At 60.7% G+C, this 115343-nt stretch carries 105 protein-coding genes, 1 tRNA gene and 1 pseudogene (1 of these 107 running past the window's edge); 46 read left to right on the top strand and 61 right to left on the bottom strand.

Annotated features, from left to right (window positions below; all coding sequences use genetic code 11):
* Nucleotides 1-65: 65 nt before the first annotated feature.
* From M0D66_RS19110 to M0D66_RS19090, 5 genes are all read right to left on the bottom strand, one after another.
* The gene (locus tag M0D66_RS19110; protein WP_266211152.1) at nt 66-323 is read right to left on the bottom strand and encodes a hypothetical protein; all 258 of its coding nucleotides are present in this window, start codon (nt 321-323) and stop codon (nt 66-68) included.
* A 64-nt stretch (nt 324-387) separates the two neighbouring features.
* Nucleotides 388-645 carry a DNA-binding protein gene (locus tag M0D66_RS19105; protein ID WP_266211151.1) on the bottom strand — a complete coding sequence of 86 codons (258 nt, stop codon included), beginning with the start codon at nt 643-645 and terminating at the stop codon, nt 388-390.
* A gap of 105 nt (nt 646-750) precedes the next feature.
* Nucleotides 751-1533, bottom strand: a complete 783-nt coding sequence (locus tag M0D66_RS19100) for a helix-turn-helix transcriptional regulator (protein WP_266211150.1) — start codon at nt 1531-1533, stop codon at nt 751-753.
* Nucleotides 1534-1656: 123 nt separating this feature from the next.
* On the bottom strand, nt 1657-2010 hold the full coding sequence (locus M0D66_RS19095) for a hypothetical protein (protein ID WP_266211149.1): 354 nt from the start codon (nt 2008-2010) through the stop codon (nt 1657-1659).
* A complete protein-coding gene (locus M0D66_RS19090) occupies nt 2007-3695 on the bottom strand; it encodes a phage tail protein (protein ID WP_266211148.1) in 1689 nt (562 codons plus the stop codon). Before M0D66_RS19090 ends, M0D66_RS19095 begins: the two co-directional genes overlap by 4 nt.
* Before the next feature lie 396 nt (nt 3696-4091).
* Here M0D66_RS19090 and M0D66_RS19085 point away from each other — a divergent pair, with 396 nt between their 5' ends.
* Entirely contained in the window at nt 4092-4793 is a 702-nt protein-coding gene (locus tag M0D66_RS19085; RefSeq protein ID WP_266211147.1) for a hypothetical protein, read from the top strand.
* 109 nt (nt 4794-4902) lie between these two features.
* Here M0D66_RS19085 and M0D66_RS19080 read toward each other — a convergent pair whose 3' ends face one another.
* Together M0D66_RS19080 and M0D66_RS19075 are read right to left on the bottom strand one after the other, a co-directional pair.
* Nucleotides 4903-5574, bottom strand: a complete 672-nt coding sequence (locus M0D66_RS19080) for a hypothetical protein (protein ID WP_266211146.1) — start codon at nt 5572-5574, stop codon at nt 4903-4905.
* Nucleotides 5575-5581: 7 nt separating this feature from the next.
* Complete coding sequence (locus M0D66_RS19075) at nt 5582-5947, bottom strand: hypothetical protein (RefSeq protein WP_266211145.1); 366 nt, start codon at nt 5945-5947, stop codon at nt 5582-5584.
* A gap of 519 nt (nt 5948-6466) precedes the next feature.
* On the opposite strand from M0D66_RS19075, the gene M0D66_RS19070 reads away from it, so the two are divergent.
* Entirely contained in the window at nt 6467-7948 is a 1482-nt protein-coding gene (locus M0D66_RS19070; RefSeq protein WP_266211144.1) for a HEPN domain-containing protein, read from the top strand.
* 406 nt (nt 7949-8354) lie between these two features.
* On the opposite strand, the gene M0D66_RS19065 is transcribed toward M0D66_RS19070, so the two are convergent.
* Both M0D66_RS19065 and M0D66_RS19060 read right to left on the bottom strand, forming a co-directional pair.
* Nucleotides 8355-8639, bottom strand: coding sequence for a hypothetical protein (locus M0D66_RS19065; RefSeq protein WP_266211143.1), 285 nt, complete (start codon nt 8637-8639; stop codon nt 8355-8357).
* On the bottom strand, nt 8636-9118 hold the full coding sequence (locus M0D66_RS19060) for a DUF2778 domain-containing protein (RefSeq protein ID WP_266211164.1): 483 nt from the start codon (nt 9116-9118) through the stop codon (nt 8636-8638). The genes M0D66_RS19065 and M0D66_RS19060 overlap by 4 nt, the downstream gene beginning before the upstream one ends.
* A gap of 767 nt (nt 9119-9885) precedes the next feature.
* On the opposite strand from M0D66_RS19060, the gene M0D66_RS19055 reads away from it, so the two are divergent.
* Together M0D66_RS19055 and M0D66_RS19050 are read left to right on the top strand one after the other, a co-directional pair.
* Nucleotides 9886-10437 carry a hypothetical protein gene (locus M0D66_RS19055; protein WP_266211142.1) on the top strand — a complete coding sequence of 184 codons (552 nt, stop codon included), beginning with the start codon at nt 9886-9888 and terminating at the stop codon, nt 10435-10437.
* A gap of 652 nt (nt 10438-11089) precedes the next feature.
* Nucleotides 11090-11419, top strand: a complete 330-nt coding sequence (locus tag M0D66_RS19050; RefSeq protein WP_266211141.1) for a hypothetical protein — start codon at nt 11090-11092, stop codon at nt 11417-11419.
* A 57-nt stretch (nt 11420-11476) separates the two neighbouring features.
* Here M0D66_RS19050 and M0D66_RS19045 read toward each other — a convergent pair whose 3' ends face one another.
* On the bottom strand, nt 11477-11737 hold the full coding sequence (locus tag M0D66_RS19045) for a hypothetical protein (protein ID WP_266211140.1): 261 nt from the start codon (nt 11735-11737) through the stop codon (nt 11477-11479).
* Nucleotides 11738-11805: 68 nt separating this feature from the next.
* Here M0D66_RS19045 and M0D66_RS19040 point away from each other — a divergent pair, with 68 nt between their 5' ends.
* The 4 genes from M0D66_RS19040 (at nt 11806) to M0D66_RS19025 (ending at nt 14672) form a co-directional block, all read left to right on the top strand.
* Entirely contained in the window at nt 11806-12396 is a 591-nt protein-coding gene (locus tag M0D66_RS19040) for a hypothetical protein (protein ID WP_266211139.1), read from the top strand.
* 253 nt (nt 12397-12649) lie between these two features.
* Entirely contained in the window at nt 12650-13309 is a 660-nt protein-coding gene (locus M0D66_RS19035) for a hypothetical protein (RefSeq protein ID WP_266211138.1), read from the top strand.
* A gap of 162 nt (nt 13310-13471) precedes the next feature.
* Complete coding sequence (locus M0D66_RS19030) at nt 13472-13996, top strand: hypothetical protein (RefSeq protein ID WP_266211137.1); 525 nt, start codon at nt 13472-13474, stop codon at nt 13994-13996.
* 46 nt (nt 13997-14042) lie between these two features.
* Nucleotides 14043-14672, top strand: a complete 630-nt coding sequence (locus tag M0D66_RS19025; protein ID WP_266211136.1) for a hypothetical protein — start codon at nt 14043-14045, stop codon at nt 14670-14672.
* A 37-nt stretch (nt 14673-14709) separates the two neighbouring features.
* Here M0D66_RS19025 and M0D66_RS19020 read toward each other — a convergent pair whose 3' ends face one another.
* A complete protein-coding gene (locus tag M0D66_RS19020) occupies nt 14710-15153 on the bottom strand; it encodes a hypothetical protein (protein ID WP_266211135.1) in 444 nt (147 codons plus the stop codon).
* A gap of 530 nt (nt 15154-15683) precedes the next feature.
* Here M0D66_RS19020 and M0D66_RS19015 point away from each other — a divergent pair.
* Nucleotides 15684-16220: a hypothetical protein gene (locus M0D66_RS19015; RefSeq protein ID WP_266211134.1), complete on the top strand. Its 537-nt coding sequence runs from the start codon at nt 15684-15686 to the stop codon at nt 16218-16220.
* Between the two features lie 55 nt (nt 16221-16275).
* Here M0D66_RS19015 and M0D66_RS19010 read toward each other — a convergent pair whose 3' ends face one another.
* The gene (locus M0D66_RS19010) at nt 16276-16440 is read right to left on the bottom strand and encodes a hypothetical protein (RefSeq protein WP_266211133.1); all 165 of its coding nucleotides are present in this window, start codon (nt 16438-16440) and stop codon (nt 16276-16278) included.
* Nucleotides 16441-16998: 558 nt separating this feature from the next.
* Here M0D66_RS19010 and M0D66_RS19005 point away from each other — a divergent pair.
* Nucleotides 16999-17406, top strand: a complete 408-nt coding sequence (locus M0D66_RS19005) for a hypothetical protein (protein WP_266211132.1) — start codon at nt 16999-17001, stop codon at nt 17404-17406.
* 419 nt (nt 17407-17825) lie between these two features.
* Here M0D66_RS19005 and M0D66_RS19000 read toward each other — a convergent pair whose 3' ends face one another.
* The 18 genes from M0D66_RS19000 to M0D66_RS18915 all read right to left on the bottom strand — a co-directional run bounded on the left by M0D66_RS19000 (nt 17826) and on the right by M0D66_RS18915 (nt 34135).
* Nucleotides 17826-18659: a hypothetical protein gene (locus M0D66_RS19000; RefSeq protein ID WP_266211131.1), complete on the bottom strand. Its 834-nt coding sequence runs from the start codon at nt 18657-18659 to the stop codon at nt 17826-17828.
* 1149 nt (nt 18660-19808) lie between these two features.
* The gene (locus tag M0D66_RS18995) at nt 19809-20486 is read right to left on the bottom strand and encodes a hypothetical protein (protein WP_266211130.1); all 678 of its coding nucleotides are present in this window, start codon (nt 20484-20486) and stop codon (nt 19809-19811) included.
* A gap of 136 nt (nt 20487-20622) precedes the next feature.
* Complete coding sequence (locus tag M0D66_RS18990) at nt 20623-21342, bottom strand: hypothetical protein (RefSeq protein ID WP_266211129.1); 720 nt, start codon at nt 21340-21342, stop codon at nt 20623-20625.
* 47 nt (nt 21343-21389) lie between these two features.
* On the bottom strand, nt 21390-21644 hold the full coding sequence (locus tag M0D66_RS18985; protein ID WP_266211128.1) for an AlpA family transcriptional regulator: 255 nt from the start codon (nt 21642-21644) through the stop codon (nt 21390-21392).
* 291 nt (nt 21645-21935) lie between these two features.
* Nucleotides 21936-22334, bottom strand: coding sequence for a hypothetical protein (locus tag M0D66_RS18980; protein WP_266211127.1), 399 nt, complete (start codon nt 22332-22334; stop codon nt 21936-21938).
* A complete protein-coding gene (locus M0D66_RS18975; protein WP_266211126.1) occupies nt 22327-22920 on the bottom strand; it encodes a hypothetical protein in 594 nt (197 codons plus the stop codon). Before M0D66_RS18975 ends, M0D66_RS18980 begins: the two co-directional genes overlap by 8 nt.
* 242 nt (nt 22921-23162) lie before the next feature.
* A complete protein-coding gene (locus M0D66_RS18970) occupies nt 23163-24029 on the bottom strand; it encodes a hypothetical protein (protein ID WP_266211125.1) in 867 nt (288 codons plus the stop codon).
* Nucleotides 24030-24031: 2 nt separating this feature from the next.
* Nucleotides 24032-25054 carry a helix-turn-helix domain-containing protein gene (locus M0D66_RS18965; RefSeq protein WP_266211124.1) on the bottom strand — a complete coding sequence of 341 codons (1023 nt, stop codon included), beginning with the start codon at nt 25052-25054 and terminating at the stop codon, nt 24032-24034.
* Between the two features lie 3 nt (nt 25055-25057).
* A complete protein-coding gene (locus M0D66_RS18960) occupies nt 25058-25378 on the bottom strand; it encodes a transcriptional coactivator p15/PC4 family protein (protein ID WP_266211123.1) in 321 nt (106 codons plus the stop codon).
* 3 nt (nt 25379-25381) lie between these two features.
* Nucleotides 25382-25639 carry an AlpA family transcriptional regulator gene (locus tag M0D66_RS18955; RefSeq protein ID WP_266211122.1) on the bottom strand — a complete coding sequence of 86 codons (258 nt, stop codon included), beginning with the start codon at nt 25637-25639 and terminating at the stop codon, nt 25382-25384.
* Nucleotides 25640-26487: 848 nt separating this feature from the next.
* A complete protein-coding gene (locus M0D66_RS18950; protein WP_266211121.1) occupies nt 26488-27690 on the bottom strand; it encodes an integrase arm-type DNA-binding domain-containing protein in 1203 nt (400 codons plus the stop codon).
* Between the two features lie 173 nt (nt 27691-27863).
* Nucleotides 27864-27938: transfer RNA gene (locus tag M0D66_RS18945), tRNA-Arg, on the bottom strand.
* 574 nt (nt 27939-28512) lie between these two features.
* Entirely contained in the window at nt 28513-28860 is a 348-nt protein-coding gene (locus M0D66_RS18940; protein WP_266211120.1) for a hypothetical protein, read from the bottom strand.
* Nucleotides 28857-29417 (bottom strand): glycoside hydrolase family 73 protein, encoded by a 561-nt coding sequence (locus M0D66_RS18935; RefSeq protein WP_266211119.1) that lies wholly within the window; start codon nt 29415-29417, stop codon nt 28857-28859. Before M0D66_RS18935 ends, M0D66_RS18940 begins: the two co-directional genes overlap by 4 nt.
* A gap of 254 nt (nt 29418-29671) precedes the next feature.
* Nucleotides 29672-30121 carry a hypothetical protein gene (locus M0D66_RS18930; RefSeq protein WP_200654928.1) on the bottom strand — a complete coding sequence of 150 codons (450 nt, stop codon included), beginning with the start codon at nt 30119-30121 and terminating at the stop codon, nt 29672-29674.
* Nucleotides 30122-30343: 222 nt separating this feature from the next.
* On the bottom strand, nt 30344-31384 hold the full coding sequence (locus tag M0D66_RS18925; protein ID WP_200654929.1) for a lipase: 1041 nt from the start codon (nt 31382-31384) through the stop codon (nt 30344-30346).
* Nucleotides 31385-32586: 1202 nt separating this feature from the next.
* On the bottom strand, nt 32587-33606 hold the full coding sequence (locus M0D66_RS18920) for an asparaginase (RefSeq protein ID WP_183733979.1): 1020 nt from the start codon (nt 33604-33606) through the stop codon (nt 32587-32589).
* 211 nt (nt 33607-33817) lie between these two features.
* Nucleotides 33818-34135, bottom strand: a complete 318-nt coding sequence (locus M0D66_RS18915) for an SMI1/KNR4 family protein (RefSeq protein WP_266211118.1) — start codon at nt 34133-34135, stop codon at nt 33818-33820.
* A gap of 195 nt (nt 34136-34330) precedes the next feature.
* On the opposite strand from M0D66_RS18915, the gene M0D66_RS18910 reads away from it, so the two are divergent.
* A complete protein-coding gene (locus M0D66_RS18910) occupies nt 34331-34900 on the top strand; it encodes a hypothetical protein (protein WP_266211117.1) in 570 nt (189 codons plus the stop codon).
* A 58-nt stretch (nt 34901-34958) separates the two neighbouring features.
* On the opposite strand, the gene M0D66_RS18905 is transcribed toward M0D66_RS18910, so the two are convergent.
* From M0D66_RS18905 to M0D66_RS18890, 4 genes are all read right to left on the bottom strand, one after another.
* Nucleotides 34959-35651, bottom strand: a complete 693-nt coding sequence (locus M0D66_RS18905) for an alpha/beta fold hydrolase (RefSeq protein ID WP_266211116.1) — start codon at nt 35649-35651, stop codon at nt 34959-34961.
* Nucleotides 35652-35944: 293 nt separating this feature from the next.
* Nucleotides 35945-36514 carry a hypothetical protein gene (locus tag M0D66_RS18900; protein WP_093645158.1) on the bottom strand — a complete coding sequence of 190 codons (570 nt, stop codon included), beginning with the start codon at nt 36512-36514 and terminating at the stop codon, nt 35945-35947.
* 777 nt (nt 36515-37291) lie between these two features.
* Nucleotides 37292-38431, bottom strand: coding sequence for a sensor histidine kinase KdpD (locus M0D66_RS18895; protein WP_266211115.1), 1140 nt, complete (start codon nt 38429-38431; stop codon nt 37292-37294).
* A gap of 721 nt (nt 38432-39152) precedes the next feature.
* Nucleotides 39153-39344 (bottom strand): rubredoxin, encoded by a 192-nt coding sequence (locus tag M0D66_RS18890; protein WP_093639713.1) that lies wholly within the window; start codon nt 39342-39344, stop codon nt 39153-39155.
* Between the two features lie 325 nt (nt 39345-39669).
* Between M0D66_RS18890 and M0D66_RS18885 the strand changes: the two genes are divergently transcribed.
* Nucleotides 39670-40071 carry a DUF4399 domain-containing protein gene (locus tag M0D66_RS18885; RefSeq protein ID WP_054035043.1) on the top strand — a complete coding sequence of 134 codons (402 nt, stop codon included), beginning with the start codon at nt 39670-39672 and terminating at the stop codon, nt 40069-40071.
* A gap of 2 nt (nt 40072-40073) precedes the next feature.
* Here M0D66_RS18885 and M0D66_RS18880 read toward each other — a convergent pair whose 3' ends face one another.
* Entirely contained in the window at nt 40074-40220 is a 147-nt protein-coding gene (locus tag M0D66_RS18880; RefSeq protein ID WP_211704168.1) for a hypothetical protein, read from the bottom strand.
* 89 nt (nt 40221-40309) lie between these two features.
* Here M0D66_RS18880 and M0D66_RS18875 point away from each other — a divergent pair, with 89 nt between their 5' ends.
* The 4 genes from M0D66_RS18875 (at nt 40310) to M0D66_RS18860 (ending at nt 47837) form a co-directional block, all read left to right on the top strand.
* A complete protein-coding gene (locus M0D66_RS18875; protein ID WP_266211114.1) occupies nt 40310-42241 on the top strand; it encodes an ATP-binding cassette domain-containing protein in 1932 nt (643 codons plus the stop codon).
* A 452-nt stretch (nt 42242-42693) separates the two neighbouring features.
* Complete coding sequence (locus M0D66_RS18870) at nt 42694-44679, top strand: DNA topoisomerase IV subunit B (protein ID WP_266211113.1); 1986 nt, start codon at nt 42694-42696, stop codon at nt 44677-44679.
* A 67-nt stretch (nt 44680-44746) separates the two neighbouring features.
* Nucleotides 44747-47071, top strand: coding sequence for a DNA topoisomerase IV subunit A (parC, locus tag M0D66_RS18865; RefSeq protein WP_266211112.1), 2325 nt, complete (start codon nt 44747-44749; stop codon nt 47069-47071).
* A gap of 307 nt (nt 47072-47378) precedes the next feature.
* Nucleotides 47379-47837, top strand: a complete 459-nt coding sequence (locus M0D66_RS18860) for a CopD family protein (RefSeq protein WP_054035038.1) — start codon at nt 47379-47381, stop codon at nt 47835-47837.
* Nucleotides 47838-47849: 12 nt separating this feature from the next.
* Here M0D66_RS18860 and M0D66_RS18855 read toward each other — a convergent pair whose 3' ends face one another.
* The 6 genes from M0D66_RS18855 to M0D66_RS18830 all read right to left on the bottom strand — a co-directional run bounded on the left by M0D66_RS18855 (nt 47850) and on the right by M0D66_RS18830 (nt 55692).
* The gene (locus M0D66_RS18855) at nt 47850-49058 is read right to left on the bottom strand and encodes a chromate transporter (protein WP_200619806.1); all 1209 of its coding nucleotides are present in this window, start codon (nt 49056-49058) and stop codon (nt 47850-47852) included.
* 221 nt (nt 49059-49279) lie between these two features.
* On the bottom strand, nt 49280-51640 hold the full coding sequence (locus tag M0D66_RS18850) for an EAL domain-containing protein (protein WP_093639335.1): 2361 nt from the start codon (nt 51638-51640) through the stop codon (nt 49280-49282).
* Nucleotides 51641-52109: 469 nt separating this feature from the next.
* On the bottom strand, nt 52110-53021 hold the full coding sequence (locus M0D66_RS18845) for a PhzF family phenazine biosynthesis protein (protein ID WP_093639338.1): 912 nt from the start codon (nt 53019-53021) through the stop codon (nt 52110-52112).
* Nucleotides 53022-53202: 181 nt separating this feature from the next.
* On the bottom strand, nt 53203-53667 hold the full coding sequence (locus tag M0D66_RS18840; RefSeq protein WP_093639341.1) for a RidA family protein: 465 nt from the start codon (nt 53665-53667) through the stop codon (nt 53203-53205).
* 63 nt (nt 53668-53730) lie between these two features.
* On the bottom strand, nt 53731-54927 hold the full coding sequence (locus tag M0D66_RS18835) for a PLP-dependent aminotransferase family protein (RefSeq protein ID WP_211706069.1): 1197 nt from the start codon (nt 54925-54927) through the stop codon (nt 53731-53733).
* Between the two features lie 75 nt (nt 54928-55002).
* Complete coding sequence (locus tag M0D66_RS18830; protein WP_266211111.1) at nt 55003-55692, bottom strand: VOC family protein; 690 nt, start codon at nt 55690-55692, stop codon at nt 55003-55005.
* A 279-nt stretch (nt 55693-55971) separates the two neighbouring features.
* Here M0D66_RS18830 and M0D66_RS18825 point away from each other — a divergent pair, with 279 nt between their 5' ends.
* The 3 genes from M0D66_RS18825 (at nt 55972) to M0D66_RS18815 (ending at nt 61569) form a co-directional block, all read left to right on the top strand.
* Nucleotides 55972-57426 (top strand): PLP-dependent aminotransferase family protein, encoded by a 1455-nt coding sequence (locus M0D66_RS18825; protein WP_266211110.1) that lies wholly within the window; start codon nt 55972-55974, stop codon nt 57424-57426.
* Nucleotides 57427-57586: 160 nt separating this feature from the next.
* Nucleotides 57587-59485, top strand: coding sequence for a molecular chaperone HtpG (gene htpG / locus M0D66_RS18820; protein WP_266211109.1), 1899 nt, complete (start codon nt 57587-57589; stop codon nt 59483-59485).
* A gap of 287 nt (nt 59486-59772) precedes the next feature.
* Entirely contained in the window at nt 59773-61569 is a 1797-nt protein-coding gene (locus M0D66_RS18815; RefSeq protein WP_266211108.1) for a hypothetical protein, read from the top strand.
* A 124-nt stretch (nt 61570-61693) separates the two neighbouring features.
* Here the strand turns inward: M0D66_RS18815 and M0D66_RS18810 are convergent, their stop codons facing one another.
* On the bottom strand, nt 61694-62200 hold the full coding sequence (locus tag M0D66_RS18810) for an OmpA family protein (RefSeq protein WP_266211107.1): 507 nt from the start codon (nt 62198-62200) through the stop codon (nt 61694-61696).
* 242 nt (nt 62201-62442) lie between these two features.
* Between M0D66_RS18810 and M0D66_RS18805 the strand changes: the two genes are divergently transcribed.
* The 6 genes from M0D66_RS18805 (at nt 62443) to M0D66_RS18780 (ending at nt 68024) form a co-directional block, all read left to right on the top strand.
* Nucleotides 62443-63204 carry a chorismate lyase gene (locus M0D66_RS18805; protein ID WP_256456210.1) on the top strand — a complete coding sequence of 254 codons (762 nt, stop codon included), beginning with the start codon at nt 62443-62445 and terminating at the stop codon, nt 63202-63204.
* Entirely contained in the window at nt 63204-63677 is a 474-nt protein-coding gene (locus M0D66_RS18800) for a DNA-deoxyinosine glycosylase (protein ID WP_266211106.1), read from the top strand. Before M0D66_RS18805 ends, M0D66_RS18800 begins: the two co-directional genes overlap by 1 nt.
* Entirely contained in the window at nt 63674-64597 is a 924-nt protein-coding gene (locus M0D66_RS18795) for a spermidine synthase (RefSeq protein WP_200651589.1), read from the top strand. The genes M0D66_RS18800 and M0D66_RS18795 overlap by 4 nt, the downstream gene beginning before the upstream one ends.
* Before the next feature lie 388 nt (nt 64598-64985).
* Complete coding sequence (locus tag M0D66_RS18790) at nt 64986-65225, top strand: DUF3311 domain-containing protein (protein WP_266211105.1); 240 nt, start codon at nt 64986-64988, stop codon at nt 65223-65225.
* Nucleotides 65225-66775 (top strand): monocarboxylate uptake permease MctP, encoded by a 1551-nt coding sequence (gene mctP, locus M0D66_RS18785; protein WP_200564402.1) that lies wholly within the window; start codon nt 65225-65227, stop codon nt 66773-66775. Before M0D66_RS18790 ends, mctP begins: the two co-directional genes overlap by 1 nt.
* Nucleotides 66776-66899: 124 nt before the next feature.
* Nucleotides 66900-68024, top strand: coding sequence for an FUSC family protein (locus M0D66_RS18780; protein WP_266211104.1), 1125 nt, complete (start codon nt 66900-66902; stop codon nt 68022-68024).
* A gap of 42 nt (nt 68025-68066) precedes the next feature.
* On the opposite strand, the gene M0D66_RS18775 is transcribed toward M0D66_RS18780, so the two are convergent.
* From M0D66_RS18775 to M0D66_RS18755, 5 genes and pseudogenes are all read right to left on the bottom strand, one after another.
* The gene (locus M0D66_RS18775; RefSeq protein ID WP_266211103.1) at nt 68067-68492 is read right to left on the bottom strand and encodes a VOC family protein; all 426 of its coding nucleotides are present in this window, start codon (nt 68490-68492) and stop codon (nt 68067-68069) included.
* A gap of 281 nt (nt 68493-68773) precedes the next feature.
* On the bottom strand, nt 68774-69727 hold the full coding sequence (gene tal / locus M0D66_RS18770; protein ID WP_093639383.1) for a transaldolase: 954 nt from the start codon (nt 69725-69727) through the stop codon (nt 68774-68776).
* 254 nt (nt 69728-69981) lie between these two features.
* Nucleotides 69982-71196 (bottom strand): annotated as a pseudogene (locus M0D66_RS18765) (benzoate/H(+) symporter BenE family transporter); the annotation flags it as partial.
* A 39-nt stretch (nt 71197-71235) separates the two neighbouring features.
* Nucleotides 71236-72411 (bottom strand): VWA domain-containing protein, encoded by a 1176-nt coding sequence (locus tag M0D66_RS18760; RefSeq protein ID WP_054035024.1) that lies wholly within the window; start codon nt 72409-72411, stop codon nt 71236-71238.
* Between the two features lie 86 nt (nt 72412-72497).
* Nucleotides 72498-73340, bottom strand: a complete 843-nt coding sequence (locus tag M0D66_RS18755) for a MoxR family ATPase (protein ID WP_093639389.1) — start codon at nt 73338-73340, stop codon at nt 72498-72500.
* Nucleotides 73341-73764: 424 nt separating this feature from the next.
* Here M0D66_RS18755 and M0D66_RS18750 point away from each other — a divergent pair, with 424 nt between their 5' ends.
* Together M0D66_RS18750 and M0D66_RS18745 are read left to right on the top strand one after the other, a co-directional pair.
* Nucleotides 73765-74133: a c-type cytochrome gene (locus M0D66_RS18750; protein ID WP_007175710.1), complete on the top strand. Its 369-nt coding sequence runs from the start codon at nt 73765-73767 to the stop codon at nt 74131-74133.
* Between the two features lie 59 nt (nt 74134-74192).
* Nucleotides 74193-74576 (top strand): c-type cytochrome, encoded by a 384-nt coding sequence (locus M0D66_RS18745; protein ID WP_093639391.1) that lies wholly within the window; start codon nt 74193-74195, stop codon nt 74574-74576.
* A 144-nt stretch (nt 74577-74720) separates the two neighbouring features.
* Here the strand turns inward: M0D66_RS18745 and M0D66_RS18740 are convergent, their stop codons facing one another.
* From M0D66_RS18740 to rsxB, 3 genes are all read right to left on the bottom strand, one after another.
* The gene (locus M0D66_RS18740) at nt 74721-75155 is read right to left on the bottom strand and encodes a DUF1841 family protein (protein ID WP_054035021.1); all 435 of its coding nucleotides are present in this window, start codon (nt 75153-75155) and stop codon (nt 74721-74723) included.
* A gap of 217 nt (nt 75156-75372) precedes the next feature.
* On the bottom strand, nt 75373-76017 hold the full coding sequence (nth, locus tag M0D66_RS18735) for an endonuclease III (protein WP_093639394.1): 645 nt from the start codon (nt 76015-76017) through the stop codon (nt 75373-75375).
* Between the two features lie 20 nt (nt 76018-76037).
* Entirely contained in the window at nt 76038-76898 is an 861-nt protein-coding gene (gene rsxB, locus M0D66_RS18730; RefSeq protein ID WP_266211102.1) for an electron transport complex subunit RsxB, read from the bottom strand.
* 385 nt (nt 76899-77283) lie between these two features.
* Here rsxB and M0D66_RS18725 point away from each other — a divergent pair, with 385 nt between their 5' ends.
* The gene (locus M0D66_RS18725) at nt 77284-77916 is read left to right on the top strand and encodes a TetR/AcrR family transcriptional regulator (protein WP_093639400.1); all 633 of its coding nucleotides are present in this window, start codon (nt 77284-77286) and stop codon (nt 77914-77916) included.
* Nucleotides 77917-78035: 119 nt separating this feature from the next.
* Here M0D66_RS18725 and M0D66_RS18720 read toward each other — a convergent pair whose 3' ends face one another.
* Entirely contained in the window at nt 78036-79313 is a 1278-nt protein-coding gene (locus tag M0D66_RS18720) for a polyhydroxyalkanoate depolymerase (protein WP_093639403.1), read from the bottom strand.
* A 179-nt stretch (nt 79314-79492) separates the two neighbouring features.
* Nucleotides 79493-81373, bottom strand: a complete 1881-nt coding sequence (locus M0D66_RS18715) for a glycoside hydrolase family 15 protein (RefSeq protein ID WP_093639406.1) — start codon at nt 81371-81373, stop codon at nt 79493-79495.
* Nucleotides 81374-81601: 228 nt separating this feature from the next.
* Between M0D66_RS18715 and M0D66_RS18710 the strand changes: the two genes are divergently transcribed.
* Nucleotides 81602-81847, top strand: coding sequence for a hypothetical protein (locus M0D66_RS18710; RefSeq protein ID WP_054035019.1), 246 nt, complete (start codon nt 81602-81604; stop codon nt 81845-81847).
* Nucleotides 81848-82105: 258 nt separating this feature from the next.
* On the opposite strand, the gene M0D66_RS18705 is transcribed toward M0D66_RS18710, so the two are convergent.
* Nucleotides 82106-82258, bottom strand: a complete 153-nt coding sequence (locus M0D66_RS18705; protein ID WP_007175701.1) for a DUF3096 domain-containing protein — start codon at nt 82256-82258, stop codon at nt 82106-82108.
* A gap of 242 nt (nt 82259-82500) precedes the next feature.
* Here M0D66_RS18705 and M0D66_RS18700 point away from each other — a divergent pair, with 242 nt between their 5' ends.
* Nucleotides 82501-83796 carry a lactonase family protein gene (locus M0D66_RS18700; protein ID WP_200651593.1) on the top strand — a complete coding sequence of 432 codons (1296 nt, stop codon included), beginning with the start codon at nt 82501-82503 and terminating at the stop codon, nt 83794-83796.
* A gap of 117 nt (nt 83797-83913) precedes the next feature.
* Here the strand turns inward: M0D66_RS18700 and M0D66_RS18695 are convergent, their stop codons facing one another.
* Together M0D66_RS18695 and M0D66_RS18690 are read right to left on the bottom strand one after the other, a co-directional pair.
* Complete coding sequence (locus M0D66_RS18695) at nt 83914-87660, bottom strand: DNA translocase FtsK (protein WP_200651594.1); 3747 nt, start codon at nt 87658-87660, stop codon at nt 83914-83916.
* A 262-nt stretch (nt 87661-87922) separates the two neighbouring features.
* Entirely contained in the window at nt 87923-88462 is a 540-nt protein-coding gene (locus M0D66_RS18690; protein WP_200651595.1) for an META domain-containing protein, read from the bottom strand.
* A gap of 183 nt (nt 88463-88645) precedes the next feature.
* On the opposite strand from M0D66_RS18690, the gene purT reads away from it, so the two are divergent.
* From purT to M0D66_RS18660, 6 genes are all read left to right on the top strand, one after another.
* On the top strand, nt 88646-89860 hold the full coding sequence (purT, locus tag M0D66_RS18685) for a formate-dependent phosphoribosylglycinamide formyltransferase (RefSeq protein ID WP_200651596.1): 1215 nt from the start codon (nt 88646-88648) through the stop codon (nt 89858-89860).
* 129 nt (nt 89861-89989) lie between these two features.
* Nucleotides 89990-90202, top strand: a complete 213-nt coding sequence (locus tag M0D66_RS18680) for a DUF6726 family protein (RefSeq protein ID WP_093639421.1) — start codon at nt 89990-89992, stop codon at nt 90200-90202.
* Nucleotides 90203-90317: 115 nt separating this feature from the next.
* Nucleotides 90318-90686 (top strand): MliC family protein, encoded by a 369-nt coding sequence (locus tag M0D66_RS18675; protein WP_093639424.1) that lies wholly within the window; start codon nt 90318-90320, stop codon nt 90684-90686.
* Nucleotides 90687-90969: 283 nt separating this feature from the next.
* The gene (locus M0D66_RS18670) at nt 90970-92622 is read left to right on the top strand and encodes an acetolactate synthase large subunit (protein WP_093639430.1); all 1653 of its coding nucleotides are present in this window, start codon (nt 90970-90972) and stop codon (nt 92620-92622) included.
* A gap of 85 nt (nt 92623-92707) precedes the next feature.
* Nucleotides 92708-94144: an aldehyde dehydrogenase family protein gene (locus tag M0D66_RS18665; protein ID WP_093639434.1), complete on the top strand. Its 1437-nt coding sequence runs from the start codon at nt 92708-92710 to the stop codon at nt 94142-94144.
* 376 nt (nt 94145-94520) lie between these two features.
* On the top strand, nt 94521-96008 hold the full coding sequence (locus M0D66_RS18660) for a DEAD/DEAH box helicase (protein ID WP_200564412.1): 1488 nt from the start codon (nt 94521-94523) through the stop codon (nt 96006-96008).
* A 106-nt stretch (nt 96009-96114) separates the two neighbouring features.
* Here the strand turns inward: M0D66_RS18660 and gluQRS are convergent, their stop codons facing one another.
* Nucleotides 96115-96999: a tRNA glutamyl-Q(34) synthetase GluQRS gene (gene gluQRS, locus M0D66_RS18655; RefSeq protein ID WP_200651597.1), complete on the bottom strand. Its 885-nt coding sequence runs from the start codon at nt 96997-96999 to the stop codon at nt 96115-96117.
* 130 nt (nt 97000-97129) lie between these two features.
* Nucleotides 97130-97993 (bottom strand): sulfurtransferase, encoded by an 864-nt coding sequence (locus tag M0D66_RS18650; protein WP_200651598.1) that lies wholly within the window; start codon nt 97991-97993, stop codon nt 97130-97132.
* Between the two features lie 270 nt (nt 97994-98263).
* Between M0D66_RS18650 and dnaE the strand changes: the two genes are divergently transcribed.
* Entirely contained in the window at nt 98264-101839 is a 3576-nt protein-coding gene (gene dnaE / locus M0D66_RS18645; RefSeq protein WP_200619785.1) for a DNA polymerase III subunit alpha, read from the top strand.
* Between the two features lie 59 nt (nt 101840-101898).
* Here dnaE and M0D66_RS18640 read toward each other — a convergent pair whose 3' ends face one another.
* Nucleotides 101899-102660 (bottom strand): glycosyltransferase family 2 protein, encoded by a 762-nt coding sequence (locus M0D66_RS18640; RefSeq protein WP_200619784.1) that lies wholly within the window; start codon nt 102658-102660, stop codon nt 101899-101901.
* A gap of 239 nt (nt 102661-102899) precedes the next feature.
* Between M0D66_RS18640 and msbA the strand changes: the two genes are divergently transcribed.
* Nucleotides 102900-104693, top strand: coding sequence for a lipid A export permease/ATP-binding protein MsbA (gene msbA, locus M0D66_RS18635; RefSeq protein ID WP_200619783.1), 1794 nt, complete (start codon nt 102900-102902; stop codon nt 104691-104693).
* Between the two features lie 56 nt (nt 104694-104749).
* Here the strand turns inward: msbA and M0D66_RS18630 are convergent, their stop codons facing one another.
* Entirely contained in the window at nt 104750-106213 is a 1464-nt protein-coding gene (locus M0D66_RS18630; protein WP_234487653.1) for a glycosyltransferase family 9 protein, read from the bottom strand.
* A 49-nt stretch (nt 106214-106262) separates the two neighbouring features.
* On the opposite strand from M0D66_RS18630, the gene M0D66_RS18625 reads away from it, so the two are divergent.
* Nucleotides 106263-107552, top strand: a complete 1290-nt coding sequence (locus M0D66_RS18625; protein ID WP_234487654.1) for an O-antigen ligase — start codon at nt 106263-106265, stop codon at nt 107550-107552.
* A gap of 16 nt (nt 107553-107568) precedes the next feature.
* The gene (locus tag M0D66_RS18620) at nt 107569-108498 is read left to right on the top strand and encodes a glycosyltransferase family 2 protein (protein ID WP_200619782.1); all 930 of its coding nucleotides are present in this window, start codon (nt 107569-107571) and stop codon (nt 108496-108498) included.
* Between the two features lie 52 nt (nt 108499-108550).
* Here M0D66_RS18620 and M0D66_RS18615 read toward each other — a convergent pair whose 3' ends face one another.
* Complete coding sequence (locus M0D66_RS18615; protein WP_200651599.1) at nt 108551-108871, bottom strand: hypothetical protein; 321 nt, start codon at nt 108869-108871, stop codon at nt 108551-108553.
* Nucleotides 108872-109163: 292 nt separating this feature from the next.
* Here M0D66_RS18615 and M0D66_RS18610 point away from each other — a divergent pair, with 292 nt between their 5' ends.
* The 6 genes from M0D66_RS18610 to M0D66_RS18585 all read left to right on the top strand — a co-directional run bounded on the left by M0D66_RS18610 (nt 109164) and on the right by M0D66_RS18585 (nt 114902).
* Nucleotides 109164-110087, top strand: coding sequence for a recombination-associated protein RdgC (locus M0D66_RS18610; RefSeq protein WP_200651600.1), 924 nt, complete (start codon nt 109164-109166; stop codon nt 110085-110087).
* 253 nt (nt 110088-110340) lie between these two features.
* Nucleotides 110341-110691, top strand: a complete 351-nt coding sequence (locus tag M0D66_RS18605) for a hypothetical protein (RefSeq protein WP_200651601.1) — start codon at nt 110341-110343, stop codon at nt 110689-110691.
* Between the two features lie 167 nt (nt 110692-110858).
* On the top strand, nt 110859-112280 hold the full coding sequence (locus tag M0D66_RS18600; protein ID WP_200651602.1) for an HdeD family acid-resistance protein: 1422 nt from the start codon (nt 110859-110861) through the stop codon (nt 112278-112280).
* Between the two features lie 366 nt (nt 112281-112646).
* Entirely contained in the window at nt 112647-113564 is a 918-nt protein-coding gene (locus M0D66_RS18595; protein ID WP_200651603.1) for a transglutaminase family protein, read from the top strand.
* A gap of 114 nt (nt 113565-113678) precedes the next feature.
* Nucleotides 113679-114482 (top strand): transglutaminase family protein, encoded by an 804-nt coding sequence (locus M0D66_RS18590; RefSeq protein WP_093639725.1) that lies wholly within the window; start codon nt 113679-113681, stop codon nt 114480-114482.
* 105 nt (nt 114483-114587) lie between these two features.
* On the top strand, nt 114588-114902 hold the full coding sequence (locus tag M0D66_RS18585) for a hypothetical protein (RefSeq protein ID WP_211703262.1): 315 nt from the start codon (nt 114588-114590) through the stop codon (nt 114900-114902).
* 60 nt (nt 114903-114962) lie between these two features.
* Here M0D66_RS18585 and M0D66_RS18580 read toward each other — a convergent pair whose 3' ends face one another.
* Nucleotides 114963-115343: the 3' portion of a spore coat U domain-containing protein gene (locus M0D66_RS18580; RefSeq protein ID WP_200651605.1), read on the bottom strand. 576 nt of this gene lie beyond the right edge of the window; the window shows 381 of its 957 coding nt (coding positions 577-957); its start codon lies beyond the right edge, outside the window; the stop codon is at nt 114963-114965.

Here is a 115343-nt window from a genome sequence, read left to right as displayed (position 1 = left end):
GTGACGTGCATGTCGCGGGGCCGCGTGCGCGATGGTCTGGCCATTGAGTGCGGCGCTCACTTCTGCTATGTCTTCAACTTACCAGGCGGCTTCGAATGCACCCGGAGGTGTCCTGTGCCTTTGAGGAAGTTTTTGTAAGAGGCGAGCGCAACGTTCCACGCTTCGCGCGCGACGTTCGGACCCATTTCGACTATTTTTCCGTCCTTGTCGACAACCGCAAGCGTTGCCGGTTCGCCGCTGATGGTCGTAATGCTCAGGCCTTCAAAACTAACCGCGCTGATAATGCTGTTAGTCAACAGACTGGATTTGGGGTCTCCAATCATTAAATATCCTTTCTAATCCTATCGGGCGGGACACGCGCCGTATGGTTCGTGCTGGAAATGACAGCTACAGCGCGTCTGGCGTCTCGGTGGCACCTTTCCTCAGGCGCGCACGCGCCGTCTCAACGTCCTCAAGCGCCCGGCGAAGTAGTTCCGGATCATTCTCTTCAGTGACGGTCGCAAGATACGCGTCGATTGTTTCTTCGCTGTCCAAATACTCGGATGCGACAAACGGTGTTACGACAGTTTTTGGCATGGCAATTCCAAACGAGACATCAACGGTCACAAGGTAATCGCGGACCACCACAAGTGTGTCACGATTCATGAGATCCTTACCGCTAACGGAATTCAACTAGCCGCCGACGCGATCCGTCCGTCAGCCCGATCTGGAAACATAGTAGCGCATCCTAGGGGCGCGCCAAAGTTGCCCTCAAAGCCCGTCAGCCTCGTTCTCTATCTCGTAGTCGATTTCAACTTGGTCCAGTCGCGCTTGAGCCAACGCATTGCGTCGGTCCAGATACCGCTCAATGTTGACTGTTGTCTCCAACAGATCGTCCGTAGCGGCCATGAGCGCGGCGCCTCCGCGGACTTCGGTCTCAAAATACTCATTGCCTCGAAAGCAACGGTCGAACGAGTCGGCTACGCAACGTGACGTCGTCAGCAATCTTCGGAGATGAGACTCGAGGGGCAATTGATCGTTTGCGAGCGCCAGCATCTCGACGGCAACACGCTCGGCCTGTTTGCGTGTCGCTTCGTGCAGCGCGCGCATCACGCCCATCGTACCGGCAACGAGTGGTTCACGTTCTGGTTCGTTCGATATTCCTAGCAACCAGTCGCTCGATACGCCAAACGCGATCGCTGCCTTGCGCAGAAGAGACTTAGGTAGGGGTGCGTCCCCACTCTCCACCTTCGAAAGCTGGCTTGAGTTCTTATAGCCCAGCTTTGCCGAAGCCTCCTTCTGGTCCAGACTGTTGAGCTTGCGTGCGACGATCAGACGTTCGCGCATCAACTCCTCAATCGACTCATCATCAGACAGCCGTCGACGCGGCCGCCGATAGACTGCTGATTGAGCATCGTTGCTGGCATCATTTGGGCTGTCGTCTGGCCCTTGATCAAGCTCGCGCCGTGGGACGTAGGCATCAATAGGAATATCGCGTAGCGCTTGCGCGATCGGGCGAAGCAAGCCACAGCCTGTAGTCAAAGGAATATGCATCTCATCGGACTCTATCGTGAAAGATGGGTGCTGGGCGAAGCGATACGCGAGTATCAATACGCGCGGATTTTGTCGCCCATCAGAACGCAACAAAACCGCCCGGAGGTGGCTCTGCTAGCCGTACTAGGTGCCCGCCGGATAAACAGGCTTCGTTGGCAGCGGCTGCATCGGATCGCCCGCGGCGGCGCTGACGATCGCGCGCAACGCATCGCGATAGGTTGCCCACTCGGTCGGCGTTGCGACGGATTTCTCGTAACAGCGCAGTATGGTGATGTCCGACACATCTAAAGCGGCCTTGGCACTTGCCTGATATGCCGACCATGCAATTGATGCTTGCGCCGTTGCAAACAATGGAAAGACTGTCGCAAGTTGCGAGGTTGTGGGGATGTCAGAAAATACCACCTCGCCAGTTTGTGCCTCATAGTCCGGGTCTACTGCGCGAAAAGAAATGCCACTGTTCGAATATGCGTAAGTCACAGATTGTCCTCCCAACCGACACACCCAATGCCTAAGGCAGGGCTTGTTCCAGAGCATGTGTAATAGATATTCGTGCCCGCCAGTAGCAGGTCACTGCTTGTCACCCAATTGAAGCTGCCGTTGCCGGAAATGTTGACCTCCGGGTTGATGGCGTCAGGCGAGACGATACCGACCCAGTTTGCGGCCGGGTTGCTATTCGAAAAGACGTACACGCGAATTTTTGCCGCCGTAGTCGGAACAAATGCGCCGACTGCGAGTGCCGTGTAACTCGTTGCCGAACCAGACGCCAGCATGACCGGATAGCCGCCAACAGTTTGATAGCGGAAAGTACGTCCTTTCTGCGTGAACGCGAGAGCCCAGAAGTTCGTCGCGCTCAGAGTGCGAATCCAGCCAACCCGAGCCCACGCCGTATATCCAATAGGCAGCGTCGGCGCAGTCGCAGACAGTGAAAACAGCGCCGCCGTTGTCTGTGTCGTCGGGTTGTAGATGACATGCGCGGCATACCACGTGCTGAATGCCCACGCGCCAGCATCCAGCGAGTTTGCACCTACTGCTCCGCCAGTTGAAGGCGTCAGCGCTACACCGTTCAAAAGATACGGAACGTTGTTTGCGTCGCGCAGGACAAGCTGGTCTGCGCTGATGTTGACGGTCGCACCGGATCCGGTCGCGCTTAGCTTGAGGTTCGCAAATGCCCCGCGAACTGCCGCGACCTGGTTAAGCTGAGCCGGATGCTGACTCGAGGAAGCAGCTGCAACGTTCTCCGGCAATTGCGTGATATTCGTGCCATCGCCTCTAATCTTCGTCGGCGAGCCGTTTTGCGGGATCACCACGCCCGTGCCCGCAGCGGTCTTACATGTGAGCGCAAAAGCTCCAGTCGTGTTGTTCACGACCGTCCAATCCTTGACCCAGCTCGGGAAAACGATGTTGAGCGCCGCCGTGAGCGTGCCGCTCAGGGTAATGTGCGCGCGCGCGGCCTGCGTCGACGTGAGCGTGACGTTGGCGTTCGTCAGGCCGGTGACAGGTGTGTCTCCGTAATTGTACAGAGGCACCCACCACGTCGGCGAAGACGACGGCGCATGCCCAATATTGTTTGCCTGAATGGACTGATAGCACAGCCCGTCGTCGCCGATAATCTCTGCGTTGAGATTGAACGTGAGCGTCGGATCATAGAAGGCAACGCCATTGACCTTCTCCACATACTGCGGATGCGGATCGGCCGCCGCGACGTGATTCCCGATCAGCAGTAGCGCGGCCGAAGCGCTCGGATCGATCGTGACCGTAACTGAATTCGCCGGGAGGGCAGCCAAGCCAAGGGCATACGAAACAGACGTCGAAACCGTGTCGGACAGAAAGAGGCTCGGCGTCGCGGTGCTGCTATAGACAGCCAGAAGCGTCGCGCCGTCGTCGCCGAAGAAGCCGACTTCGCCGACAAAGAACGGATGGCCAAGTGCAGCCATGGCGACGGCATAGACCTGGATTTGCGTCGAACTGATGCGACCGCCGCCGGCGATCGGTACACGGACCTTTTCGACTTGCAGAGCCGTCTCGCTGCCGTCGGGCGTGTATTGGCCGGTGCCGAACGCAATATGCGAGAGTGCGAACTCGACGCCGGTGCTTTGAGCGTTGAAAATTGCCGTAAGGCCCGCCAGAGTAATGGTGGGTTGAAACGGTGCGGATGTGGGCATTGAAGGATCTCTGGATGATTCAGCGTCCACACAATGTGCGGTACCGTCTGAGCCCCTCCTCGTCACTTTTTCCTTATTTCGTTCGTTGAGGTGTGGTTCGATGCTGAATACGCAGCGACCGCGTATTTATACGGAAGCTGGGCTGTGGTGGTCGCAGAAGCAATTCGCATATGACATCCCCTCGGAGAAACTCCACGTAGCCTTAGTCAACGTTTAGATATCGTCTGAATACCGAGTGCCTTTCCATTCCGAGAGACCGTTGTTCGCAGGCGTGTCTATGCTGGACTTGTTTGCTGCTTGAGGACATGTTCGAGCTATGTTTGGACGGGTGGATGAGCGATGCACGACTACTGCGTCGTGCTACCGTATGCAGACCTGTACCGGAACCATCACGATATGAAAGCTTCTGAAGCGATCAAAGAAATACAAGACGCCATCCTCGATGCGGAGAAGAGCGGCGCGAAAGAACTGTCGATCGTCAATTTGAATGCGTACCTCGCAGGCATCTTAGCTACGGCTAAGGAACAGGAGAGCGCCGAGTCCACTATCACGGAGCCTCAAGCCGCCCACCAGCTTGAGGTATGGAAAGCCCGACTCTCCGCACATTCTGCGATGAGTACCGAGATGTTGAAATCGACGGTCGAAGCGGGTCAGACGGCTTTGAGGTCGGCGGTCGTCATTAACGGCGGAGCCGCAGCCACTATATTGGCGTTCGCAGGCAATGCAATCACCAAGGGGCAGTTGCAGACGGGGGTGCCGCTGCTATCACAAATAGGCAGTGCGCTTTTATGGTTCATGGTTGGCGTTGGAGTCGCCGGAACGGCGTCAGGATTTCGCTACTTGTCGCAACTCGGACACGCGCAGTTTCACTATTCTGACACGAATCGACGCTGGAAATACTTAGGAAGCTTCTCCAATTCGATGTCGATCTTCCTCGGTGCCGCATCTTTCGCTGTCTTCTTTGTCGGCGGTGTAGCGGCGTATAAAGCCGTCGTCGTGCCTCCGCCGAAGCAGGTGGCTGTCGTCGAGAAGAGCATGGGCACCCCCGCGACGCCCCAACCACCGTCGGGTGCGACATCCACCGCGAAGCAGAAATAGCGGCAATGTCTTGGCCTGTCCGGTGGAAACAAAAGACCCGTCAGGCGTATTGGACGGGCTTGCATTTCGGAGCGCTTGATATGCTCGGGCAATTCTCTACCGCGACAGGCTAATCCTCCCAACTGCGCGGCTCTTGACTTAGCCGATCCACGATTGCATCGAACGATGAGGCATCTTCATGCACGCCGCCGTATGCGTTAAAGCTGGGAAGTCGCACCCGGTTATACGCTGATACCTTACTGAAGATCGCGAAGCGCGCCGGCCGCAAGTATCGAATCTCAAGGCGGCGCTCTTCCGGCAACTCCCGGCCGTTCTCCAAATGACCTTGATCCAAGTGATAGCGTTCGACGTACTCACCATCTCCGAGATTTAGAACCTCCTCGGCCACGCCACCCATTCGAATCGTGTCGGAGCGCTTTGCCTGAAGCGAATCGGTATGTAAGACGAAGTGTGCTTCAAGCAGGTTGCCGGTAGGAACGCGAAAATCAAGCGAAAGCACCTTTGCGATATACGCGCGATGCCCGTGATATTCGGTCTCGGGAGCAAATTCGAGGCATCCGGGCTCGCTCGACCGCTGGACCCAGCCGAGATCCTGACCACCACTCTCGGGCAAGAAAACGTGAATCGCGGTTGTTCCACTCAAGGCTTCGAGGATCGCCAATATAGATGGCAAACCTACCCATCTGGCTGTCTCCGGGACACTCTCCGGGAAGACTCGATCGAGCATGCCGTGCCACGTTTCTACTAAACCGCGGTCAGTTCGTTTAAGTGTTAATGGCATGAGATCCTCATTCGGTAGCCAAAGATGGCCGATGTTTGCGACTCGACGGTTGGCCGTCAATCTTCAGCTTGGCCATCACAGCGATGCGCTTCAGATAGGCAGTCATATTGGCGGCCGAATCTGTAGGCACGCACCCGTCGTTGTAGAGAAAAATGGCATCCCGATCCTCGCTCCCCTTGTACGATATGGAAGCGGCGACCTTCGCAGTGAGCCCCTTAATCTTTACCAGCGTCGGGTAGGCATCGTAGTCGACGTGCGAACGCGTCCAGAACCCTACTGGCTTGTACTCTCGGTTCAGAATTGCATAGCGACCGTCCTCTTGCCGCTGAAGGCAATAGGGAAGGAAGGTCGAGCGGATATCGTGCAATGGCATGTGGCCCCCGGTATGTGCTTTATGAGTTCGCATGACGGCCCCATCGTACTTCCGGCGGGCGATATGGCTCGTTCATTCGGACTCCCCGTCGAGCGCGGTAATTGGTGCTTTTGCGCGGCCGACTGCAATAATGTATGGCGAAACCAGTCGCCCCGCAACGAGCGCAACCGCTCGCCAAAATTCTATGCGGATCGGCTGCTAACCCTTGTCTTGCTCAACCCCACCGCAGCCACGAAGACAGTAGCCGGATTGGCATCGTCGGCTTGAGGTAGTGCCATGTGAGGCTCCCTTGAGTGAATTGGGGCATCATAGAGAATATTCCGCCGATCACCCCGCTGCGAAGGGGTGCGGAACATCGATGAAATGGCTAATATGTCGCGGTGTCACTAGCTAGCCATCCATCCTGACCCAGTGCACTCATGGCTGAACGGCCGAATGGAGATAGCGAGCCACACGCTTCTGTCGAATGGCATTGAGACATAACACGAGTATCAGAATTCGGCGGATTGAGACGCGACCATGACGAAATCTAGAAAAAAGAAGCTGCAAACGTCGGGTGTCTTTACAGCGCCGGATGGCCAAGAAGTATTTGGAAACTTGCATCTTAAGGGCAGGAACACCTTACTGCATCTTCACCTAAAGCGCGAGTTGTCCCCGCTTGCCGGGCCCGCGGTGATCAATGGTGAATTGGTGGACCTACGGAAGGTGAGTTGCTTGCAGTGTATCGTCGGATCCATTAGCAGTGGAAATCGAGGTGAGGCGGGGCAATATCACTTCGCCGAGATTTTCCCTCACTTTGTTACGATAGGCGATCGGCACATTGCGCCGGACGAGCCGTCCATCAAGGCAGTCCAATTCACGACCCAAGACGTCCCTTTGATTTTCTATGACTTTGACGCCTTCGGCCATCTCTTCGGTTCAAAATCAATAGTTGAATCTCTTCTGAAGGAGAGTAAGCCAAACCGCGAGATCACGTTTGGCGAGTCTCCCCAGATTTTCTACTTTTCTGGAAAACATGAAGTCATTGCAGTGGAGACGCCAATGGGCCTGGTCCGCGTGTCTCATCGACCAACCTTCAGTATTGGCGGCTCGACCGGTGAACTCGTAACAAGCCGCATGGTAGTGACCTTGGAATACGCAGAGCCGGTAGCCTTTGAGGCGTGCATCGAGGGAATGATGTCACTCAACAGATTTCTCGGCCTTGTCGCGGGCCGCAAGCAGTCTATTGAATCAGTCTCCCTCGATCTAGCGGACAGTGCCGTCACCAAGCCCATGCCGCTTGAGCTGCATTGGGTCTTTGCACCGAAGCGACCCAATGGCGACGATCGCCGACCAGAGCCCGGAGACATCCCGTTAGATGCGGTTCGCCGACCAGAAGAATTTAAGGACGTTCTCAGGAACTGGTTAAATAGGGAGTCTGAATGGAGGGCAGCACGTATTCGATACGCGGCATGTGTGGGTAAGGGTGGTTCGTACGACATTGACCGCCTTGTCGCCGCCGCAAATTTGTTCGATATTCTGCCCCAGGATGCCGTGCCCCCGGCCTCTGATCTTTCGCAAGAGCTTACCAACGCACAGAAGGAAAGTCGTGAAATCTTCAGGCGACTGAATCCTGGCGTCGAACGAAACAGCGTGCTTGGAGCGTTGGGGCGAATGAATAAACCATCCCTAACAAGGAAAGTTCTTCATCGGGTCGGTCTAGTTACCGACAAACTTGCTGAGCGATTCCCAGATCTTGCGCTGGTGGCTAGCACCGCGGTCAAGGTCCGCAATTTCTTTGTGCATGGGAGTTCAGATGGCCTCGACTACCAAAAGTTGGAGCCGTTGATGCCATTTCTCACAGACGCGCTGGAATTTATTTTCGCTACCTCGGACTTGATAGATGCTGGGTGGGACGCAATAGTTTGGGGCAACCAACACTACGGTTTTGGACACAGCTTTACTCGGTTCCGTTGGGGCTATCTAGAACGCGTAGCTCTTCTGAAAGAGGCGCTGTCTTGATATCGCGAAGATCTTGCATTATCTGTTTGTAAGCGAGACTAACCTCCGGGCGTTCAGCTACGGGTGCCCGCCACGAATCGGGCAGCGGTTTCTGAAAGGTCTGTTGGATCTAGCGAGTGTAGTGGAAGGGGCGATAATTGACCGATATGGCGTTGCGCGACGCGCCTTAGCTTTCCGCACGCTCTGCATGTGTGTCGGCTCATAGACGTCGAATTTCCCTGTCTATCAACATGCTACATTCACACACCAGCCAGCGCAGATCATCCTCGACAACATCTCGAATGTAATCTCGAATTACCTCGGTGCCGCTTCATTGCAGTCTTCTTTGTCTGCGGCATAGCTGCATGTCACGTCGTGATCGAACCTTCTTCCGGGACGATCGTCTCTGTTGGGAAGGGCGTGACGGCTACTGCGGAGGCTGTAGCTCCCGCGCCTTCCAGCGCTTTACTGAAGCCATGATGATTAACACGACGCACAGCGCTATCAGGAAACTGATCACCAGAAGTACACCAATGATGACATCCTCCTCGCCTTCCGAACCGATCACCCCGAAGAGCCGAAACAGCGGCGTGAGCGCCTTCCATGCCGTGTCCCCCTGAATCCAGGCGACAAGGGCATCGATACGCGTCAGGCCAATAAAGACCGGCAGCGTCAGTACCGCAGCGGCTAGTTTTTGTAGTGCTCGCTTCATCGAACGTCCACCGTGCCGTAGTACTGGATGTTCGTGCCGGGGATCGTCTGCGCCGGCTGTGCTACGAGAAAGTCGCGCAGGCGATCGAACTGCGACTGCAACATCAACGTGATACAGCCATCGCTGATACCGAACCGTCCATTCGGGTGAAGGCGGAAGTTACCACGCTTCACGCCGTTGACAAACGTCGCGTCATCGATCACACCATCATTCCGGTACAAAGCAAACCACGTCGTACGGTTGCTGTTTGATAGCTGGTCCATGAACCAGTCGCGAAGCCACCCCATGTGACCGCCGCTTTGGCGCCCCACTATGTAATAGCGGCCTGCCGGGATGGGTCCGTTACCGGCAATGGCAGTATCTGCAGGGTTATTGACGTACGCCGGCCTGCCTGAGAACGCCGGCATGGCGCCGAGGCCTAAGCAGACTAGCGACGACAGTTTCTGATTGTTGAGCGAATACGAGCACGACGCGGGCATATCAATATTCTGCGGGTTTTGCCAAGCCGTAAGGTATGACGAAATCAGCTTACTGCGCACATGGCCGTCGCACGGGCAAGTTTCTATGCGAAATGGCTATTCGTCGTGTGGGCGGGCGCCTGCTCTCTCGCGCACAATATGCAACAAACCCTGCGCGACCACAATATCCGCATTACTCTTGACTTTCATCGTCCCGTTCTTGAACATCATCAGCGACAGTGAGGCAGAAGCTGGCGGCTGACACGTTGCCATCCGCGCCTTAGGATCGTGAAACGGACGGCCCAGCGCCGCCGCAAACACCGTAGCCGCATGCAAGGACATTAAGGGCGTGCTCGACTGGTTTCGCCAGCGCATATCTTAATAGCAAGCATCGTCGCATCCACTCTCCATGCGTGCGGTTGTCGATCAGCGCGCGCACCATCAGCTCCGCTGAAAAGAATTGGGGCATTCCATCATGCTAGGATTCCTCGAAATTACAGGAGACCATCATGGCTTTCGACCCAGCAAAGCTTTGCGCGAGGTGCAAGCGCATACACGAGAACCCGAGTTACGGTGGGCATGAAGCTCTTTACGAATTGGGAACGAAGAGAGCACCCATAGGGAATCGAATTGAATCGTTTCTTTGCCGAGATTGTGGGGCAGATTGGCGCCGCTTAGAGCAGACCGTCCGAGGCGGCAAGGTCGAATGGACACTTCTCTGACGTAGACAATTGGCGGGCAAATGGCCTTCGAACTATCGCCAAGCATGACAGAATCGGGGGTAGGAGATGATTAGTTCCATCTATGGATGGTGGGTTGCGCTGTTTGTCGTGCCTCAAGGCGACGTCTTGCAGCATGCCGTAGATACCGCGGGCTATTGGGCTCAGGCCATGGGCACCGTCGCGGCCGTGTTTGCTTCGATTGCGCTATATGGGCTGCAACGTCGCCGGGACGCGAAGCGGCACAGCGCGCGATTGAGCGCTGTTCGCAAAGCGTTAGTTGAGGTCGCAAAAAAGGGCTCGGAACTCGTTCATGAAGTGAAAGACCCAGCAAATGTTTTCCAGTTAGTTGGTTCTTGGCGGCAATACAGGGCCTTTAGATCTCGTCAGTTCATGGAATTTCACGACATCGTTGTGGCTCTTCCGGTCGCCGATATCGCCGAGAGCGGGTTGCTAGACATTGCAATGAAGCTTCGTATCAACCTTCAGGACATGTCCTTCATCATCGGGGAGTCAGACTTCACATTCCAGACAAGCTGGACCAGTAGCTTGCACATGATTACTTATTGCGAAGGCAATTTTCGAGAGATATCGGCTGCGGTTGGCATTAAAAGAAAGTGATGGGATGCTTGGAGGCTTGCGGAGATAAATGACGCGCGGGATGCGGGGGCCTCAAAGATGCTCAGTTTCGTTTGCGAACGTAGTCTGCTTCTCTGTTTGCCAGGTTCCTTCATTTATTCGAGCCCGTGATATGGTGCTTCCATCACCACGAGGAGATCGATCGTGCGAAACGAGATACCCCCGGAGAGCAGGTTGTGGAACATCGCCCAGAGCATGGGCATCTTTCAAAGGGACGCTGTTGCCAGACGTCCGAACCAGGCACCCGGCGAAGCTAAGAATTTTTTCGTCGAAGAGCCTTTTGCACCAGGCGGCCCTAATGTCTCCGTTCGATTCCCGGGAGGCCTCCTCAATCGGGTAACTCGGCTCGATGCGCACGAATTCCAGGCATGCATGCGCAATATTGCGAATACTGTCCTCGCAGCTCGCCCTGCATACGACCAGGCGGTTGCGGACGGCGCAGCGTCGGCACAGCAGGCGTTCATCGTAGCACTAGGTTCTGAGATATTCGACGGGGTCCGAGAACTGCCATAGCCGCGTGCTGCGGTTTGTCGCTGTCGAGTAGCACGCGCGTCACAGGAGCCGGTGAAAAGAATCAAACGCTCTTTCATTGGGTGCCTCTAAAGTTTTGTTCTCGTGCGCCGCCAACGAGACCATGGCAAATAACAACCCACCCAAACTCAAACGCGACGACCCAATGTGGGATGCCGCACTGGCAATCGAGAATTCGGTGCGAGCGATCCGGAAGGCGGGCGGCAAGGAGAACCTCGAGGAATGCACCCTAGGTACGCCAGAACACGAGCAAGTCCTGAACGAGTTCCTCGAAGACGTGCTTGGCGCGATTGGCGGTGAAGAAGCTGAGGCCGGCAACTTCGGTGCCGGCGCGGCTGGCTACCTCCCGCTTCCGCTTGCTGGTTATGGGGCGGCGATGCCATTCGCTTGTGCCATACGCGCTCTGCAACCATCGCACCCTTGGATAAAGTGAACTTCTGATGCTCCGCTATCCCATGCAGTGCAGCGGGGCGCGCTTTCGTGGGGATAGTTAGTTGTATGCACTGGACGGATAGTTCAGTTCGACGCGCTCAGCGATTTCGCGCTCCTGCTCAGCGGTCAGGCCATGAAGCGGCGCGTCTCCGCCGCGCTCGCGCACCCGCACGTTGTCGTGTTGATAGCAGACACGCTGGTGGCTTTCAAACTCAGCCCGCGTCATGCCTTCCGCTTTTGTGCTGTCGCACAGAAGCCGGTCAATGTCGGCAAGCATGCGGTCGGTAGCCCTTGCCCCAATCTGTTCGTCTGTCAGCACCACTCCTGCATCGAGAGTGTTAGTGGGGGCAGCCATGCTAGGATCGCTCGAAAATTATGAGGTGCAACATGCAAAGATGGCTTTGGGGATACGTGGGCGTCGTCTTGTTCGTCGGTGCAATCACCGTTGTGCAAAACGTCTGGTGCCTCAGCAAATCGGACTGGGCTTCGTGGGTGCAGGCCCTTGGATCCATAGCTGCGATTTTGGCGGCCTATTGGCTGGCCAGCCGCCAACAACGTCTGGCTGACCGCGCTGCTGAAAGGGAAAGAAACAGGTCGAGATACAGAGCGGCAAATTACGCAATCGCAATTCTTGAAGAGGCCACACTGGCAATCGGTGACTTTGCGGTTCAGTTGGATTTGCAAAGAAATATAGGTCATCTGAATTTCGAGTTGACTAGGCTTGATAGCAGCCTCGCCGTTCTTATGACAGCCTTGCATCAACCGCTCCCGAGCGAAGTGCTCAACGAAGTGCTTGTCGGCCTCCGAGCGGTCCAAACCCAGTCTCGCGTGGCGCACACAATCGGCAATACCACACGTGCGAATCTTGAAGACCTCACTAAGACACATTCCGAATGGGCAACGAGTGCGCTCGAGCGGGTCAAGGGAAGCCGAGAGAAATGGCGATTTCAACTCAACGAGGCATCGCTCGAGGAATAGGACGCTGCTGTCTACGGCGAGTAGCTAAACATGTTCGAGCCAATCCGTCTTTCTGGGTGGCATCAGAACCAAAACGCCGTTTGGTCATGGAATTCTTTGTAGCGAGTACACCAGCGCTTCCCGGCCATGAAGTTTGCCACATACTTATCAAAATCAACGCCAATGCAGCTTTGCTGCGACCTTGATCGTGCCCAGTTGATGCCCGGTCCACTCGATTTTGCTCTAGCATCGTGCAGATAAACAAGAGGTTACGATGTCCCAAAAATTGTGCAAGGCGATAGTCATCGCCGGGTTGATAGTCATCGCCGCGGGAGGCGGCTATGCAATTGGCGTTCACCCGGCAAGTGCCATGAAGGACTGGGTGGACTACGCGACTGCACTTGGTACTGTAGGGGCTGTGATCGCCGCCGTCGGAATATCGGTGCGTCAGGAATCGCTGCGTCGAGAAAGCGCGCAGATCAAGGCAAATCTCGTTGCCGCCAGCCTGTCCCCGCGCTTGACCCGCTTTGTCGCATGGCTCCGAGAAGGGACTGCGGGGCTCGACTTTTCCTATGGCCCAGACGAAACATATTCGACGTCCGGCGAACTCTTCGCGGTACTCCGGGAATGCGGATCGGTGAAGGTGAGTCTCGATGAACTTTCGTCGCTCGCTCCTCTTCCGAACAGAGCCGCATACCGGCTTGCGCGCGCGATATCGGAGTACGACCTTATGTTCGACGAGATCGCGGTGAGCGTTCGCAGGGGGATTCCCAAACCCGCAGACGTGCCGATGGCCGAAGATGTGGCTCATGAGTGGTCTGGCCGAATCGATGACGTCCTTGCGCTTTTTGAAATTGCAGCCCGAGAGTGTGATGACGCCGCGGCCATACCGGCTGAGTCTCCCTCTGGACAGGAACGGTACGGGGAACCCTAATGAAAAATTAGGAGATTCGATACTGGGCGTCCTGATATGGTGAGCCGCCGCGCGTCCGATGTTGACCATGCTGTCTTTCACAACTCACCCCGCTGCGGCGTCTTGCGACTAGCGACATTGGCCCGTACCATCGCTGCAGAAATCAATATCGGGAGTTCACGCATGGGAAATTCTCTGGTTGCTATTGCGCACTTTTTCGGCGCCACGGCGGTGAGTCCGGATGGATACGCTTACTGGGCGCAAGCGATCGCCACTGTCGCGGCGATTGTGGTCACAATTGGGTTGGCGTTCTTTCAAGGCTGGCTGGTTCTGCGCCGGGAAGCCCAAGACCGTCGAAATGTGAAGGTCGGCCTCGTCAGGCTTGCAGAGCATGCGGCGGACTCCATCGACAAGATATTGGATGGCCCACTTGAGGCGGCAATTCGCGCTCGAAACGACAATGCCGTCCGGGAGATTACGGGCGTTTTCGTCAATTATTTTGATGTACTTCAGAGCGTAAGCTTGGGAGAACTCGCCAAAGCAGATGTCGTTTGGCCCACAGTGAACCTGAGGAAGTGCATACATGACACCGAACACATTCTCAGCAATTGCAACGCCAATTTGGGCTCCATGCCCCCAGAGACGATCCCGCTTTTGAAGGCGGTCAAAACCAAAATACTGGAAATGCGTGCGCTTCTCGCTGTCTGAAAGTGCGTGCGGCGCGTCACGATAATAAATAATTGAGCGAGCCGTCATGCTAGGATTCCTGGAGAATCGGGGACAAAAATTGCGAAGAATGTGGAAGTGGACCGAAATTGCGTTCGGCCTCGTCGCGGCATTGCTTGTCGGTTTCGCTGCATCTGCGCTGGCAAGAGCCGCATGGGGCTGGAACTCTGGAGACGTTGCGTCGTGGGTTCAAGCTATAGGATCTATCGCCGCTATCTTTGGTGCGGCTTGGATTGCTGGCGAACAACATCGCCGTGACGTTTCCCGTCGCAAGGTCGATGAAGAAAAGGCGAACTACCTGCTCGCGGCGGAACTCGCATGGCTTAGTGGCGATATCCTCGGGATTCTGAACATGTTCGTGAATGCAAAGCCTGGGATAGTCGATCTTGTTGCGATTCCCGACGACGAAGTTTCGGATTTGCTTACGCGCCTGACGTGGTGCAGGCAGCGAGTCGTGCACAAAGGGCAATTGGCGATGATTGGTAGTCTCCGTCATTCGCTCGTGGAGACGGTGCGCATTGTTCAAACGAGAGGGCAGCAGCACCCGGCGTCTTTGACGGACGAAGATATCGACATTCTCGACAAACTCAGGGAGGCGGCAAGGGAGGCGTACAACTGCGCGATGGGCGTCAGCCACATGCCACGATATGCGGGCTAGCATGGTGTTCGCTCCGCTCGATCATGGCGTCGAAACGCTATGGCCACACCCATGGCTTGACGTGCCGTCCATAGCCGCGCTTGTCGTTCAGGCTGTCCCACAGACCTAGGTAAGCCTCGCGCGGATCCGCGACCGGCCATCCCTCGTATAGCGCAACGTCAGCGTTGTCACCTTCACCTAACTGCTGCAAGTGAGGTGGACATTGCCATTTCGGCACGCGACTGTTAGCCGCATTCCAGCGAAGGATACCTTCGGCGATCTCGTCTTCAGCGCTGATATCAAGCAGCCGCTCGACGCGCACGCTCACGATTTCCAGCGCGATACGCGACGCCCAACGCGGCATGAATCGCGACGAGCGCCACTTGATCCTCTCAACTGGGTCGTCGTCGTGCATCAAGGTGGCGCCCGGGTAAACGGCGCGATAGAACGCACGGCGCAGCAGGGCGTCGGCGGCGAGGTCGTGCGTCCGGTTGTTGTTCACATAGCACCACGCGTCACGGACCCACAGTCGGCCGCCGGCGCGTCGTATGGACAAACCGCCGTTGGGATACCAGTTGCACTTCCAATAGTTAGGAATGTGTTTTCAGCGGAACTACCGCCTGTAGTCCGCGAGGATTGTGGATTAATGACGCGTTGCGTCTGCGCCTCGGGTTGTCGTCGGCTTGGTCGTTCGGATGGTCGTTGTTTGGGACGGAATCCTGGGTGCTTATGTGAACATGTTCAAGCGAGCATTTTTCCGGTTTGAACATGTACGCACTATGACGCGCTCCTTATTGGGCGTCGCTTTGAGCCAATTTCCGAACGGGCCATGAACATGTTCAGTGCGTGCGGCACTCACTTGCAGATTCAAGTTGGCGCGCGGAATGCCGTTAGACAGATCTGATCTGTGCATCGGGAGGCGTACGCCCGATGAAACGCGATCGACTGGCCCGAGAAAGCTCCCCGTCTGTACGGCATAGGCCGAAACTCAACGGGGGCAGTTAATCTACGCGGTAACAGGAGGCTATGTGCATGGCGGAAGTACAGCAACAAGAAGTATCTGAGAAGAGGGAACCCGAAGCCGCTCGGCTTGAAGTGCTGTTTGGCCGAGCCTCTCTTGGCATTTTCACGTCAGCAGTTCTTGTCATCGTTACGGCCATGACGATTGGTGGACACGACCTCGATCCGGCGCTGAAGTTTTCGGTGGAATGGTATTTCTTCGCTGCGGCCGCCTCTGGTGGCAGCATTTTTTTCGAATCCCTCGTGGACTCGATATTCGTGCCAGACGTGGAGAATTCCGAGCGGATCAAGCTGTATAACAGGGGGGCGTTGACCGCTGCCTTATTATGGGGCTTCGGGGGTGCGGCCTGTTGGTTCTTCGGTGCAGCCGCGCTCGCAGATCACTACAAGATCGAGTGGCAAATACAACTGGGCATGTTCTTGGTCCTCGCTGTTCCAGCCGCCTTGGTACTTCTTGTCGCAGCGGGGGACTCGCTCTACGTTTTGTTTAAGCGTATTTGGAAGAGGGTTATGCGTAGCAGCGCTGATACGACGAAAGTTAGCCAGTGAATTCCGATCGAATACGACGCTAACTTCTTTCCGCTGCGGAGGTGCCTGACGCGCTTCAAGGCGTCCCGCCACGTTGATCGTCGGGAACACGCATACGCGCGATATGAAGCAACGCCTGCGCGATCACGACGTTCGCATCATGTGCCACGTCGACTGCGCTGTTCTTCGGGACCATGAGCGGCATCGAGGCGGCGATTGGCTCCGACGCCTTCAGGAGCATGACGGGGTCTGGATGGGTGCCTCACTCAGTATATTCAATCTTGTGGCGCGAAGCTCGATTAAAAAAGCGCCTTAATGCTGGCTAGTTTTGGCGAACGTTAATAGCCACGCCGTCGAATGCGCATGATTCCCGACATCTGGAATCACGACCGTGGCATTCGTTATACTGCCGTGGTTGCGCGGAGCCATTCTGCCCATGCGTTGCGGCCTTCGTGAAAAAGAAGACTTCAATTCTCTCTACAACGTTCTTCGGGGTAAGACATGCATGTAATGTTGTCTTGGGACATCAACGCAGTCGGCGACAGGTGGAACCAGATAAATGACCAGCTTTTGGCGTGTATCAAGCCGTATTCATGGGTACGACCGATTCATAACACATACATCGTTCAAGTGGCATGGGCAGAGCAGCGCACGACAATCACGAGCGCTTTGACCAACGTCGCGAAAAATTCACGCGAGAACGTCAATTTTTTGATAAGCCCGATCATGACGGGCGGCGGATATGATGGTTGGCTACCTCAGGACACCTGGCAGCTTATAAACCAGAGGACGGCCTGAAATGACCACCGCCAATCCTATGGCAACCGCCGCCGGCCCGACGCACGCCGATGCAACTTCGTCAACCCAACCTCCATCGTCGAATCCGGTCGGCGGCCCTTTTAATATTGTTGTTTCCGTTCCGGCGACCATTGAAATCAAAATGGTCGATGCGAGTGCACTTGCGGAGTATGAGATCTGGTTTTTCATCGCGTCGATACTTGCGAGCGCAGCCATAGGATTTCTCGTTGCCTTCGTGCAGGCCATAGACGGAAAATCTGCTGCTTCGGCGGCAGAGGGGTGGATGGACCTGGTTTTATTCATTTTATTTTTCTTGAGTGTCGTTACCGCTATCTATAAGCGCCGAATCCTGAAGAAGAAGGGGCGCGACATAAAATTAACTACTTCGGGTGCAAGTCTCCAAGGGTGATCACGATCCCCCATTCCATACCGATGGGTACCTCATATTCGCGAGCGGCGTTGCCGGTCCACGGCTTGCAGTACCGGGAGCTCGCCCGTGTATTTTCTCGCCGTTCGCGCGAGTTTGCGCACGTTCAGCATGTGCTCCGGCTCATAAACGTCGTACCGCACACCGACTATGAGCACGCTGTATTCGCACACCAGCCAGCGTAGATCATTCTCGACAGTGCTCTGCCAGCGCGAGGACCACCAAGAGTGTTTCCGCGTGACGCGTAGCAGGCGACGGTGTAGCCAGTCGTGCCGGCGGACTGGATCGGCCTCTGTTATGTGCCGCCTCCGGATATAGCGCTTAAGCAAAGCGGTCGCATAGCGGCGCGAGGATTCCCAGTTCGCTATCCCCGGCAGTGAAGGGTCCGATTGTCAATGCAGCTAACTCCCGGGCGAAAACACTGCTTTGAAGTCGTCACGATCGAGCGCGGTCAGCGAAGCCAGCGCGATCGGGATGATTTTCTCAGTGTGATAGCCGTTGTTGGCGATCGGCGCTGTAATCGGGTCGCCGATTGATTCAATAACGAGCGGGGCGAAGGTGTACGTCTTATACTGGAAGGCAATCATCGTCGGCGCAAACGACGGGAACAGCGCTTTCAGGTAGCCACCCGCTGTGCCGTCCGCGCTTGTGACGCGCTTCACAATCGAGTCAGTGCTCAGTTTTTTCGGCGCGGCCCAGTACGTGAGCTGGTCGACTGGCGCCTCCACCTCGTTATACGGATCAGCAAGCGCGCGGAAGTGAAGATTGAACGTGAACCGGATTGGCGCCATACCGGTGAAAATCTGCGTACTGTTTAACTTCGTAATGCCAGTTCGACCTTTAAGGTCGTTGAGGGTATTCTGCAGCGCACTCGGGCTTTGGCTGTTCTGGGCGCTCGTCGGCTTCTGACCAGCTATGTATGACGTAAAGTCTGAAAGAACTGTCGACAGCGCACCGGATTGCAGCATCGCGGCAAGCGCCGGCGCTTTGGTGTCTGGGCTTGCCGCCTCGAACGGCGACTGCCAGTTCAGCGTCATGTCCCGATGGCCGTCACTGATCGGCGCATGCACCTCCGTCGTCTCGTCGGGCGACCGAATGCCTTTCTCGTCGACAGCATAGAACTTCGCAATGAGGAAGTCGCTGAGACCGCCCCATTGAGAGGTGAGGATTGTGCCGTTGCCTGGATTCATACAGTTTCTCGATCGAAGGGGATCACTAATATTGAAGCCCCACACGGCGCTCGGTTTCGTGGAATTTCGGTTACGGGCGTTTCATATAGACCTGACCTAGGCTGACGATGCTGATCCCGCCGCGGTCTTCACCGCCGCCCTCAGTGTGCATTCGCCCCTTACCCCAACCCCGTTATGTTGCTGAACGCATGAGAAACCGGTCGTTACGGCCATGCTGACGGCCCATAACTTTCGGTCCATTGTTAAGGCATCGGGCGCCCTTTAATCTGCAACAGAGCCAGACGTGCGGATATCCAAGTGCTGATCTGGTGAGCGCGATATCGGAACGAGCGAGTGACGATGACAAGGCTCGAACTTCTGCGCGCGAAGATTGTCGCGGACTAATCGGAGGTTTTATGCGCAGCCTATATGCAGCGGGAACGACTATTAAGAGCTGGGACGGTGTTCAGGTGTGGCAATACGAAAGAGGACAATGGAAAGACATCACCGGGGCTTGGGAGTGGTCTAGCGGGCCGCATTATCACCGTGAGGTTCGGGCCCTGGAGGGCGGGTCATATTGGGTGCCAGTTTCGTCACAGAGGGTTCAGGAGTGGAACGGCTCGACACCGCTTGAAGATACAAACGGACACGACTTGGGCGGATACCGCCCGAGCAGAACGTATATCTGGATTCCGGAGGCCAGTTTGCAGAGCGTACCCTCCAACGCTACGGAAAATGTGCAGTGCCACTCCCCACGCGAATTTCCGCCCGGCTGAGTTGCGAGGCCGGAGGTGTCGACTGATTCGACACCTTCGCCAGCGAAGTCGTTAGAGCCACTCGTTGGTCCGTGCGTGAACCCGGACCATTTCCCATAACTGGGGGAGCTGCGACCTTTGCCACGTTTTCGTAGGAAAGGTTGCACCTAAGAATTCCCAGGGTGTCGACGCCTCAAAATGCTCGCCGGCGCTGAACATGTTCGATTGCTCACGGCCATTAGTTTGTTTGCTCGGTTGAAATTTTCCGTGTGCGCGAGGTGATACCGACAACCAAGTTGAAGTTGACCCCGGCGGCAGGACGGCATTGCACGGCTTAGCCCGTCAGAGTGGCCGCAGGCGTTGCCGGCAGTCCTTGAGGAATTGATTCATTTGCCGCTCCAGGGCAATAGCTTCGGCAGAGCGCGTACCGTGCTTCCGTGCGTTCTGTGAGGTCGCCGCTTTACCTGCGCTCGTTGTCGGCCCAGTGGACTGCTCCCACGGTTTCCATTTCCTGATTGCCTCTGCCTGCCTTTGCCGCCGCTCCAAACTCCAGCCGTTCGCCATTGTTGTGCTCCAGTTGCTGAGAGGATTGAGTACCCGGTTCGCCGGGTGCGTGAACTGGCTCCGCCTGCGCGCTGCCATTGTTGATTTGTTGCGGGCCGTTCGCTACATTGGTCTGCTTCACGAAAGCGATTTGCCTTGGATTCTTCAATTCACCGATGGCGCGTGCGGTCGAGACGCACTGACTTTGGGCCTTTAAGGCATGCCGAAAATAGAAGTCCATCAGTTCCTTGCTGTCGCACTTCGATGCCCTGATTGCCAGGTTGCTGAATACAAGATCCAGCGTGGTCATCTGCGAGGTGAGCGTTTCCTCGAGACTCGTGAGATCGCCGTCTCTTACGTCGTCGCACCGATTCTGTAGCTCATCCATGTTCTTGAACAGATCGACGTTCCCAGCACCAAACAACTCCTCGGCATACTTTTGTCCCGCCATTGCATTGCGTAACGTGCTAGACGTTTGCACCGTCGCTCGCACCTTCTTTGGGTCGATCTCAGGCGGTTCAGCGGGCGCCGGCTTATCCGCTGACTGTGATGCGACCGGTTGCTGCTTAGTCGGCTCGGGCTTGCTCTTGACCATGTTGGCTGTCCTTTCGTCGGTTACTGACGTTTGCTTTCGATTGGACATGTTCAAACGTGCTACTGAACATGTCCATTGCGCATTGGACATGTTCAACAGGCCACTGAACATGTCCCTCCGGGGCCGGGCCGCAGCGTCAGCTAGCGCGGTACCCAAGCTGATTTGTCTTGGGGAGGCGCTCCTGCCACATGCTAAGCGTCGTGAGGTCGTCTTCCTGCAGGATTGACACGTCATAGAACGGCCGATTGCTGAAGAACCGCCCGATGCGCTCGATCTGTGCCTTCAGGACCTCCGTCTCTGCAGTCCACGATTTGACCTCTTCCTGAGTGGGCTTGACGCCGATTCGGCCGATGTCAGCTTCCGAAAATCCGGCATCCCGCAGTTTCTTTTGTGATGCGGCTTGCTCTTCCGGTGCAGCTTTCAAGCGGCCGCGCACCGATAAAAGTTGGGCCTCTGCGCGACGCAGCGAGTCATCCGCGGCCAGTTCGTGGGCTCGAGTCTTCTGGCGTTCGGCGGCATGGTTTGCATTCCACGCAGCGAACTCGGACCGCACAACGACGAGTTCAGACGCAAGGCTTTGCTGAATGTCATTCAACGACGTTACGACAGCGGCAGGAGACGAGTCCGTGGCTTGTTCCTGTGCGATCTGGAGGAAGTGCATCGGTGCAGCCGCAGAGCACAACCTCAAAAATTCCGCCATCACACCTGACACGGCTACTTGGACATCAGGGTTCAGCCAGCAAATCTCAGTCATTCGTGTGCAGTCAGGATCGGCGTCTGACCGGGCCGCCTCGACCGGCCGAAACGTTCGCTCGAAGGCGGTCAGTGTCGCGGGTGACGCATTGTTTTTGTTCAACACATTTCCTCTCTTGCCCCATCGGGCTGCGGTTACGGCATTGAAATTCATTCGTAGGTTTCGACGGCTAGTAATCCGCACTCTTTAGTCATCGAGGCAACGCCGCGTGCGCGCTTTGCGCGGCTCGCAAGCCATGTGGCGAGCTCATTCTCAAAAAAAATCGTTGCGCGAGGGCTGAGCTTCAGTGGTTTCGGGAAATCGCTCTGCGTTCTGGTATATCGCCAAAGCGTTCTAATACTGATCCCGATAAACTCGGCGGCCTGTTTTGGGCGTAGTCCACGGCCGGGCAAATTTTCTGACATGATCACTCCTGGTGCTTCGTGTTAGAGAGCGTCACTGCGTGACACGTCATGCCATCAGTTTGCGCAACATGAACCGCCCGACGATTTGGAATTTTCCGTTTGACCACGCGGCACCCGAGTTTCCGTTACGAGAGGGTGGGGCAGGGCGTCCAATAGAACGCCTTGTCGCCACGGGTCGCTTGATCTAGGTACCGCACGCAGTGATCACAGAATGCTTAACGAGTGGGTGTCACGTCTCGTTACCCCTTTGCGGCACGCAATAGTTAGTCAACGTGCTACATATTAGGATTCCTAATCGATATGACCGCGCAAAGATTTGCGAGTGGAGCGAGAAGCAGGGCGCACCTGCTCCCGAAGCAGAGCTTGCGCGTCAGAAATGGCAGATTCGGCGCGTTCAATCGAAGGATCTGCGATTCCGATTAATCGGTCGAATTCAGGCGTCGGCATCGTTGGGTCGATCTCCCTCTCGATGTAGGAGATGGCGTTCAGTGCGTTGTTCAAATGAATGCTGACAGGCGATGGTTTTACGGCTGCCAGTGCACTGCGCGCCGCTGGCGCCAGCGCTCGAGCGATCGCGACAAATCCGGGAAGGTCGTCGTCGACGAGAGTGCGATCAATGGCCCAACGAAGCGCCATCAGCGCCTCGACAGCGGTTTCGAGTTGGTTCAACGAGAACTTTGACTTACGCATGACGGCGCTCCTTACGTGATTGATTGGCGATCGACAAAGCAATCTGACGAGCGAAACTTTCGTTGAACGTTTTGCGGCGCTCGGCGTCGCCGACGAACGAATTGTTGCCGAGGGTGAGCTGATAAAAGCGCAGGTCGCGCCAGTCCGCCATGCTGAGATCCGGCGAGTCGAGTAACCACAGTTCCGCGGCGTTGCGGCCAGCAAGTCCGAAAAGCGGATAGCGTTGGGTGAGGATATTCGGGAGAAGTGCTTGCTCAGGGCGAGCGACGATACGGCGCATGATGCGACCTCCATGGACGGTTTCAAAACCCGCCATCCATCGGCCAAGAGGGAGGTGGCGGGCGCAAGGCTTTGGGGTTGGCCGACCGGCGTCCATGGGAACCGGCACACCCGAAGGTGTCCCCTCAGCCAAGGCCCGCCATTGGAAAGGGCGCGCGAAGGCGTACGGACGAAAAAATACCGCCGGTTGGCGGTCATCCGCCATGGAGCTGTCGAGCGGCCAAGCCCGAATCGCTGTTGTTTGAGCGATGTGAAAAGTATAGGCGCCGGGGTTTACGGCTTGCAAGGCCTTTTTCAGGGGCGCCATCAAAAGTCTCCCTGCGGGACTTCGCGGCTGGCGAGAGTGAGCGCGCGCAAACCCCACATTCCGCAAGCGTCCCTCATCGTCGAAATGCGTGCCGTTCGACGGACGCCGCCCCGTCGCGCGCGATATTGCCTCCAGCGCGAAATCGATTTGGTGCTGCGAAACGCGACGCCCGGCGCGGTGGTCGTCGATCAGGCACCACGCCCATTGCAGTGACGGGCCTCGCCCTAGGTTCGACATCGTGCTCACGCCGCACCTTCGAGCGCGACGTCGGGGTGCGCCGCTTGCCATGCCACGATAGCTGCCTCACGCTTGGCGACAGCACGTTCGCGTGCGTCGATCGCAGCCTCACGTTCATCCTGCGCGTGCTTCTTCGCCTCGAGCATGAGGCGATCGTCCACCTTGCGCTGTTGCTCGGCCTTCCGTTGCTCGGCCTCGGTGATTTCCGGCGCCTTGTCACGGATCGGCGCGGGCTCCTGCTTTTTCCGAAGGACCGCGAGCACCCCAGCTATCTGCGAGTGATTCCTCGCGGCTGTTTCCTCATCGAATGCGTCAGAGTCGTCGGGGCCGACGAGTGCCGGGTAGATCACGCGGCCGTCGTCAAGCGCGATGCGCCCTTCGTCAACGGCCCGTTGAACAACCTGCTCGCGCTGCACGGCATCGAAGCCAACGGATATGGTCCAGTGAGGGACAGCCAGACTCAGGCGCGCGACGTTGCTAATGCGCAGATACGTCTCTTTGAATGCACCCGCGGCGCTGTAGTCGCCATCGTCTAGCAGGTGACGAACATGGTCTAGCGCCTGCTGAATCTCTGCGCACGTCACCACCGTGTTTTGTTCGTCGTATGCCAGCTTCGCGACGGCCCATGCCTCGCTTGCTCCAAGCCAGCAGTCGATACGCGTGTTTAGGCGACCAATCACGTCGGCCGGTACAGGCGCGTATTTGCTCTCCGCCATGTGTCGAATGAGTGCGCCCTTCACGTCCGCCAGCGAGTACGGCTCGAGCAACCGGAACCAGAGTTTGAGCGCATCCGATTCCGGCAATGGCTTCTGCAAGGTCGAGTAACACAGGTTCAGCGCCTTGGCGAACTCGGCTTTGTCTTGTATCTGCATGCTCAATGTCCCATTTCGATCGTGAACGGGTCGCTAGCCCCAAGCAGCGGATCATCGTTGATGAATTCGCGCATGTTGGCATCGCTAATGGCGCGGTTACGCTCCTGCGACGTCATGAAGGTGACGCGCTGCGGAGCCGTCGACGAGACTTGCTTGTCCCTGAGGTAGGAGTCGGAGTAGAAACCGACCCAACTCTTTCCCGCGCAGTATTCGACCGCCTCGGCGAACGTAATGCCGGCCTTTGCACCGTCACGTGCCACCGCCCTGAAAGCAGTCTCGGTGGGAGGGGAGCGCTTCAACTTACGCACAGCCAACCAGTCCGCGGCGACTTGCGGATCAACGCCGTGAGCGAGCAGATACGCGAGTCCGTCGAACGCTTGCACTTTTGCCTTTTGGGGCTTCGAAGCAGTGCGCGCGTCCGCCGCCTTGGAATCGTCCTTTTGCTGTGTGTCTATAGCTGACGATTCAATGGTGGTTAACTGATGGTTCATGGTGGTTAGGGTGTCATCCATGCAACCCGTCTCGCGCATCGGTGCTAGCCCTCCCGCGCATCCATGCGACCCGTCTTGCGCATCCATGCTAGGGGTAGCATCTGCGCTAGGGGTAGCATCAGCGCAACCCCTGGCATGGATGCCAGCCGTCTCGTCATCAGATTGGCGTGATTCGGAGTCAACGTGCGGGCGTTTGCGGTGACGTAACTCGGTGCGCGCTAAATGCTCAGCGATTTTGGGGGCAATCGGCAGGTCTAGAAGCCTTGCGACGTTCATGTGATAGTCGCGCGTCGCACCCGGTGCACCGCCAAAGGCGTTTCCGACGACGGCGATGTAGCCTTCGGCGATCAGCCTGTGAAGAACGCGGCGTGCTTGGCTCTCGCTGACTCGCATCTTGGCAGCCAGGAACGATATCGACGGATACAGGCTGTCTCCTTCATCACTGCACCAATCGGAAAGCATGAGCATACAAATGAGATCGCTGCCGCCACGGGGGAAGCGTTCTGAAACCAAGGTCATTACGCGGATGCTCACGCCTCATGCCCCTTTCGGCACTTCGCGGCCTGCGAGAGTCAGCGCGCGCACGATCTCTGGGATGTGACTAGGGCGGATGCTCACGCCGCTGCGCGACGGCTGGTAGTCGCCCGCTTCGTCGACAAACCAGATCCGGAGATCGATATATGGCTTGCCTCGATAGTTAGTGTGCGAGATGCGCAGACGCTCGCGTGCGCTCTTCTGCAGGTCGAGTATGAGAGGACCAGCTCTGGTCAACGCCTTGGCGCTACTATCATCGCGGGTCGTCGTCGGAGTTGCGCTTTCGCTGGGGTCTCGGCCTTTTCCAAGTTGGGTCGTCAACATCGTTTAGTTCTCCACGCGGTAGCCGACCGGGTCAGAAAAATAGCGATGAAGCTCGCGGTTTGACCAAACAGCACATCGTTGCGAAAGATGCTGCCGGCGCGGGAAGCGTCCTTCTAGTTCGCGAGTGCGTAGTGTCTCCCGGGAGAACGGCACAAAGTCTTGCAGATCACTCCAGCGCGAATAGCCATCGAGCGGCAAGGATTTAGGAGGGGAGAGATGGATGCTGTTGTGCGTCTTCTCGGTTGATGCTTTGGGAGACATTGCCAGTCCTTTGCCGCAATTGAGCGGCACCTGTTAACGTTGGGCAATGTTGCCATAAATCGGCGTACATCGATTTACGTGATTTTTATAACGCATTGATAATAAAGGAAAAAATAGCCATACTTGGCTATTTTTCTCTAATAAACCGATCGGGCTTAAGGAGCGGTTCTTTTAATAAACAAATACTTGCGACTACTAATAGCCATGCACGCATAGATTAAAAATGCGTTGTAAGCGTGCCACATTGACCGACCTGACGTTGTCGGTCTGGCAAGAATATTTCGTCGTGATGTGCCGATGAACTTCATGGTTTGTCAAGGCAGATCGAAGTACACAATCGCAAACACGTAAGGGCTGCGATGGAAGGAATCAAAGGTCGCCAATTTTCGGTCGCTGAACTCGGCATTTCGGGCGCCAGTCTGTCGACCACGAAGACCCCACGACGCGTGAGGAGCTCCAGCCTTAACTGGGCCGGGAGTGCGCTGCCAACTCTGTGCGCAGACCGATCGATCAGGCAAATCAATGCGGCGACAAGCTAGCGCGCAAATCTCATCTCTAAGCTAGGACCCGCTATCACCACTTGGTGGCAAGGTCGCCATGACCCGCGAGCTCGCGCCACACAGGCTGCAATATGCATACGCGCCGAATACCTCGAGCGCATCAAGAGGGCTGGAGGGTCGCGGCGTGAGGCAACCGCAGGCGTATCGACATGGCTCGGGCATGGTGACGGACGCGGCACATGCGTCAACGAAGGGTAGCGCGAGCAGAAGCGTGGTCACGCCTGCAAAGAAAAAGGTCTAATCCACTGCTTTGCTGACTTTGTATTCATGTTGACCCAAAAATCTAGATCACTGACTGGCGTTTCCGAGATAATTGGCCCAACGCTGCATCATTTCACGCCGCTCCGGTAGGTATTCGGCGTGCACATAAGCGGCCGTCACTTGGTTGCGCTCAGCGTGCGCGAGCTGCCGATCGACAACGTCACGGCGATAGCCGAGTTCGCGCAATACGGTGGCGGCAAGTCCACGGAAGCCGTGGCCTGTCATCCGGGACTTGTAGCCCATGCGATAGAGCGCGAACAGCATCGTGTTGTTCGAAATCGGCCCGCGGCTGCGTCCCTGCACGCTGTAAAACACGAATCGTTCGGCGCCATTCAGATCGCGCAGTTCTTTCAGCACTTCGAGCGCCTGCCGTGAGAGCGGTACAATGTGCGGGTCGCGCATTTTCATCCGCTCGGCCGGGATTCGCCACTCAGCTGCTTTCTCGTCGAATTCTTTCCACTCCGCTTTAATCATCTCGGTTGTTCGAGCAAATGTCAGCGCCATGAAGTGCAGCGCGAGGCGTGTCACCACGTCGCCTTGGTAGTTGGCGATGTCGAGCATCAACTGCGGAATTTCCATCGGCTTGACGCGCGCCATGTGCTGAACACCGGGCCCTTTCTTGAGCACGGTCTTGACGTCAATTTCGGCGGCGGGGTTGCGGGAACAGCGGCCGGTCATAATGCCGTACTGGAAAACGGCGCGGGAGCGTTGCATCACGCGCTTGGCGGTTTCTCGCACGCCCCGCGCCTCGATCGCGCGCAAAATTTCAAGCATGTGCGGCGCCTCGATGTCACTGATCGGCTTGACACCGATCTTAGGGAACGCGTCGACTTCCAGCGAACTGATCACCTTGTCGGCGTAGACCTCGGTCCACCCACCTTTCTGCGATTCGAACCACTCTCGGGCAACGATCTCGAATGTTGACGCAGCCTCAAGCAGACGTACACGCTTGAGTTCGTGTTTATACGCGGACGGATCGACGCCAGCGGTCAATTGCTTCCGCGCGGCCAGACAGGCACTGCGCGCATCAGCAAGCGAGACTTCGGGGTAGACCCCGAATGACGCGACCTTTTCCTTGCCTTCGAACCGATATTTCATGCGCCAGTAGCGCGCACCGTTCGGCATGACCTGAATGTAAAGCCCCTTGCCGTCAGCCAGCTTGTAGGGGCGGTCAGAAGCCTTGGCGCGCCTGACTTGCAACTCGGTCAACGGTACGATTTGTTTGGGCATAATTGAAGTGGGGGTATTGAAAATCGAGGTAGGGCGAATGTACCCCCCCTCGATACCCCCATAAGATCTGGTTTGTATTGGGCAACCTTGGGCAATGATGGCAGCAAAAAGCCCCGCAGCGCAAGGCAGTACGGGGCTTTTTGGTAAAACTTGGGAGAAGCTGGGAAGTTAGTTGGTCCCCCCGACAGGAATCGAACCTGTATCTAGCGCTTAGGAGGCACTTGTTCTATCCATTGAACTACGGGGAGATGGATATCTGCAATGGGATAGCCGGAGCCTTGTTGTTACCGGCTTCTGTCTTATCCCATGGGCGTTTTCGGCTTTCTGCTTCTTCCTAACTGAAGCGCCGTGACAGCCTGTGAATCCCAGTTTATAGCAGCGTCTGCTACAAGTTGACCCTGTAGCGCCGAAAGCGATCTGACACTGCTACAGTTTCCGACGGGGATAAAACGTGGCTTCAATCCTGCCAGCAGGCAGTCGCTCGCGTGCCCAGCTACGCAAGCGAGGGCAGAGTATAGCAAAAACGTTCAAAACGAAAGGTGCTGACGAGGCCTTGGCGCGGGAGAAAGAAGTCGAGATCGACAAGGGGCAGAGCGCTGCCGACGCGGTCAGTTCATCTTGGGCGACGTCGGCAAAAGTATCGCGAGGCACGTGCCGAATTTGGCCGCGCCATGAAGCCGAAATCGAGCGAGTACTACATCCCGCAGCGCTTGGAAGGTGCGTTCGAAAGTCACTTTGCCACACGGCTCACGACGATGAAACGCACCATACGCACGGTGCCGTTACCAGGTTACGTTGACTGTGCTTCGGCGGCCTTGAGACTCAGTCCTTGGCGGGCGTTTTGAGCGGCAAATAGCGCTCGCCGTCGTAAGCGGTAGTGACCGTGTAGCCGTCGCGTTTGCGAATCTTCAGGAAGAACAGTGTAGGCGAGACGCCAGCGACACCGCCGCACGCTTCCGTGTGGTTTTCGCGTACCCGAACAAGAAAGTATTCGCCCTTGTCTGCGGTATCGAAGAGCAGGCACTCCGTCTTGTCTTTCGAGAGACCGTAGGTACGCGTGATGTCGGCCGCATGGGTGGCCGCGTTGTCGTCATTCGTCACCGGCTGCTGGGCGGCGCACGCCTGCGTGCTGACGATCAGCGCCGCAATGATGATTGCGCGGCGCATCATGGCTCGGTCCTGGGCGCGTCATATTGATCGAGCTTGTGCGCACGGATGATTGCGTTGAGTTTGACTGCGTAAGACGGATCCGTCGCATAGCCATTGCTGGCGAGCGCGTTGGCGAACTGTGAACTGCGGGTGTAGAGAAACGACGACCGGAAGCGCGGGTTGTTTCGGAGCATCTGCGCATGGTCGTCGGCGGCATCTTCATAGCTGCCGTAGGCACGGAAGGCGTCATCGATCTTGATGGCTTTGCCGTTGATCACTTCGTGCGTCGTGAATGTCGTGCTGTCGCCGCTCGGAGCGCGGCCCTTGACGCCGAAATAGGCGTTGCCGACGACGGACCTTCCCCAGTTGTTTTCAAGTGCAGATTGGGCAATGACGACGCCTGCCGGCACCTGGTACTTGCGCTGGATCTCCTGCGCAGCGGCCAGATGTGTATCTATGAATTGCTGCACGTACGCCGGCGCCACATGTGGCTTCGGCTTGTGCCGCGTCGCGGGGTGATGGTGCGTAGATGGCTGTGCCATGGTCAGCCTTTCCTCGTACAAAACGGCGTCCAGCATGCCACACGGGTGTGTCGCGGGCAATCAGCCGTCTGACGCGTGCGGCATAAAGTTGCTTTGACTGTGCTTCGTGGTGCGGGAAAAGACAGGGCGACCGGAATGATGTTCGCGCATTTCCGCCGGCCACCTTTCCACTGAATCCGCCAGTGAATTAGCCAAGGCCCTGACACCGACCGGTAGGCGGGGTGCATTCTAATAAATTCCCAACAAGGCAATCCGCTGGTGTCAGGCTCGCATCATTACATTCCTGCTAATCAACTTGAATAATTGAAGTTAAAGTCAATTGTATCGCCAGCGTTATGCACGCCCGTGATAGTGACAAAATCGGTCCAGGCCGCCGCAGCGCGTTGTCGAACTGGTCCTGGTGTAATCGATAATGTATTGTCATCTAGCAGCATGAAGTATGCTCTCTCTGCAAAACTAACGCCGCAAGCGATTAATATCCCGCCCATATTCTTTCCGTTAATAGGCCAAAGATCGCCCACGATTCCGAGGTATTCGTTGCCATGGGATAAAATATTATAAATCGCACCGTTTTCTGAATCATGAACTACATGGAATAATTCAGCAGGATTTCCGTTGCTCGTGGGATACGATATTAGCGGCGATGTTTTAGTTTGCTGGCCTACTATCTGGCGATCTATTGCGAATTGCAGCGTATTGTCGTGACTAAGTATAGTCGCGTAGCCTTCTTTCAAAATCATTTCATTTCTCGCTTGGCTAGTGTATTGATCGAAACGGAAGAGTCTCCGATTCAACGATACGGCTCTGGTTTAAGCTCAAAGTGCACGCTTCGGAATTGTTGCAAAGGTACCAAGGCCATTGCGGCCGTTCGCTGATCGGCGATAGTCTGTGCGCGCCAACGGCCACAGGCACCGTGCCTCATTGACCAACGCGTGCGCGGCCGTCACCGATTCATTGGAGACTCATTTCGCGTCCCCGGCGCCCGGCCCGGGGATGTCTATGTCAGTAAGAGCCATATCCAAGCAGGTAATGTATTCGAAGATATGCTGATAGCCAACCTGCGCCTGGAATTTCGAATCATCTGTACCAGTCTTTCCGATATCTTTATTCACCTTCCCGTCAAGCTTGTACTGCATCACAGGCGTCACGGGTCCTGAAGGATCGGACGTTCCCCATTGGGTGTATTTCAGAGGACTTGTAGCAAAGCTGACCGCATCGACCTTAAGCTTCATATCCAACGGGGTCGGAATGTTGGCGTCACTGTATACGGTTTTCACATTCAGAATGCTGTCTGCATTCCATGCCATCGGCACGATATCTCGCGAATTGAATATGCGTACCGCATTGGCTCGCATTTGCTCGTTGAAATAGTCGGCGAACACATCGTTGCCTGCTGTCGGGCCGGCGAACGTCTGGCAGTGGTACGTGTGAGTCTGCAAGCCGCTCTGATTCTTCAGGTACAACACAATCGCGGATGCTAGCGCTCCTCCGAGGCTGTGCCCGATAACGTTGATTACCGATGACGGTTGCACAGTCCTCAGGAAGTCGGCGAGCTTTTTCTCGCTTGAATCCGCCTTCCCCAATACGTTGAACAGCGCTCCGTTTGTACCCGCCGATATGCGTGCGTCCGACGGGCAGTTCGGCACATACGCGCTGAACGGCTCAAGGGAGCTATACGAAAAATCGCCTAGAAGATCAAGCGTGGATTGGAAATCGGTGCCGCTTGTCACCACTGAATACTCGTTGGTACCTGCCAATTGCAAGACCGCGGTGACATTGGCAGCAAAGCCATTGGGGTCCGATACGATAGCAGGCCCCCAAACAATTTCGAACCGATTGTTCTGGGTCTTTTTTGATCCGTTCAGGCGATCCACGATGATCTCTTTGACCTGCCTGACAGTTGGATGCGGGATTTGGTGCCCGAATCGGTTGGTTGCTGCGTTGTTGATGATATAGGCCAACGTGAGATTGACCTGCATTTGCTCGAGTCTGCTGGATGTCATGGTTCGTCGCCTCGCTGTCGCCCTTCGGAAGGTAGTCATTGCGAAGAAGCCGATTCTTGGCCTTTTACGCCGCTGCGGGTTGGAATTGGATGCGCAGCGGTGATGCCTTGATTGCACGGAACGCAAGAGGTGTTCTACGGTACGCTCGCAATGATCATATGAATGATGGCGCAGGCAGTGCATCGGAACTACCTGTCGATGTTGGCAGGTATGAGCACCGGGCTGCACTATACGACCTTGCGAGCAGCGTCAGCATCGGCGATTAATGCTCTATGAGGGGAAGTTTCGTGTGCTACAGATCTGCTACCGCAAAGGGCGGAATCCATATCTGACGGGCCTTGCGCCTGCCATTCCACCCCTTGGCTATCGCCGTTAGGGAAGACCCAGCAAAGTGACTTTGAGCGGCGCGGTTCGACCCGTACCGGTCTCTCGACATACCCAAAAGCGGCCATTGGTCCGTACATCACCAATTACTCGCCCTATGCATTCGACCGTTTCGTTTGGATCCGCGATTGTGGCCTCGCAGTCGCGTGCATCGCATCCTCACGCGCGTTGTGGGCCTTGGCAATCCACCGTCCGCGCTGCTTTAGATGGAATTGGCGGCTAGCAAGCACGTCGATTGCAGCCACTCATGCAGGAATCCGAAGATCCCAAGAAAGGGCGACACGCTCGGCAACGCGTCTGTGGACACCCGCTCAGAGCGGATCATCTCTTCCGCTGCGGGCCGTTCGAAACACGTCTGCGCTTGCGTGCGCAGCGGCCCCGAATCATCTTCGACGGCGTCAATCAATCCGTGAGGGCGAGTAGCAGCTTGAACCACAGGATCATATTCCAAGCCCAAAAAAGCAGCGACTGACGGGTTTGCTATTGCTCCCGAAGTGGTTACCGCCAAAGCAATAAGTACGCATACTTTCCGCATTGGAGCCTTATGGTTGCCGTATGGCTAGATCCTTCAAACTTCCCCGTCGTCGTCGACGTATCGCCGTAGATTGCTGACGATTTAGCTATGCGCGCCGACGGTCCCTTCATGGCCGAGGGTGTGTCAAAACTCAGGATCACGCCTCTCGTTCAAAAAGTCGGCTTTCGAGAAGGGCCTACAACGGCTTGATGGCGTGTCGGGAAGGGTAAAGTGACCCCTCAAAACCTTCAACTTTTGCGTTTTGACACACCCTCGGCCGAACTGAGCCCGATGCCAGATCGACTCACCCTGAGGTTCGACTCAGGTGCACCATCGTTTTAAGCTGGCCTACCTCAATTCCGCGGAGATTGCGGAGGCGTGGATTGTCCCAGCGGGCGAGAACTGAGACGTTTCTATCGTCGACGAGCCCGATTTCCCTCAAGACGGCGACCGCGCTTGCGTAAAGCGCTGACAGGTCGCCATCAGCAATCTTGATGGCGATTCCTAAACCAACGCTCTTAACCCCGATCACGTATGTGCCGTCTACGCCCACCTTTCCGACACAATCCCCAGATGTTGCTCGCGCAATCGCCAGGTCACAGCGGCCGGTCCCTGAAACCATCTCCGGGTGTGCTGTCATCGCCGCGAAGATCTCAGTCAATATGGCGTCTTCTTTCGCGCTACCTCCCGATGCGCCAGAAGCCAGTCGGGCCCACATCATCGCAAGGCGAGACAGCGGCATGCCAATGTTAGGTGCGCTGCATCCGTCCGTGCCAAACCAAAGCTCTGACGTTCGCAGTCCAGATAGCCGTTCGATCTCCCGGACGATGTCTTGCTGTAACGGGTGACTGTCCGCGACGTAGTCCGCGTGATCGTGACGGTGCATGCAGCAATACCCTAAGAATCCAGCATGCTTCCCCGAACAGTTGTTGTGTCGTTGGTCAAAGCGACTTCCACCAGGGGGCAAATTGTCTTCACCATACTGAATCGGCAAATGGACCCCGCAGCGTAGATCCCGCTCCAACAATCCAATCTTTGACAGCATCGAGCTAACCGCTGCTACATGGGTATCTTCGCCTGAATGGCTTCCGCACAGCAACGCAACTTCCGAGGTGGAAAATCCAAAATTGGATGGGCCGCGATCCCGCACAAACGGAATCGCTTGAAACGGCTTGATGGTTGAGCGAGAGAATGCGTAGACATCCGGGTCCCCGGCCCAAGCGAGCAACGAGCCTTGGGCATCTGTGATTGCGACCGACCCCCAGTGACTGCGCTCGACGTGACCATTGCGGGTCGCGGTAGCTAACAGAATGTGTTTTGACATTGTGAATTTGTTCGCAATGAGATTGCCGCGTACATGGCATTCGTCCTTAATACCAGCCTTGGGCGCGGGTGCCGCGCAAGGGATTGTCGACGATCTGAACGGCGATGTCGAACGACCGGTTGTGGCCGCGCTGAGACGAATGACCACGGCCCCACGACGCAGGACACCAACCAGCGCTGAACTTCCGTAGCCGACTGATTTAGGTCGTGGGTCAGATATCGAAACGCTCAGCCAAGTTTTGAAAGCTATCAGCGATGCGTATGGCGCTTTCTGACGCCATACCGATCATGGGCAACATGAATACGACCCCAGCAAAGTCAAAGGCCAACAACTCTCCGCCACCATTCCCCGCAAACGCCAAGTACCCCGGCGCATAAGTTTCTATTTCAACGTCAGCGTTGTTCCGGGATATCTCATCGGCGGGCCATAGCACTACATACCCCGGTTCAGCCCCATCCCGCATGAATCCTTCAAAAACTCCGTGGGTCGTTAGGTAGTCGATATATTGAATCGGCGTAGGTGGCAGCATGCGCGCGTCCTCGGTTTTCGGAACACTTCGCCGTCGATTGTCGGCGATTCAGGCATCGATGTCGAACGGCCGGTTGTGGGCCGCGTTGTGCCCATCGCGAACGGTGCCAGTTGAGCCATAGCGACCAATCGATGCACATGCGGCGGTCGGTGCATAATTCCCACGGATAACTGATCCTGAGACAGGAATTCGCCCATGATATTCGAGACGGCCGAGACGACGATGTGGTGGCTGGTGCAGCTTTATACAGGTTGCGCCGGATACCAACGGGGCGTGAAAGCCGAAGGACTATCGGCGAGGCCCCCGGTCATCGACTGCTCGGGATGGACTGGGTTGCTTCTCACGAAAGCGATGCAAGCGGAAAACGACGCGGCTGGGCGCGCAGTGTTCGGGACCGCCGACATGCAGTCTGTGCAGACGTGGTCGGATCGGATCATCCAGGAGATTGAGACCCGGACGGGATTCATTCTTGAGGGGCGAGAGATCACTGCCATCAGCCTCCCGCGTTGCGCCACCATCGGGCTGAAAATGGGAGCGCCCGCCTGGGCCAGTAACCATCCCCGTCCACGCGGCATCACGCACATTGTTCAGGTCGTTCGTCGCCCGGAGGACGATGCGCCGTTCGTCTCCGAATCCTTCGGTGGTTCGGTCTCACCCGGAATAAGTCTCACGCCGCTCGGGGAGTGGCTCGCCCTTTCGCAGCCGCATCTCCGCGCCGGCGAAATGTGGGCAGTCGACCCTTTCCGGTTGGCCTCAAAAATTTGAACGACCTCCTCGAACATCTCGCCGTAGCCGAACGTGGTCTACCGAATCTCAACAGGCCTCAAGAAAGAACGGAGCTCATCAACCAATCGCGCGCTATCTTTGTGCATAAAGCTGGGCGTTCCAGTGTCGGGAAGTGTCCGCAACCCTGAAGCGACTCAAAGCGGGCGTGTGGTATCAGCTTAGCGATGCGACTCCCGACCTCGACAGGAACGAAGTGGTCGGCCTCGCCCCAGATCAGCAGCGTCGGAATCTTGCTAGCAGCAGACAGCGTTGGCCAACGATCAGAGCGAGTCAGCGTTGCGTCAGACTGCCGCGCGAACGTGTCGGCGCCAGTATCTCGCGCCATCCGGACGAAGGCCGCTCGTGACGCCATGTCGTCAGCAGGGATGGCGTTATTTGCAAACTCCGCGATGACATTTTCGTGTTCGCCGCGACGAATCCTGAGGCTGGTCGCTCGGACAACGCTTGGGTTCGGGTGAGTACCTGGCTGACAGTTCATCAGCCAGAGTCCGCGAACTCGCTCAGGCGCCCTTGCCAGTACTTCCATTGCAAGGCATCCACCATAGGCCGTCCCCGCCAGTATGAAGCTCCCGGATGTGGAAGCTAACAATGCGTCGGCGCTGTCGGCGAAAGTCTTCCGGTCTAACACGAGGACCGAGGGCGAAACGAGATCTTTCAGCCCATCAATCTGGTCGGCGTACAGTCTTCCGTCGCAGGGCATGGCAGGCAGGAAAATCATCGGCAGCGACATACTCGATCACGGTTTGTTGGCGGGAGAATAGTCTAACCGAGTGACGAGTTCGAACGTCTGAAAGTGGCCGAACTCGGCCCGACACCTGATCGGCTCAGGACGACCCGCAACGGACCGCCGGAAAGATGCGATCAGATCGGTTTTTGAAGGGTCGCGTCTGCCGCAGCTCCGATTGGCCGAGCGCGCCGCTGCGCCAGCGAAAGCCGGGCGCCGGGCGGCCTGCGCACCAAAGCGGCAAGCGTCGTCGTACCGATGTCGCTGCCACCTTTCCCCTGAAGCCGTGTCCCGTCCGCCTAACGGAATCCGTAGGCGAGCACCTTTTTGCCCTCGAAACTGATTTGCACCGCTTCGGAGCATGGGTTCCCACACGTACCATCGACGGTCGGAGGCGCAGCAGCGAAGGGGACCGTCTCACTGGTCATCTCGCCGATCACCAGTGTCGCATCCGACGAGATAACGATATTCACGACGAGCACCACGCCTGCGGGACTCGCTTTCGTGCCGTAGTTGATCGTCATCGTTCCCGTGCAATCGCTGTTCACGTTGTAGGTGCCGAACTGAACGGAATTGAAGGCGCCGCCCGACTTTGGCAAGCCGCCGATATTGCCCGCATCGTTTCGCGTGAAGTTGCCGTTGGCGTCGAAGTTGACGACGGCGACATCGTTGAGCAGCAGCCGAGACTTTGCGTAGTGAACCGCACCATCCGTGCCGATGATGCCGAGTATTTCGCCTTGAGCGCTGAATCCATACAGGCCTCTCAGCGTTTCGTTGGAACAGGTGGGGTCTTTGGCATGCGCCGCACCGCTCAACGACAGAAGGGTGGCCGCAACGGCCGCCGCGCAGGTCAAACTTTTGCTTTTCATGTTCATCTCCTTGTCACCGACCACGGGCGCTTCGCAGGGTGTGCGTGATGTCAAGGCGCTTGCACAGGCACAAAGCGTCCGGCAGAGGCTGGCCAGCGGCGGCGCACCGCGCCGCTCACGTTGACCTGTTTCATTGTGGTCAGAAGCGCGAGCCTGTGCCATCGACAGAACATGAAGAAATCGTTAACCATGCGTCGACGGTATGTGGCAAAAGTCACGCGAAACACGCAGGGCGGCGCACATCGCCCTGGTCGCCCGCGCCAATCCCCGACCCGCGAGTGAGGCGGGCGTGGAGACGATGGAACGCGCTTCGTCAGGTACCGGACCTGCTCGCTTGACGGCAGCACTCGTAAGTGGCCGTCATGTTTCCGCTCGGCCTCAGCCTCGTAGACGATGCGCAAGTTTGTTCGAACATTTGGAATAGACGCGGTATCGGACGCTCGCGCTGATAATTCGAAAGGCTTATCGTGGGCCATCCCGCCTGACGCGGTCGGCCGTAGCCGACCCACAACGGCCGTCAGCAGACTGCTCGTGAACGGCTGTAGCTCTGCCTTTTGCGGACGATGGCAATCCATATCTGACGGGCGTTGCGCCTGTCATTCCACCCCCTGAACTATCTCAGTCCGAGAAGACCCAGCAAAGTTACTTTGCTTTGAACTGCTCAGGTCGATCCACAGGCGCCATTTCGACTCGACGCATGAATGAAGGCTTTCCACGCAGCATGTGCCGGCAACAGCCGTTGGCGAGTGGATCACTCCACCTCGCAGTGGGCGACCGTCAACGCGTCGTTATGGCTCCGTCCTCACGCGGGAGAGACACTGAAAATGAGGTCTCCGTCTCGTCGGACCGCGCTTCGATCGCGCCGTGATGGGCCTTGGCGATTTCGCTTGCAATAAAAAGTCCCAAGCCGAGGCTACCAGTGCAGTCGTATCTACTCTGCTGGTCCGGCCCCCGCATCAGGGGATCGAAGATGCGCGTTAGCGTTGCGCGCTCGATGGAAGGTCCGGAGTTGCTGACGTCGATACGGACATGCGTTACTCCGCCCGTTACCGTCACGAGCACCGGAGTGTCTGGTGCCCCGTACTTGATGGCATTGAGTACAAGATTTCCAAGCAATTGCAGCAGGCGCGGGCCGTCCCATAGTCCCTGTAAATTACCACTCACGCGCAGTTCAATCTGCCTGTCAGGATGAACTGCACGCAACTCGTCGAGCTCATCGGCAAGCACGTTTGCCAAATTGACACTCGTGGGTGTGACGTTGATGCCCAAGCCCAATTTGGTCCGATTAAAATCGGTCAGGTCGTCAAGCAACGTTTGAATCCGGGCCCCGCTACGGATCAGACGGGCGGCGGCTTCCGATACCCGCGCCCCAGCATTCAGTGCTTCCAGATACGATGCAGTCATCTGAATCGCCTGTAGAGGGCTGCGCATGTCGTGCCCCAACATGCCAAGCAGGAGGTTACGGCTCTGCTCGACCTGCGCACTGAAAACGGCGACCGATTCGGCAAGTGCCTGATCGATCGCTTCATTGAAGCGAATGACGTCGTCCAGATCAGGTGTTTCAGGTTGGCAATCGTCCATCCACAAGCGAAGCACACTTGCCCGCAGCGCACGATATTCCGCGGCGAGCTGTTTGATATTGAAACCGGCCCGTGCCCTCAGAAGGGCATGTGTTTGCGAGGCTGTTTCGGTCGCATGGATCAGGCTGGGGCCGCGGCCTAGTGATTTTTCGCGTTGGGCTTCTCTAGTTTGCGAAGTTTGCAAGTCCTTTGCCACGGCGTGCAGGATTTGCTGCGCGTGGTCGCGTAACCCCAACGATTCCATGTCTGCCGCCGCCGGCAGGAGAGTCGTCGCGAATGCCTCCCATTGAACCAGAATCGGCTCCATGTCTCGCGAGATAAAGTCGGCAAGTCGCATGTCTGCGTCTCCAGGGCGGTAAGCGCGGTGTCGGGGTCCGATCAACGTGCCTATGTTACGCGCAAAATAGTGACTAATTTTGACCGGAAGATAACACCGTTGAAGACGACCGCAATTATCGGCAGCCGGCAACCTCGCTGCCAAACTTGGTGACGTGCGGCAGATTCGCGTTGCAAAAAAATGGCGCGGGAGGATGACACCTTGGCATGCGCGCCAAACGGATACGCGAGCGTGACATCAGACAAAGGACGCCGCGTTCTCGAGGGCAGGGTTGACGGGAAGCGGCCGTTTGCGCGACGTAAGCGAACTTCTGAAGTTGGCTGATTGTCGTCGGATGAACGCGTGCGAGTCGGGACTGCGCGATAGTCGGCGCAATGAGCCAAGAGGGGAAGTCTCGCTTGCTACAGATCTGCTACAGCAATAGCATGAGTCCATATCTGACGGGCCTTGCGCCTGTCATTCCACCCCCTGAACTACGGGGAGAGGACCGAACCACAACAACCGCTGCAATCCCGCCGACAAACGACAAACAACTCTAGGCAAGGACCAGGCGAGTCCAAATCCACCAGCGAGCGCAGAGCACATCAAACACGCCTACCAACGAGGAGCGCCGCAAACCCCGTCCCACAATGCAAACGGCCCAGCGGGCATCACCCACTGGGCCGCACGAACCGCCCGGCGCACTACATCAAGCAGCGCACCCCCGCTCAACCAACCTCGCTCAGAATTCCACCACCGCAAACTCCGCCTTGCTGACATCGCACAGCGGGCAGCGCCAGTCGTCCGGAATCGCGGCGAAGCGCGTGCCCGGGGCGATACCTTCTTCGGGAAGGCCTTCTTCTTCGTTGTAGATCCAGCCGCAAATCAGGCAGACCCAGCTCTTATATTCAATCAGTTCAATTACTTCGCTCACGACGTACTCTTCTTTGGTTCGGTGCATTGATCCGCCAAATCTGCCCCTTTTTTGGGCATGGCGGCGATCCGCAATATTACCGGAATTTGTCAATTGGACAGATATTTACCCATGCGGCATCGCCGCAAAGTGCCTGAGACATGTCCGGGCCCGCGTGACGGACCCGTCATACACAGCGTGTATGCTTTGATCCGCAGCTAGTCGTTTGGACAGGCGCGCCGGGCGCCTGGCATGCATTGCGACGATCGGTCTCAGGTAACTGGAACCGCGATCGACGCCCGCATGGCCCGCGCATGACTCTCGTTTCCCAAAAAGGAGAAAAACGATGTTCAAAAACAAATGGTTGGCCGGAACTGTACTGGCCGGGTTGCTCGCGGTATCGGGCGCGGCGCAGGCCGCTGGCGTGTCTTTCGTGCAACCGGCGGACGGCGCGACCGTCACCAATCCGGTGCACGTGGTGTTCGGCGTCGACGGCATGAAGATCGCGCCGGCCGGCACGATGACGGAAGGCACGGGCCATCATCATCTGTTGATCGACGGCAAGCCGCTTCCCAAGGGCGAAGTGATTCCCGCCACCGACAAATCGCTTCACTTCGGCAAAGGCCAGACTGAAACCGATCTGACGCTGCCGCCGGGCGACCACACGCTGACGCTGCAATTCGGTGACGGCGCGCATCGTTCGTATGGCCCCGAAATGAGCAAAACGATCACGGTGCACGTGAAGTAACGTCACAGGTGAGACGGCTGGACGAGCGCGAGCGCCGTCCGGCCGCGTTGTTCCGTTTTATCTCCTGGCTTGCGCAGGGCTTGAATCCAGGCGCATCCGGTCTGCATCGGGCTTGCGTTCGGTTCTTCCCCATTTTGCAAGCCGGTCATTCGGCCTATCTCTTCAGGCAGACAGGCACCCGCTCGCGCGCCCGGTACAATGAGCAGTTCCGACTCATCGCTGTCTTCTCCAATTCTCCATGTCGCTTTACACCATTACCGGGGCCCAACTGGCGTTCGGTCACGTCGCGTTGCTCGATCACGCGGATTTCTCTCTCGAAGTGGGCGAGCGCGTTGGGCTGATCGGCCGTAACGGCGCGGGCAAGTCGTCGCTGCTGAAAATCGTCGCCGATCTGACCAAGCCGGACGACGGCCTCGTCACGCGCCAACAGGGTCTGACGTCGGTCTACGTGCCGCAAGAGCCAGAGTTCGACACGGACGACACGGTGTTCGAAGCGGTGGCCGCCGGTCTGACCCACGCCCGCGATCTGCTGGATCAATACGACGCGGTCGCCAACCAGCTCGCCGACGAGCCGGAGGGCCCGGAGCACGACGCGCTGATGTCGCGCATGAACACGCTGCAATCGGCGCTCGACCATTCGGACGCCTGGAACTGGAGCACGCGCGTGGCCACCACGCTGCAGCAGATCGGTTTGAATGGCGAGGCGCGGGTCGGTTCGCTGTCGGGCGGGATGCAAAAACGCGTCGCGCTGGCGCGCGCACTGGTCGTGCAGCCGGACGTGCTGCTGCTCGACGAGCCGACCAACCACCTGGACTTCGACGGCATCCGCTGGCTCGAGGAACTGCTGGTTTCGCTGCGCGCGGGTTTGCTCTTCATCACCCACGATCGCGCGTTTCTCGACCGTGTGGCCACGCGCATCGTCGAGCTGGATCGCGGGCGTCTGCTGTCGTATCCGGGCAATTTCAGCGCCTATCAAACTAGGAAGGCGCAGCAGCTTGAAGTCGAGCAAGTGGAAGCGGCCAAGTTCGACAAGCTGCTCGCACAAGAGGAAGTGTGGATTCGCAAGGGCGTGGAAGCACGCCGCACGCGCAGCGTCGGCCGGATCGCGCGGCTCGTGCAGATGCGCAACGAGCGCGCCGAACGCCGCAACGTTCAGGGCAACGTCAAGCTCGACGTGGGTCAGGGTGAGAAGTCCGGCAAGATCGTCGCCGAGCTGACCGACGTCACCAAGCGCTACGGTTCGCGCACGGTGGTCGATACGTTCACGGCCACGGTGATGCGCGGCGACAAGATCGGCTTTGTCGGTCCGAACGGTGCGGGCAAGACCACTTTGCTGAAGATGATCCTCGGCGAGTTGCCGCCGGACGAAGGCACGGTGCGCATCGGCACCAATCTGCAGGTTGCGTACTTCGACCAGATGCGCGCGCAGCTCGATCTGGACAAGAGCCTGGCCGATACGATCAGCCCGGGTAGCGAGTGGGTCGAAGTCAACGGCCAGAAGAAGCACGTGATGAGCTATCTCGGCGACTTCCTGTTCGCACCGGAACGCGCGCGGTCGCCGGTTAAGTCGCTGTCGGGCGGCGAGCGCAATCGCCTGCTGCTGGCGCGTCTGTTCGCGCGGCCGGCCAACGTGCTAGTGCTCGACGAACCGACCAACGACCTCGACATCCCGACGCTCGAACTTCTCGAAGAACTGCTCACCGAATACGACGGCACCGTGCTGCTGGTCAGCCACGATCGCGCGTTTCTCGATAACGTCGCGACCTCGGTGATCGCGTCGGAAGGCGGCGGCAAGTGGCGCGAGTACGTCGGTGGCTTTACGGACTGGCAGATTCAGCGCGACCGTTCGCAACAGATGGCGCAGGACGCGCAGAAAGAAGCGGCTAAAGAAGTGGCGTCGAAAGACAGCGGCGCAGCCAGCGCGGGCCGTAATACGCAGCGCGCGGCCAAGCTGTCGTTCAAGGACCAGCGCGAGCTCGAGGCGTTGCCGGCGAAAATTGCCGCGCTCGAAGCGGAGCAGAAAACCATCGGTGCCCAACTCGAAGACGGTTCGGTCTTCGCGAAAGACGCTCAGGAAGGCACGCGTCTGACCGAGCGCTACGCCGCGATCGACGAGGAGCTGCTGATCGCGCTGGAACGCTGGGACGAGCTGGAAAACAAGCGCAAGTGATACACGGGGGCGGCGTGATTCGAGGTTGCGCCGAATTCATGCAGAGGACGGGGGGCGCGGCTGCGCAGCGGGCCCGTCGCAGTTTTTTACGGTCCCGTAGCGGTTTCATCGCGGTCGCACAATTGGCCGAAGTCGTGCGTCGCGCCTTATCCAAACGGCTAATCCCGCACCACGTGAATTGCCGCCCGTATCGAAATCAGTAAAATACCCCGCGAACAGGCTTCCCCGGCGTTCGCACCGGCTGGCCGTTGCCGGGCTGTTGAGTGAGCCCGCATCGAACCGCCGTCGAGCGCGCCCATGAGAAGCCAGGCGATAAAACGCGTTGCCCGCACTGCGGGCACCCCACCTAACCCCGTTGTTTCGTTTCGCTTTTTTTGAAAACTCAACGCATTGTCCACGGACCTGTCCACAGGACCTGTGGACAACGATGAACCGACGCACCCGAGTCAACCATGTCTACGAAAAAGCCAAACGCCGCGTATAGCGAAGCGTCGATCAAGGTGTTGAAGGGCCTGGAGCCGGTCAAGCAACGGCCCGGGATGTACACCCGCACCGAAAACCCGCTGCACATCATTCAGGAAGTTATCGACAACGCGTCGGACGAGGCCCTTGGCGGCCACGGCCGGCAAATCACGGTCACGCTGCACACAGACCATTCGGTCTCGGTCGAAGACGACGGCCGCGGCATTCCGTTCGGCCTGCATCCGGAAGAAGGCGTGCCGGTTGTCGAAATCGTTTTCACGCGCCTGCACGCAGGCGGCAAGTTCGATAAAGCCGCCGGCGGCGCGTACACGTTCTCGGGCGGCCTGCACGGCGTCGGCGTGTCGGTCACCAACGCGCTGTCCACCCGCCTAGACGTCACCGTATGGCGCGACGGCAAAATCGCCGAGCTGAGTTTTGCCAACGGCGACGTCGCCAAGCAGCTTGAAGTACGCCCCGCGACCAAAGGCGATAAGAAGTCGGGCACGCGCGTTACCGCGTGGGCCAATCCGAAGTACTTCGATTCACCGAACCTGCCGCTGGGCGAATTGCAGCGTCTGCTGCGCTCGAAGGCGGTGCTGTTGCCGGGCGTCGAAGTCACGCTGATCAACGAGAAAACCGGCGAAACGCAAACCTGGAAATACGATGACGGTCTGCGCGGCTATTTGCTCGAAGGCATGAACGGCAGCGATCTGCTGATCCCGCTGTTCGAAGGCGAGCGCTATGTCGAAAACTCGCGTGCGAGCGAAGAGACGTTTGCCGAAGGCGAAGGCGCCTCATGGGTCGTCGCGTGGAGCGAAGAAGGCACGCTGATGCGCGAGTCGTACGTCAATCTGATTCCGACGCCTGCGGGCGGCACGCACGAATCCGGCTTGCGCGACGGTCTGTTCCAGGCGGTGAAGAGCTTTGTCGAGTTGCATAACCTGCAGCCGAAGGGCGTGAAGCTGCTGGCGGAAGACGTGTTCGCGCGCGTGTCGTTCGTGCTGTCGGCGAAGGTGCTCGATCCGCAATTCCAAGGGCAGATCAAGGAGCGCCTGAATAGCCGCGATGCGGTCAAGCTGGTGTCGTCGTTCTCGCGTCCGGCTTTGGAGCTGTGGCTGAACCAGCACGTCGAGCACGGCAAGAAGCTCGCGGACCTCGTCATCAAACAGGCCCAGGCGCGTACGCGCGCCGGCCAGAAGGTCGAGAAGCGTAAGAGCTCGGGCGTGGCGGTGCTGCCGGGCAAGCTGACCGACTGCGAATCGACGGAAATCGGCCGCAACGAACTGTTCCTCGTCGAGGGCGACTCGGCGGGCGGTTCGGCGAAAATGGGCCGAGACAAGGAATACCAGGCGATCCTGCCGCTGCGCGGCAAGGTGCTGAACACGTGGGAAACCGAGCGCGACCGCCTGTTCGCCAACAACGAAGTGCACGACATTTCGGTGGCGATCGGCGTCGATCCGCATAGCCCGGACGACAAGGTCGATCTGTCGAATTTGCGTTACGGCAAGATCTGCATCTTGTCGGACGCTGACGTCGACGGTTCGCACATCCAGGTGTTGCTGCTCACGCTGTTCTTCAAACATTTCCCGCAGCTGATCGAGCGTGGGCATGTGTGCGTGGCGCGTCCGCCGCTGTTCCGGGTCGATGCACCCGCGCGCGGCAAGAAGCCGGCGCAGAAGCTCTACGCGCTCGACGAAGGCGAACTCGAAGCGATCCTCGACAAGCTGCGCAAAGACGGCGTACGCGATACGCAATGGTCCATCAGCCGCTTCAAAGGCCTGGGCGAAATGAGCGCGGAGCAGCTGTGGGACACCACGATGAACCCTGACACGCGGAGACTGACGCCGGTGGCGCTCGGCGAACTCGACTATGACGCCACGGTGGCGCGTATGACGATGCTGATGGGCAAGGGTGAAGCGGCGTCACGGCGCAGCTGGCTGGAAGAAAAGGGCAACGAAGTGGAAGCGGATATCTGAGCGGGCGTTCTTAACAACGCTCTGCCTTCGCACGAAACTTCACGCCAAACACGGATACGGAATCTAGATGGACGACGATAACACTCTCGACCTTTTCACCGAGCCGCCGCCCCCGGAGGGCGACTTCCTGACGCTCGGCAACTACGCGGAACGCCAGTACCTCGACTACGCGGTGAGCGTGGTCAAGGGGCGCGCGCTGCCTGACGTATGCGACGGCCAGAAGCCGGTGCAGCGCCGCATCCTGTTCGCCATGAACGACATGGGCCTTGGCGATAACGCCAAGCCCGTCAAGTCGGCGCGCGTGGTCGGCGATGTGCTGGGTAAGTACCATCCGCACGGCGACCAGTCGGCGTACGACGCGCTGGTGCGTCTCGCGCAAGATTTTTCGATGCGCTATCCGCTGATCGACGGCCAGGGCAACTTCGGTTCGCGTGACGGCGACGGCGCAGCGGCCATGCGCTACACCGAAGCGCGCCTGACGCCGATCGCGAAGCTGCTGCTCGACGAGATCGACCAGGGCACGGTCGACTTCATGAAGAACTACGACGGCGAGTTCGAAGAGCCGAGGCTGTTGCCCGCGCGCTTGCCGTTCGTGTTGCTGAATGGTGCATCCGGCATTGCCGTGGGTCTCGCCACGGAAATCCCGTCGCACAATCTGCGCGAAGTCGCAGCGGCTGCGGTCGCGATGATCCGCAATCCGAAGATCGAGCACGCCGAGTTGATGCAACACATCGCCGGGCCGGACTTCCCGGGCGGCGGCCAGATCATTTCGAGCGACGCCGAGATTTCCGCGGCCTACGAAACCGGCCGCGGCAGCCTGAAGGTGCGCGCCCGCTGGAAGATCGAAGAGCTCGCGCGCGGCCAGTGGCAGCTCGTGATTACCGAACTGCCGCCGAACACGGCCGCGCAGAAGGTGCTCGAAGAAATCGAAGAGCAGACCAACCCGAAGATCAAGCTCGGCAAGAAGGCGCTTACGCCCGAGCAGTTGCAGACCAAGCAGACCATGCTCGCGCTGCTCGATGCCGTGCGCGACGAGTCGGGCCGGGACTCACCGGTGCGTCTCGTGTTCGAGCCGAAGTCGAGCCGCATCGATCAAACCGACTTCGTCAACACGTTGCTCGCCCATACGAGTCTCGAGTCGAATGCATCGCTCAATATGGTGATGGTGGGCGGCGATGGCCGGCCGCGTCAGAAGGGCTTGAGCGAGATCATCCACGAGTGGATCGCGTTCCGCTTCGCGACGGTTACGCGCCGTACTCGTCATCGCTTGAGCAAGGTCGACGACCGGATCCATATTCTTGAAGGCCGGATGATCGTCTTCTTGAATATTGACGAAGTCATTCGCATCATCCGCGAATCGGATGAGCCGAAGGTCGCACTGATGGCCGCATTCGGCTTGTCGGACCGCCAGACCGAAGACATTCTCGAAATCCGCCTGCGTCAGTTGGCGCGTCTCGAGAAGATCAAGATCGAGAAGGAACTGTCCGAACTGCGCGACGAGAAGGCCAAGCTCGAAGAACTGCTCGGCAGCGAAACCGCGATGAAGCGTCTGCTCATCAAGGAAATCGAAGGCGACGCGAAGCAATACGGCGACGAGCGCCGCACGCTGATCCAGCAGGAAAAGCGCGCTACGTTCGAAGCACGCGTGGTCGACGAGCCGGTGACGGTAGTGGTGTCGCAGAAGGGCTGGGTCCGCGCGCTGAAGGGCCACGGCCTGGATGTGGCCGGCTTCACGTTCAAGGCCGGTGACGGCCTCTACGCAGCGTTCCAGTGCCGCACGCCGGATACGCTGGTCGCGTGGGGCAGCAATGGCCGCGTCTATTCGGTGGCGGTGGCGATGCTGCCGGGCGGACGGGGTGATGGCGTGCCGGTTACGTCGCTGATCGAACTCGAATCGGGTAGCCATCTGATGCATTACTACGCGGCGTCCGCAGATCAGGCATTGCTGCTTGCGTCGAGCAACGGCTTCGGCTTTGTCGCCAAGGTCGGCGATATGGTGAGCCGCGTGAAGGCGGGCAAGTCGTTCATGACGATCGACGCTGGCGCTGCACCGCTCGCGCCGATGCCGATGCTGCCGGATGCGACGCATATCGCGTGTCTGTCTTCGGGTGGACGCCTGCTGGTGTTCGGTCTCGACGAAATGAAGACGCTCTCGGGTGGCGGACGCGGCGTCACGCTGATGGCGCTCGACGACAAGGAAACGCTGGTGCAGGCGCTGTCCATCAACAAGGCGGGCGTGGTGTTGATCGGCACGCGTCGCGGCGGTCGTGTCGACGAAGAGAAGCTGAGCGGCGCCACGCTCACGCCGCACATCGGCAAGCGGGCGCGCAAGGGGCGTGCGCCTGAGAGCAAGATGAAGCTCGACAGTATGCGTCCGGTACTCGCTGCGTAATCGTAGCTAGTAGTTAGTAGCTAGCAGGTCGTCGCTGGAAGTAGGTAGAACCAGGCATGAACGCGGCGTGTGCTTTAAAGTGCAAACAGCAACAACGCGCACCTTGAAGCACACGCCGCACGCAGCAAAATTCCGGGGTGCAGCACCGTCGCGGTATCGGGCGCGCTGCAATAACAACTACAAAGAATGTCAAGACGCAGCCAGTACATGGAACTGAGCGCATAGCGCGCGGTCGAATGCGCTCAATAGCCGCTATAAATATCACTCGTCATAAGCGGTGTGGCGTCATCGGGAGAGGAAAACAATTATGAACAAAGCTGTCGAACTCGCACTCTTTTTGCATCTGCTCGCAGTCGCCGTGTGGGTGGGTGGGATGGTATTCGCGCATTTCTGTCTGCGCCCGGCCATTGCCGATCTTTCGCCGCAACTACGCTTGCCTTTGTGGGAATCGGTGTTCAGCCGCTTCTTCAACTGGGTCGCCGCAGCCGTGCTGGTGATTCTCCTCACGGGCGGCTTCCTGCTGATGCAATTCGGCGGTGGTCACGCCACGTGGCCGTTGCATGCCATGGCCGGCCTCGGCATCGTGATGATGCTGATCTTCGGGCACATTCGTTTCGCCGTGTTCCCGCGCATTCGCCGTGCGGTGCAGGCGCAGAAGTGGCCGGATGGCGCGCAGGCAGTCGGTACGATTCGGCGTCTGGTGCTGGTGAATATCGTGCTGGGCGTGGTGACGATCGGCGTAGCGGTGTTGTCACGCGGGTTCTGACGCCCGGCCCGCCTACTGCATGGCGCCGTAGGCAAGCCACAACCCACATGCGGCCGCCACGGTTCCGTACACCGCGTACACCGGCACCTTGAGCTTTGCGAAGCACATGCCGGAGAACAGCGCCGTCACCAGATACACCGGTTTAAACGGCACATGCACCGCGATGCGCAGCACGGCCACCGCCAGAAACGCGGTGGTGACCGCGCGCAAGATCCGCATGCCGTGCTCGAAACGCGGATTGGCCTTCAACTGATGCAGATGCCGCTGCGCCAGCACGACGAGGCAGCCAGACGGCACAAAAAGCGCGAGCGTAGCAATCAGCGCGCCCACCCAGCCATCCACCAGATAGCCGAAGAACGGCACCACATTCAGCAGCGGTCCCGGCGACAACGGGGAGAGCGAAAACGCCAAGGTGAAGTCGTTATCCGACACGCCGATCGCCGGCGTGACGAACAATGTCTTAAGTACCGGCAACGCCGAGAAGCCACCACCGAACAAGGTCATGCCGGCGCCGGCCAGCCGCGGCCACAGCAGCGCCAGTTCATAGCGATGCGGCAACGGCAGGGCAAACAACACCAGCAACACGCTCAATGCGGCCAGCATCTGCCAGTCCCCGCGACCGATCGACAGCACGATGCGAGTATTGCGAACCGGGCTGACGAACCAACCGGTGCCGAAGGCTGCGCCGAGCATCAACACATAGGCCGCTGGACTGCGTGCATAGAAAAGCGCCACACAACCGAGCACCGCCGCGATCCATTCGAGCTTGCCGCGTACCAGCGCGCGCGTCTGTTTGTACCAGGTGATCGCGATCAGCGTGGCCAGCACCACGCTGAAGTGATTGAGCAGGGTTTGGGAAGCAGCGGCGCGCACGAGCGGCGTGCGATAGAAGATCGCGAATAGCGTCATCAGAATGAAAAAGGGCAGCACGCTGGCGACGCCCGCCACCCAGGCGCCGGTGCGTCCACGCAGCGCATGTCCCAGTTGCACGGCGACATTGCAGCCCACCGGTCCCGGCACCATCCAGGCAAGCGCGATCAGATCGGAAAACGCCACGCGCGAGAGCCGCCCCTCGCGTTCTACGTAGTGGTTTTCGAGTTGTGCCATCAGAGCGAGACCGCCCCACGACAGCGCTGACAGGCCGAACACGACCCGGAACAGCGTCCATAGCGGTTCCCGTTTCCCTCGCCTAGCGGCATCCTGGCTCGTGATCGACTGCATGGCGACGCGGGCCCCCGCATTCGGGCGGCCCGCCCTCTGAGATCATTGTTGTGTGTGTATTGGCGCGGCTCGCAGACGGCATCGCGCTGTGATGCATTACAGCGTGAATGTAGCCGGTTTTGCGAAGCAGCGGTTGGATAAGCGTGGGGCTGCGGCACATACGCTTACAGGCTGCACGCGGCGCGCTTGTGTGCGACTGGCGCGCCACCGCCGGGCCGCATTCAGCTATTGGTGCTCGTGCTGGACACGCTGCTGGTACTGTCGACATCGTGCACGTGGCGATGACCCTTCATACCGCATACGCCGAAGCGTTCGAGCAGCGCCGGAATCGCTTCGACCGGCACCGGACGCGAGAACAGGAAGCCCTGCGCCTCGATATGGCCGAGCGCGGCGAGCCACGCAATCTGCTCTTCGGTCTCCGTGCCTTCGACCACCACCGTGAGTCCGAGCGAACGCGCCAGGTTGACGATCGCGGTGACCATCACGCAGACACTGCGGTCGCCGGGAATCGCCTGGACGAACGAGCGGTCCACCTTCAGCGTGTCGACCGAGAAGCGGTTCAGGTAGGACAGCGACGAATAGCCTGTGCCGAAGTCGTCGAGCGCGATGCGCACGCCGAGGCGTTTCAACGCGAAGATTTTCTCCGACACGAGTTCGGGATATTCCATCATCGCCGTCTCGGTGATTTCGAGTTCGAGGCGGCGCGCGGAGATGCCGCTTTCCTCGATCGCGTGCGAGATGGTTTCGTACAGATCGCCGCGCCAGAACTGGACCGCGGAGATGTTCACCGCGAGCGAGAGCGTGTCGTAGCCCTGTTGCTGCCACAACGCCAGTTGGCGGCACGCGGTCTCGATCACGAAGTCGCCGATCGGCACGATCAAACCGGTCGATTCGGCGACCGGAATGAATTCGTTGGCCGGGATCAAACCGTGTTGCGGATGGTTCCAGCGCACCAGCGCTTCGAAACCGGTGATGCAGCGGCGCGTCAGATCGATCTTCGGCTGATAGGCGAGGAACAACTGGCCTTCAGCGAGCGCGACGCGCAGTTGTTGCTCCCACTTCATCAAGTGGTCCGCGCGGTGCGACAACTGTGGCGAATAGAACTGGTAGCAGTTCTTGCCCGCATCTTTCGCGCTGTACATCGCGAGGTCGGCTTTTTTCAGCAGGTCGATCTCGCTTTCGTTGGCGACCGAGTAGAGCGCGATGCCGATACTCGCGTGCAACACGAACGAGCTGCCGCGCACTTCGAAAGGCTTGGAGAATGCTTCGGCTGCCGCTTCGGCGAGCGTGACGGCACGCTTCTCGACGTCATCGCCCTTGATCACCACAACGAACTCGTCACCGCCGATGCGGCTCAAGGCACCGCCGTCGCCGACCGCTGTTGCGAGGCGCGAGGCCGTCATTTGCAGCACGATGTCGCCGGCGTTATGGCCTAGGGTGTCGTTGACGGTCTTGAAGTTGTCCAGGTCAATGAAAAGAATCGCGAGGCGCCCGAGATTGGAATGCTGCGCCACGTCGTGCCGCAGTGTTTGCAGCGTCGCATAGCGATTGCGCAGACCGGTCAGCAGATCGTACTCGACCAGATGCGTCATCTCGCGTTCGCGTCCGAGCAGCTTGCCAATCAAGCCGGTGGCAACCGCGAAGAAACTCAGCATGGCAAGCGAGATGAAGCCGGCCATCAGCAGGTAGACGTTGCGCGTGTGGTTGTAGTCGGCGAACTCTTCGGCTTGCGACAGACCGACCAGCACGCCGAGCGGATAGCCGTCGATATGGCGGTAGGAGACGATACGCGTGACGTTGTCGATCGAATCGACGTAGGTGCCTGACACATGCTCCGAGGTCGGATACGAACCGCTCGCCGAGAACGAACCGCTGGCGGTGTCGACGCTGCCCGTGCGGCGCGCGAGCACCGTGCCGTTGTCCGAGATCACCGCGATCACGCCTTCACGGCCGATGGCCGCGTTGTTGTAAAAGTCGCTGGTGAAATAGCTCGGGTCTTCGGAGACCACCACGACGCCCGCGAACGAGCCGTCGGGATGATTCAGCCGCCGTGTCATCTGCAAGGTCCAATGGCCGGATACGCGGCCGAGCACGGGCTTGCTGATATACAACTGGTCGTCGTTTTCGTGTTCGTGGACCTTGAAGTGTTCGCGGTCCGACAGGTCGATGTGTTTGGGATTGAGTTCAGCCGTGTTGGCGATCAGCGTGCCGTGCTCGTCGATCAGCGACACCTGCACGAGCGTCTCGCTTTGCACCACGCCTTTTTCCACCGTGCTGGAGAGATCGAAATGATTCGGCGTTTTTTCGAACTCGTATTTGACGAAGCGGGTGATCTGGTCGACCTGGTGAATTGCCTTGACCGTGTGCTGCTCCAGCGCCGCGGAGAGAATCGCGGCAGAGGCCATCGCCTCGCGATTCGTGGCTTCCTTTTCAACCGACAGGCGCGCGAAGATCACAGTCCAAAGCAGGATCAGCACCAGCACGCCGAGCGCCGGAATGGCGAGCAGGGCACGACGGCGCGACACAGCAGGGTCGCGGCGGGGTTTGGCTTCGCGCTGGTCGGAGAAGCGGAACTGGCTCATCGGGCGGCCCGTTCCCTGGTGCCGGCCAGTTGCAACTGCGCGAGCATTGACTGCGCTAATTTCATGGGTGGCTGCATGGTGACCAAGGTGCCGGGACTGCTGCGCAGGGGAAGGGAGCGTGGCGTCGTGCCTGACCATCCGCAGGTCATCGGGTACGTTTCGATATTACTTAATGCCACTGGATTAAGGAAGAGTCCTCGCATCGGGTATACGCGGGCGCGACAGGGCGTGCGGTCCGGCTGAATTCGCAGCCGGCGCAGCCAGCCATGGGGCTGCGGCCTGGCACTTGTTTTCGAATATTTCATCGGGATATGGAATTCAGGTGTGCCAGGCCTCTCGTCATGCATGGCGCATTAATCGCGCAAAAGGTGCGGCATTTTGTTGTTAAGCGTGGCTTGAAGCGGCAAAACACGGCCGGCGCTCAGCAGCAGGCCGGCGCGCGCGAACCCGCAATCGAGCGCTGCGCCGTTCATGGCAAGCGGAACGTGCCGTCGACGATCGTCACCGACGGCCCACCGATCCACGTTTTGCCGGCGTCGTCGTCGTAGTGCACCGAAACGTTGCCGGCACGGCCCAACACGGTGCCTTGGCGGGCCGTGTAGTGTGCGCCGGGGCGCAATTGCTGGGCGCTCAGCAGGCCCGCGAGTGCGGCATTCGCGCTGCCCGTCACCGGATCTTCGCCCACACCGAAGCGGCCGCCTGACATCAGGCACCGTACCTCGAAGGTGGCCGGGCCGTCAGCGTCGTGCGGTCCATAGACGGCAAGGCCGTGGGTGTCCATCGCATGGACGAGGTCGGCGAGCGCGGCGGCATCGGGCTCGAGCGCGAGGCAATCGCGCGCTGAATTGACGCGTACCACGAGCCATGGCGCACCATTGTCGACCGCGCAGGGCGTCGCGCTGAAGTCGATCGCATCGCTACGTAAAGCCATAGTGAGCGCCGCGTACCGATCCTGGGGAAGCGCTGTGACGCGCGCAGGCGGGGCGGCGAATGCCCATGTCTCCTGTGCTTCACCGGTCGATTCAGCCGGCGCCTTCAGCGCCTTCAATTCGATGAGACCCACGCCGCATTGCTGGATCAGCTTGCCAGCCTGTTTCGGCCGGTACCCGCTTTCGAGCAGCGCATGCGCGGTGCCGAGTGTCGGATGACCAGCGAACGGCAATTCGCCATGCGTCGTGAAGATACGCACGCGATAGTCGGCAGCCGGGTCGGTCGGCTTCAGCAGGAAGGTCGTTTCGGAAAGATTGGTCCAGTGCGCGATGGCCTGCATCTGATCGGCATCGAGTGCATCGGCATCGAACACGACTGCAAGCGGATTGCCTTTGAACGGCACCGACGTGAACACGTCGACTTGTTTGAAACGAACGGTGTGAGCGGTCATCAGGCGCAGTCCGGCGAATCCGGCAGATTGATAGGGTTGGCGGATTCTATCTGGTGACAAAGGAACGATCTACCTCGCCACAAATGCAAAACGCGCCGCAGGTGACAGACACCTCGCGACGCGTTCAGGACGCTCGGTACGACCGGCCGGGCGAACCGGCGGCCGAACCTGTTGGCGGTTGTTATTCGACTTCGGCGATCATCTCGATCTCGACGCATGCGCCGAGCGGAATCTGCGCCACGCCGAACGCCGAGCGCGCATGCTTGCCGCGCTCGCCGAACACGTCTGCGATCAGTTCGGAGGCGCCGTTGGTCACCAGATGCTGCTCGGTGAACTCAAGCGTCGAGTTGACGAGGCTCATCAGCTTGACGATGCGCGTGACGCGGTTCAGGTCGCCCACATGCGCATGCAGCGTGGCGAGCAGGTCGATCGCGATGGAACGCGCGGCGGCCTTGCCTTCTTCGGTGGTGAGGGTGGCGCCAAGCTTGCCGGCCCATACCTTGCCGTCTTTCTTCGCGATGTGGCCCGACAGGTACACCGTGTTGCCGCTTTGCGCGCTCATCACATAGGCGGCTGCCGGCGCGCCTGCGCTCGGCAGTTCGATGCCCAGTTCCTTAAGCTTGTCGTACACGTTTGATTGAGCCATGGTGTGTCCTTGGTCGGTAGTGAACAGTAATGAAATTCGGTGGCGCGAGTTGGTCGGGACAGCTTAGACCTTCGCGCGGATCAGTGCCGCGAGACGCGACACGCCTTCGTCGATCTTGGCTGGCGGGACCGTGACGAACGACAGGCGCAGCGTGTTGTGCTGGGCTTCGCTCGCGAAGAACGGACCGCCCGGCACGAACGCCACATTCTGCGCTACGGCTTCTTCGAGCAGCTTCATGCTGTCGATCTGCGCGGGCAGATTCACCCACACGAACATGCCGCCTTCCGGCCGGTTCCAGCTTACGCCTTCCGGCATGTAGCGTTCGAGAGCAGCCAGCATCGCCGCGCATTGATCGCGGTACAGCTCGCGAATGGTCGGCACGTGCGTGTCGAGGAAGCCGTCCTTGATCACTTCGTACACGATGCGTTGTGTGAAGCTCGGCGTGTGCAGATCGGTGGCTTGCTTGGCCTGCACGAGCTTGAAGATCAACTCTTCGGGCGCAATGATGTAGCCGACCCGCAGGCCCGGCGCCAGCACCTTCGAGAACGAGCCGAGATGGACGATGTGATCCGGCGCCATCGACAGCATGGTGGGCAGCGGTTCGCCCGCGTAGTCGAGCGCGCCGTAGGGATCGTCTTCGATCACCGGGAACGGCGCGGTCTTCGCAAACGCGGCCAATGCGCGGCGGCGTTCGACCGGCAGGCGGCGGCCCGTCGGATTCTGGAAATTCGGTTGTGCGTACAGGAGGCGTGCGCCGGCTGTCAGCTCGGGCGTGAGCGCTTCGGGAATCAGGCCTTGCTCGTCGGTCGGCACCTGCACGTAGCGCGGTTCGTACATCGAGAACGATTGCAGCGCGCCGAGGTAGGTCGGCGTTTCGACCAGCACGGGGCTGTTCGGGCATACCAGCACTTTGCCGAGCAGATCGAGCGCTTGCTGCGAGCCGGTCGTGATGAGTACCTGCGAAGGACGAATCTGCGCGCCGTTCACCGAATAGCGTTGCGCGATCCATTCACGCAGCGGCAGATAGCCTTCGGTCGCGCTGTATTGCAAGGCCGCGGCGGGCGCGTCGCGCAGAATGCGGTCGGATGCTTCGCGCATGCGCTCGGCCGGGAAGGTTGCCGGCGAGGGCAGGCCGCCCGCGAACGAAATGACTTCGGGCCGTTCCGTGACTTTCAGGATCTCGCGAATCGCCGAGCTCGTGAGCTTGCGTGCGCGTTCGGACAGTTGCCACGTGGGGGCTTTCAAGTCGCTTTGGTCCATGGTCTCCTCTGCTGGTTTGTCTGGAACTGGTCAAAACTTCAATTATCGCGCGAGTCGACGGCCCACGCGCGCTGCTTATTTAAGGGTCCGTAGACCCTCGGGCGTCTCAAACTCGGCGACGAGCGCCGCCGCGCCTTCTGTGGACTCGAGTGCGATCAGGTGCGCCGCGCCCAGCCAATGCAATTGCGCGGCAATTACGTCGGCCTGTGGATGGGTTGCTTTCAAAGCTTTCAATGCAATGCCCGTTTCATCCAATACCGCCGACGGGTGCTTCGGCGTGTCCCACTGGATCAGCGTCGGCAGTACGCCATCGCCGGCGCCTTGCCACGTGGGGAAGGCGCCATCGTCAGGCACCGACAGGCTCCACGTGAAATCGCCGCGCGTCATCGGCACGATCGGTGCAATGCGCGCCGGATACTGCGTCTGCCATGCCGTGAGCTGCTTCGGCCGCTCGACTCGGGCAACCCAGTGCGACAGGTACGGGCCTTTTTCGAGCCGCGCTTGCGTCGCCGGATCGTCGAGGGCGAACAGGCGGGCACGAGGCGCCGCGCCATCCGCGGGTTCTGCCGCCTGCGGGTCGATCGCGATCACTTCCAGATACACGCCGCCCCACAGATTCAGCAGACGATTGTGCGTGCGCATCAGCGGATGCGCGCCGCCGCCGGCCGGTGCGACGCCTAGCGTGTCGGCAACGTACTGCGTGCCCTCGTCGAGGGTACGGGCGGAAATCACGAGGTGATCGAGACGGAGCAAATGGGCAGTCATGGCGGATCAGGAAAACGGTTTCTGCGGTAAGCCGGAACGCGCGCCGGGTGCGGCAGCAGCGTTGCCGGGGTCGTAAGCATAACCGTTTGCCGGATCGGCGGGCCAGGCGGATGGCGTTTGGGCGGGTCCTGCCCGAGTTCGCTTGTGAGCGGCGGGATGCAACCCGGGCCGCTTCATCATCCGTTGCTTATCTTAAATGTAGCCTTAAATGTAGCGGTGGCGACCGGCACAGTAACGGTACAATCGATTCGATACCGTTCGGTACAGTTGGAGTCCGTTATGTCCGTCCCGCTTACCCAGATTCCCACGCCTCACGATACGACGTCGCTGACGCTGGTCGAGCAGCTCGTCCAATGGGCGCGCCGCCGCATCGAGGAGCGCGTGTTCCGTCCCGGCATGCGCATGCCGTCGATCCGCAAGCTGGCGCTGGACAAGGGCGTGTCGCGCTTCACCGTGGTCGAGGCGTATGAGCGGCTGGTGGCGCAGGGCTACCTGGAGTCGCGCCGCGGCTCCGGCTTCTATGTGCGCGAACGATTAGGCGCTGCGCCGACGGCCGAGATCCGCACGATCGCCGCAGCGGCGCCCGCGCCGGCCACGATCGATGTGGTCTGGCTGCTGCGCAATATGTTGCATACGGGCGCGCGCCCCGAGCGCAGTCCTGGCCTCGGCTACTTGCCGGGCCGCTGGCTCGACGGCGATCTGATCACCAACGCGCTGCGCACGCTCGGCCGGCAAAGCGGCGCGCAGATGCTCGGCATCGGCACGCCGCAAGGCTTTTTGCCGCTGCGCCAGCAGTTGCAGACGCGGCTTGAGGAGCTGGAAATCGGCGCTTCGCCGGATCAGATTGTGATGGTCTCCGGCATCACCCAGGCGATCGATCTGATTTCGCGGATTTACGTGAAGCCGGGCGATGCAGTGATCGTTGGCGATCCGGCCTGGTTTCAGATGTTCGGGCGCTTCGCGTCGCAGGGCGCGCGGCTGGTCGGCATGCCGTACACCCCGGATGGGCCGGACCTCGACGCGCTCGAGTCGCTGGTCGAGACCTGGCGGCCGAAAATGCTGGTGATCAATTCGGTGCTGCAGAATCCCACCGGCACCTCGCTCACGGCCGCGCAGGCGTTCCGCATTCTGCGTCTCGCCGAGGCCTACGATTTCATCGTCGTCGAAGACGATATTTACGGCGATCTGTGCCCGCCGAGCTATCCGGGCACGCGCCTCGCGAGCCTCGACCAGTTGAAGCGCGTGATCTACCTGAGCAGCTTTTCGAAGACGCTCGCGCCCAATCTGCGCGTGGGTTTTATCGCCGCCGCGCCTGAAGTGGCCACGGCCGTCAGCGATCAGAAAATGCTGGTCGGCATGACGAGCCCCGAACTGAACGAGCGCGTGCTCTACAAGATTCTCACCGAGGGCCATTACCGCCGGCACGTCGAGCGGCTGCGCGCGCGGCTCGATGGTGTGCGCGAAAAATCGGTGCGGATGCTCGAAAAGACCGGCATGAAGCTGTTTCTGACGCCCGCGGCGGGCATGTTCCTGTGGGCCGACACGGGCGTTGATGCGAGCGCGCTCGCGGCCGCTGGCCACGAAGAAGGCTTTCTGCTGACGCCGGGGAGCCTGTTTTCTCCGCAGCAATCGCCCACCACGTGGATGCGCTTTAACATCGCCAACTGCGGCGATCCTGAGCTGTCGACGTTCCTCTGCCGCTATCTCGACAGCGTCGCGCGGCGCGCCTCTTGAAACCGCGCCGGGCTGCCCCAACTTAGCGGCGACACGGCAATCCGGCCATCCGGCGGCACGGTCCCAGCGGCCAAAGAGGGCTCCAAGCGGGCCCAAGCGGTTCGCGGCCGTGCGCCACGCCTGACTAGAACCCCATTCGTAACAGAGAGGAAGTCCGACCATGGCACAAGAAACCATGAGCTTTCAGGCAGAAGTTAAACAACTTCTGCATCTGATGATCCATTCGCTGTACAGCAACAAGGAAATCTTTCTGCGCGAGCTGATTTCGAACGCGTCCGACGCGGCCGACAAGCTGCGCTTCGAAGCGATCGAAAACAGCGCGCTGTACGAAAACGATCCGAATCTGCGGATTCGCGTGTCGTACGACAAGGCCGCGCGCACCATCACGCTCGACGACAACGGCATCGGCATGAGCCGTGACGAAGCGATCGCCAATCTCGGCACGATCGCGCGTTCGGGCACCAAGGAATTCTTCGGCAAGCTTTCCGGCGACCAGCAGAAAGATGCGGCGCTGATCGGCCAGTTTGGCGTGGGCTTTTACTCGGGCTTCATCGTCGCGGACAAGATCACGGTCGAAACGCGCCGTGCCGGTTTGCCGGCCTCGGAAGGCGTGCGCTGGGAAAGCGCGGGCGAGGGCGATTTCGCGGTCGAGCAGATCGAACGCGCTGCGCGCGGCACGACCATCACGCTGCATCTGCGTGCCGATGAAGACGAGCTGCTGTCGTCGCATCGTCTGAAGTCGATCATCCAGAAGTACTCGGACCACGTCGCGCTGCCCATCCTGATGGCGAAGGAAGAGTGGGACGCTGAAAAGAGCGAGATGGTCACGAAGGACGAGGACGAGACCGTCAACCAGGCGAGCGCGCTGTGGACTCGTTCGAAGAACGACATCACCGAAGAGCAGTACAAGCAGTTCTACCAGCATCTCTCGCACGATCATCAGGATCCGCTGACGTGGACGCATAACCGCGTTGAAGGCCGTAGCGAATACACGCAACTGCTGTACGTGCCGACGCATGCGCCGTTCGACATGTTCAACCGCGATCATCGCGCCGGCCTGAAGCTGTACGTGAAGCGCGTGTTCATCATGGACGACGCCGAACAACTGCTGCCGGGCTATCTGCGTTTCGTGAAGGGCGTGGTCGATTCGGCTGATCTGCCGTTGAACGTGTCGCGCGAAATCCTGCAGGAAAGCCGCGACGTGAAGGCGATCCGCGAAGGCGTGACCAAGCGTTCGCTGTCGATGCTGGAAGAGTTGGCGAACGCCGAAAACGACGCCGATAAGGAAAAGTACGCCGGCTTCTGGAAGGAATTCGGTCAGGTGCTGAAGGAAGGCATCGGCGAAGATTTCGCCAATCGCGAGCGTATTGCGAAGTTGGTGCGTTTCGCGTCGACGCATACGGAATCGCCTGAGCAAAATGTCTCGCTCGCCGATTACGTCGCGCGGATGAAGCCCGAGCAAACGAAGATCTACTACGTGACTGCCGACACCTGGCAGGCCGCGACCCACAGCCCGCATCTCGAAGTGTTCCGCAAGAAGGGCGTGGAAGTGCTGCTGCTGACCGATCGCGTCGATGAATGGATGCTGTCGTTCCTGAACGAATTCGACGGCAAGCCGCTGCAAAGCGTTGCGCGCGGCGATCTCGATCTGGGCGCGCTGAATGACGAAGAAAAGCAGGCGCAGGAGAAGGTCGGCGAAGAGTTCAAGCCACTCGTCGACAAGATGAAAGAAGCGCTGAAGGACAAGGCCAAGGACGTGCGCTTGACGTTCCGTCTGACAGATTCGCCGTCTTGTCTCGTAGCTGACGATGGCGAAATGAGCGGCTATTTGCAACGTATGCTGAAGGCGGCGGGTCAGGACGCGCCGTCGTTCCATCCGATTCTCGAAGTGAATCCGGAGCATGCGCTGGTGAAGGGCTTGCATGCGGACAGCGCAAATTTCGACGACTGGTGTCATCTGTTGTTCGATCAGGCTTTGCTTGCTGAAGGCGGCGCGCTGGAAGATCCTGCCAGCTTCGTGAAGCGTACCAACGCGTTGTTGCTGGCGCGTGCGGGTTGAGTCTTCGAGTTTGAATTGAAGATGGACCGGCGTCGTTTGGACGCTTGTGATTGAAAAGTGCGCTGCCTTGGCAGCGCATTTTTTTTGCCCTCCTTTAACCGATCAGATCTATTCAACGCGCTAAATCGAGATTGATTTGTGAGATGTAAAAACGCGGCTCTGTCTTATGCTTGCACGATCGAAATTCGGATGCTTGAGGGACTATCTGCAGTCTCCGAGCCGCTCACGCATCCGATCTCTTTTCTGCAATTGCGCATTGACGCGCCGCGATAACTCTCTGTATCTCCATGCCCGATTCCGCACTGCCAACCCCCACCGATCCCGTGCATCTCCTGTGGTCGATCTTGCGCGAGCAAGGTTTCGACGCTGCCGAGCGACGGGCGTTTGAGTTAACCGCGGAGGGTGTCACGCCGCAATTACATGCGGACCTGTGCGCGAGTGCGGGGCGTTTTGAAGCGGCGTACCACAGTGCGTCGCAAGCACACACGCAGGCGGCAGAAAACGGCGCGCGTTACGCACGGTTAGCCTTGTTTGCCGACGCACTCGGCCAGGCTGACGCCGCGCAGCGCGACAGCGAGTTGGCGGTAACCACCCAACCGTCGGCAGCGACGCTCGAATGGATCGTCTGGTTGATCAATCGCTGCGGCGCGCATTCGGCGGCAGTACACATGTTGCGCGCGTACGAGCAACGCGAGCCACAGGATGCACGCGCCCCCTGGTGGTTGGCGATTGCGCTTGCGTCGTCGCCGAGTGCAAGCGTGCGAGCCGAGCGTCGCGCGGCGCTGTTGCGCGCCTATGCACTCGATGCGGCGATCCACCCCGCGTTGCCCTTGCAGCTCGCGCTGGCTTTCCGCGAGATCCGCGATTGGCCCACGGTGGAACGCGTTTGCCGTGAGGTGCTGACACGCCATCCCGCCGATGCAGAAATCGCCTGGCAACTGAGCCATGCGCAATGGCAGTGCAACGATGCCGCTGCCGCCGAGGCAACCATGCGCGCTGTCGATGCCGCCGCGCCCGGCAATGCCCACGTGCTGGGCGCGATTGGCATGTATCTGGCCGAGCAGGCGCGTTTTGCAGAAAGCGAGGCGGCGTTGCACGCAGCGCTCACGCTTGACCCATCGGCATCGCAGGCGGCCGTCGATCTGGCCGATCTGAAGTTGCGGCGCGGCGACTGGTCGAGCGCATGGCCGCACTTCGCGGCGCGTCTGACGCGCGACGATCGCGAGCCTAACAATGTCGTGACGGTGATGGAAAGGCTGTGTCCGCGCTGGCAGGGTCAATCGCTGGCTGGCAAGACCTTGATCGTGCACAGCGAACAGGGCAACGGCGACGATATTCAGATGGTGCGCTTTGTGCACGAACTGGCGGCGCGCGTACGCGACGACGGCGGTCGGCTGGTGCTCGCAGTGCGCCGGGCGTTACAGCCGCTGTTTGCGCGCTTTTACGCGGATTGTGTGTCTATCGAGGACGGGCCGCTCGGCAAGCCGGACTTCGGGCTGCCGATCATGAGCGTGCCGTCGGCGCTTGAGTTGCAGCCTGACCAGGTGCGCGGCGGTGCCTATCTAATTGCCGATGCAAGCCGCGTGGCTGCGTGGCGCGAGCGGATCGGCGCATGGGGCGGGGAGGCGGCGCGATTGCATATCGGTCTTGTCTGGTCGGGCAGCCCGACGCATCGTCGCGATGCGAAGCGGTCAATTCCGCTTGCGGCGCTGGCTCCCGTGCTCGCGCTACCCGATATCGTGTTCCATCCGCTGACGCCGGGCCGTGACGCCGATGTGGCGGCGCTGAGCGGAGCGGGGCATCGCGTGTGCGATCTGACTGCGCACTATCAGGCCGGTTTCGACGACGTGGCCGCGCACGTGAGCGCTCTCGATGCCGTGCTTACCATCGAAAGTGCACCTTTGCATCTGGGTGGCGCGCTGGGGCGCCCGGTGTTGGCGATGCTCGATCACGTATCGCATTGGGCGTGGGGCAATGAAGAGACGCAACCGTGGTACGACTCTGTTGATCTGTTCCGCCAACCGCGGCCGGGCGCGTGGGAGCCGGTGGTCGAGCGCGTGGCGGCTCGTCTGCAGGCGATGTAAAGCGCTCGATAGTTGTTTGCGAGAGTCGCGCTGAAACTGCAAAGTCGCGTCTAAAAGACCGCACACGTAAAAACGCCCGCATGACGCGGGCGTTTTTACGAACCTCACACCAGATGGCGAACGCCTACTTCTCTCCCATCAGCGTATCCATCGTTTCACCGCGCACCACGATCTCAGTGCGCCGGTTCAGCGCGCGCCCTTCGGCTGTATCGTTGCTGGCGACGGGGTTGTTGTACGCGTAGCCCTTCGTCCTGATCCGGTCTAACGCCACGCCGCGCACCACGAGCGCATAACCCACCGCAGCGGCGCGCGATTCAGAAAGCTGCTGGTTATAGTCGAGCGTGCCGACATTGTCGGTGTAACCTTCAACCAGCACCGGTTTCTTGCTGCGCTTGAGCAGAACGGCTGAACGATTGATGACGGCCGCTGCATCACCACGCACTTCGGATTTGCCGAACTCGAACAGCGCGGCTTCGGGCAGCTTGACTGAGACACCATTGGCAACCGGCGTCACCTCGATGCCGACAGCCTTATTCAACGATGTTTCTTTGTCGCGGTTCAGCGGCGCCGCGCAACCCGCCATCAGCACGGCAGACATTGCGCATGCAGAAGCACCCAGGAACGATTTCATGTTTCTTATCTCCTTCAATATCCGATCACATGGCACGCCCTTCGATCGCGGGCGGACCGTCGACTTGTTAAAGCACGAAGGTTGTATCGCGCGTCGCTGGACGAGGAGGATCGGAACTGTCTGAAATCGATACGCTGATTGAGGCGGTTCCGTCCGGCATGGTGATCGACTGACATTCCCGACGGGACGACAGGTGAGGGACTCACGATCTTCTGACAACTGCGCCGTTATAATCCGACACCATGCCTATCCGTTTCGATGCCGCCGACGCCCACTGGCGTGTCGCGCCCTTACCCGGTTTTAGCGCCGCCCAGAAAGACTGGTTGACCCGCGGTGGATCGCTGACCGCGCATCTGCGCACGCTCGGCGTGGTTGCGGTGCGCGTGACGCGCGAAGCCGTCGCGCTGCCGTGGGCCGACGAATACGCCGCGCTCGGTCTTGCGCCGCGTGCGCCGGTGTGGGTTCGGGAGGTAGTGTTGTCGGTTGACGGCGTGCCGTTTGTCGCGGCGCATAGTGTCGCGCCGCTGGCCGCGAGCGTTGGCGTATGGCAGGCCACGCGAAGATTGCGCACGCGGCCGCTCGCCGAGTTGCTGTACAGCGATAGCAGCGTCGCGCGATCGTCGCTGGTGAGTCGCAGGCTGACGGCGCGTCATCCGTTGTACCGGTTGGCTGCGGTTGAGATTGGTGGTGTGAGGCCGCATACGCTGGTCGCACGCCGTTCGGTGTTCGAGCGCCACGGTGAGCCCTTGATGGTCACGGAATGCATGTTGCCGGCGTTGTGGGCGCATCTGGCGTCTCCTGGCCAAACACCGTCTGCGCATTCAGCGTCCAGCCACGTCCATGCTCCGCCGCGCACTCATGTGCGGGAACACGGCCGGCCGCTTGAGCACACGGCATCGCGCGCTGCCCATGGTGCACAGCGCGCAGAGCCAGGACAGCTTTCCGGACAGGACGCACATGAATCCGGGCACGCGCCGGCATCGGACCGAAAGGAAAAGCGCTGATGCTGCGCGGCTTTCCTCCCGTCGTTGCGGCGGATACGCACACGCTGATTCTCGGCAGCTTTCCCGGCGAGGCGTCGCTGGCCGCGACGCAGTATTACGCGCATCCGCGTAACCAGTTCTGGCGCTTGCTGGGCACGGTGCTCGACGAACCGCTTCCCGACCTCGCCTATGAGGAACGGCTACGGCGTTTGCTTTCGTACGGCATCGGCGTGTGGGACGTGCTCGCCGCCTGCGAACGCGAAGGCAGTCTCGACGCCGCGATCCGCAACGCCAGCCCCAACGATTTTGCTTCTCTGCGCGCCCACGCGCCGCTGTTGAAGAAAGTCTGCTTCAATGGCAAAACGGCGGGCCGCTTTGCCCCGGTAATCGGCGAAGCCGGCTACGCCACCCTCGTATTGCCTTCGTCGAGTCCGGCGAATGCTATGCTCTCGTTCGACCAAAAATTGCGTCTCTGGCGCGACATCCTTACATGACGAAACTGATCAAGCGCGCCTCGGCTGAAGCCCGTGCTTTCCGCAATAAAGACGCTGACGCCGGCGACCACGCGCTGAACAAACAGAAAGCAGTGCGCAATAAAAAGCGCGCGCTGCACGACGACGATCTGGACGACGCGCCGCAAATCGAAGCGCCGCGCAAGCCGCGTTTCGCACCGGTGACGTTCTCGGAAGAGGGCGGTGTGCGTTTCCTGCACTTCGGCACGGAATGGGTGCAAGGCGCCATGCGTCTGCGCAAGCCGGATCACATCGAACTCGAATACGCGCAGCAGATGATGGCCTGGTTGCTGTTCATCGAAACGCCCAAGCGGATCGTCCAGCTCGGTCTCGGCGCCGCCGCACTGACCAAGTTTGCGCACCGCTTCCTGAAGCGCGCCAAAGTCGAAGCGGTCGAAGTGAACCCGGCGGTGGTCGTGGCCGCACGCACGATGTTCGAACTGTCGCACGACGACGCCCGTCTGACCGTGCACGAAATGGATGCATGGGACTTCGTCAACGATCGCGCCAACCACGGCACGATCGGCGCGTTGCAGATCGACGTCTACGATGCCACCGCGCGTGGCCCGGTGCTCGACAGCGTCGGCTTCTACCGCGCGGTGCGCGCGTGCCTGACCGAGGCGGGCGTCGTGACGGTGAATCTGTTCGGCGATCATCCGAGCTTCGTGCGCAATATGAAGCGTCTGAACGAAGCCTTCGACGGCCGTGTGGTCGCGCTGCCGGAAGTGCATGACGGCAACCGCATCGCCATCGCGTTCTCGGGCCCGGCGCTCGACGTGCCGTTCACGACGCTGCAAGCGCGTGCGAAGCTGATCGAAGCGGAACTCGGCTTGCCGGCGCGCAAGTGGATCAAGGGTCTGCAGGAATCGACCGGACAGAACGGCAGTTCGTTCTCGATCTGATGTGAAAACGGGTCGGGCCGCTTAAGGCCGTGTAAGGCTGGTCCGACCCAGGCTTCCCCGTTGCGCTCATGCGACGGTTTCCCAACCGCTTCCCCCGTGCATTGTCCGGCTGGTTCGATATCCCCGGATACCCAGGACGCATCGCTCCCATCGGCGCCCCGGCCCCCCGCGTCCGGCGCCCTCGCGGCCACCCCTCATCTCTGCTAAACCGCCGCCCCGCGCGCCCCAGCAGCACATTTGCGCCTCGGGTCGTCCCTGCTTGACCGGACGTTCTCGGCTCCTATACTCTTTCGAAGCTTTCGGGGTACCCGTGGCCTACCTGCGACGGGACATCCACCACCCGTCCACACACGGGCCAACATTTCAATAATAGGGAAGAGGAGACGTCATGGCTCACGACGCCGACGCGAACAAGGCCAGCAAGCACTGGCTCTGGTTGCTGCTGTTGCCCTGGATCGCGATGATCTGGGTGCCGTCATATAACAAGGTCGAACCGCAGCTGTTCGATTTTCCGTTCTTCTACTGGTACCAGCTGCTGTGGGTGTTGATCAGCGCGATCATCACGGCGCTCGTGTACTTCAAGACCAAGATCCGCTCGACGGGCAGCTCGCAAGGGGGCGCACGATAATGAACGCCACCGCAACATTCGTCTTCGTCCTGTTTTTTATCGGCGTCACCATTCTCGGCTTTGTCGCGGCTCACTGGCGCAAGGGCGACTTGGCCCATCTGGAAGAGTGGGGCCTCGGCGGCCGGCGCTTCGGCACCATCGTCACCTGGTTCCTGCTGGGCGGCGACCTGTACACCGCTTACACCTTCATCGCCGTGCCGGCGTTGGTGTTCGGTGCGGGCGCAACGGGTTTCTTCGCGCTGCCGTACACAATCCTTATCTATCCGTTCGCGTTCGTCGTGTTCCCGAAACTGTGGAGCATCGCCAAACGTCAGGGTTACGTGACATCGGCCGACTTCGTGTCTGCTCGCTATGGCAGCCGCATGCTGGCGCTGGCGATCGCCGTGACCGGCATTGTCGCGACGATGCCGTACATCGCGCTGCAACTGGTCGGTATCGAAGTGGTGATCGGCGCGCTGGGTTTCGACACCAAGGGCTTCGTCGGCGATCTGCCGCTGATCATCGCGTTCGCGATTCTGGCGGCCTACACGTACACGTCGGGTCTGCGCGCGCCGGCCATGATCGCGGTCGTCAAGGACGTGCTGATCTATATCGTGATCTTCGCCGCGATCATCGTGATTCCGCCGCAATTGGGCGGCTTCGGCCATATCTTCAGCGTGGTGCCGCCTGCCAAGCTGCTGCTGAAGGCACCGGACGTGTCGAGCCTGAACGGCTACAGCGCGTACGCGACGCTTGCGGTGGGTTCGGCGCTTGCGCTGTTCCTGTATCCGCACTCGATCACCGCGGTGCTGTCGTCGAAGTCGGGTAACACGATCCGCCGCAACATGGCGATGCTGCCGGCCTACTCGCTGGTGCTCGGCCTGCTCGCGCTGCTGGGCTTCATGGCGCTGGCTTCGGGTGTGAAGGACATGCCGGAATTCGCGCCGTACTTCAAGGCGTTCGGCCCGAACTTCGCGGTGCCGGCGCTGTTCCTGCACTTCTTCCCGTCGTGGTTCGTCGGCGTGGCCTTCGCGGCGATCGGTATCGGCGCGCTGGTGCCGGCGGCGATCATGTCGATTGCGGCAGCGAACCTGTACACGCGCAACATCCACAAGGAGTTCGTGAACCGCAACATGTCGCATGAGCAGGAAACCAACGTCGCGAAGCTGGTGTCGCTGATCGTCAAGGTCGGCGCGGTCGCGTTCATTCTCGGTCTGCCGCTCACGTACGCGATCCAGCTGCAACTGCTGGGCGGTATCTGGATCATCCAGACGCTGCCGGCCATCGTGCTGGGCCTCTACACGCGTGTGCTCGACTACCGCGGCCTGCTGATCGGCTGGGCGGTCGGTATCGCAACCGGCACGTGGATGGCGATCTCGCTGAAGCTGGCGGGCTCGATCTTCACGATCCACCTGTTCGGCATGGCGATTCCGGGCTACGCGGCGGTGTGGTCGCTGATCGTCAACCTGGTGGTGTCGGTGGTGGTGAGCCTGCTGGTGCGCGCGTTCGGCATGCAGCGCGCCGAGGACCGTACCCGCCCGGAAGATTATCTGGACGTGGTCGAAGGCTAAACCAGCCGTTCCATCTCGCCGGAAAAGCAACGCCCGCAGACAAAAGTTTGCGGGCGTTTGTCTTTCCAGGGCACTCCAGGGCAGGATAGCGGAACCGTCCTTCAAAGCGTCCGTCGCGCGAGCCATGGCTTCTGCCGATTCCCCCCGCGTCCTTGTCCGCCGCTCGGCCATCAGCCGCATGGTGCGCACGATCACGTCGCCGTACTACCGCTATCGCCACGCAAAGGTGCTGCATAGTCTGCGGGTCGGCGTCGCGATGCTGGTGTCGATTCTCGCAACCACCGGGATCGACATTCCCCACGGCATCTGGTCGTCGGTGACCTTGTTGGTGGTGATCGGCGGCTTGCAGCATCACGGCAACATCCGCAAGAAGGCCGCCGACCGGGCGGCGGGAACGCTGCTCGGCGCGGTGATCGGGCTTCTGCTCATCCTCACGCAGAACCTGACCGGCTCGCTGCCGCTCACCTATGTGCTGATGTCGATTGTCGCGGGGATCTGCGCGTGGTTCGCGATTGGATCGTCGGGGTATATCGGCCTGCTGACGGCAATCACGATGTGCATCGTCGCGGGCCATGGCGACAATCTGATCGACGTCGGTCTATGGCGCACGCTGAACGTGCTGATCGGCATTGTGATCGCGCTGGCGTTTTCGTTCGCGTTGCCGTTGCACGCGACCTATTCGTGGCGCTATGGGATCGCCGACAATCTGCGCGACTGTGCGCGGATCTACACCCGTTTGCTGGAAGGCGAAACGATCAGCGAAGAGGAACAGGTCAAACGCTTCCTCGCGATCAACAAGCGGCTGGTGCAGTTGCGCTCGCTGATGCCTTCGGTGGCGAAGGAGATCGACGTGCCGCAGGCGAAGCTCGAAGAGATCCAGCGCTTACATCGTTCGGTGCTCAGTTCGCTGGAGTTGCTGGCGACCGGCCCGCTGATGCGCGCCGACGCCGCGGCGCGCGCCGCGTATGCGCGGGAGTGCGGCGTCGAGGTGCACGCCGTGCGCGGCATGCTGTTGGCGATCGCGCGCGGCCTGCGCTTTGGCCGCGCGACGCACTTCGGCATTCCGGCTGCAACGCCGCTCACCGAGGTGTGCGGTGGCGCGGCGCTTGACTTGCCACCCGACTTGCAAGGGCCGTATTGGCTCGGGCAGCGCCTTGCCGAACAGGTGGACCGGCTGCGCGCTTTGCTGTTGGAGACTGAGCCGAACTGGAACATCGAACGGCATTCGCGCAGTTTGCTGAAGGGTTAGGGCGCAACGCTCAGGGCCGCGCGCCCCTTCCCGATCTGCCGCTCACGATTTATGCTCTTCCGGCACGCCCACCATCCAGGCGAGACCGAAGCGGTCCACCAGCATCCCGAACCCTTTGCTCCAGAAGGTGGGCTGAAACGGCATCATGACCTGTCCGCCGTCGGCGAGCGCATCGAAGTATTTTTTCGCCGAGGCGTCGTCGTCGGCCGTGAGCGACAGGCTGAAACCGTTCATCGAGCCTGAGTCGGGGTCGCAGTGGCCGTCGGACGCCATCCAGATCGTCGAGCCGAGCTTGATGGCCGCGTGCATGATCTTGTCCTCGATGCCGGGACGTATCCCCGCTTGCGCATCGGGCGGCGCGTCCTTGTAGCGCATCTGGAATGTGATTTCGGCGCCGAGCTTCTCGCAGTAATACTTGAGCGCTTCTTCACAGCGGCCGTTGAAAAATACGTAAGGCTGAACGTACATGATCGTCTCCCGGGATATGGGTCAGCGGCGCCGCGTTCCTTCGGCATATGGCAGCGAGGGAGCAGCGTGTAGACGATTGTAGTCGTCCGCTAGAGTAGCGATTGTGACGTTATTTCGTAAGGCGTCGCGGTATGGGCAGGTGTCGGACGTGAGCCGGCGGTAAACGGCACGCGGCCCTGAACCGGAAGGTTCAGGGCCGCGTATTTGGACTAGCTGTGCGGGACGATGTGCGCGGCCACATACGCGACCGCGGCCGCGCATTCAAGCCACGAAGGCTGGACTTAACGCAGCGCTTCGATCAACTTTTCCAGCTTGACCGCGTCTGCCGCGAACGCGCGGATGCCTTCAGCGAGCTTTTCGGTCGCCATTGCTTCGTCGTTGACGAGGAAGCGGAACGACGATTCGTCGACCGGCACGCGTTCGATGTCCACGCCCTTGCCCATTTCGGGCGACAGCTTGCGCTCGACCGTTTCGGTGCTCTCCTGCAGCTTTTGCAGCAGATCCGGGCTGATGGTCAGCAGATCGCAGCCAGCCAGTTCCAGAATCTGGCCCGGGGTGCGGAAGCTCGCGCCCATCACCTCGGTCTTGTAGCCGAACTTCTTGTAGTACGCGTAAATGCGGCGCACCGATTTGACGCCCGGATCGTTGGCGCCGCCGTCTTTCGCTTCGTCCCACGCGCTGCCGGCGTTCTTCTTGTACCAGTCGTAGATGCGGCCGACGAACGGCGAGATCAGTTGCGCGCCTGCTTCGGCACAGGCAGCGGCCTGCGCGAGCGAGAACAAGAGCGTCATGTTGCAGTGGATGCCTTCCTTTTGCAGCACCTCGGCGGCGCGGATGCCTTCCCACGTGGAGGCCAGCTTGATCAGCACGCGCTCGCGGCCGATGCCGTGGTCTTTGTACAGGGCGATCAGCTCGCGGCCCTTGGCGATCGACGCTTCGGTGTCGAACGACAGGCGTGCATCCACTTCGGTCGACACGCGGCCCGGGATGATCTTGAGAATTTCGGTGCCGAAGGCGATCAGCAACTGGTCGATGATGGCGCCGACCGGCTTCGACGCATGCGCCTTCACGGTCTTTTCGAGCAGCGGCTTGTAGTCGTCTTTCTGGACGGCTTTCAGAATCAGCGAGGGATTGGTGGTCGCGTCCTGTGGCTTGTACTGGGCAAGCTGCTGGAAGTCGCCGGTATCGGCCACGACGGTGGTGTATTGCTTGAGTTGGTCGAGTGCGGTTGTCATGTTCGAGCCTTCATGGCGCGCGTGCGCCGTGGTTCAGGAGAAATGAGATCGCCACCGGACGGAAAAGACAAACCGTTCCGGCGGCCGCGGGTCACGCTGCAGCGTCTGCCCGTCATGTTGCCGGGGAATTTTGACGGAAAGCGCTGCCGGATGCTTCTATTCTATGGCGGATCGTCTGACGCAGTATTGACACTTGCTGCCGGCGATCCGTTCACAGGGATTTTGGGTGCCGATTTCCGCCGACGATTCAGGCGCGCCGGGCGTTCAAGCACCAGTTGCGTCAGCACGCCCGCCACCAGCCCCCAGAACGCCGAGCCGATCGACAGCAAGGTGAGGCCGGAAGCCGTCACCATAAACGTCACCAGCGCCGCCTCGCGCTGCTTCAGATCCTGCATGGCATTGGCGAGCCCGCTCATGATCGAGCCGAATAGCGCCAGCGCCGCAACGGAGACCACCAGCGCCTTCGGCAAGGCGGCGAACAATGCGGCGATGGTCGCGCCGAAAATACCGGCAATCAGATAGAAAATACCGCACCAGACTGCCGCGGTGTAGCGTTTGTCGCGATTTTCGTGCGCTTCGGGGCCGGTACAGATCGCCGCCGTGATCGCCGCAAGATTGATGCCGTGCGAGCCGAAGGGCGCGAGCAGCAGCGAGGCGATGCCGGTTGTCGAAATCAGCGGCGCGGAGGGCGTGGTGTAGCCGTCCGCGCGCAGCACGGCGATGCCCGGCACGTTCTGCGAGGCCATCGCGACGACGAAAAGTGGAATGCCGATACTGATGCCCGCCGCGACCGAAAACACCGGCATCGTGAACACCGGGTGAGCGAGCGCGACGTGAAAGCGGCTGAAGTCGAGCAGCCCGAGCGCACCGGCGGCGATTGTGCCGACGATCAGCGTCGTCACGATCGCGTAGCGCGGCGCGAGGCGTTTGACGATCAGATAGGTGAAGAACATTGCCAGCACGAGCGCGGTCTGGAACTGTGCGGCGCGGAAAATCTCGATGCCGATCTCGAACAGAATGCCCGCCAGCAAAGCGGAAGCGATGCCTGCCGGGATTTTCTTCATCAGCGTGTCGAACCAGCCGGTCAGGCCGACCACCGTCAGCAGCACCGCGCAGACGATAAACGCGCCGATCGCCTCAGGGTAGGTCACGTGTGGCAGCGACGACACCAGCAGCGCCGCGCCGGGCGTCGACCAGGCAATCACGATCGGCGCGCGAAAGCGCAGTGAAAGGCCGATCGTGCAGACGGCCATGCCGATCGACAACGCCCAGATCCACGACGAAATCTGCGCATCGCTGAGATGGGCTGCCTGGCCGGCCTGGAACATTAGCACGAGCGAACTCGTGTAGCCCGTCATCATCGCGACGAAGCCGGCGACGAGGGTGGACAGGGACGTATCGGCAAACGGTTTGAGCGGCCCGGGGTGCACGTCGGCAGGGGACAAATCGGGCGATGAAGACGGACTCATGCAGAAGCTTTCTTATAGTTGGAGAAAAACGTGATCTGATTACTTGCTCAACATGCGCATCGCCGATTCGAGTCCGGCGAGGGTGAGCGGATACATGCGGTGGCCGAGCACTTCGCGGATCGCGCTGACCGACTGCCGGTACGCCCACAAACCTTCGGGCTCCGGATTGAGCCACGCGTAATGCGGGAAATGATCGGCGAGGCGGCGCAGCCACACGGCGCCGGCTTCAGCGTTGTTGTACTCGACCGAGCCGCCCGGTTGTAGCACTTCGTACGGGCTCATGGTCGCGTCGCCGACGAAGATCAGCTTGTAGTCGGGCGTGAACTTGTGCAGCAGGTCCCACGTCGGCATGCGCTCGGCGTGACGGCGGCGATTGTTCTTCCACAGGAAGTCGTACACACAGTTGTGGAAGTAATAGAACTCGAGATGCTTGAATTCGGCCTTGGCGGCGGAAAAGAGCTCTTCGGTGCGCTTGATGTGATCGTCCATCGAGCCGCCCACGTCGAGCAGCATCAGCACTTTGACCTTGTTGTGCCGCTCCGGCACCATCTTCAGATCGAGCCAGCCGGCGTTCGCCGCGGTGCTGCGGATCGTGTCGGGCAGATCGAGCTCTTCTGCCGCGCCTTCGCGGGCGAAACGGCGCAGGCGGCGCAGCGCGACCTTGATGTTGCGTGTGCCGATTTCGACCTGGTCGTCGTAGTCGCGATAGGCGCGTGCTTCCCACACCTTCACCGCCGTGCGTTGACCCGCCGCATCGCCGCCGATGCGCACACCCTCAGGGTTGTAGCCGCCGTTGCCGAACGGCGAGGTGCCGCCCGTGCCGATCCATTTGTTGCCGCCTTCGTGGCGCTCTTTCTGTTCGTCGAACAGTTCCTTCAGGCGCTCCATCAGCTTGTCGAGGCCGCCCATCGCTTCGATCTGCGCTTTTTCTTCGGGCGACAGATCGCGTTGCAGCTTCTTCTTCAGCCAGTCGAGCGGAACGTCGAACGCGAGCTCCGAGGCTTGCGCGACGCCGTTGAAATACGCGCCGAACGCCTGGTCGAACTTGTCGAAATACTGCTCGTCCTTGACCAGCGTGATGCGTGCGAGATAGTAGAACTCGTCGAGCGACGGCGCGATCACATTGGCTTTGAGCGCTTCGAGCAGCGTCAGGTATTCCTTCACCGACACCGGCAGTTTGGCGGCGCGCAGCGAGTAGAAGAAGTCGATCAGCATGCTGTGTCCTCGGCGGCGGCGAGTGGGCGGTGCGCCGCGCTCATCAACGGGTATTCGCGATCAGTCAACGATTCGTCAACGGGTAATCAACGGTTGTTGCGGTTCATGAAGATCAGCCGCTCGAACAGGCTCACGTCCTGCTCGTTCTTCAGGAGCGCGCCGTGCAGCGGCGGGATGATCTGCTTCTGGTCGGACGAGCGCAGCGCTTCGGGCGGAATGTCCTCGGCAAGCAGCAGCTTGAGCCAGTCGAGCAGTTCCGACGTGGACGGCTTCTTCTTCAGACCGGCGACGTTGCGCAACTCGAAGAAACTCTGCATCGCCGCGGCGAGCAGTTCCTTCTTGATGCCGGGGTAGTGCACCTCGACGATCTGCTGCATCGTCACCGGGTCGGGGAATTTGATGTAGTGGAAAAAGCAGCGGCGCAGGAACGCGTCGGGCAGCTCCTTCTCGTTGTTCGACGTGATGATCACGAGCGGGCGCTGTTTCGCGCGGATCAGCTCGTGGGTCTCGTACACGTAGAACTCCATCCGGTCGAGCTCGCGCAGCAGGTCGTTCGGGAATTCGATGTCAGCCTTGTCGATCTCGTCGATCAGGAGCACCGTCTGCTCCTCAGACTCGAACGCCTGCCACAGCACACCCTTGACGATGTAGTTGCGGATGTCCTTGACGCGCTCGTCGCCGAGTTGCGAATCGCGCAGGCGCGATACCGCGTCGTACTCGTACAGGCCCTGCTGGGCCTTGGTGGTGGACTTGATATGCCATTGCAGCAGCGGCATGCCGAGCGCGGCGGCGACCTCTTCCGCGAGCATGGTTTTGCCGGTGCCGGGTTCGCCCTTGATCAGCAACGGGCGCTTCAGCGTCATCGCGGCGTTGACCGCGAGCTTGAGGTCGTCGGTGGCGACGTACTGCGATGAGCCTTCAAAACGCATGGCGAGATGCTCTTTTCTGGGAAAAAACCCAGTATAAGTCAGAAGGCCTGTTGGGCTGAATCAGCCTGGCGTAAGGTGTCACCCGCGGTGCTGGACGCCGGTTCACGTGCATACGCGGCGTTCGCGAGCAGTCCGTGCTCGCCCGGCGTGCCCGGTGGGTGGGCGCGCCGGGCGTCGTGGGCGCAGCGGGCAGCACGCAGCGGACGGCGCGAGGCCATGCGGAGCCGGTGCGGCGGAGCAAAATGGCGCCAGCAGCGGCTTTGCGGCGGCCGGATAGGCTTCTGGCCCCGCGCGGTGGACGTTCGGCGCGGCGTCGCGGTACAATTAGCCCGATTTTTTTGGCCTGCGTGGCTACCCATAAGAATAACGGCGCGGGCCGTTGCCTTTTCGGGCGCCCGTTTCCCCTCAAGCCAGGTTACATGCTATGAATAAATTCGTTGGCAAACACGTCGTGATCGCAGCGCTGTCGGTGCTCGCGGGCTATGCGGCCAGTGCGCAGGCAGCGGATGTCGTCGGCAACGCGAAGGCGGGCCAAGGCAAGGTCGCGATGTGTATTGGCTGCCACGGCATCCCTGAATACCGCACGGCTTACCCTGAGGTCTACCGCGTGCCCATGCTCGGCGGCCAGAATCAGGCGTACCTCGAGAATGCCCTGCACGGCTACAAGAAGGGCGACCGCCATTTCGAAACGATGCGCGCGATCACCGCGTCGCTGTCTGATCAGGACATCGCTGACATCGCTGCCTACTACGCAGCGCAAAATTCCTCTTCGAAGAGCAATCCCGACAAGTGATCGGCTTCGGTCATCCAGGCGGTCACTCGGCTATTTATATTCGCGGGATAGGAGAATTCATGAATAAGCCCCAACAGGCACTCCACACGGTGTTCAAGGCTGCATGTGCGTCGGCGGCAGTTATCGGTCTGTTTGCTGCGAACGTCGCGCACGCCGCTGACGCCGGCAACGGCAAGGTGCTGGCTAACACCCACAACTGCGCGGCCTGCCACGGCGTCAACCTGAACAATCCGGTGAGCCCGGAATATCCGAAGCTCGCGGGTCAGCATTCCGACTATGTCTACTGGGCGTTGCGTCAGTATCAGATGGGCAACGGTAACCCGCACCTCGGTCGCAACAACGCGATCATGCAGGCGCAGGTCCAAAGCCTCTCGCCAAGCGACATGAAAGACATCGCGGCCTACATCGAATCGCTGGACGGCGCGCTGGTGCAGAAGAAGTAATCGCGCTGCGCTGCTTTTGCACGGTTTCAGATTGAACAACACCCCGCTTCGGCGGGGTGTTGTGCTTTTGGAGCTAGGGTTTGTGCGGGGGGCGGGTTCGGCTAGCGTGCTAACGGGCGCTGAGTCGCCCTGCTTGCCTTAGTCTCAGTCCCGCGTGGCGCGCTGCTCGATGCGCTGCAAATACGCGTCCGTGTCAGGCGGGGTGCCGGTGCGTTGTGCTTCCCAGATGGTTTCGCCGAGGCAATCCATGATCGCGTGCTGCGCTTCGTGGGTCGAGCCGAGCCGGGCGGCCAGCCGCTCGTGCGCCGCGCGGATGCCCGGCGGCTGGTCGATCGACAACTGTTCGGTGATCGCCAGATGCATCGATAGATGCAGGAACGGGTTGGTCTGGCCGCGTTCGGGCGAGTAATCCTGAGCCTGGGCGGCTTCCGTGCTGGTGAGGTCGGCGTGATATTCCGGATGCTCGACGATCCAGTCGGCGGCGATCGCTTCGAGCGGCGTCAGAATCTCGCCTTGACGCTGCTTGCGCCAGGTGTCGGTGAAAAATTGGCGGACTTCGTCGCGGCTGGGATTGAACATCGTGGGGGCGGTGTGTTGAGTGTGAGGCGGGCTGGAAGGGGGTGATTTTACGCCGAGGCAGGGCGGCTTGCTGGCGGCGCGTCAGTGGACCGGAGCGCAGCGGAGGCCGCGGGCGCGCTGAGTGCGAGCCGCCGTACGCGCCGGACAAACGCGCGGCGGCGATGCGGCGTTCGCTCGTCTGGTCGTCCGCTCATCCGCTCGCCGAACGGTTCCGCCCTCAAAGATCCGGCGGCGGTGTCTTGGGCCGGAATTCGCAGAGCGGCTCGATCGCGCAGTGCCAGCATTCCGGACGGCGCGCTTTGCATACGTAACGGCCATGCAGGATCAGCCAATGGTGGGCGTCCTGCTTGAACTCGGCGGGCGTGAATTTCTCCAGCGCCACTTCAACCGCGCGCACGTCTTTGCCAGGTGCGAGGCCGGTTCGATTCGCAACCCGAAAGATATGTGTATCGACAGCGATGGTCGGATGACCGAACGCCGTGTTCAGGATCACGTTCGCCGTTTTTCGGCCGACCCCCGGCAAGCTCTCGAGCGCTTCACGATCTTCCGGTACTTCGCCGCCGTACTGGTCGAGCAGAATGCGGCAGGTTGCGATCACATTCTTCGCTTTGGTCCGATAGAGGCCAATCGTCTTGATGTAGCCGGTCACCCCTTCTTCGCCGAGATCGAAGACCTTCTGCGGTGTGTTCGCGACCGGGAACATCTTGCGCATTGCCTTGTTCACCGACACGTCGGTAGCTTGCGCCGACAGTAGTACGGCAATCAGCAGTTCGAACGGTGTGGTGTACTCGAGCTCGGTCGTGGGATGCGGGTTGAGACTCTGAAGCGTCTCGTAGATGGCGCGGCGTTTGTTCGCGTTCATGCGCGGCGTGGAGTTAGAGGTTAGCGCTTCGTTGGCGGAAATTCTGTGTTACCCGGGGTGTTACCCCCGGAGTTACCCGCGGTGTTGTCCGCAGCGAGTCCGAGACGGCGGCGGCGTGCTTCGGCGGCGTCGATCTGTGCCTGCACGTCGGCGCTGACGCGCTCGGTGTTCTGCGGACCTTGGCCCTTGGCGGCCAACTCTTCTTTCTTCTGGCGTGCACGCTCGAGCGCGGCCTGGATGATCGCGCGTTTCTTCGCTTCGGCGGAGTCCGCTGCGGGTGCGGCGGGCGTTGCCGCAGCACCGGTTTCCATCACCTGAGCAGGCGCGCTGCTGACCGCTCGCCGCGCTGCAGCACGCGCCTCGGCCGCTTCGCGTTCGCGTGCGAGACGGGCTTCACGCCGGTTGTGACGCTCGCGCGCGGCGTCAGCCTGGCTCTGGCTCCATGCGTCCCAGCCGGTTGCTTCACCGGTGACCGGTGGCATCGCAATGCAGTCGACCGGGCAGGGCGGCACGCACAGGTCACAACCGGTACAGAGCTCGGCGATCACCGTGTGCATCTGTTTCGGTGCACCAACTATTGCATCGACCGGACAAGCCTGCATGCACAGCGTGCAGCCGATGCAAACTTGTTCGTCGATAACCGCCAACGGGCGCGGCCGTTCGACGCCGTTGGCGGAATTGAGCGGGATCACCGGCTTGCCGAGCAGTGCGGCGAGGCGCGCGATGCCTTCGGCGCCACCCGGCGGGCACTGATTGTAGTTAGCCTCGCCATGGGCGACGGCTTCGGCATACGGACGGCATGCGGGATAACCGCACTTCGTGCATTGCGTTTGGGGTAGCAGATCTTCGATGCGATCTGCGAGTGTTCTGGAATCGGTCACGGTCACGACGTTGGGGCTTGCCTCGTGGCCGCACAGTTTGCCGAGCGCGGGTTAGGGAAAACACGCGGCAGACCGGGGCAACACAAAAGCGCTGCGAAAGCGGGCAAACACGCGTCAATATAGGCAAATACAGACACGAATAGAGGCGCGAATTTGTGCAACTAAGGCTGCAACTAAGCGCAAGCGCTGGGCTTGAACTAAATAGCACATTATCGCCGATTTCCCCAATTGCCATCCGCAATCCATGTGCCATAATCGAAGCGCTTTTTCGAAAGACCGCAGAAGGGTGTTCCCCCAACCAGCCCGTTCAGTGCTGTCGGTGCAAGGCCCGAGGAGAGGCCGGCGGCGCGATCCGGATAACGCGGCTCACGAAGACGATGCCACCATGAATCAGCCGAAAATCAAAAGAGATCCTGAAGGCACGCGGCGCCGCATTCTGCTTGCGGCGGCCGAAGAGTTTGCAAATGGAGGGTTGTTCGGCGCACGCGTCGATCAGATCGCCCGCCGCGCGGAAACTAATGAACGCATGCTCTATTACTACTTCGGTAGCAAGGAGCAGCTTTTCACGGCTGTACTCGAGCACGCATTTAGCGCGCTCAATGAAGCGGAGCGAACGCTCGAACTGAACGGTATCGCACCCGTCGAGGCTGTTACGCGTCTCGCGCATTTTGTTTGGGATTACTACCGCGATCATCCCGAGTTGCTGCGTCTCGTCAACAACGAGAATCTGCATGAGGCACGCTACATGCAGAAGTCGACGCGCATCCGCGAAATGATCTCACCGATCGTCGCCACGCTCGGCAGCATTCTGGAGCGGGGTCAACGCGCGGGCTTGTTTCGCACCAATGTCGATCCATTGCGCTTTTACGTGACGCTGTCCGGCATGGGCTACTACATCGTGTCGAACCGCTTCACGCTTGAAGCAACTCTTGGTCGCGATTTCAGCAGTGCGAGTGAGCGCAGCGAAGTCGTCCAGATGAACACCGAGTTGCTGCTGGCGTATCTGTTGCGGAAGTAAGCCGCAACGCGGCCGCGCATCGACGGCATAAGAAGCGACAAGAAAGCAGCAAAAGAAGCACCAGAAACGACAACGGCCTCTGAAGAAGAGGCCGTTGCTTATCTCTGCGTGCGGGGTGCTCAGGCTTCGACTTTTTCCTTCGCTACCTTCGGCGCCTTGTTGTGCTCGAGGATGAAGTCGCGCAACTGCGGATAGATGATGGTGCGCCAGCGGCGGCCCGAGAAAATGCCGTAGTGGCCGCATTTTTCCGCGGTGAAGTGGCGCTTGTTCTTCTCCGGAATGCCGCTGCACAACCCTTGCGCGGCGAACGTCTGACCGTCGCCGGAGATATCGTCCAGCTCGCCTTCGATCGTGAAGAGCGCGGTCTTCGTGATGTCCTGCGGGCGTACACGTTCGCCGGCGACATCCCACGTACCTTCGGCCAGACTGAATTCCTGGAACACCACGCGGATCGTGTCGAGGTAATAGTCCGCGTCCATGTCGAGCACAGCGTTGTACTCGTCGTAGAAGCGGCGATGTGCTTCCGCGTCGTCTTCGTCGCCGCGCAGCAGGCTCTGGTAGAAGTCCCAGTGCGAGGCTGCATGGCGCTCAGGATTCATTGCCACGAAGCCGGTGTGCTGCAGGAAGCCCGGGTAAACCTTGCGGCCCACGCCCGGATAGTTCGGCGGCACCGTGAAGATCACGTTGTTTTCGAACCATTCGTACGAGTGCTGCGTGGCGAGCGAGTTGACCGAGGTCGGGCTCTTACGCGCGTCGATCGGGCCGCCCATCATGGTCATGGTGCGCGGCGTGTCTTCGCCGCGGCTCGCCATCAGCGAAATGGCGGCGAGCACCGGAACGGTAGGCTGGCAGACCGAGATCACGTGCAGATTCTTCGCGCCGATGTGGCGGATGAATTCCTGGATGTAGGCGATGTAATCGTCGAGATGAAACTCGCCTTCTTCGAGCGGCACCATGCGTGCATCGATCCAGTCGGTCAGGTAGACCTTGTGGTCTTGCAACAACGTGCGCACGGTATCGCGCAGGAGCGTAGCGTGGTGGCCTGACAACGGTGCGCACACCAGCACGACCGGCTCATCTTTCAATTGGGTAACAGCGTCGCTGTCGTCCGCGAAACGCTTGAAGCGCATCAGGCGGCAAAACGGTTTTTCGATGATCGTTTGTTCGATGATCGGAATGTTATGACCGTCTTTGACAATCTGATGAAGGTTGAACTCAGGCTTTTCGTAATCTTTGCCAAGCCGGTAGAGCAGTTCGTAACCGGCCGAGAGGCGTGTGGCACCGGGCACATAGGCTAGCGGGCTGGCGGGATTCGCGAACGATTTCGACGCGGCCTGGGCCCAGGCGGTGAGGGGGCTCAACATCGCCCGCTGGAATTCGTGCAATTGGTAGAGCATGGGTGCTCCGTTTAAGCGGTTCGCATGGGGCTTGGCAAACACGCGTGTGGCGTTGCGGCAGGCCGTATTGGTTGTAGGCGCATTGATTTTCGGCCAACAGTCTGCTGGATCATACTGAACAAAGCGTACTTGTGCAATGCAGCAATTTGCGCGCGGGCTGCGCGCAAACTGTCATTAAATCATGGTACTGACGATGCTGCCGCGCCGCTATCGGGGGTTGCCGCAGCCTCAAGTTCCTCAGCCAGCGTGCCGATATGGGGCGGCTGCCCGGTGGCCTGAGCCATGGCCTGTTCGTGCTTCATCAGGTTCAAACCGGTGTGCACCAGCGCCACATGGGAAAATGCTTGCGGAAAATTACCGACCAGGCGTTTCGCTGCCGGATCGTACTCTTCCGCCAGCAAACCGACGTCATTGCAGAGGCCGAGCAGCCGTTCGTACATCGCGACGGCTTCGTCGATGCGGCCTTGCAGCGCCAGGTTGTCCACCATCCAGAATGAGCACGCGAGGAAGGTGCCTTCGCCGGGCGGCAGACCGTCGTCGTATTCCGTGGTGCGGTAGCGCATCACGAAGCCGTCGTGCATCAGATCTTTTTCGATCGCGGACACAGTGCCTTTGACGCGCGGATCCGTCGGTGGGAGGAAGCCGACCAGCGGCATCAGTAGCACGCTCGCATCGAGCTGATCGCTGCCATAAGATTGGGAGAACGCGTTGAGCGCCGGATTCCACGCCTTCGCGCAGACTTCCGCGTGGATTGTCGCCCGGGTTGCGCGCCATTCATCGAGCGGGCCTTCCAGCTTGAACATTTCGGCGGAGCGGATGGCGCGGTCGTAGGCGACCCACGCCATCACCTTGGAGAAGGTGAAGTGCTGGCGGCCGCCGCGCGTTTCCCAGATGCCTTCGTCCGGCTCTTGCCAGATCGTGTCGAGATGGGTGAGCAACGCGCGCTGCACGTTCCATGCGGTGTCGTCCGCTTGCAAGCCGCCGACGCGTGCGAGATGCAGCGCGTTCATCACTTCGCCGTAGACGTCGAGCTGGCGCTGCCCGACCGCGTTGTTGCCGATCCGCACGGGTTTGGCGTCCTGATAACCCGGCAGCCAGTCGATTTCGAATTCGGGCAGGCGCCGTTCGCCGGCGATCCCGTACATGATCTGCAATTGATCCGGCGCGCCGGCCATCACGCGGCCGAGCCAGCTGCGCCAGGCGCGCGCTTCGTCGTAATAGCCGCCGCGCATCATCGCGAGCAGCGTAATGGTGGCGTCGCGCAGCCAGCAATAGCGGTAGTCCCAGTTGCGCGTACCGCCCAACTGTTCCGGCAGCGACGTGGTGGGCGCGGCGACGATGCCGCCGGTCGGCTCGTACGCCAGCGCCTTCAATGTAATCAGCGAGCGGCGGATCTGCGCGGCCCATTTGCCTTCGACGGTGCTGCGCGACGACCATTCGAGCCAATGGTTCTCGGTACGGGCGAGCGACGTGTGCGGATCGCGTCCGGGCGGAATGCGCAGGTGCGAAGCCGCATAGGCCAGTGAAAACGGCACGCGCTCGCCTTCGCTCACGGTGAACTCCGCGACCGTCTTCATGTTCTCGCCGCGCAACTCAACTGGCGTGCGCAGCACAGCGGTGTCCGGGCCGACGATCGCTTTGATGCCGCTGTCGTGCTTCAGGCGGTCCACCCACGGAATCGAAAAGCCATAGTCGAAGCGCAGCACCAGTTCCATCTGCATGCGCACCGTGCCGCGTTTGCCGACGACGATCCGCACCATCTCCGACCAGCCATTGCCCGGCGGCATGAAGTCGATCAGCGTGACCGCGCCTTCGGGCGTTTCGAAATCGGTTTCCAGGACCAGCGTCTCGCCGCGATACCGGCGTGTGATCGTGGGCGGCGTATCGGAGACTGGCGAAATCAGCCAGCGGCCATTGTCGGGCGTGCCGAGCAGGGCGGCGAAGCACGCGCCGGAGTCGAAGCGCGGCCAGCAGAGCCAGTCGACCGAACCCTCGCGGGAGACGAGCGCGGCCGTGTGGCCGTCGCCGATAAGCGCATAGTCTTCGATGAGTGCGGGCATGGGGGAGGGTGTCTGTTTTAGGCGAGGCGAAGGCCGCCTCGCTGGGGGTCATTGTGTTACCGGACTCGCGCGATGCGTTTTGGTTCAGCGCGCAATGCGGCAAAACGCGAGTTGGTAATTGTCAAATCACTGCCTACAATCAGATTTCAAGCCGACGCCCGGAGCCCTCCGGATCATGCAGCGGCCTTGCCCTGGCGAATGCAGACGCCGCTTTCGAGGATCCAAGCAATGCTGAACCCGTCGAAATCCGATTGCATCACAATTCTCTCCGCCGCCAGCGAACTCGCTGACGATTCGATGTTGCCGCTCGAACATGGCCGGTTGGGCCTGAGCCGCAACGGCATGCTGGCTGCGGCGGCCTTTCTGATCGAACGGGCCTGCTTCCGCCGTCATCAGGAAGGTGACGGCCATTATGCCGTCGGCGGATTGTCGTTGCAGGGGCGTTTGCGGCTGGATCAGCTTTCGAACGGCTGATCGTTTCTCCATTTCTCTGTTGCGCGGGCTCGCTTCATGCGGGCAGTCCGCTGTTGTCTTGCATCTGGCGCCTGGCGTCCGATGCGAATCTGTCGCGTACGTACCGCTTCGCTGTGCCACGTGTTGCATTGCGGTAGCCGCCATCAGTACGCGTGCCCTATCCCGCACCAGTCCCCCTTTCGTGCGAGACATCGCCGGGCCGGCACTGCGCCCGGTCGTGCGTCCCTTCTTGCAGCTTCCGTGGCTGACTGTTGCCGCCTAGAAGTGCGACGACCCCACGCCGAAGATCCCAATGATGCCGATGATGATCAGATAGAGCGCGACGATGTAGTTCAACAGGCGCGGCATGACAAGAATCAGAATACCGGCGATCAACGAAACCAGCGGGCCCAGGCTGAGTGTGACGTTCATGAAAACTCCGTAGTGTGGGATGGGTGAGACGCGGTTGAAAAAACGTCCCGTCAGGCGGGACAATTGTTACTCATGCGCCGGCAGGCCAGTCAACTGAACGCGGCCTGGCCTACGTGGCCCGCCGGATTCGCTGCATGATCCGACGCAACGCTTTTATACTTGCCTCGATAAAACAATTCGACCGACGGCGCGGCAGACCAGAGACACCATTACAACCGGATAACTGATGTCCAGGAGGTCATATGCTTCGTAGTCACCGTGCCGTTGTGCGTGCCGTCTCAAGCGCTCCTTTGCCTTCTGCTGCTCGATCCACCTCATGGCGCGGCGGCCGGCTAGTTCCTCTAAGCTCCGCCCGCTCGATAATAAAAGGTTTCGTGCTCATGGTCTCGATTGTTGCTTCGCATGCGTTTGCGCAAGATTCCGGCCCGGCTCCCGCCGATGGCGTCTATGACATGCTGGTCGGCACTTACACGGGGGGCAAGAGCGAAGGGATATACGTCTATCGCTTCGATACGAAGACGGGCGAAGCGACCCGCGTGTCGGTCGCGCAGACGGTCAATCCGTCGTATCTGGTGGTGAGCCGTGACCGGCGCTTCGTCTATGCGGTCAACGAATTGCCCGGCGACAACGGCCCGGCCACCCAACGCGGCGGCATCAGCGCGTTTCGCTTCGATGCCGCGAGCGGCCAGCTGAGCTTTCTCAACAAGGTCTCGGCGGACGGCAATGACCCGTGCTATCTGAGCCTGTCGCCGGACGGCAAATATCTGCTGACCGCGAACTACTCGGTGGCGGCCGATCCGGGCGGCAGCTTCGCGGTGTTCCCATTGCAGGCGGACGGCCAGGTGGGCGCGTCGGTGCTCACCGTCCACCATGAAGGCGGCGGTCCGGTGAAGGGTCGTCAGGACAACTCGCACGTTCACTCCACCGTGTTCTCGCCGGACGGTCACTATCTGTTCGCTCAGGACCTGGGCGCCGACAAGCTGTACTCGTACCGCTACACGCCGGACGGCAGCCGCGGCCTGTTCGGCCCGACCGATTGGCGCTACACGCAGGAGAAAGCGGGCACGGGCCCGCGTCACCTGGTGTTCGGCGCGGACGGCAAGCATGCGTATCTGACGAGCGAACTGGCCGCTACGGTTAGTACCTTCAACTACGCCGACGGCAAGCTCACGCAAGTGCAAACGAGTTCGCTGATCGAGCCCGGCTTCAAGGGCGCGGTAGGCGCCGCGGCCATTCATCTGTCGCCGGACGGACGCTTCCTGTACACCACCAATCGCGGCGATGCGAACGAGATCGTGATCTTCTCGGTCGATCCGACCAACGGTCATCTGAAGAAGATTGGGCACCAGTCGAGCCTCGGCAAGTCGCCGCGCGAATTCGCGATCGACCCGACCGGCAACTGGTTGATCGTCGGCAATCAGAACAGCGGCACGGTGTATGTGTTCAAGCGCGATCAGCAGAGCGGATTGCTTGAAGCGGATCCGAAGCGTATCGAGATCGATTCGCCGGTGGACTTCAAGCTGGTGTCGCCGTCTTGAGGTGGGGGCGCTGGTGATCTGAATATCGCGCGTTGAATAAAAAACGGGTCGCTTCGAGCGACCCGTTTTTTTGTCTGGCTTGTGTTGGTTGCGTTGGCGGCTACCGGCCCGTGCCGTTTATTCCGCCGGTCCCGGCGCGAGCACTTCACGGCTGCCGTTGATGCCCATCGCGGACACCAGGCCCGCCGTCTCCATCTGCTCGACGAGGCGCGCCGCGCGGTTATAACCGATGCGCAATTGCCGCTGCACCGACGAGATCGACGCGCGCCGCGTGCGCACCACGAAGGCAACGGCTTCGTCGTAAAGCGGATCGGCTTCGGCATCCGGCGTGTCGCCGAACAGATCGGGCGACGCACCTTCGGTGGCCGGGCCATCGAGAATGCCTTCCTCGTATTGCGGTTCACCGAACTGCTTCAGATACTCGACGATCCGGTGCACTTCCTCGTCGGCGACGAACGCGCCGTGCACGCGCTGCGGGTAGCCCGTGCCTGGCGGCAGGAACAGCATGTCGCCCTGGCCGAGCAGCGATTCGGCGCCCATCTGATCGAGGATCGTGCGCGAGTCGATCTTCGACGACACCTGGAACGCCACGCGCGTCGGAATGTTCGCCTTGATGAGGCCGGTGATCACGTCCACCGACGGACGCTGCGTCGCCAGAATCAGGTGAATGCCGGCGGCGCGCGCCTTCTGCGCGAGGCGTGCGATCAGCTCTTCGATCTTCTTGCCGGCGACCATCATCAGGTCGGCCAACTCGTCGATCACGACGACGATCAGCGGCAGCGGCGCGAGCGGTTCGGGTGCATCCGGGGTCAGCGAGAACGGGTTGCCGAGCTTCTTGCCCTTGGCTTCCGTATCGCGGATCTTCTGATTGAAGCCGGCCAGGTTGCGCACGCCGACTGCGGACATCAGACGGTAGCGCTTTTCCATTTCGCCGACACACCAGTTCAGCGCATTGGCGGCCAGCTTCATGTCGGTGACGACCGGCGCGAGCAGATGCGGAATGCCTTCGTACACCGACAGTTCCAGCATCTTCGGATCGATCATGATGAGCCGCACTTCTTCGGGCGTCGCCTTGTAAAGCAGCGAGCAGATCATCGCGTTGATCGCCACCGATTTGCCCGAACCCGTTGTGCCCGCAACCAGCATGTGCGGCGCCTTCGCGAGATCGGCGACCACCGGATGGCCGGTGATGTCCTTGCCCATCGCCAGCGTCAATTGCGAATGCGAGTTCTGGTAGACGTTGGCTTCGAGGATTTCGGACAGGCGGATCGTTTGCCGCTTGGCGTTCGGCAACTCGAGACCCATGCAGGTCTTGCCGGGAATCGTCTCGACCACACGAATCGACGTGAGGCCGAGGCCGCGTGACAAGTCCTTCATCAGGCCGACGATCTGACTGCCGCGCACGCCGAGCGCGGGCTCGACTTCGAAGCGCGTGATGACCGGGCCGGCCGAATGGCCGACCACCGTGACCGGCACCTTGAATTCCTGCAGACGTTGCTCGATCAGCAGGCCGGTTTCGATGAGTTTTTCTTCCGAAACGGGTTCGACGTCGGTGTCGGCGCGTGCGAGCAGATCGAGCGTCGGCAATTCCACCATCGATGCTGCGGGTGCGTGGAATTCGAAACCGTTGGCGGGGGTGTGGCCGCGCAGCGGTGTGCGCTGGATTGTGGGTTCGGTGGGTTCTGCGAGCTCTGCGGATTCCGCAGGGTCGGTGCGTTCGGTCGAGGGTTCGTCGACGATGGTGGCCGAGGTCGCTGATGCTGCCTGAGCCGCGAAGCCAGGGAAACGAACCACGTTCGACGTGTGCGATACGGCGCTTTGCGGCTCTACTGCCGCAACGATGGCCGAAGCGTCCGAAGCGGCTGACGAGTTCAAATCGTCGGCAACGTCAACTGTTTCCAACGCGTCCGATACATCCGATAGGGCAGGGGTGTCCGTCTTTTCCACATCGACTGGAGCGACAGCATCGATTCGGGTTTCCCAGGGCGCGAGCGGTTTATCGATGACGACTTCGGCAATCGGCGCGGGCGTCGCAGTGTGCGCTTGCGTCGGTTCGTCTTCGACGAGTGGTGACACGTCCGTTTGCGTGTCGCTGGCTTCCAGTTGGGCTGCGAAGATTTGAAACGGCGTGGGCGTGGGCGTGGGCACCGGCGCTTCATGCTGCGTGGCTGGTGTGTGTGCCGCAACCAACGGCGCCTGGATAACCGGCGGTTCAATCGGCCATTGCACGACGGGCTCGGTATCTTCCTCGAGCGGCGCTTCAGAAGCGGCTTCGATTCGCGGCGTTTCGACGGGTGATTGCGTCGCTGTGTGGTGGTCCGGCGCGGCCTCGACTGCGTCCTGCAAAGGCGCGCTGACATCCGGCACCGCAGCGATTTCAACATTGCTCGCATGTGAAGACGAAGCTACGTCCGATTGCCCAGCCTCGAGCGTCGGCTCGGCACCCGTCGGAGCGTCCGGAGTCGTAGTGACGACCGCATTTTCCGCGCTGCTGCGCGCGAGGCTGACGCCGGCGATGTCGGTCCAGCGCGCGGCGTTTTCCGCGATGCTGCGAAGGGTTTCCTGGACGCTGGCGGGCGGCGTTACCTTCTGTGCGGTCGCCATCGGCCGGGTATAACTCGGGGCCGGCGTGCTGAAAGAAGCCGGACTCCGCGTTGCCTGCGTAGGCGCGGCGTTGGTGTCTGCGCGCGGAGCAGGCGAGAACGGCTGCTGGGCAGTGGTGGAGCGACTTCCCGAGGATCCTGCATTGGCGGCTGAGCTCGGCATCGTCGACGGACGGCCTTCGCCAGCCGAGGCGTTCATCGCCGAACCGGCTGCCGAACCCGACGCCATCCGTGCTGCCGCCGTGATAGGTGCCGCTTGCGCTGCAGCGGCCTGCGCGGCGACCGCTCCCGCGAAACCGGCCGTACCCGCCGCCCCCGAGCCGGCGCCCGACGATCCCACCGGACGTTGCTCTCCAGCAGAACGTCGACCAACCTGCGATGCGCCATCACGAGCCGGAGTCGCTGCCGATCCTGATCCCGCTGTCGAACCAGCAGCAGATGCGGGCGCACGCGGCGCCGTTGCCGATTCACGCAACCATCCGGCCGGCGCGACCGGTTCAGCCGGCATCCATGCGCTCCGGTCCGCGTTCTGCAAGGGTGTCGGCGTCGTCGGCTGCATCGGCACTTGCCTTGGTGCCTGGCGCGGTGGCGTCGCGGCGGACGTGCGCAGCACCGGCTCTGCCTGCGTGGGCTGACTACGCGGCTTCACTACGCCGGCACGCCAGTTCGCCCCGGCGCCACGTGCAGCCGCGTCCCTGGCCGCAGCGGCACCAGCCGCACCGGCAGCCGTCGCTGCGCTGCGGCCGTTCGCCGGCGGCCGCCAGACGGTCGGGCGCGCATAACGTCCATTGCTTTTGGGCGCCATCGTATTGGTCGATGTCGACATGTGCGACGGCAAACCGTCATCCACGCTGCGATGGCGGCGCGCTTCCTCGTCGCGCCTGGCGAGGCCGCGTGACAGGCCGAGGCCGAATGCACCGTCGGCCCATACGGCGACGTCGCGCCAGCGGAAATCGATCAGCCAGGGCAGGCTGATCAGGAGCAGGGCAAGCGCCGCGAGCGGCGTGCCGATATGGCCGAGCAGATGACCGAAGCCCGCCGCCAGCGCGTGGCCGAAGCCATTCGCGCCGGCCACGCCGATCAGCGACGCCTCCAGCGTGCAGCTTGCCACCAGGACGCAGACGAAGCCGAGCCAAAGGCGGATCGTGCCGGGGCCGCGCAAGCCTGCGCCGCCCGGCAGCACCGACTTCACGAGGCGCCAGAAAAGAGGAATGAACCAGACGGCCGACCCGCCGAACCAGCCGAAAACTACCGTGTGCATACTAGACATCAACGAATGACGGACGCGCAAGAACGCAATCCGTCGAGTTTAACCGGCGAAGCCCGATGCTTCGAAGGCAGACGCAAGTATGCTTGCGTCAAATGGGAAAGCAGGCCGGCGTGCGGCCCGCCGTCGGTGAAAAACAACGGCTGCTACGGCAACGTGTGCGCGCCATGCGGACCGTGTCGACCGCAAGCGCAAATCCGCTTGCCGGTCCGCCCGGCGGTCCACCGGCCGAACCGCTCAATGGTAAGCGTACCGATTACTTGGCGCTGCGGTCGAACGTGAGCGTGTCGCCGTTATCGAGCACCAGTTGCATCTGCTGCGGCGCGCGCATCTGCACGCCGGTACGGTCGATGTGGTTCAGCGCGTCGAGATACGGAGCTTCGATCTGCCCGCCCGGCGTCGCGCATGCCATGCGCGTGCCGCCTAGGGTGCCGAAGCTGAGCTTGCCGTCTTTCAGCGCATACGAGCCCATGTAACGATTGCAGCCGGAAAAGCCGCTGGCGTGGCGCTGGCCTTTGTCGGTAGAGAGCACGAGCGTGATCGGCGCGCCCTGATCCGCGGTCGGAATCGCGCGGGCCGTGCCGTCGGCCTGTTTCCAGCCGCTGAGCACCCAACTGGTGTCGTCGAGCAACTGGGTGGCGGCCGGGTTGAACGGATCGGGCGGTGTGGCTTCCGAGTCGGGATGCTTCGGCATGGCGCACGCGCTGCATAGCGCGGCGACGCTCAACGCGGCGATGGCCGTGCGCGCATAGGGGATGAAGCGCGCAACACCTCGCGCGGAGGAGCTTTGGAGCATGACGTCGTTCCTCTTCAAACTGGCGAAGGCGTAAGGGTAACGCACTCGGCATGCCGCACGCGAGCGCGGCGTCGACGCAGCGGGTGCGGTGCGGGTTACGGTGCGGGGTGCGCATCGGGGGACGCATGTTAACATCGTGTTCTACTCAATCCCACCCTCATCCGACTTTTATCTGGAGACCCCATGCAGATCGGCCAACGGATCGGCACACCCCTTTCTGAATCCGCCACGCGCGTTATGCTGCTCGGCGCCGGCGAGCTCGGCAAGGAAGTGATCATCGCGCTGCAACGGCTGGGCGTCGAAGTGATCGCCGTCGACCGTTATCCGAATGCGCCGGGTCATCAGGTCGCGCATCGCTCGCACGTGATCGACATGACCGACCGCGCCGCCTTGCGCGCGCTGGTCGAACAGGAGCGCCCGCACCTGATCGTCCCCGAGATCGAAGCTATCGCAACCGACGCACTCGCCGCCATCGAAACCGACGGCCTCGCCGAGGTAATCCCGACCGCGCGCGCCACCCAACTCACGATGAACCGCGAAGGCATCCGCCGTCTGGCCGCTGAAGAGCTCGGTCTGCCGACCTCGCCGTACGCGTTCGCCGATTCACTCGAGGAACTGCGCGCGGGCATCGCCAAAGTCGGCTATCCGTGCGTCGTTAAGCCGGTGATGTCGTCGTCGGGCAAGGGGCAGTCGGTGCTGAAGAGCGATGCGGATGTAGAAACCGCCTGGGAATATGCGATGGCGGGTGGCCGCGTGAATCACGGCCGGGTGATCGTCGAAGGTTTTATCGACTTCGAATACGAAATCACGCAACTCACCGTGCGCGCGATCGATCCGGCGAGCGGCGAAGTCAGCACGTATTTCTGCGACCCGATCGGCCACGTGCAGGTGGCGGGCGACTACGTCGAATCGTGGCAGCCGCAGCCGATGAGCCCGCTCGCGCTGGAACGTTCGCGCGAAGTGGCGCACAAGGTCACTGCGGCATTGGGTGGCAGAGGTCTGTTCGGTGTGGAACTTTTCGTCCGCGGCGATGACGTATGGTTCTCGGAAGTGAGTCCGCGTCCGCACGATACCGGTCTGGTCACGCTGTGCTCGCAACGCTTCTCGGAGTTCGAACTGCACGCGCGCGCGATTCTCGGTTTGCCGGTGGATACGTCGCTGCGGGCGCCTGGTGCGTCGGCGGTGATTTACGGCGGGCTGGACGAAACGGCGATCGCTTTCGAAGGCGTCGCGGCGGCGTTGGCCGTGCCGAATGCGGATTTGCGGCTCTTCGGCAAGCCGGAGAGCTTCGTCAAGCGCCGTATGGGCGTGGCGTTGGCCACTGGCGAGACGACCGACGAAGCACGCTCGCGCGCGAAACAGGCCGCGGCGGCGGTGCGGCCGGTTTCCACGAAGTAAGGCGCGTTAAAGCGCTGCCTTGCGGCGCTGCAGCGTGTCGATGTGCCGTGAAGTGGAGTACCCGCGCGCTGCGCAAACCCGCCGCGCGCGAAACCCGACTCATTGAAGTTCGTTGAAGTAGAGGTACGTATGCCCCTGGAAACCCGCAAGAACGTGCGGTCTGGAAGGTTCGGCCGTCTCGGCGCACTGGGTGTGATACTCGCGCTGTGTGCAGGGATGACAGGGTGCGGCCTCGCCGCTGCGCCGTGCCGGGTGGCGTCGGCGGGACTGAAGATCGTGCCGCTGGTCGGGCACGTTGCCGCCGCGCCGACCGACGCTTGCGCCGACGTGATCGATCCATAAGCGATCCACGATCGGTTCGCGAAGGGCTCATGAGCGTTCGTTCCGGGCGCGCAACACAGCCGCAGCGCAAGGCGTGCCGTCCGTGCTTGATGTGCAACAACAATCGAGGCTTCGAATGAAGAAATGGCTTGTTGCAGTCACCGCGGCAGCGGGTCTTGCGGCGCTGTACGGCAATGCATGGGCCGCGCCATTGAACCTCGCCGACATTCAGGCGAGGAATCGCCAGACGCACAAATACACCTGCGCGACCGGCAAGATTCTGCAGGTGACCTACTGGAACACGGCGAACGGCCAGAGCTTCGCGCTCGTGCCCGTCAAGGGCCAGCAACTGCTGTTCGTCAATACGATCTCCGCTTCCGGCGCGAAGTATCAGGCCGGCAGCTACACCTGGTGGACCAAGGGCCCGCGCGCCGACCTGTACGACGCGACGGATGGCGAAAACGCCCCGCCGATGCTGTCCGACTGCGTCACCATCAATCGCTGAGCATGATGCGGCGTCTTTCTTCAGACACGCCGCCTGCCGCGCCTTACGTTTGTACCTGCCTTGCGGCGCTGCCCGCCTGCGCACATCCTTTCCGTTCGAGTAGTAAGCTGTCCGGCATGGCATCCGCTGTGCCCGCTGTCATTGCTGTCGGCTGTGTCGTCTCTGTCGCCGTTATGTCAGGCTGCGCTTGGCTCGCGCGGCTGTCGTCGTCTTCGATCGTCCGATATTGGACTTCAACGGGCGGGCTCATGGCCCGCGTCCGTTTCATCAAGCGAGACCCTCCATGAAAGCATCGGACCTGTTCGTCAAATCGCTGGAAGCCGAAGGTGTCGAGTACGTGTTCGGCATCCCGGGTGAAGAAAATCTCGATCTCCTCGAATCGCTGCGCCGCTCGAAAATTCGTCTGATTCTTACGCGTCACGAGCAGGCGGCCGGTTTCATGGCCGCCACATATGGACGCCTCACCGGACGCACCGGTGTGTGTCTGGCCACCCTCGGACCGGGCGCGACCAACTTCGTGACCGCTGCCGCATACGCGCAGTTAGGCGGCATGCCAATGCTGATGGTGACCGGGCAAAAGCCGATCAAATCCAGCAAGCAGGGGCATTTTCAGATCGTCGACGTGGTGCGGATGATGGAGCCGCTCACCAAGTACACGCGGCAGATCGTGTCGATCGCCAACATTCCGGCCGCGGTGCGCGAAGCGGTCCGTCAGGCCGAGGAAGAGCGGCCGGGCGCTACGCACCTCGAATTGCCTGAAGACGTCGCGCACGAAGAAGGCGACGGCCATCCGATTCCGAAGAGCTTCAGCCGCCGCCCCGTTGCCGAAGAAAAGGCCGTGGCGCGCGCGGTCGAAGCGATCACGAAGGCGAAACATCCCTTGCTGATGATCGGCGCGGGCGGCAACCGCAAGACCACCACCAAGATGTTGCGTGAATTCGTCGACCAGATCGGCATTCCGTTCTTTACGACGCAGATGGGCAAGGGTGTGATCGACGAGTCGCACCCGATGTGGCTAGGCAACGCCACCTTGTCCGACGGTGACTTCGTGCACCGCGCGATCGACCACGCGGATTGCATCATCAATGTCGGCCACGACGTGATCGAGAAGCCGCCGTTTTTCATGCGCAGCGGCGACGCCGGCGAGAAGACGGTGATTCACGTCAACTTTCTCGGCGCGGAAGTCGACACGGTGTATTTCCCGCAGATCGAGGTGGTCGGCGATATCGCCAACGCGGTGTGGCAGCTCAAGGAAAGCCTCAAGGAGCGTCAGGAACACTGGGATTTCACGCGCTTCAAGGAGATCAAGCAGCACTTCGAGGAGCATCTGGTCAAAGGCCAGCACGACGACCGTTTCCCGATGTACCCGGTGCGGATCGTCAACGACGTCTACGAGACCACGCCGGTGGACGGCATCGTGTGTCTGGACAACGGCATGTACAAGATCTGGTTCGCGCGCTACTACCGCGCACACGAGCCGAATTCGCTGCTGCTCGATAACGCGTTGGCGTCGATGGGCGCCGGCCTGCCGTCGGCGATCGCGACCAAGATCGTGCATCCGGACCGCAAGGTCATGGCGGTGTGCGGCGACGGCGGCTTCATGATGAATTCGCAGGAACTGGAAACGGCAGTGCGTCTGAAGCTCGATCTGGTGGTCCTGATTTTGCGCGACGACGCGTTCGGCATGATCCGCTGGAAGCAGGAAAACATGAACTTCCCGGACTACGGCATGACGCTGCGCAACCCGGATTTCGTCGCGTATGCAGAGAGTTACGGCGCGAAGGGGCATCGCATTGAATCGGCCGCGGAATTCGCGCCGCTGCTGCGCGAATGTTTTACGACGCCGGGCGTGCATGTGATCGATCTGCCGATCGACTACTCGGACAACGAACGTGTGCTGAATCGCGAGATCAAGCGGCTAAGCGCCCAACTATGAATGGTGCGGCCATGCTCGGCAACGGGGCCTAGCCCTTGGCCGGCTCTATGGCTGATGTCAGGCATTGGATCAAGGAGAACGCGTCATGTTGAACAAGACTTACCCGTACTACCTCGCCAACGTTGCGGTGGCCGCCAACACGGACCTCGAAGTCACGGATAAATTCAGCGGCGAAGTGGCGACCCGTGTGGCGATGGCGGACGCGGCGGCGATCGACAAAGCGATCGGCTATGCCGTCGACGCGATGCCGGCAATGCGCGCGTTCCCGCCATTCAAGCGCCAGGCCGTGCTCGAACATTGCGTGAAGCGGTTTCGCGAGCGTTACGACGAATTGGCGCTTGCGCTGTGTATCGAAGCCGGCAAGCCGATCAACGACTCGAAAGGCGAGGTCACGCGTCTGATCGACACGTTCAAGGTGGCGGCCGAAGAGTCGGTGCGCATCGACGGCGAGATCATCAATCTGGAGATTTCGCCGCGGGCGAAGGGCTATCACGGCTATGTGAAGCGTGTGCCGATCGGTCCGTGCTCGTTTATCTCGCCGTTCAATTTTCCGCTGAACCTGACTGCGCACAAGGTCGCGCCGGCGATCGCCGCAGGCGTGCCGTTCGTGTTGAAACCGGCGAGCCGCACGCCGGTCGGCGCGCTGATCATGGGCGAGATTCTGGCTGAAACCGACCTGCCGAAAGGTGCATTCTCGATTCTTCCCGCGCATCGCGACGGCGCCGATCTGTTCACCACCGATGAGCGTTTCAAGCTGCTGTCCTTCACCGGCTCGCCCGCGGTGGGCTGGGAACTGAAGAAAAAGGCCGGCAAGAAGAAGGTGATTCTGGAGCTGGGCGGCAACGCGGCGGCGATCGTCGACGGCGATCAGGGCGGCAAGCTCGACTACGTGGTCGACCGGCTGGCGTTCGGCGCGTTCTATCAGTCCGGGCAGAGTTGCATCGGCGTGCAGCGGATTCTGGTGCACGCGAAGATCTACGACGCCCTGCGCGAGAAGCTGATCGCGAAGACGAAGTCGCTGATCATGGGCGATCCGAAGGACGAAAAGACCTTTGTCGGGCCGATGATCTCCGAATCGGAGTCCAACCGTCTCGCCGGCTGGATGGAAAGCGCGGTGCAGGCGGGCGCGAAAATCGTCGCCGGCGGCAAGGTGGATGGCGCGATGTTCGAGGCCACGCTGCTCGAAGGCGTGAAGCGCGACACCGACCTCTATCGCAAGGAGGCCTTCGGCCCGGTGGCGATTCTGGAGCGTTTCGACGATTTCGACGCGGCGCTCGCTACTGTCAACGACAGCGACTTCGGCCTGCAAGCCGGCGTGTTCACTGATTCGCTCGCCCATGCGCATCGCGCGTGGGATCTGCTCGACGTGGGCGGCGTGGTGATCAACGACGTGCCGTCGTTCCGGGTCGACAACATGCCGTATGGCGGCGTGAAAGATTCAGGGCTCGGGCGCGAAGGCGTGCGCTACGCGATCGAGGATATGACCGAGATGCGCCTGATGGTGATGCGCGAGACGTGGTGACTGGCGGTGCGGCGGATCGGGTTTAGCCGGACTGTCATGCATCTGTCGCATGCGCGCACTACGCTGCCTGCGAAGCGTTCCGACCCTCGCAGGTCGCTTTCGGGGCCGGCACGGGCGGTCCGGCGAGCGGCTCGCCGCCCGGCTTTCGCCGTCGTAAGCAGAAAGCCGGCAGATGCGCCATGAGTGTTTTTGCTGAAGTGCTACAATACCGGCCTTTCCGGCGGGTGTTTCCGCCGGCCGGAGCCGGCCGCATTTTTCCCGTAATACTGACGGGTCCCGTGCGGAACGCCGTGGCTCCGCCTTCATCCTGATGCCCTCTGCGGTTCCGACCGCTGCCGCGCGCACCGCGCCAAGCGCATTTTTAGCGAAAGCCACCATGTCCGACACAGCCGTCACGCCCAGTACTGCGACTTTTGATCAATTCGGTCTCGCGCCCGACATCCTGAAAGCCGTCAAAGAATCGGGCTACACCATCCCTACGCCGATCCAGGAGCAGGCGATTCCCGTCGTGCTGGCCGGCCGGGACATGATGGGCGCCGCGCAAACCGGCACCGGCAAGACCGCGAGCTTCTCGCTGCCGATCATCCAGCGCTTGCTGCCGCAGGCCAGCACGAGTGCATCGCCCGCCCGCCATCCGGTGCGCGCGCTGATCCTCACGCCGACCCGCGAACTGGCCGACCAGGTGGCGGCGAACGTGCAGTCGTACGCGAAGCACACGGCGCTGCGCAGCGCAGTGGTGTTCGGCGGTGTCGACATGAATCCGCAGTCCGAGCAGCTGCGCCGCGGCGTCGAGATTCTGATCGCAACGCCAGGTCGTCTGCTCGATCACGTGCAACAGAAAACCGCCAATCTCGGTCAGGTGCAGATCCTCGTGCTCGACGAAGCCGACCGGATGCTCGACATGGGCTTCCTGCCGGATTTGCAGCGCATCCTGAACCTGCTGCCGAAGGAACGTCAGACGCTGCTGTTTTCGGCTACGTTCTCGGGCGAAATCAAGAAACTGGCCGCCACGTATCTGCGCGACCCGCAGACGATCGAAGTCGCGCGCAGCAATTCGACTGCAACCAATGTGACGCAGATCGTTTATGAAGTGGCCGAGGGCGACAAGACCGGCGCCGTCGTTAAGCTGATTCGCGACCGCGGCCTGAAGCAGGTAATCGTGTTCTGTAACAGCAAGATCGGCGCGAGCCGGCTGGCGCGGAGCCTGGAGCGCGACGGTGTGATCGCCACGGCGATTCACGGGGACCGGACGCAGAATGAGCGGATGCAGGCTCTGGATGCGTTCAAGCGTGGCGAGATCGAGGCCTTGGTGGCGACGGACGTCGCTGCGCGCGGTTTGGACATTGCCGAGCTGCCCGCCGTGATCAACTTCGATCTGCCGTTCAATGCGGAAGATTACGTGCACCGGATTGGCCGTACCGGGCGTGCCGGTGCTTCCGGCGACGCGCTGTCGCTGTGCAGCCCGAATGAGCGCAAGCAGCTTGCCGATATCGAGAAGCTGATCAAGCGGCCTTTGGAAGTGCAACACCTGACTGTCGATACGCCGGTGCGGCATCACCATGAAGACCGTCCGCCGCGGCGCGAGCGCGTGGATGGCCGTGCAGAGGGCCGTGACGAGCGCGGTGGTCGCCGGCGTTCGGGGGCTTCGTCCTCGGGATCGTTCGACCGGCCGCATCATCATCGTGCGCAGCCTGTGGATGATTTCTTCCTCAAGCCTTATGAGCCTTCGGCGGCTTCGGTGAGGAAGGTTGAGGAGGCGGCTGCGTCGTCTGCTGCGGCTCCGCAGAAGTCGACTTCCAAGCAGCCGTTGGCTGCGTTGCTCGGTGGGTTTGGGATGCCGAGGAAGTCGCCGTCGTCTACCTGATTGCTGGCTTTTTGCTTGGGTCTTGTTGTTTTTAGTGTTTGTTTTCTGAGCGGTTCACTGGCGCTGCCTCTATTCGGGGCGGCCGCTACGGTACGCCGCCATCACATCACACTCGCACGTTCGTGCGCTGTGCCCATGCTGCTGTCGCGGCAGCATAAAAACCCTCTAGCGTCGTATGCCTGGTCCCGTCTAGCTCAAGACCCAGATGATGCGCGGCTGCGTTCAGTGCTTCAAGCGGTTTGTCGTTGTCCAACGCGGTTGCGCCGTTCTGCTTGCTGAGTTTTTCGCCCTGATCGTTCGTGACCACCGGTACGTGCAGATACTCCGGGGTCGGCACGCCGAGGCAACGCTGCAGGTAGATCTGCCGCGCTGTTGAATCCATCAGGTCCGCGCCGCGCACGATGTGCGTAATCCCCGCGTCCGCATCGTCGACCACCACGGCCAGTTGGTATGCCCACTGATCGTCAGCGCGTCTCAGCACGAAGTCGCCGACCTCGGTGGCCAGGTTCTGCGTCTGCTTGCCCTGCCAGCGGTCCTCGAATGTGATCACCGCCGCGTCGCCGTCGGGGACGCGCAGGCGCCATGCGCGCGCCGGTTTGCCATGCAGGCCGCTGCGGCAGGTGCCGGGGTAGGCAAGCGTGGTGTTGCGTGCGTGGACATGCAGCAGCGAGTCGGCAATCTCTTTGCGCGTGCAGCCGCATGGATAGACCAGGCCGGCGGCCTTCAATTGCTCCAGGGCTTCCTGATAGCGCGCAATACGGTCGCTTTGCCAGACGGGTGGCTCGTCTGCGTGCATGCCGAAATGCTCGAGGGTCGACAGAATCTCCTCGGCCGCGCCTGGGACGGTGCGAGGCCCGTCGATGTCTTCAACGCGTACCAGCCACGCGCCGCCATGCGCGCGCGCGTCCAGCCAGCTTGCAAGCGCGCTCACCAGTGAGCCGAAGTGCAAGGGCCCGGTAGGCGATGGCGCGAAGCGTCCACGATAGGTCATGGGGTCGATGAGTGTGCTGATGCGCAAATACGGTGGACAGCTGAGGGACTCATGCTGCTCAGCCATGAATCCGTAGGGAGGCGGCGGGCCGCAACGTGCAGACGCCCGCCCGCAGCAACCGCCCGCAGCATCACGCGGCGTGCGCCGCCTTGCTGTCCGGATGGCATTCCGGACACGTCTTGCCTGCCACGTACATCGGCGATTTTTGCGCTTCGGGTGGCACCACCGCGCGGCAGCCGAAGCATTGCACGGTCGCGGTCGGCTCCAGTTGCGGATTCAGCGCGGTGCGGTAGTCGAATACGAAACAGTCGCCGTGATAGTGCGCGCCGCCGACTTCCTCGAAATACTTCAGGATGCCGCCTTCGAGCTGGTACACGTTCTCGATGCCGACTTCCTTCATGTGGATCGCCGCCTTCTCGCAGCGAATCCCGCCTGTGCAGAACGACACGACCGTCTTGCCTTCGAGGTCGGCGCGGTTTTGTTCGATGACTTCGGGAAACTCGCTGAATTTCGTAATGCGGTAGTCGAGCGCGTCGTCGAACGTGCCGACGTCCACCTCGAACGCATTGCGTGTGTCCAGCATCACGACGGGGCGGCCTTCGTCGTCATGGCCGCGGTCGAGCCAGCTTTTCAGCGTGGGGGCGTCGACAAACGGCGCGCGGCCAAGCTCCGGCCGGATGGCCGGCTTTTTCATCGTGATGATCTCGCGCTTGAGCTTGACCAGCATGCGGGTGAACGGCTGCTTGTCCGACAGGCTTTCCTTGAACTGCAGATTGACGAATTTGCCATCAAACAGCGCGTCGTGACGGATGTAGTCGATGAACGCGTCTGTGGCTTCGCGCGTGCCGGCCACGAACAGGTTGATGCCTTCCGGCGCCAGCAGGATGGTGCCGCGCAAGCCGAGCGTATTACAGCGCTCCGTAACGAACGGGCGCCATGCGGCGGTGTCTTCGATGGTCGCGAAATGATACGCGGCGAGATTGACGATACTCATGTGTGTCCAGCGGTAAGAAGTGGCGGCGCGGAAAACAGGGCGCATTGAACGCCCGCATTCAAACTCCATGCGGCGCGGCCACGTCGAAAAGGGCGAAACCCGTATTATCCCTCAAGCTGGCGCTTTGGCCGACTCGGCCGAATGGCCAACCCTTTGTGGCAGCGCAAATCGCCTGCACAACGCCGGTGTACGGTGCGCTCGCGTTTCTGTCCTAAGCCGAACGGCTGACGCGTGGTTTTGGCCTGAAAACTCCGGAAGGGTGGAGTTACAATGTCGCCCATGTCAGATCCCCGCTTCGTTCATCTTCGCGTCCACTCCGAATTCTCGATTGCCGACGGCATCGTGCGTCTTGACGACATCGTCAAGGCCGCCGCCAAAGACGGTCAGGGTGCGCTCGCCCTCACCGACCTCGGCAACGCGTTCGGTCTCGTCCGTTTCTACAAGGAAGCCCGCGGCAAAGGGGTCAAACCCATTGCCGGCTGCGACGTCTGGATCACCAATCCTGACGACCGCGAAAAGCCTTCCCGTTTGCTGCTGCTGGTCAAGAACCGGCGCGGCTATCTGAATCTGTGCGAGCTGCTCAGCAAGGCATCGCTCACAAACCAGTATCGCGGCCGCGCGGAAATCGAAGCCGGCTGGCTCGAATCAGGTCTGGGTGAGGGCCTGCTCGCGTTGTCGGGTGCGCAACAGGGCGACATTGCCCTCGCGCTTGCCGCCGGTAACGAAGAAGCGGCCAAACGCAATGCATTGCATTGGGCGAAGGTGTTCCCTGGCGGCTTCTATATCGAACTGCAACGGTGCGGTCAGCCGGGCGGCGAGCAGTACGTGCAGCAGGCGGTTGCGCTCGCGGCATCGCTGAAATTGCCGGTGGTGGCCACCCACCCCATGCAGTTCATGACGCCGGACGACTTCACCGCGCACGAAGCGCGCGTGTGTATTTCCGAAGGCGACATCCTGGCGAATCCGCGCCGCTCTAAGCGCTTTACGTCCGAGCAGTATTTCCGCACGCAGGAAGAAATGGCGGAGCTGTTCGCGGACTTGCCGTCGGCGCTCGCCAATAGTGTCGAAATCGCCAAGCGCTGCAACCTGACGCTTGAACTCGGCAAACCGAAGCTGCCGCTCTTCCCGACGCCCGACGGCATGTCGCTCGACGACTACCTCGTGCAATTGTCAAAAGAAGGCCTCGAAAAGCGTCTCGAACAGTTGTACCCGGATGCGCCCGAGCGCGAGGCGCAGCGCGAAACGTATTACCAGCGCCTCGAATTCGAGTGCGGCACGATCATCAAGATGGGCTTTCCGGGCTACTTCCTGATCGTTGCGGACTTTATCAACTGGGCCAAGAACAACGGCGTGCCGGTCGGTCCGGGCCGGGGCTCGGGTGCAGGTTCGCTGGTCGCGTATGCACTCGGCGTGACCGACCTCGATCCGCTGCGCTACAACCTGCTGTTCGAACGTTTTCTGAATCCGGAACGCGTGTCGATGCCCGACTTCGACATCGACTTCTGCCAGCACGGCCGCGACCGTGTCATTCAGTACGTGAAGGAAAAATATGGCGCGGACGCCGTGTCGCAGATCGCCACCTTCGGCACGATGGCGGCGAAAGCGGCGGTGCGCGACATCGGCCGCGTGCTCGATCTCGGCTATATGTTCACGGACGGCATCGCCAAGCTGATTCCGTTCAAGCCGGGCAAGCACGTCACCATCGCCGACGCGATGAAGGAAGAGCCGCTGTTGCAGGAGCGCTTCGATAACGAAGACGAAGTGCATCAGCTGCTCGAACTCGCGCAGCGCGTGGAAGGCCTTACGCGCAACGTCGGTATGCACGCCGGCGGCGTGTTGATCGCGCCCGGCAAGCTGACCGATTTCTGCCCGCTCTATACACAGGGCGACGAAAGCGGCGTCGTGAGCCAGTACGACAAGGATGACGTCGAAGCCGTCGGCCTCGTGAAGTTCGACTTTTTGGGCCTCACCACGCTGACCATTCTGGACTGGGCCGAGCGCTATATCCGCCGTCTCGATCCGTCGAAGAAAGACTGGTCGCTCGCGCAGGTGCCGCTCGACGACGCGGCGTCGTTCTCGATCCTGAAGAAAGCGAATACGGTCGCCGTGTTCCAGCTGGAAAGCCGCGGCATGCAAGGCATGCTGAAAGACGCGCAGCCTGACCGCTTCGAGGACATCATCGCGCTGGTGGCGTTGTATCGTCCTGGCCCAATGGATCTGATCCCGAGCTTCTGTGCACGTAAGCACGGCCGCGAAGTGGTGGAGTATCCGGATCCGCGCGTTGAATCTGTTCTGAAAGAGACCTACGGCATCATGGTCTACCAGGAGCAGGTGATGCAGATGGCGCAGATCATCGGCGGCTACTCGCTCGGTGGCGCCGACTTGCTGCGTCGCGCGATGGGTAAGAAGAAGGCCGAGGAAATGGCCGAGCACCGCGAGTTGTTCCGCCAGGGCGCCGCGAAGAACGGGCTGGCCGGCGAGAAAGCGGACGAAATCTTCGACTTGATGGAGAAGTTCGCGGGCTACGGCTTCAACAAGTCGCACGCGGCGGCGTATGCGCTGCTTGCGTACTACACCGCATGGCTGAAGGCGCACCATCCGGCGGAATTTATGGCGGCGAATATGTCGCTCGCCATGGACGACACGGACAAGGTCAAGATTCTGTTCGAGGACTGCCTCACGAACAAGATGGCCGTGTTGCCGCCGGACGTCAATCTGTCGGCGTACCGGTTCGAGCCGGTCGCGGAAGCGGACGGCAAGCGCTCGAAAACGATCCGCTACGGTCTCGGCGCGATCAAGGGCAGCGGCCAGAACGCGATCGAAGAAATCATCCGCGCGCGTGAAGAAGGCCCGTTCATCGACATCTTCGACTTCTGCAACCGGGTCGATCGCCGGATCGTCAATCGCCGCACGGTGGAAGCATTGATCCGCGCCGGTGCGTTCGACACGCTGCATGCGAATCGCGCACAGCTGATCGCCTCGGTCTCGCTGGCCATGGAAGCCGCCGAGCAGGCAAGCGCCAATGCGATGCAGGCGGGCCTGTTCGATATGGGCGACGCGCCGTCGCAAGGTCACGAACTGGTCGACGAGCCGGAGTGGCCGGAAAAGAAGAAGCTGCAGGAAGAGAAGGCCGCGCTCGGCTTCTACCTGTCGGGCCATCTGTTCGATGCCTACAAAGATGAAGTGCGCCGTTTCGTGCGTCAGAAGATCGGCGAATTGAAGGAAGGGCGCGACAAGCTAGTCGCTGGCGTGATCGCGTCGCTGCGCACGCAGATGACCCAGCGCGGCAAGATGTTGATCGCGCTGCTCGACGACGGCACCGGTCAATGCGAAGTGACTGTCTTCAACGAGACCTTTGAAGCGCACAAACAGCTGTTCAAGGAAGACGAATTACTGGTGGTGCAGGGCCAGGCGCGTAACGACGCATTCACCGGCGGCATCCGTTTCACGGTCGACACGGTGATGGACCTCGGCCGCGCGCGTTGCCGTTACGCGGAAGCCGTAAAGGTGCAAATGAACGGCAATGCGGACGCGTTGGCGTTGCGGCGCGTGCTCGAAGCGCATAGCGCGGGTAAAGACGAGCCGCAAGCTGCGCCGGCGCCGGCGGCGTCATCGCGCGGTGGCAATGGCGGCGGTGGTGGCCGCAACGGCGGCGGTTATGGCGGCGGTGGCCAGCGTCAGGCTGTGCAGATTCCGAACGGCCTCGCCGTGCAGGTGGTCTATCGCAGCGAAAACGCGCAAGGCGAAATGCGTCTGGGCGACGCGTGGCGCGTGAAGCCGACAGACGAACTGCTCGCGGCATTGCGCGGCGAGTTTGCCGGAAGCTCGATCGAAATCGTCTATTGATGTCTGGTTGGCCCGCGCGGTTGCGTGGGCGTGGGCCAACCGTTGGCGAGCCGCGGCCGCTAGCGCCGGGTCTGCTCCCCCATCCGTGCCAGCTTCAAAAACCGGTAGTACACCGTTTCGGCATTGAACACCGCGATCATAAAACCCGCGCGGCCGTCGAGAAATCCACGCCGCAGCACATAGGTTCGCACGAACGCCCACGCGCCGCGCCCGAGCGCCATGCCAAAACTGCCGCGCTTGCCCGCTGCGTGACGTTGCTGCGCACCCGCTGTCGAATACGCGTCGAGCTTGCGCAATACGCCTTCGAAGTCCTCGTAGGAGTAGTGCATCAGCTTGCCGGTCAGGCGCTGCGACGGCGTGTCGAACACCAGGCGCTCGTGCACGAGGTCGTCGGAGAAACGCGCGGCGCCACGTTTGAACAGGCGTGGAATCCAGTCCGGATACCAGCCGCTGTGATGAATCCAGTGGCCGCAAAAGCTCGACAACCGGTCCACCGCGTAGACATCGGCGGTGGGCGCGGCCAGCGCCGCACGGATCGCCGCTGCCAGTTCCGGCGTGACGATTTCGTCGGCGTCGAGCGAAAGAATCCAGCTGGTGGTCAGCGCGTCCACGGCGCGGTTCTTTTGCGGACCGAAGCCCGGCCAGTCGGTTTCCTCCAGCACGCGCGCGCCATGTGCCCGGGCGATCTCGGCGGTACCGTCGGTGCTGCCGCCGTCGATCACGACGATCTGATCGGCGAAGGCCACGGCCTGCAGGCATTCGGCCAGTCGCGCCGCCGCGTTTTTGGTGATGATGGCGACGCCGAGGGTGGTTTCTTGCATACCTGAATTGCGTGGAGGGTGCAGGGTGGCGAAATGGGTCGCGCAAGTATACACAGCGCGCGGTGGCCGTGGCCGGACACGGCCGCCGGCGGCTGGCGACCCGTGAATCCGGTCGAATCTGGTCAATTCACACTACCGGCCGCGCAATCCGCAACCGTTTACAATGCCGTATTTAATTTTACGTGCAGCGGGCATTCCGCCCGCCGCACGGATGCTGTCCCGCATTCCCAGAGGATTCCTTGAGCGCGAAGCCTACGTTAAGCAAACCCATCGGTTCAGGTGAGGCATCGTCGCCTGCCGTCGTCTTCCGGCGTTTGTGGCCATATATCAAGCCGCTGTTGTGGGTGGTGGTCGGCGCGATCGTCGCAATGGCGGTAAGCGCCGGTACCGACGCGGCAATCCCCGCCTTGCTCAAACCGCTGCTGGACAAGGGTTTCGGCGCGCATGCCAACGACAACGCCAAGTGGTTTGTACCGGCCGCGGTGATCGGCCTCGCGCTGATTCGCGGCGTGTCGCAATACGCGTCGGGTTATCTGCTCGCCTACGTATCGAACAAAATCCTGCTCGATCTGCGCCTGAAGATGTTCGACCGCATGATCCACACGAGCGTGGCGTTCTTCCAGCGCGAAACCGCGAGCACGGTGATCAACGCGATCGTCTTCGAGGTCAACCAGATTCTCAACGTGTTGTTGAGCGTGCTGGTCACCCTGGTGCGCGATTCGCTGACAGTCGTGTTCCTGCTCGGCTACCTGTTTTATCTGAACTGGCGCCTGACACTGATCGTCGCGGTGTTGCTACCGGGGATCGGCTGGCTGGTGGGCAAGATCAACCGCCGTTTGCGGCGCCTGAACCGCGAGCATCAACTGCTGACCAACGAACTGTCGTACATCGTCGAAGAGACGGTGGGCGGCTACAAGGTCGTCAAGGTGCACAACGGCGAGCAGTACGAGACGGACCGCTTCACGGCGATGAGCAAGCGTCTGCGCGGCTACGCCATGCGCATGACGGTCTCCGGTGGCCTCGCGCAACCATTGACGCAGTTCCTCGCGTCGATTGCGCTCGCCGTGGTGATTACGATTGCCGTGGTGCAGTCGTCGTCGGATCAGACTACTGTCGGCGGCTTTGTGGCGTTCGTTACGTCGATGCTGCTGATCATTTCGCCGCTGAAGCACCTGATGGACGTGAACCAGCCGCTGCAACGCGGCATGACGGCGTGCGAGCTGATTTTTGGCCTGATCGACGAGCCCTCCGAACCGGAAGGCGGCGGCAAGCCGCTTGAGCGGGCTCACGGCGAAGTGGAATTCCGCGACGTGTCGTTCACCTACGGTAGCAACGCCACGCATGGCCGCCACACGCTCGACCAGGTGTCGTTCAAGGTGGCGCCGGGCGAAATGGTGGCGCTCGCGGGCCCGTCGGGCAGCGGCAAGACCACGCTGGTGAATCTGCTGCCGCGTTTTTTCGATCCGACCGGCGGCGAGATTCTGGTCGACGGCGTCGCGCTGCCGGAATACGGCCTGCACGCGCTGCGCAGCCAGATCGCAATGGTGAGCCAGGACGTGGTGCTGTTCAACGACACGGTGGCGAACAATGTCGCTTATGGCCAGCCGGCCGATCCGGACAAGGTCAAGGCGGCGCTGCGCGCGGCGAACCTGTGGGACACCGTCGAGGCGATGCCCAGCGGCATCGATACGCTGGTCGGCGACAACGGCATGATGCTCTCGGGCGGTCAACGCCAGCGTCTGGCGATCGCGCGCGCGATCTACAAGGACGCACCGATTCTGATTCTCGACGAGGCCACCTCCGCGCTGGATTCGGAATCCGAACGCCACGTGCAGGCGGCGTTGGAAACCTTGATGAAGGGCCGGACCACGCTCGTGATTGCGCACCGTTTGTCGACAATCGAACGCGCTGACCGGATTTTGGTGATGGATGCCGGGCGTATTGTCGAGCGCGGCAGCCATCGGGAACTGCTGGCGCAAGGCGGGCTGTACGCGCATTTGCATCGCATCCAGTTCCAGCAGGACGCAGCGTAAATCCTGACGAGTGCGCTGGCGTCGCAGACACCTGCGTCTGCGGCGCCACTCGCCGCCTAAGCGGAGTAAGCCCGATTGGCTACCGTGGCCAACTGTGTTTCGATGGCGCTCATGACGTCGGCCGGCGCGATCTCATCCACGTCGCCGCTGCTCTGAATACCGATCGAGTGGCATTGTTCGGTCAGGCGCAGATAGGGCGGTTCGCGGTCGGAAAACAGCGAGACGCTCGGCGTTGGCGTGGAGTGCGCGATGTGCATCAAGCCGCCGTCCGCCCCCACAAAGAGGCTAGCCTGCGCGATCATTTCGCGCGACTGCAGCAACGTCAGCTTGCCGACGTATGACGTGATCTTTAGCGTGCCGAATGCTCGGTTCAACAATTCATCCGCTATCGCGACCCCGTTGTCGGAGCCAAGCAGAACTATTTGCTTCGGCATGTTCCGGTCGTCCGAGCAATCGATGAGTTCGAACAGCTCTCCCCATTGCCGGTAGGTGCGGTTCGCATCGATCCCGCCGACCGCAAACGCCAGAAACCGGTTGCCCGGCAGGAGCGGGAGAACCGAATCGTGGGTGCGCGCCTTCGCCGCCAGATACGGTTTGCTCATCGAAACGATTTCGCCGTCGCTGTAGCCGAGCGAGAAGACGTGGTTGATCGCGGCATGGCTGAAGGTGGTCTGATTGCGGTCCGGACCATAGAAGTACTGGAATAGGCACGCGTACGGCAGCTTGTTGAAATGTTTCGTCTTCAGCTTGATCGACGGCAGGTTGTACTCCGACATCAGGATCGCATCGTACTGGCGGCTGGAAAGATCCGGTAAGTTGGAAAAGACGTTCTTGAAGACATCGTCCTCCCCGAACAGCTTGTGCAGGTTCGGCAATGTGAAAAGGTCGATTTCGAATTCGCTGCCCTTCAGCAGCGCCCGCCCGGACATGTCCATCGTCGCGTCGCCAAAATTGCGCTTGCCGGTGTAAATCCACAGCAAGCGCTTGACCCCGGCGGCGTTTCTGAGTTGCAGGCGCGTCTGCCCGTGCCATTTGAGCAGCAGATGCTTGTGTAAGTACTTTTTGACGATATTCGCCCGTGAAGTCTTCTGCAGGAACACGTCGGGCTCGTGCGCCACGCCCGCATACGGGATGCGGGTGGAGCGGCTGACGGCCGTGTCCACGAGTCTTTTCACGGCGGCGGGTGCGCTGCGATAGAGCGCGCGCATTAATCGTTTCATTGCTCGAATGCTGGGGAAAATTCGGGGTCTCTCTGCCGGTGGGACGTTGCGGTGCGGTGCACCAAGGCCGGCCACTCGCCGCGGCGGAGCGTGTGGCCCGTATGGTACAGCACACTCTTGCACGCTCTCGGGCAAGAGTGCCTTACGGACGGCAACGCCTCGAAGCCAGCGTGATTGCCCACGGCAGGGGCGCCGGTGCTTAATAATCGGATAGGAGCGGGAACCCGGTACAATGGCGAGGCCAAAATGTCCGGTTGCGCGCGCCAGTTGTCGCAACGGCCGGCTAAATTCATCAGACATGTCGACGCCCGCAAAAAAATCTTCCCTGAGTGTCAACTCACGAAATCTGTTGCCAGCGTTCTTCCTGCTCACATATCCGTCGGCCACCCTGCTGATACACGGTGCCGGCAGTGCATTGTCGATCGCGGCCGCAGTCATTTCGCTTGCTTTGCTGGCCTCGCCGAAATCCTGGACCGGCCTGCCGCCGCTCCAGTGGGACCGTGTCGATATCGCGCTGTGCGTCGCCATGGCGTGTCCGTTTTTTGCCGTGCTGCTCGGCGGCGTGTCGCACGGCACGGTGGTGGCCAGTACACTCGATTCGCCTTCCCGTTTCTTTGCCGCCGCGCCGCTGTTCCTGGTGTTGCGCCGCTGTTTGCCGCACTTGCTCGCGTGGAGCGATTTGTCGTTTGCGCTCGCCGGTTTGATGTCGCTCGGCATCCTGTTGATCGCGCCACGTGACTGGGGCTTCGGGCGGCTCAGCAGCACTTTTCTGAACCCGATTCACTTCGGCGATATCGCGTTGGTGATGGGCGTGCTGTCCATCCTGTCGCTGAACTGGTGGCGCAAGGACCGGCTGGCTGTGCGCATCGTCAAGGTGGCAGGCCTCTTTGCGGGATTGTCCGCGTCGCTGATCACCGGCTCGCGTGGCGGGTGGGTGGCGATCCCGGTGGTCGCCGCGATGATTCTTTACTTGCGCAGTCGCGGCAAGTCACGCAAGTGGAACGTGCTGTTGCCGCTTGCGATCGTCGCGATTCTGGTCGGCGTGTACGTGTTTTCGCCGACCGCCCGCGACCGCGTCGGGGATCTTTCGTCGGATCTGGTGCAATACACACATGGCAACAAGGACACGTCGCTCGGTATCCGTCTGCAGCTGTACGAGGCGGCGGCGCGCATCGTAGCGAGCCATCCGCTGCTCGGTCTCGGCGGTGACGGCTTTCGCAACAGCATGCAGTCATTTGCCAATTCGGGGCTGCTCACACCTGTCGCTGCGGAGTTGGGCAGAGGTGAAGCGCATAACCAGATGCTTGCTTACATGACCGACTACGGCGTCATCGGCGGTCTTGCTGTGCTGGCCGTCTACGTCGTGCCGGGCGCGCTGTTCTGGCGGCGGCTCGCCGCGCCGGCCGGCCCGGCGAGCCGGGCCGCGCTGATGGGGTTGACGTTTATCGTGGCTTTCTGGATTTTCGGTCTGACGGTCGAAACCTTCGATCTGAAGATGACCGTATCTTTCTACGCCATGGTCATCGCGATCCTTGCGGCTGCCTCCGCGTATGCGGACAGGAATGGCGTCAGCGTCGCCCACTCCGGCCGGCAGGCGGACCGTGCCGCCGCCAGCGCGCCGCGCACTCCCATTCAATGAGAATCGTCATCACCTCATGTTCAGCATCCTGATCCCAAGCTGGAACAACCTGCCGTACCTGAAGCTGTGTATCGACAGTATCCGCCGTCATTCGGCGTTCGATCACGAAATCATCGTGCATGTGAACGATGGCAGCGACGGCACGCTCGAATGGGTCCGCTCGGAAGGCATCCTGCACACGTGGAGCACGGGTAACGTCGGCGTCTGTCTCGCATTGAACGATGTGGCGCGACTCGCCACGCGCGACTGGATCCTGTTCCTCAATGACGATATGTTTTGCACGCCGGGCTGGGACCGCGCCTTCGAAGCGAGCTTGCGCGGGCTTGGCCATTCGTGCGCGTATCTGTCCGCGGCACTGATCGAGCCGACCGGCAGTGCGAATGTGAGCACGGCCGACTTCGGCACGGGCCCCGAGAATTTCGACGAAGCAGGTCTACTCGCGTACAGCGCCGGAATGAGGGCGACCGACCTCGACGGCGTCGCTTTGCAGCCGATGCTGATCAGCCGCCAGTTGTGGCATGCGGTGGGCGGTTACAGCATCGAGTTTGGCCCGGGCATGAGCAGCGACAACGACTTCCTGATGAAGCTGTGGCTCGTCGGCTGCCGTGTGTTTCGCTCGGTCGGCGCGAGCCGCATCTATCACTTCGGCTGCAAATCGACCGGCCGGATTCGCCGTAACCGTGGTGGCCGCGAGTTCCTGATGAAGTGGGGCATCTCGCAGCGTGATTTCGATCGCGAGTATATTCGGCGGACAGCTTCCGCCGCGCCCGGCTCACTACCCAACGTGCCGCGCGCACCGTTCAAAAGCCGCGTGAAGCGTGTGCTGTATGCACTCGGCCGTTATCCGTTCGAGGACCTGGAAGGCTGGGAGCCGGATCTTCCCTCGAAGCTGACGTTCATGACGCCGTTCGCCAAGCAGCCGGACGACAAGGCCGACGGGCATTAATCCTGTCGCACGGGCAATATCGCCGCGGCGCGCGCTGTTCAAGTCGCGCGCATTAGACTCCGCCCGTCACCAGCGGCAGCACCGTCAAATCCGGGTGTGTGCCGTCGACAATGCTGCGACCCACATGCACCCCTTCGTAGAGCGCATCTTCCACGCTGGCGAAGCTCTCTTCGCCATCCGGATGGAACGCCACCGCGTGCCCGGGGATGGCCGGGTCGGCGCCCGGGTGGCACACGTAACCGACATACGTGCAGCGGTTATCCGGCGCGGCCGACGGCTTCGTTTCGTCGGGCGGGTTTTTCGGAAAGGGCGCCACGTGAATTTCGAAACCCTCGTATTCCACCATCTGCCAAGGTGCGGTTTCATCGGCCATGGCCGCCTCCGTCTTTGTCGTGCGCTTCCCAAAAAGTCTAGGTGATTTGAACGCAAAGCGCGCCTCAAGACTGATGAGGCTAAACCACTATGGTTTGCACACGTCGCGTTGTTCGCGCTGTTAGAGCCGTGTTGATAGTCGATCTGTCGCTTAATAGATTTTCCGGTTTTACTTGAAAATCCTCGTTGCAGTGGCGCTGTATCGGCGCCGAGCGTGCTGGTACGCGCCCGACCGCGCCATCTTCGCCGCGTCATATAGAATGACGCGCTTTGCCCATACAAGACCCCCGCCAATGTGGTTCAAAAACCTTCAGTTGCACCGTCTTCCCGCTCCGTGGTCCGTCACCCCTGAACAAATGGAGAAATGGCTCGCGCCGCACGCATTTGCGCCCGGCAACAGCGTCGAGATGCAAAGCCATGGCTGGGCGTCGCCACGCGACAACGACTCGCTGGTGTATTCGCTCAATGGCCAGATGCTGCTGACGTTTCGCGCCGAAAAGAAACTGCTGCCGGCTTTGGTCGTCACGCAAGTAACCAAGGCACGCGCGCTCGAACTCGAAGAGCAGCAAGGCTTCAAACCTGGCCGCAAGCAGATGCGCGAACTCAAGGAGCAGGTGACCGACGAACTGCTGCCGCGCGCTTTCAGCATCCGCCGCGATACGCGCGTGTGGATCGATACCAGGAACGGCTGGCTCGTGATCGACGCGGGCTCGCAAGCGGTCGCCGACGAAGTGCGCGGCCTGCTGGTCAAGTCGATCGATCAACTGCCGCTTGGCACCGTACGCGTCACGCAATCGCCGGTTGCGGCGATGACCGAATGGCTGCTTTCCGGTGAAGGTCCGGCGGGCTTTACCCTCGACCAGGATACCGAATTGCGCTCGCCGACGGAAGGCAACGCGACGGTACGCTACGTCGGACATACTTTGGATGCCGAAGATATGCGCCGTCATATCGAAGCCGGCAAGCAATGCATGCGTCTTGCGATGACGTGGAACGATCGCGTGTCGTTCGTGCTGACGCCTTCGTTGATCATCAAGCGCATCGCGCCGCTCGACGTCCTCAAGGAAGCGAGCGACCCCACCGCGCAGAACGACGACGAGCGCTTCGATTCCGACGTCACGCTGATGACGGCCGAACTCGACCGCATGCTGTGCGATCTGCTCGACGCGTTGGGTGGCGAGCAGGGCATGGAAATGCCGCAAGCCGCGGCCGCCTGAATGACGTTTGCCTGAGTGACATTCGCCTGAGCTGCGTTTATCCGCTGCAGGCCGGCGCGTCGAGAATGCTGCGCGCCGGCGCTTATTAAGCCAGATTATGGCTATCTGAATCCGGCTTAATAAAATTTACCCTTCATGTCCCGGCCGTCACACTGCTTGTGCTGACGGTGCAAGCCGTCAGGAACCTTCCGAACCACTGACGCGCGCCACGCTTTCCATCATGCGGGTCGCGTCATCCTGACCAGGACTCGACATGAAAATCGCCCACTTGATGATCGCCCTCGGCTTTGCCTGCGCCGTCTCCATCACATCCACTGCCATGGCTGCCAACGCGACGTATCCATCCACGCCGCTGCCCGCGTACGCGCAGGACGAATTGCAGAAGGTGATCGACGACGCAACGGGGCCGTTGCCCGCTGCACATTTATCGACTGCGCCACAAAGCGCGGCAACCCCGCAAAGCTCTACCGCGTTGCCGAACGGTCTCTATGCCACCCCGCGCGTCACGCCGCACGATGATGAACCGCATGCGGCCGCGAGTGCGAGCAAGCGCGACGCACGTCCGTCGAAGGCGCATCGGCATGAGCGTCACAAGTACGTCTGAGAATCTTGCTGCGATCGTGCAGCGCTGATGCGCGATGCATTCGCGAAGCGGCGCTGCGTGAATGCGCCACCACGCGCAGACTACCGCTACACCGGACCCGTCCCCGCCAGCGCCGTGAATATGGTTAAGATTGCGATCATCAAGGCATCGATCACGGAGAGCTCGCGATGGTTCGACTGGTTATGATCCTGCTGGGTGTCGATTACCTGCGCACACGCTGGCGTTCGTTGCAGTTGATCGGCTGGGTGAGCCTCGTGCTCGGCGTGGTGGTGTTCATCGACGCACTCGATAGCGCGCTCTATTTCCCGATTACGCCGTTTGCGTTGTTGCTGCTGCTCGAAGGGCTCGCCACGCTGACCGTCGCCTGGACCGGCATGGGAGGCCAACGCACGCTGCGCTATGTGAAGGGCATCGCATTCTGCTTTGCGGCAACGCTGATTCTTGCCGGCCATCATCACGGCAACTTCATTCTGTCGATGATCTTCGGCACGCTCTTTCTCGCCGACGGTCTGCTGCAGATCGTCTCGGCGAAGGTCGTTCGTTATCGCACCTGGCGGCTCGCGATGATCGGCGGGGGCGTTGAAATCGCGCTGGCGGTTTTCTTCTATCAACCTTATCCGACGCACTATGTGGGCACCGTGCCGTACTGTCTCGGCCTCGGTCTGATATTCGGCGGCTGGAACATGATTTTGCTGAGTACGCGCGTGCGGCGTCTTGCGTCGAATCCTGCAGTGGCGTCGGATGATGCAAGCGCGGATGCAGCCAACTCCGCCGCGAGTGCTGTTGCTCCCGGCCGATTGAGCGCGGTGGAATGGGACGGCCCGCCCAGCGCCGATGAAGACGCGTTGACGGTGCACGTGTGGACGCCGGTCGGCTCGGCCAAGGGCGAGGCGCGGCGGCAGTTGATCGTCGATCGCTATATCGCGGCGGTGGATCGTAACGGCGTGATATCGACCGGGCACGCCGCGCTCGAATCGCCTGAAGGCATCTACATCAGCTTGTATCCGGGCGTCGAAATCGATCGTTCGCCCGACGATTTTGCGCGGTTGCTGCGCGCGACGCGCGAGAACGATGTGCCCGGCGTATTTCAGCCCGATTACCCGACCGAATCGAAAGCGTGGTGTCCGTCCACGGTTCAGGTGCGCATACGCAATTACGATCCCGCGCGCCTGCGCCGCTTCTGGGACACCTATCGTCAGGACACGACCTACAACCTGACACACCGCAATTGCTCGAGCAGCGTATCGCGCGCACTGGAAGCGGCGATCGAGGGCGCGTCGGCGCGCGTGTGGGGCAACCTCGGCGGCTGGCGGCCGTTTCTGCGGGTGATGACGACGCCGGAGTTGTGGGTGGCCGCGCAACTGCGCAAACGCGCCGCAACGATGGCGTGGACACCAGGCCTCACACTCGACTATGCCCGCGCGCTCAGCATGCTCGCCGACCCGCGTCCGTCGGGCTGGGTGAAGATGGCGCGGCTCGCCGTGCGCAGAATGGTGCGTTCGCGGCAGGAATGGCGCGAGGAAGAGCGTAGCGCGCCGGCCGCACAGGAAGCAGGGGCCGGTCACACCGCCAGTACCGTGCGCGATTGAGGCGCTTGCGCGCGTGATACCGACACGCCGCACGGCCTGCCCAACTTCGACGTCGCGGTAAAAACTGCATGTGTATCAAGCGCTTGCCGATTTTGCCGGGTAGTTATACACAGATTTGCGAACAGATTCTGTTGATAACTTCCGCGTGCATGGCACCTCCGCCCAAATGAGTGATTTCAACCAATATGGCGGGTGTATGCTCAAAGCGAAAGCTTGTCGATGACAGCACCTCACCACGCTGAACCTTGTTCGTGGCTCTTTCAGGATCAAACCGTGCCGGGCGCCCAGCGCCTGCTGCGGCAGCAGGTTTTACCAGCGTGAACGTGATGCTCAGGACGAATCCAGTTGCATCCATCGGCCTGTCAGATGACTGAGCCACAGCGTTTCACGGTGCGTCATGTCAGCGTCTACCGTTACTCGGAACCCGTGCGGTTCGGCGAACACCGGATGATGTTCCGCCCGCGCGCCAGCCACGACCTGCGCCTCGTCACGAGCCGGTTGGTGATTACGCCCACGCCGTCGCGGCTGCACTGGCTGCACGACGTATTCGACAACTCCGTGGCAGTCGCGAGTTTCACGGGCAAGGCGAGTGAATTGCGCTTCGACAGCGAGGCGACGCTCGAACACTTCGAAACGCCCATGCCTGATTACGCGCTTGAACCGTACGCGGTGAACTGGCCGTTTGCGTACACGAACGAGGAAGCGTCCGATCTCGTGAACGCGCGCAGCCGCCAATATCCAGACCGCGACGTCGACGAATGGGCACGGCGCTTCGTGCCCGTGCCGGGCAGCGGCGGTGCGAGCGGCACGGGCGGCAAAAATGGCACCGGCGGCACGATGGCGTTGCTGCGCGCGATGACGCTCGACATAAAAAGCACGTTTTTCTATGTGCGCCGCACGGAGAAGGGCGTGCACCGTCCTGGCGACACCTTGCGCAACCGCAGCGGCAGTTGCCGCGATTTCGCCGTGCTGATGATGGACGCGGTGCGCTCGCTCGGCCTCGCGGCGCGTTTTGTGAGCGGTTATCTGTTCGTGCCCGACGTGCCCGAGCATGACGCGGTGCAAGGCGGCGGTGCGACGCATGCGTGGCTGCAAATCTATCTGCCGGGCGCCGGCTGGGTCGACTTCGATCCGACCAATAGCATCGTCGGCAATCGCCATCTGATTCGGGTGGCGGTGGCGTGGAACTACTACCAGGCGTTGCCGTTGTGGGGTACATGGCATGGCGCGTCGCATTCGTTTCGCGGTTTGCAGGTCGATGTGAGCGTGACCGAAGGTAAGTGAGGAGCGAGCCGGATGACTGGGCTCGTACAAATCGAACGTGTTAGCTGGGAGTGTCAACTCAGGTTGCTCACCGGGCGCGTCAACTGAATGTTTCAACTGGAAGAGGGCGTCGCGATGAAATTGCGCGTTGGCTACGAGCTGGTCTATGAGTGTGTGCAACCGACGCCGATGATGCTGATGTTGAACACGCACTATTCGCACGCGAAGGAAGTGCTGAGTCCGGATTTGCTGGCGGTCAATCCGCCGGTGCCGATCAGCCAGTATCGCGACGGCTTCGGCAATCTGTGCAGCCGGATCGTGGCGCCGCAGGGGTTGATAGAGTTTTCGACGAGCGCGGTGCTCGAGGTGTCGTCCGAGCCTGAGCGGCGGCCGCCGCTGACCGAGCAGCATCCGGTAGAGGCATTGCCTGACGATACCTTGGTGTTTCTGCTGGGCAGCCGATATTGCGAAACTGATTTGCTATCCGAATTTGCGTGGCAGACCTTCGGCAAGATGCCGCTCGGGCGCGGGCGCGTGGATGCAATCTGCAACTACGTGCACGAGCATATTGTGTTTGGCTACGACTTCGCGCGGCCGACCAAGACCGCGTGGCAGGCGTGGCAAGAGAGGAAGGGCGTGTGCCGGGATTTCGCGCATCTGGCCGTGGCGCTGTGCCGGGCGATGAATATCCCCGCGCGCTATTGCACGGGCTATATCAGCGATGTCGGCACACCGCCGCCCTACGCGACGATGGATTTTGCCGCGTGGTTCGAAGCCTATGTTGGCGGCTGCTGGCAGACCTTCGATCCGCGGAATAATGTGCCGCGCACGGGGCGGGTGTTGATGGCTCGGGGAAGAGATGCGGCTGACGTCGCGATCAGTAATGCGTTTGGGGCGACGCAGTTAATGAAGTTCGATGTTGTCTGTGAGGCGCTATAGATTTTTCTGCCGCTAAAGGCCTAAAAAAGCCTAAAGTTTTTCGCGTGAAATGCCGAAAAAACCGGAATCTCTACTCGCGCCGCGAGCCGATTCCGGACCGATATGATGCCCCGCAACACAGCCACCACGTTAGCGGCAATCCTGCTGGCAGTGCCAGCGTCAAAAGCATGCCCAACGGAGCTGGCTTCGATCCCGGTCAGTCTGACCGTGCAGGAAACCTGCGTCATCCAGTCGGTGGACGCGGCCATTACCGTTGCGAATCAACCGGCGGTTTCCTGTCTGCACGGGGCGCCATTCCAGATATCCCAGGTCGCATTCGACCCCGCCGCGTCGGACGAAACAACGCGAAATCAGGCGCAGCCGGTTCAATTCGTCGCCGCCCACGGCGCCCGGCAAACGATCTGGACGATCAACTTCTAGAAATCGTCCTTCGCCCGTTACGCGGGCGATCCCTCGGCCGGCAGATCCAGTGCCCAAATATCAAAAGCTGATTGTCGCGGTAATCGTGTCGCTGTAATTGCCGGGCATCGGCGTTGTCTGCGCCGGTACGCGGCCGTACACCGTGATCGACACCGCATTGCCACTGCCCGTGCCCGTTGCCATCGTCGTGCCCGCGGTGCCGTCACCCCATGCGCTCGTGTGGGCGGGGTCCGTGTAAAGCTGGTAGTTCACCGCGCCGCCACCGCCCGCGCGCTGCATCTGGCGTGCCGCGACGCTGCCGCTCGACCCGCTGCTGAGCGCGATCTGATACGCGTCGCCGTTCGTGCAGCGCGCCGTGATCGCACCGCTCGCGTTTAACGCCGAACTCAGCACGCCCGTCGATGTGAAAGCGACGTTGGTCGCGCTGATCAGGCAGTTGTT

It is taken from the genome of Paraburkholderia sp. SECH2 (assembly GCF_030464795.1).
Lineage (GTDB): Bacteria > Pseudomonadota > Gammaproteobacteria > Burkholderiales > Burkholderiaceae > Paraburkholderia > Paraburkholderia aspalathi.
This window is presented reverse-complemented; position numbering and strand designations above follow the sequence as displayed.

Bases quoted from the DNA above. Each gene is read 5' to 3' on its own strand.
- M0D66_RS18930 (WP_200654928.1), bottom strand. From the start codon at position 30,121: ATGATTTTGAAAGAAGGCTACGCGACTATACTTAGTCACGACAATACG.
- M0D66_RS18910 (WP_266211117.1), top strand. From the start codon at position 34,331: ATGATATTCGAGACGGCCGAGACGACGATGTGGTGGCTGGTGCAGCTT.
- dnaE (WP_200619785.1), top strand. From the start codon at position 98,264: ATGTCGCCCATGTCAGATCCCCGCTTCGTTCATCTTCGCGTCCACTCC.
- M0D66_RS18985 (WP_266211128.1), bottom strand. From the start codon at position 21,644: ATGTCAGAAAATTTGCCCGGCCGTGGACTACGCCCAAAACAGGCCGCC.
- M0D66_RS18950 (WP_266211121.1), bottom strand. From the start codon at position 27,690: ATGCCCAAACAAATCGTACCGTTGACCGAGTTGCAAGTCAGGCGCGCC.
- M0D66_RS18750 (WP_007175710.1), top strand. From the start codon at position 73,765: ATGAATAAATTCGTTGGCAAACACGTCGTGATCGCAGCGCTGTCGGTG.
- M0D66_RS18940 (WP_266211120.1), bottom strand. From the start codon at position 28,860: ATGATGCGCCGCGCAATCATCATTGCGGCGCTGATCGTCAGCACGCAG.
- M0D66_RS18835 (WP_211706069.1), bottom strand. From the start codon at position 54,927: ATGGACCAAAGCGACTTGAAAGCCCCCACGTGGCAACTGTCCGAACGC.
- M0D66_RS19030 (WP_266211137.1), top strand. From the start codon at position 13,472: ATGGGAAATTCTCTGGTTGCTATTGCGCACTTTTTCGGCGCCACGGCG.
- M0D66_RS18745 (WP_093639391.1), top strand. From the start codon at position 74,193: ATGAATAAGCCCCAACAGGCACTCCACACGGTGTTCAAGGCTGCATGT.
- M0D66_RS19010 (WP_266211133.1), bottom strand. From the start codon at position 16,440: ATGCTCCTGAAGGCGTCGGAGCCAATCGCCGCCTCGATGCCGCTCATG.
- M0D66_RS18805 (WP_256456210.1), top strand. From the start codon at position 62,443: ATGCCTATCCGTTTCGATGCCGCCGACGCCCACTGGCGTGTCGCGCCC.
- M0D66_RS19035 (WP_266211138.1), top strand. From the start codon at position 12,650: ATGTCCCAAAAATTGTGCAAGGCGATAGTCATCGCCGGGTTGATAGTC.
- M0D66_RS18615 (WP_200651599.1), bottom strand. From the start codon at position 108,871: ATGGCCGATGAAACCGCACCTTGGCAGATGGTGGAATACGAGGGTTTC.
- M0D66_RS18605 (WP_200651601.1), top strand. From the start codon at position 110,341: ATGAAAATCGCCCACTTGATGATCGCCCTCGGCTTTGCCTGCGCCGTC.
- M0D66_RS18975 (WP_266211126.1), bottom strand. From the start codon at position 22,920: ATGGCGCCCCTGAAAAAGGCCTTGCAAGCCGTAAACCCCGGCGCCTAT.
- M0D66_RS19090 (WP_266211148.1), bottom strand. From the start codon at position 3,695: ATGCCCACATCCGCACCGTTTCAACCCACCATTACTCTGGCGGGCCTT.
- M0D66_RS18665 (WP_093639434.1), top strand. From the start codon at position 92,708: ATGTTGAACAAGACTTACCCGTACTACCTCGCCAACGTTGCGGTGGCC.
- M0D66_RS18885 (WP_054035043.1), top strand. From the start codon at position 39,670: ATGTTCAAAAACAAATGGTTGGCCGGAACTGTACTGGCCGGGTTGCTC.
- tal (WP_093639383.1), bottom strand. From the start codon at position 69,727: ATGACAACCGCACTCGACCAACTCAAGCAATACACCACCGTCGTGGCC.
- M0D66_RS19060 (WP_266211164.1), bottom strand. From the start codon at position 9,118: ATGCCCGCGTCGTGCTCGTATTCGCTCAACAATCAGAAACTGTCGTCG.
- M0D66_RS19015 (WP_266211134.1), top strand. From the start codon at position 15,684: ATGGCGGAAGTACAGCAACAAGAAGTATCTGAGAAGAGGGAACCCGAA.
- purT (WP_200651596.1), top strand. From the start codon at position 88,646: ATGCAGATCGGCCAACGGATCGGCACACCCCTTTCTGAATCCGCCACG.
- M0D66_RS19005 (WP_266211132.1), top strand. From the start codon at position 16,999: ATGACCACCGCCAATCCTATGGCAACCGCCGCCGGCCCGACGCACGCC.
- M0D66_RS18725 (WP_093639400.1), top strand. From the start codon at position 77,284: ATGAATCAGCCGAAAATCAAAAGAGATCCTGAAGGCACGCGGCGCCGC.
- M0D66_RS18700 (WP_200651593.1), top strand. From the start codon at position 82,501: ATGCTTCGTAGTCACCGTGCCGTTGTGCGTGCCGTCTCAAGCGCTCCT.
- M0D66_RS19075 (WP_266211145.1), bottom strand. From the start codon at position 5,947: ATGCCATTGCACGATATCCGCTCGACCTTCCTTCCCTATTGCCTTCAG.
- M0D66_RS19055 (WP_266211142.1), top strand. From the start codon at position 9,886: ATGATTAGTTCCATCTATGGATGGTGGGTTGCGCTGTTTGTCGTGCCT.
- M0D66_RS18875 (WP_266211114.1), top strand. From the start codon at position 40,310: ATGTCGCTTTACACCATTACCGGGGCCCAACTGGCGTTCGGTCACGTC.
- M0D66_RS18855 (WP_200619806.1), bottom strand. From the start codon at position 49,058: ATGCAGTCGATCACGAGCCAGGATGCCGCTAGGCGAGGGAAACGGGAA.
- M0D66_RS18585 (WP_211703262.1), top strand. From the start codon at position 114,588: ATGCCCCGCAACACAGCCACCACGTTAGCGGCAATCCTGCTGGCAGTG.
- M0D66_RS19085 (WP_266211147.1), top strand. From the start codon at position 4,092: ATGAAAGCTTCTGAAGCGATCAAAGAAATACAAGACGCCATCCTCGAT.
- M0D66_RS18790 (WP_266211105.1), top strand. From the start codon at position 64,986: ATGGCTCACGACGCCGACGCGAACAAGGCCAGCAAGCACTGGCTCTGG.
- M0D66_RS18795 (WP_200651589.1), top strand. From the start codon at position 63,674: ATGACGAAACTGATCAAGCGCGCCTCGGCTGAAGCCCGTGCTTTCCGC.
- M0D66_RS19040 (WP_266211139.1), top strand. From the start codon at position 11,806: ATGCAAAGATGGCTTTGGGGATACGTGGGCGTCGTCTTGTTCGTCGGT.
- M0D66_RS18850 (WP_093639335.1), bottom strand. From the start codon at position 51,640: ATGAGCCAGTTCCGCTTCTCCGACCAGCGCGAAGCCAAACCCCGCCGC.
- M0D66_RS18695 (WP_200651594.1), bottom strand. From the start codon at position 87,660: ATGCACACGGTAGTTTTCGGCTGGTTCGGCGGGTCGGCCGTCTGGTTC.
- M0D66_RS18980 (WP_266211127.1), bottom strand. From the start codon at position 22,334: ATGCGTAAGTCAAAGTTCTCGTTGAACCAACTCGAAACCGCTGTCGAG.
- mctP (WP_200564402.1), top strand. From the start codon at position 65,225: ATGAACGCCACCGCAACATTCGTCTTCGTCCTGTTTTTTATCGGCGTC.
- M0D66_RS18755 (WP_093639389.1), bottom strand. From the start codon at position 73,340: ATGCGTTTTGAAGGCTCATCGCAGTACGTCGCCACCGACGACCTCAAG.
- M0D66_RS19065 (WP_266211143.1), bottom strand. From the start codon at position 8,639: ATGAAGCGAGCACTACAAAAACTAGCCGCTGCGGTACTGACGCTGCCG.
- M0D66_RS18640 (WP_200619784.1), bottom strand. From the start codon at position 102,660: ATGCAAGAAACCACCCTCGGCGTCGCCATCATCACCAAAAACGCGGCG.
- M0D66_RS18595 (WP_200651603.1), top strand. From the start codon at position 112,647: ATGACTGAGCCACAGCGTTTCACGGTGCGTCATGTCAGCGTCTACCGT.
- M0D66_RS19100 (WP_266211150.1), bottom strand. From the start codon at position 1,533: ATGCATATTCCTTTGACTACAGGCTGTGGCTTGCTTCGCCCGATCGCG.
- M0D66_RS18670 (WP_093639430.1), top strand. From the start codon at position 90,970: ATGAAAGCATCGGACCTGTTCGTCAAATCGCTGGAAGCCGAAGGTGTC.
- M0D66_RS19110 (WP_266211152.1), bottom strand. From the start codon at position 323: ATGATTGGAGACCCCAAATCCAGTCTGTTGACTAACAGCATTATCAGC.
- M0D66_RS18675 (WP_093639424.1), top strand. From the start codon at position 90,318: ATGAAGAAATGGCTTGTTGCAGTCACCGCGGCAGCGGGTCTTGCGGCG.
- M0D66_RS18710 (WP_054035019.1), top strand. From the start codon at position 81,602: ATGCTGAACCCGTCGAAATCCGATTGCATCACAATTCTCTCCGCCGCC.
- gluQRS (WP_200651597.1), bottom strand. From the start codon at position 96,999: ATGACCTATCGTGGACGCTTCGCGCCATCGCCTACCGGGCCCTTGCAC.
- M0D66_RS19050 (WP_266211141.1), top strand. From the start codon at position 11,090: ATGGCAAATAACAACCCACCCAAACTCAAACGCGACGACCCAATGTGG.
- M0D66_RS18935 (WP_266211119.1), bottom strand. From the start codon at position 29,417: ATGCTGGACGCCGTTTTGTACGAGGAAAGGCTGACCATGGCACAGCCA.
- M0D66_RS18775 (WP_266211103.1), bottom strand. From the start codon at position 68,492: ATGTACGTTCAGCCTTACGTATTTTTCAACGGCCGCTGTGAAGAAGCG.
- M0D66_RS18920 (WP_183733979.1), bottom strand. From the start codon at position 33,606: ATGTCAAAACACATTCTGTTAGCTACCGCGACCCGCAATGGTCACGTC.
- M0D66_RS18630 (WP_234487653.1), bottom strand. From the start codon at position 106,213: ATGTCTGATGAATTTAGCCGGCCGTTGCGACAACTGGCGCGCGCAACC.
- M0D66_RS18810 (WP_266211107.1), bottom strand. From the start codon at position 62,200: ATGAAATCGTTCCTGGGTGCTTCTGCATGCGCAATGTCTGCCGTGCTG.
- M0D66_RS18905 (WP_266211116.1), bottom strand. From the start codon at position 35,651: ATGTCGCTGCCGATGATTTTCCTGCCTGCCATGCCCTGCGACGGAAGA.
- M0D66_RS19080 (WP_266211146.1), bottom strand. From the start codon at position 5,574: ATGCCATTAACACTTAAACGAACTGACCGCGGTTTAGTAGAAACGTGG.
- M0D66_RS18860 (WP_054035038.1), top strand. From the start codon at position 47,379: ATGAACAAAGCTGTCGAACTCGCACTCTTTTTGCATCTGCTCGCAGTC.
- M0D66_RS19070 (WP_266211144.1), top strand. From the start codon at position 6,467: ATGACGAAATCTAGAAAAAAGAAGCTGCAAACGTCGGGTGTCTTTACA.
- M0D66_RS18705 (WP_007175701.1), bottom strand. From the start codon at position 82,258: ATGAACGTCACACTCAGCCTGGGCCCGCTGGTTTCGTTGATCGCCGGT.
- M0D66_RS18680 (WP_093639421.1), top strand. From the start codon at position 89,990: ATGCCCCTGGAAACCCGCAAGAACGTGCGGTCTGGAAGGTTCGGCCGT.
- nth (WP_093639394.1), bottom strand. From the start codon at position 76,017: ATGAACGCGAACAAACGCCGCGCCATCTACGAGACGCTTCAGAGTCTC.
- M0D66_RS18690 (WP_200651595.1), bottom strand. From the start codon at position 88,462: ATGCTCCAAAGCTCCTCCGCGCGAGGTGTTGCGCGCTTCATCCCCTAT.
- M0D66_RS18845 (WP_093639338.1), bottom strand. From the start codon at position 53,021: ATGACCGCTCACACCGTTCGTTTCAAACAAGTCGACGTGTTCACGTCG.
- M0D66_RS18590 (WP_093639725.1), top strand. From the start codon at position 113,679: ATGAAATTGCGCGTTGGCTACGAGCTGGTCTATGAGTGTGTGCAACCG.
- M0D66_RS18995 (WP_266211130.1), bottom strand. From the start codon at position 20,486: ATGGTCAAGAGCAAGCCCGAGCCGACTAAGCAGCAACCGGTCGCATCA.
- M0D66_RS18825 (WP_266211110.1), top strand. From the start codon at position 55,972: ATGTCCGTCCCGCTTACCCAGATTCCCACGCCTCACGATACGACGTCG.
- M0D66_RS18650 (WP_200651598.1), bottom strand. From the start codon at position 97,993: ATGAGTATCGTCAATCTCGCCGCGTATCATTTCGCGACCATCGAAGAC.
- M0D66_RS18600 (WP_200651602.1), top strand. From the start codon at position 110,859: ATGGTTCGACTGGTTATGATCCTGCTGGGTGTCGATTACCTGCGCACA.
- M0D66_RS18895 (WP_266211115.1), bottom strand. From the start codon at position 38,431: ATGCGACTTGCCGACTTTATCTCGCGAGACATGGAGCCGATTCTGGTT.
- M0D66_RS19025 (WP_266211136.1), top strand. From the start codon at position 14,043: ATGCTAGGATTCCTGGAGAATCGGGGACAAAAATTGCGAAGAATGTGG.
- M0D66_RS18870 (WP_266211113.1), top strand. From the start codon at position 42,694: ATGTCTACGAAAAAGCCAAACGCCGCGTATAGCGAAGCGTCGATCAAG.
- M0D66_RS18610 (WP_200651600.1), top strand. From the start codon at position 109,164: ATGTGGTTCAAAAACCTTCAGTTGCACCGTCTTCCCGCTCCGTGGTCC.
- M0D66_RS18815 (WP_266211108.1), top strand. From the start codon at position 59,773: ATGCCCGATTCCGCACTGCCAACCCCCACCGATCCCGTGCATCTCCTG.
- M0D66_RS18715 (WP_093639406.1), bottom strand. From the start codon at position 81,373: ATGCCCGCACTCATCGAAGACTATGCGCTTATCGGCGACGGCCACACG.
- M0D66_RS18900 (WP_093645158.1), bottom strand. From the start codon at position 36,514: ATGAAAAGCAAAAGTTTGACCTGCGCGGCGGCCGTTGCGGCCACCCTT.
- M0D66_RS18840 (WP_093639341.1), bottom strand. From the start codon at position 53,667: ATGGCTCAATCAAACGTGTACGACAAGCTTAAGGAACTGGGCATCGAA.
- M0D66_RS18925 (WP_200654929.1), bottom strand. From the start codon at position 31,384: ATGACATCCAGCAGACTCGAGCAAATGCAGGTCAATCTCACGTTGGCC.
- M0D66_RS18830 (WP_266211111.1), bottom strand. From the start codon at position 55,692: ATGACTGCCCATTTGCTCCGTCTCGATCACCTCGTGATTTCCGCCCGT.
- M0D66_RS18960 (WP_266211123.1), bottom strand. From the start codon at position 25,378: ATGTTGACGACCCAACTTGGAAAAGGCCGAGACCCCAGCGAAAGCGCA.
- M0D66_RS18720 (WP_093639403.1), bottom strand. From the start codon at position 79,313: ATGCTCTACCAATTGCACGAATTCCAGCGGGCGATGTTGAGCCCCCTC.
- M0D66_RS18780 (WP_266211104.1), top strand. From the start codon at position 66,900: ATGGCTTCTGCCGATTCCCCCCGCGTCCTTGTCCGCCGCTCGGCCATC.
- M0D66_RS18620 (WP_200619782.1), top strand. From the start codon at position 107,569: ATGTTCAGCATCCTGATCCCAAGCTGGAACAACCTGCCGTACCTGAAG.
- M0D66_RS18800 (WP_266211106.1), top strand. From the start codon at position 63,204: ATGCTGCGCGGCTTTCCTCCCGTCGTTGCGGCGGATACGCACACGCTG.
- parC (WP_266211112.1), top strand. From the start codon at position 44,747: ATGGACGACGATAACACTCTCGACCTTTTCACCGAGCCGCCGCCCCCG.
- M0D66_RS18880 (WP_211704168.1), bottom strand. From the start codon at position 40,220: ATGACCGGCTTGCAAAATGGGGAAGAACCGAACGCAAGCCCGATGCAG.
- htpG (WP_266211109.1), top strand. From the start codon at position 57,587: ATGGCACAAGAAACCATGAGCTTTCAGGCAGAAGTTAAACAACTTCTG.
- M0D66_RS18660 (WP_200564412.1), top strand. From the start codon at position 94,521: ATGTCCGACACAGCCGTCACGCCCAGTACTGCGACTTTTGATCAATTC.
- M0D66_RS19105 (WP_266211151.1), bottom strand. From the start codon at position 645: ATGAATCGTGACACACTTGTGGTGGTCCGCGATTACCTTGTGACCGTT.
- M0D66_RS18970 (WP_266211125.1), bottom strand. From the start codon at position 24,029: ATGCAGATACAAGACAAAGCCGAGTTCGCCAAGGCGCTGAACCTGTGT.
- M0D66_RS18955 (WP_266211122.1), bottom strand. From the start codon at position 25,639: ATGTCTCCCAAAGCATCAACCGAGAAGACGCACAACAGCATCCATCTC.
- M0D66_RS18760 (WP_054035024.1), bottom strand. From the start codon at position 72,411: ATGCTGATCGACTTCTTCTACTCGCTGCGCGCCGCCAAACTGCCGGTG.
- M0D66_RS18915 (WP_266211118.1), bottom strand. From the start codon at position 34,135: ATGCTGCCACCTACGCCGATTCAATATATCGACTACCTAACGACCCAC.
- M0D66_RS18740 (WP_054035021.1), bottom strand. From the start codon at position 75,155: ATGTTCAATCCCAGCCGCGACGAAGTCCGCCAATTTTTCACCGACACC.